The organism is Photorhabdus cinerea, from assembly GCF_011189575.1.
Classification (GTDB): Bacteria; Pseudomonadota; Gammaproteobacteria; order Enterobacterales; family Enterobacteriaceae; genus Photorhabdus; species Photorhabdus cinerea.
The window spans coordinates 1-115,343 of the sequence record NZ_PUJW01000006.1; the positions used below are offsets into that span (position 1 = coordinate 1).

Below are 115,343 nucleotides of genomic sequence, written 5' to 3' on the forward strand. Positions count from 1 at the left end.
TGTTGTTCACTCTTCAAGACTTGTCAGTATTTTTTTGTGATACCGTCTTGTGAGTGCCCACACAGATTGTCTGATTAATTGTTAAAGAGCAGGCTGCCATAAAATCGCATGTTCCCGGTCAGCCGGGCTGCGTATATTACACTGTTCGCCCGCAGAGTCAAACGCTTATTCACGTTGCTCTGCCTGACCCCACCAGCTTTTTTCTCAGCGGGGTGTCGGTCAGTGGAGGCGCATTATAGGGCGTTCTTCGGCGCTGGCAAGTGTTTATTTGAAAAAAACTTTCGTTCGTGTTTTTTTTCAACAAATATTGTATTTTTGAGAGTTTTTTATACAAAAACTGATGTTGTCGACACTAATTTTCTCAAATTTAAAAGTGGTTTCCGGGAATGGTCGTACCTATTAGCTATTTAAAACACAAAAAAAGCTTCCAAAAAAACCTTTCTTATTCTTTTAGTTTTAGCTGAAAAAATCGGACAACAGAGAATGATCTTATATAGTAATGTGTTAGATTAATATCTAATCAAATATTGGTTAGGTAAATAAACAGGATTATTTAATGGTAAAAACCGCTCGTAATATGGCGGGGCTACCCTGGATTGCCGCAATAGCTTTCTTTATGCAAGCTTTAGATGCAACAATTCTCAACACAGCATTGCCCGCTATTGCTGAAAGCCTCGAACACTCCCCCTTAGCGATGCAATCAGCTGTTGTCAGCTATACTCTGACGGTTGCCCTGCTAATTCCAGTCAGTGGCTGGTTAGCTGATCGTTTCGGTACCCGCCGGATTTTTATTCTTGCTGTATCCTTGTTTTCTTTTGGCTCTCTTGCCTGTGCTTTATCAGGCAATTTAGCTTTTCTGGTTGTTTCCCGGGTAATTCAAGGAATTGGTGGTGCAATGATGATGCCTGTTGCTCGTCTTGCTTTATTACGCGCATATCCACGTAGTGAACTTTTACCCGTTCTGAATTTTGTCACTATGCCGGGATTAGTAGGGCCCATTCTCGGTCCTATGCTTGGTGGATTATTAGTAACTTATGCTACCTGGCATTGGATATTTATTATCAATATTCCAATCGGTTTATTGGGGGTTATTTATGCTAAAAAACATATGCCTAATTTTACAATGCCAAAACGTTCATTCGACTTTTCCGGATTCATACTTTTCGGACTGAGTTTAATAATGGTTTCTGTCAGTTTGGATTTACTAGGAGAAAGTGCATTACCAAGTTATATACCACTCACAGTTATGCTTGTTGGTTTTATAATGTTATTTGGTTACTTGATGCATGCCCGAAAACACACCCAGCCACTAATCAGTCTGAACTTATTCCGCACTCGCACATTTTCTATTGGTATCATCGGTAATATCGTTACACGCTTGGGAACTGGATGTATTCCTTTTCTGATGCCTTTAATGTTACAAGTCGGATTTGGTTATCCAGCAGCCATTGCCGGGATGATAATGGCACCAACAGCTATCGGTTCCATTATTGCCAAGTCTTTTGTGACTAATGTACTGACTCGCTTTGGTTATCGAAAGACTCTGGTCAGTATAACAGTCATTATCGGCCTGATGATTTCTCAATTTTCACTGCAATCACCAGAAATGTCCGTTGTTCTTTTAGTTATTCCGCTATTTTTACTGGGTATGGCTGTGTCTATTCAGTTTACTTCTATGAATACCATCACTCTAGCTGATATAACTAATGATAATGCTAGCTCAGGAAATAGTTTATTGGCTGTAACTCAACAGTTATCTATTAGTTTCGGTGTTGCGGTAAGCGCAGCGATTCTCCGTTTCTATGATTCCATGCCTTATGGAACAACAGTTGATCACTTCCATAGTACTTTTATTGCTGTGGGAATAATGACTTTACTCTCTTCTTCCTCCTTCCTATTCCTACATAAGGAAGATGGAGATAATTTAATTGAGAAAAAGAGTATTTAAGAACGGAAAACTGAGTTACGCTCAATTAATGTTGGAGTTAATACTAACAATTTAGGATCACTTTCCGGATTACTCATCCGATAAAGCAAAGTATCAATAGCTAATTTCCCCAGTTCATCTTTCGGCTGATGAATGGTTGTCAAAGGTGGGATCATATAAGGGGCAAGATCGATATCATCATACCCAATGATGGAAATATCATTTGGCACAGAAAGCCCAGCTTGGTAAATAGCCTGATAAGCGCCAACAGCCATTGCATCATTACCGGCAAAAACAGCTTCTGGTGGTTCTGGATGCTGCAACAACTTCTGCATTGATTCAAAACCACCAGCAAACTCAAAATCACTGTAAATTTCATATCCGTCAGGAATAACAAAGCCAGCGTTTGCCATTGCCTTTCTATACCCTTCCAATCGATGGAGGGCTGGAGTTTTATCTTGTGGGCCTGCAATACAGGCTATTTTTTTAAAACCACAGCTAATAAGGTGATTAGTCGCAATTTCACCCCCCAACAAGGAGTTGTCCTGGATAATATCGCCAACAATATCAAATGGAGACCAGTCCATCATAACCATCGGTAAAGGAGGATAACGAAGCAAAACATCGCAGGAAGTGCATTGGTTTTCAGTACACATGATAAGCAATCCATCTACCCGTTTTTGCAACAGAGTTTCCATGCTGTGGTCCATCCGTTTGATATCACCTTCTGTATTACACAGAATAAGACTGTAACCACGTTCATAACAGCTTCGTTCCACCCCTCTTACAATTTCAGCATAAAAAGGGTTATTACTGGTTGTTACCAGCATACCAATGGTCTTGGTTTGCTTGATTTTGAGACTGCGGGCAAGCGCCGATGGCGCGTAATTCAGTTGAACAATAGCATCATTAACTTTCTTTTTTACACCATCACTGACATAACGGTTATTGTTAATAACATGAGACACAGTTGATGTAGAAACACCCGCAAAGCGAGCAACATCTTTAATTGTAGCCACTGTTAGTCCTGTTCAGTTAAAAAAGCATCAATTTCATTTCGCCATGGAATAGATGGTTGAGCTCCCTGACGGGTTACTGCTATTGCAGCAGCGCAATGGGCAAATCGTACAGCAGATAACATCTCTTTTCCTTCCAATAATGCCGTTACCAATGCACCATTAAAAGTATCTCCTGCCGCAATAGTATCTACAACTTTAACTTTAAGTCCCGGAACAAGTTTTCCATTCTGACCTTTCTCACTCAACCATGCTCCACGGCTACCCAATGTAATAATTACCGTTTCAATACCTTTACTATGTAATACTTGAGCCGCTTTTTCTGCATCAGAATTATCTTTTACTGTAATTCCGGTCAGATATTCAGCTTCAGTTTCATTCGGCGTAATAATATCCACCAAAGAGAGCAACTGATCAGATAACTTTTGTGCCGGTGCCGGATTTAGTATGACTTTCGTATTATTCTGTTTAGCTGTCTCTGCCGCAAGTTGTACCGTTTCCAATGGTGATTCAAGTTGTATTAATAATGCATCTGCCTCTTTGATAATATTTTGGTAACAATGAAAATATTCTGGTGTTAATGCAGCATTAGCCCCTGCATTGATGCCAATAACATTTTCACCTTGTTGATTTACAAGAATCAACGCTACACCTGTTGTTTCCCCTTCAATAGCTTCAATGCTGGAAATTTTTATATTATCCATTGCTAATTGTTGGCAAATACGGGAACCAATATCATCCTGACCTACACAAGCAATAAATGTAATGTCTGCGCCACTGCGACTTGCAGCTACTGCCTGGTTAGCACCTTTACCACCAAAAGCAATCTGATATTGTTTCCCGATCACCGTTTCACCCGGACGAGGGAATGATTCAAGGTTTAATATATGGTCAGCATTGATGCTGCCAACCACTGCAAGTTTTGCTGTACTCATTACACTTAATCCTTTTCCATCAAGCCACTACCATCAATAGCAATGGCACAGTCACATTGGCTTATTTTTTAATAACTAACTCCAACTCCACAGGAATGATGGCATCAACTTTTTCACCTTTCAGCACCTTATCTGCGGTCTGAATACCAATGATACCAATCTGATCAGGACGCTGAGCGATTGTTGCTCCTAGCTTTCCACCTTGAACAGCTTTGATACCATCTTCAGTACCATCAAAACCAACAACTAATACATCACTTTTCCCTGCCGTCTGCAAAGCACGCAGTGCACCCAACGCCATTTCATCATTTTGAGCAAACACAGCTTGCACATCCGGATGAGCTGTTAGTAAATTCTGCATAACGTTCAAGCCTTTTGTACGGTCAAAATCAGCAGTCTGACTAGTCAACACATTAAATTTATGCTCTTGTGCTACTTTATTAAATCCTTCACCACGTTCGCGGGCAGCAGATGTGCCAGTAATACCTTCCAACTGAATAATTTGTACTCCATTCCCTAATTTTTCAGCAATAAAATTGCCCGCTATTTTACCCCCCCGCCGGTTATCAGAAGCAATATGGCTAACAACGCTACCTTTATTCGCTATCCGATCGAGAGTAATTACCGGAATTTTCGCATTGTTAGCCATGATAATGGCATTACCTACAGCATCAGAGTCAGTTGGGTTAATCAACATCAATTTAGTGCCACGTACCGTTAGATCCTGAACATTGGCCAATTCTTTCGCAGGATTATCCTGAGAATCCAAGACAATCAAGTTATAACCCAACTTATTTGCTTCTTTTTGAGCACTGTCTTTCATGGTGACAAAGAATGGATTATTCAGTGTAGAAATGACCAACGCGATAGTGTCTTTTGCCAGGGCATTAGCACTCATAGTCGCACTTAGTGCAACAACAGATAAAATTGCTGCCAATTTCTTCATTTTCATTGTGTTATTTCCTGTAGGATGAGGTTATTTGCCATTTTTGTTATCAATCAGAACTGCCAACAATATTACAACTGCTTTAACGATCATCTGGTAGTTAGAAGAAATACCTAATAAGTTTAAGCCATTATTTAAAAAACCGAGGATCAGCGCACCAATTAGAGTACCAACAATTAACCCCTTACCACCTGCCAGACGGGTTCCTCCTAATACTACGGCAGCAATCGCATCTAGTTCATAACCATTCCCTGCCATTGGCTGAGCAGAAGAAAGACGAGCTACCTCAATAATACTTGCCAGTGCAGTCAGTAAGCCACATAAGGAATAAACGATAATCTTGATTTTATCGACGCTGATACCGGACAAACGAGTAGCTGATTCATTACCGCCTAAAGCATAAATATAACGGCCCAAACGGGTATGGTGTAGGATGTACCAAACAATAACAAAAACTATCAACATCAACCATACTGGAGTAGGAATACCCAATGGACGACCAATACCAAACCAGCTAAATAGATCTGCATTATCACTGAATCCTGTATTTATCGGGCTGCCATCAGTATAGACGCGAGTTATTCCACGAAGTAATAACATCATGACCAGAGTAGCAATAAAGGCTTGTACCTTACCTTTAGCAATAATTATTCCTGTACCAGCACCGATCGCAGCACCTAAAGCTAAAGCACCAACTATAGCCACTAATGCATTAACTTCCATTCCAACCAGTGAAGCTGCCACTGCTCCTGTCAACGCAAGCAATGAACCAACAGACAGATCAATACCAGATGTTAGAATAACTAGTGTCATCCCAACTGCCATAATGGCGTTAACTGATGTCTGTTGCAGAATGTTAAGCAAATTATTTAACGTGAAAAAATTCGGGCTAAGAGAGGAAACTATTGCTATCAGTATTAACAACGCAATCAGCGATTTTTGCTCCAGCAGCCATTCTCTAGTAAACCAACGTTTAGATATCGGTGATACATTAGAACTCATACCGAATTACTCCTGAATCACATCGTATTGTTTGCCAACAGCTGCCGCCATTAAAGCCTCTTGGGTTGCTTGTTCAGCAAGGAATTCTCCGCTAATATGACCTTCATACATGACCAAAATCCGGTCACTCATTCCTATCACTTCGGGCATTTCAGAAGAAACGAGTATGATGCTCAAACCTTCTTTTTTGAACTGATTAATTAGCTGATAAATTTCTTTTTTTGCACCGACATCTACACCTCGAGTAGGCTCATCCAGGATAAGAACTTTTGGTTTGGTCATTAATCCACGAGCAATTGCCACTTTTTGCTGATTACCCCCAGAAAGTAGGCTAATCGTTTGTTCCATTGAAGGCGTTTTAATATTAAACAACTTAATAAAAGCACTAACTGTCTGCCGCTCTTCTTTATGATTCAGGCCACCTGATTTGTTACTGAAATAACGTAAGGCAGTCAGAGACATATTCTCTTTAACTGACATTCCCAAAATTAAGCCATCACGCTTCCGATCTTCTGAAATATAAACAATCCCATAAGCTAACGCATCCTGAGGGTTACGAGTTATAACGGGATTCCCATCCAAAGTAATCTGCCCTTGCGTTTTTGGCAATGCACCATAAATAATTCTCATTAATTCCGAACGGCCTGCCCCCATCAATCCCGATATACCCAGAATTTCTCCGATATAAAGGGAAAAACTGACATTTCTCACACCAGGACCAGAAATTTTCTCAACTTCAAGCCGTTTCTTACCACGAGGTAAATTCAGGCGGGGATATTGATCTTCCAGTTTTCGACCAACCATCATCTCAATTAAGTCGTCTTCTTTTAATTCTTTTACCTGTTTTTCACTAATAAATTGTCCATCACGGAATACCGTAACATCATCACATATTTCAAAAATATCTTTCAGACGATGGGATATATAAACAATACCGCATCCTTGGAATTTCAGTTCACGTATCACTCTGAACAATGATTCGGTTTCTGTATCAGTCAGTGCATCTGTTGGCTCATCCATAATGATAACTTTGGATTCAAAACTCAGCACTTTGGCTATTTCAACCATTTGCTGCCCACCGATAGAAAGTTCAGCTACCCGCCGGTGACTGCTATAACTCAGATTCAACTTTCTCAAAAGGCGATCCGCTTCCTGATACATTTTCTTCCAGTCGATGGTACCGAATTTATTAACAAATTCGCGTCCCAAAAAAATATTTTCAGCAATAGTCAGTTGAGGAATAAGATTTAATTCTTGATGGATAATTCCGATACCCGCCTCCTGAGAGGATTTAGGGCTAGAAAAAGTCACTTCTTTGCCCAAATAATGAATCATGCCCGTATCTCTGGTATATATCCCAGTCAACACTTTCATCATCGTGGATTTACCTGCACCATTCTCTCCTACCAATGCCATAACTTTGCCCGGGTAAACACGTAACGCCGCGTCAGATAATGCTTTGACACCAGGAAAGGATTTACCAATTCCTTTTAGTTCTAATACAGGTTGCATAACCACCTCAGAAAGTTACACCAGCACAAAGGATGATATTGGCATAAGGAGAATTTTCTCCGGTACGAATCATCGCTCGGCTATGTTCCGTTTTCTCTTTTAATGTATTATGACTAATATATTCTATAGTGATTGAATTCCTTTGCTGTTTCTCAAGCTCTTTAATTTGATCCAATATTAATTGATGAATCAAAGGATTATGGCTAATGATCTCCTCTGCTAAAAATGCAGCTTCAACCTGCATTTCCTGAGTAACGACTTTGAGAACAGATATAAAACAGGGAATCCCCTGGGTTAGCGCCAAATCAATCCGCTGGGCTGAAGAAGGAATTGGTAATCCAGCATCACCAATTGTAATCTGGTCAGTATGCCCCAGCCTAGAAATTACGGCTGAAATTTCAGAATTAAGCAATACACCTTTTTTCATTTTTATTCCATTAGCGAAACGTTTCGCTAATTAAGCAATATAGAAAGTAACATTTAAAATGCAACATTATTGATACAAAAGTGTGATCGTTATCGAAACGTTTCGCTAATAAAAAAACAAAAAACAAACGTTAACTTATTGAATATTTGACGCTGAATCGATTTTTAAGTAAATATTATCTGTCATAGCTAATAATTTATTTAACCCAGTAGATAACATTGGTATGGATTATGCGAATAGCAGAAAAAATAGCTCGTTTAAGTAACTATCTGGAAAGTGGCCTGTATGAAAGACAACAGGCTATTCGTTTATGTTTGCTAGCCGCATTGTGTGGGGAAAGTGTTTTTCTACTTGGCCCTCCAGGAATCGCCAAAAGTCTGATAGCACGCCGATTGAAATTTGCGTTTCATGATGCCAGAGCATTTGAATATCTGATGACCCGTTTCTCTACTCCTGAAGAAATTTTCGGGCCTCTTTCTATTCAAGCGTTAAAAGAAGAAGGACGTTATCAACGCCTAACTGCCGGCTATTTACCTGAAACTGAAATTGTTTTTCTTGATGAAATATGGAAAGCTGGCCCAGCAATTCTTAATACCTTGCTGACGGCTATTAATGAAAGAAAATTCAGAAACGGGGATATCGAAGAAAAAATTCCAATGAGGTTACTAGTAACAGCCTCCAATGAATTACCTGAAGCAGATAGTAGCCTTGAAGCTCTTTATGACCGAATGCTAATCCGTATTTGGTTGGATAAAATTCAGGAAAAACAGAATTTCCGAGCATTACTCACTAACCACAAAAATGAAATTGATAACCCTGTCCCTGAAAACATTCAGATAACAAGTGAAGAATTTTATCAATGGCAAAATGAGATTAATAAAATAGCCCTGCCAGATAGTTGTTTTGATATTATCTACCAACTGCGTCAACAACTTGAGATGACAGAACACTCATCTTACGTTTCAGATCGACGCTGGAAAAAAGCAATTCATTTATTGCAAGCCAGTGCTTTCTTCAATGGCAGAAAAGAGATATCACAGCTCGATTTAATATTACTAAAAGATTGTTTATGGCATGATCTTAACTCTTTCAAACTGTTGCCTCAATATCTAAATACTCTAATAACCGAACAGGCATATCAGCAAAGAATGTCATCTCAGAAAATTGACTCGCTTTATCACCAATGGATTCAAGACCGTCAGGATAAAAATAATCAGCAGGCATTCCAGCTTGAAAAAGAAATCCGTTTGTTTGGACACAAAACACAATATTCGCTACCCGATCATATCAATGAGGAGAAGTTGACTTTATTCCTGCATACACCTCTTCATATCCATGACATTCAGGTCAATTTCATTGAAATAGAAAAAAAGACTCTGAATATCTGGATAAACAAAGGTGGAGAATTACCAGTTCGCCTGAACAGTATTGGTTTTCCACAAAACATAATAGCCGAAATTAATTCAGCGCGGCAGATAGAAGTTTTTGATATTAGCCGTTGTTCATCCACTTTATATTTACCAGATAGTCAACACCAACAAAATGAAAAAAACAGCGAGTGGCTGGAAAGATTGGAAAAAATTAATCAAGAAATTTACCATCAACGCCAATTATTTAACCAACATAAACCATGCCTGTTTATTGAAAGTCATTGGCTTAATGCGATAGAACAAAGCTTTATCCAACTGACAGATAAAATCAACCAACTGAAAATAAAAATGGACGGTTAATTAAATGATTAGTCTAACAACCCTTGATCTTTTATTGTCAGTAAACGAAGGGGAACTGATAGAGGAGATCATACTAACCCTCTTGGCTTCACCTCAGTTGGCTATCTTTTTTGAAAAATATCCTCGCTTGAAACGTGCACTGTTGAAAGACATTCCCGGCTGGAAACAAGATTTAAAACAAAGGATTAAAGAAGCATTAATTCCTGCAACTCTGGCAGAAGAATTTCAGTTATACCAACAATTACTGCCTGTCAGCACAAATAATTTTTACCTTAAACTTCCCGATATTCTCGAAACACTGAGCCGAATTGAATCACCTTTTTGTGCAGAAGCCCAGAAACTGGCAACTAATGCTATTGATCATTCAAATACACTGCAAACTTTGTTTATTCAACGATGGCGACTCAATTTAATACTGCAAACCACAAACTTCCACAAGGAATTATTGGAACAAGAAAAAGAGCAATTATTGGCGGAACTACAACAAAGGCTGACACTAAGTGGTAATCTCTACCCTATTTTCAGTGAAAATGACAGAGCAGCAGGACAGTTATGGGATATGAGTAAAAGTCAGATAAATCATTCCCGAAATGATACACAGTTATTGATTCATTATAGTGAGTTTCTTCGCCAACAACCTGAATTGGAAAAGCTGGCTCAATTACTTGGGCGCAGTCAATCTGCAAAATCAAAACTACAAGAAAACCATCTTCTCGAACCATTTACCACAATAGAACGAATACCGGATACCATTCCTGAACAGGTAAATGGTATAGGACAAAGTGATGATATTTTGCGTTTGTTACCGACAGAACTGGCAATATTGGGAATTGAAGAGCTGGAATATGAATTTTATCGCAGATTGATAGAAAAGCGTTTACTTACCTATCAATTACAAGGGGATAGTTGGAAACAAAAAACAACATTACGGTCAGTCACTCATTACAGCCAAGAAGAAAAACCGCGAGGACCCTTTATTGTCTGTGTAGATACTTCCGGCTCTATGGGAGGATTCAATGAAAAATGTGCCAAAGCCTTTTGTCTCGCATTGTTACGCATTGCACTGGCTGATGATCGCAACTGCCATATCATGTTATTTGCTACAGAAATTGTGCACTATGAACTATCTTCATCAGATGGTCTGGAACAAGCTATTCGTTTTCTCGGTCAAACTTTCAGAGGGGGTACAGATTTAGCTTTTTGCCTAACAAGCACAATAGAAAAAATGAAAGTGCAACATTGGAAAGATGCTGATGCTGTTGTTATTTCAGATTTCATTGCCCAACGTTTGCCGGACTCACTAATCCATCAGATAAAAAATCTGCAACAGCATCAGCAACACCGCTTCCATGCGGTCTCCATGTCCCAATATGGTAAGCCCGGTATTATACGGATATTCGATCATATCTGGCGCTTTGATACCGGACTCAAAAGCCGTTTACTACGAAAGTGGCGTCACTGAGCGAATCAGAGCATGTCTTCTACAGTTTCGCGTACTTCAGGCGACCATATGCTGCATTGAACTTGACCAATATGTTCCATTTGCAGCAGTAACATCACCAAACGGGATTGACCAATCCCGCCACCAATTGATTGTGGCATATCGCCTTTAAGTAACGCCTGGTGCCAATCATATTGCAAACGATCTTCATCACCAGTCAATGCCAATTGGCGTTCCAGTGTTTCTGCATCAACACGGATACCCATGGAAGAGATTTCAAAAGCATCCTCCAGAACGGGGTTCCAAACAATGATGTCACCGTTCAAACCAACAAAACCATCACTGTTTGGTGTTGTCCAATCATCGTAATCTGATGCACGAACATCATGAGATTGCCCATCAGATAATTTTGCACCGATACCAATAAGGAAAACAGCTCCCAACTCTTTAGCAATAGCGCGTTCGCGTCCTTTTGCATCCAGCTCCGGATAACGGCTCAGAAGCGCTTCACTGTGAACAAAGTGAATTTGATCCGGCAGGAACGGTGCCAGACCAAATTCTTTGCTGACAGCTTTTTCTGTTTCTTTTATCGCTTCGTAGATTTTACCTACTGTCTGTTTAAGATAAGCAAGTGAGCGTTGCCCATCTCCCATCACTTTTTCCCAATCCCATTGATCAACATAAACAGAGTGGATTGGTGTCAAGCGATCTTCATCCGGACGCAATGCTTTCATGTGAGTATAAAGCCCTTGCTCTGGCTGGAAATCAAAACGTCCCAATGTTTTACGTTTCCATTTAGCCAGTGAATGCACTACTTCGAAAGTTGAATCCGGTAAAGTCTTCACTTTTACCTGAACAGCTTTTTCATAGCCGGACAAGTTGTCCTGAACTCCATCCCCCAAACAGCTCAGCATTGGTCCTTGTACTTCAATCAAACCCAGTTTGCTTTCCAGCAGGCGGGAAAAGAAAGACTTCACGAAACTGATTTGTTGCTGCTTCTCAATAAATGACTTTTTCATAATATTATTCTCGAATTCTCTAAATGGCCCTGATGTCCTGTTAGAAACATTAAGCAATAGAATGGGGAATAAATTCAATATACTTTAATAAAAATAGTCTTTATTGTTTAAAAAATTCATTTTTAAGATGAAAAAAATGATGATTCAATAAAAAACGAGGTTAGAAATGGCAGAAATTTATCAGATCGATAATCTGGACCGTGACATACTTCACGCTTTAATGGACAACGCACGTACACCTTATGCCGAACTCGCAAAGAAATTTGCTGTCAGCCCAGGAACAATTCACGTTCGTGTAGAAAAAATGAAGCAGGCGGGGATCATCACCGGTACCAGAGTGGATATCAGCACTAAACAGCTTGGCTATGACGTCTGTTGCTTTATTGGCATTATTCTTAAAAGCGCTAAAGATTACCCATCAGCTCTAAAAAAGCTGGGCAATCTAGATGAAGTGGTTGAGGTTTATTACACAACAGGTCACTACAGTATTTTCATTAAAGTTATGTGCCGCTCAATTGAATCTCTTCAAGATGTACTTATCAACAAAATACAGACTATTGATGAAATCCAATCAACAGAAACCCTGATCTCCTTGCAAAACCCGATTATGCGGACAATCAAGCCATAATATAAAATTTGTTATAACCACATTATCCACAGGTAGATCCCAACAGATTCACAGCGTACAATAGCAATCCTTGAAATCTGTTGGGATCACTATGGCCACGATTACTTTAATCAGCGGCAGTACTATGGGTGGCGCTGAATACGTAGCTGAACATATGGCTGAAATTCTGGAAGATGCTGGCTTTTCCACTGAAATGCTGCATGGTCCTTCTTTAGATGAACTTCCCCAAGAAGGGATTTGGCTGGTAGTAGCATCCACGCATGGTGCCGGAGAATTACCAGAAAACATACAACCACTAGCAAAAGAAATTTCTGAACAAAAACCTGATCTCAGCAGAGTAACATTTGGAGCTATTGGTCTTGGTAGTTCCGAATACGATACTTTCTGTGGAGCAATAAGATCATTGGATCAACTATTGATGGAAAATGGTGCTAAACGTCTCGGTGATCGTCTAGAAATTGATATCCAACAACATGAGATCCCCGAAGATCCCGCAGAAGAATGGGTTAAAATTTGGGCAAACTCACTCAACATTGAGCAAAAAACAAGCGGTTGATTGTGGATAACTAATATAAAAAGCAGGGGTTAACCCGTAGTTATCCATAGTATAACTATCTGTCCACGATCGCTCTGTGAATAACTACCAATTTAGATCCCAGTTTATACCTGCTAGGATCACGGATCATTCACAGCAAATGATCCTTTACAGCGTTATGATCTTACTAAGGAAAAATAACTTATCCACAAAAGATCATGATCCTAATAAAAGATCTAATAAAGAGATCTTTAAATAAAAAGATCTTCTTTTAATTACCGGCGAGATCGCCTACTTGGTCTATCGCTTAAACTTGAGTAGAATTCTCTTCCCATAATGCACACTTAGCATTCTTACAACGAAAGGTTCATCACCATGTTTTATCCAGAGCAATTTGACGTCATCATTATCGGTGGTGGTCATGCCGGTACTGAAGCTGCTATGGCAGCCGCTCGTATGGGCCGTCAAACCTTATTACTGACTCACAATATTGATACTTTGGGCCAAATGTCATGTAACCCAGCCATCGGTGGGATTGGTAAAGGACATCTGGTTAAAGAAATTGATGCACTTGGTGGTCTAATGGCAAGGGCAACTGATCAAGCTGGTATTCAATTTAGAACCTTAAATGCCAGTAAAGGACCTGCTGTTCGTGCAACGCGTGCTCAAGCTGACAGGGTTCTCTACCGTCAAGCTGTACGAACAGCGTTAGAAAATCAACCTAACCTGATGATTTTCCAACAACCCGTAGAAGATCTAATTGTTGAAAACAGTGCTGTCACTGGTGCAATAACCCGTATGGGGCTTAAATTCAGAGCTAAAGCAATTGTTCTAACTGTAGGTACATTCCTAGACGGTAAGATCCATATCGGCCTAGAGAATTACAGTGGGGGAAGAGCAGGTGATCCTCCAGCAATTTCATTGTCACAACGTTTACGTGAGCTGCCTCTACGTGTAAATAGACTAAAAACAGGTACACCACCACGTATTGATGCCAGAACTATTGATTTTAGCCAATTAACTCAACAACTAGGTGATGATCCAACACCGGTATTCTCTTTCCTTGGAAATGTGGAGCAACATCCACAGCAGATGCCATGTTATATCACTCATACCAATGAAAGAACGCACGATGTGATCCGCAGCAATTTAGATCGCAGTCCTATGTATGCAGGGATCATTGAAGGGATCGGCCCGCGCTACTGTCCTTCGATCGAAGATAAAGTCATGCGCTTTGCGGATCGTAATGCTCATCAGATTTTCCTTGAACCAGAAGGATTAACCAGTAACGAAATTTATCCGAATGGCATTTCTACCAGTTTGCCATTTGATGTACAGATGCAAATTGTTCACTCCATGAAAGGACTGGAAAATGCTCGCATCATTCGACCTGGTTATGCAATAGAATACGATTTCTTCGACCCAAGAGATCTGAAACAAACACTGGAAAGTAAATTTATACACGGCTTATTTTTTGCTGGGCAAATTAATGGTACGACAGGTTATGAAGAAGCTGCTGCCCAAGGTCTTTTGGCTGGTCTTAATGCAGCTCGTTATGCTTCGGAAGAAGAGGGATGGTTCCCTCGCCGTGATCAAGCCTATATTGGCGTTCTAGTTGATGATTTGTGTACTTTAGGTACTAAAGAACCATACCGTATGTTCACTTCCCGAGCGGAGTATCGCTTGATGTTACGTGAAGATAATGCTGACCTTCGCTTAACAGAAAAAGGTCGCGAATTAGGATTAGTGGATGATTTACGTTGGGAACATTATTGCCGTAAGGTAGAAATGATTGAACAAGAGCGCCAGCGCCTGCGTAATATTTGGGTCCATCCTCATTCAAGTAACCTTGATGACATCAACAAGATACTAAAAATGCCATTATCGAAAGAAGCTAATGGTGAAGATTTACTGCGTCGTCCAGAAATGAATTACGAACTGTTGACCTCATTACCTCTGTTCTCACCAGGTATTAAAGAACTACAAGCAGCTGACCAGGTTGAAATTCAAGTCAAGTATGAAGGGTATATTGCCCGTCAACAGGAAGAAATTGAAAAACAATTACGTAATGAAAATACATCATTACCGATTGATCTCGATTATTGTCAGATTAGTGGTCTTTCCAATGAAGTTGTAGCTAAACTCAATAATCACAAACCAAGCTCAATTGGTCAGGCTTCACGTATTTCAGGAATAACACCTGCTGCAATTTCAATTTTGCTTGTATGGTTGAAAAAACAAGGGTTGCTGCGCCGCAGTGCCTGAGAGGATCTTTATTGTGCTTAACAAACTGGAATCGTTGCTGACTAAAGCAAGAATAAAACTTTCACAACAGCAGAAACAGCAGCTTATAGCCTATGTTGATATGCTCAATAAGTGGAATAAAACCTATAACCTCACGTCTGTTCGTGATCCTGAGCAAATGTTAGTGCGTCATATCATGGATAGCATTATTGTCAGTCCCTATCTGCAAGGTTATCGTTTTATCGATATAGGAACTGGTCCGGGGTTGCCGGGTATCCCGTTAGCTATTGTTCGTCCAGATTCTTATTTTACATTGCTAGATAGTTTAGGTAAAAGAGTCCGATTTTTGCGTCAAGTTCAGCATGAACTTGGTTTAGCAAATATCGAACCAGTGCAAAGTAGGGTTGAAACGTATCCTTCTGAGCCACCTTTTGATGGTGTTATAAGCCGAGCTTTTGCTTCACTACAAGATATGGTCTCTTGGTGCAATCATTTACCTAAGTCTGTTCATGGACGCTTCTATGCGCTTAAAGGTGTACTCCCTGAAGAGGAACTTACCATGTTACCTTCCGGAATTTCTGTTGATTCAGTTATTCAGTTAGATGTTCCTGAATTGGAAGGGCAACGGCATCTGGTTATACTTAAATCAAACTAATTTTGTCATTTGTCAATAAAGTCATAAATAATTAGTGATGTTGAGCACAATTGTGTTGTGTTCAACATCGTCAATTATGATTTGTCTCGTTTCAGCTTTAATTTACCGAGTTATCACATAAAAGTAACGTTATCTTGATATTAAGGTAGTTGAGCTTTTAAAAATCAGATAAAGCGTTTTTTCATCAGATTCACTTTTTTAAAACAGCTAAAAATTAACTTGGTAATTTAAGTCAATAATATAATAGCCTTATTTCCAATAATGTTATTTAAGTTTTTGATTTTATTGTTTATATATTTTATTTTTATTTATTTAAAATGTTAAAAATAATTAATAAATGAAAATTTTCTGTGATTTAACTCACATTTAAATTTTAAAGCATGAAATTATTAAAGACGAAGAATCAGTACAATAATTAGCTTGTAATCTGGTACCAAAGTAAAAATTTTAAATAATTGTTCACCTTTTCGCTACTTATGGATTGAATTCATTTTGGCTGCCCGTATAATTTGCACGTTTTTGTCACTTGACACTCTTAAGCAAAGGCAGTTTTATACAACATTCAGCAAAACCTGATATGCAAAACGTGCAGGGGAGAAAACAAAAGTCATGTCTGTATCCCTTTACAACGGTAAAATTGCACTGAAGTTGCTGTTTTTGCAGTTAATGACTTTTGTTATTCTCAGTGCGGCTTTTTGTACCAAAAGTATAGAGTGGGGCGCTTCTGCTTTTGCTGGTGGATTAGCATGTTGGTTACCGAATGCCATCTTTATGCTACTTGCCAGTTTTCAGAAAGCAAAAGAAGGAGACGTTTCTATACGTGTTGCATGGTTTTTCGCTATTGGCGAGGGGTTGAAAGTTATTATTACGATAGCAGTGCTGATTGTTGCTTTAGGAGTGTTTAAAGCGGCGTTTGTACCGCTAGGTTTGACTTATTTAGTGGTGCTGATTGTGCAGATTATCGCATCAGCTGTGATAAACGGTTAGGTTTTCAACAACAAAGGGTAAGAGGCATCATGTCTGCATCAGGAGAAGTTTCAACTGCAAGGGACTACATAGGCCACCACCTGAATAACCTTCAGTTGGACCTACGTACCTTTGAGTTGGTCGATCCCAACTCTGGTGGTTCTGCAACGTTCTGGACGTTGAACATTGACTCGCTTTTTTTCTCAGTCGTATTAGGGATTTTATTTCTGTATGTGTTCAGAAAGGTTGCGGTTAATGCCACCAGTGGCGTACCTGGCAAACTTCAGACTGCTATAGAATTAATCATGGGTTTTGTTGATAACAGCGTTCGTGATATGTATCACGGGAAGAGCAAAGTGATTGCCCCTCTGGCATTAACTGTGTTCGTCTGGGTGTTATTGATGAATATAATGGACCTACTGCCAATCGATTTTCTCCCTTATATCGGTGGATACTTCGGCTTACCTGCTCTGCGTGTTGTACCAACAGCAGACGTCAGTATTACCTTGTCGATGGCTCTCGGTGTCTTTGTTCTCATTCTCTACTACAGTATTAAGATGAAAGGGATTAGTGGTTTTACAAAGGAGCTGACTTTACAGCCTTTTAATCATCCGCTGTTTATTCCGATTAACTTAATTCTGGAAGGGGTTAGCCTGCTTTCAAAGCCAGTATCACTCGGTCTACGACTGTTTGGTAACATGTATGCGGGTGAATTGATCTTTATTCTTATAGCTGGTCTGTTACCGTGGTGGTCGCAGTGGATGCTTAGCCTGCCTTGGGCTATTTTCCACATACTGATTATTACGTTACAAGCCTTTATTTTCATGGTTCTGACGATTGTTTATCTGTCGATGGCATCTGAAGAACATTAATTTTTACCACAATAACTGTGTTTTAACTGAAACAAACTGGAGACTGTCATGGAAAACCTGAATATGGATCTGCTGTACATGGCTGCCGCTGTAATGATGGGCTTGGCGGCAATCGGTGCTGCGATCGGTATCGGCATCCTCGGAGGTAAATTTTTGGAAGGTGCTGCTCGTCAGCCGGATTTAATTCCTCTGTTGCGTACACAGTTCTTTATCGTTATGGGTCTGGTTGACGCTATTCCGATGATTGCTGTGGGCCTTGGCTTGTACGTAATGTTTGCTGTCGCGTAGTTTGCAGAAAAAATTCGAAACTACGTCAACTCGTTAATTTAAAAGAGGTATTGTGCTGTGAATCTTAATGCAACAATCCTCGGCCAGGCCATTGCGTTTGTCCTGTTTGTTATGTTCTGTATGAAGTTTGTATGGCCTCCAATCATGGCGGCCATTGAAAAGCGTCAAAAAGAAATTGCTGACGGCTTATCTTCTGCAGAACGTGCCAAAAAGGACCTAGACTTAGCGCAAGCCAATGCGACCGACCAAATGAAGAAAGCGAAAGCGGAAGCTCAGGTCATCATTGAACAGGCTAATAAACAAAAAGCCCAGATCCTTGATGATGCAAAAGCGGAAGCTGAGCAGGAACGTAACAGAATCGTAGCGCAAGCTCAGGCAGAAATTGATGCCGAACGTAAGCGTGCTCGGGAAGAGTTGCGTAAGCAGGTCGCTATGTTGGCTATCATAGGTGCCGAGAAAATCATCGAACGTTCCGTGGATGAAGCTGCTAACAGCGACATCGTTGATAAACTGGTCGCTGAACTGTAAGGAGGGAGGGGCATGTCTGAATTCGCTACTGTAGCTCGCCCCTACGCCAAAGCAGCTTTTGACTTTGCTGTGGAAAAACAATCGCTCGAACAATGGCAGAATATGCTGGTGTTCACAGCTGAGGTGACTCGTAATGAGCAAGTTGGTGAACTGCTTTCCGGTTCATTGGCATCGGAAACGTTAGCCAATACTTTCATCGCAATTTGCGGTGAACTGGTCGATGAACATGCTCAGAACTTTATTCGTATTATGGCAGAAAACGGTCGCTTATTAGCGTTACCGGAAGTTTTGCAGCAATTTATTCAATTGCGTGCGTCACTTGAATCAACAGTTGATGTTGAAGTAATTTCTGCTGCCGAACTGAGTGAGCAACAGCTGGCTAAAATTTCTGCAGCGATGGAGAAACGTCTGTCACGCAAAGTTAAGCTGAATTGCAAAATTGATAAGTCTGTTATTGCTGGTGTGGTAGTCCGCGCAGGTGATTTGGTGATTGATGGCAGTATTCGTGGCCGTTTAGATCGCTTAACAGACGTCTTGCAGTCTTAAGGGGACTGGAGCATATGCAACTGAATTCCACCGAAATCAGCGAACTGATCAAGCAGCGCATTGCTCAGTTCAATGTAGTGAGTGAAGCTCACAATGAAGGTACGATTGTATCCGTTAACGACGGTATCATTCGTATTCACGGTTTAGCCGAAGTTATGCAGGGTGAAATGATCGCACTGCCTAGCAATCGTTATGCAATCGCATTAAACCTGGAGCGCGACTCTGTGGGTGCGGTTGTGATGGGCCCGTATGCTGACTTAGCAGAAGGCATGAAGGTTAAATGTACTGGCCGTATTCTTGAAGTACCTGTTGGTCGTGGTTTGCTTGGTCGTGTAGTGAACACTCTGGGCGAACCAATTGATGGTAAAGGTCCTGTTGAGCATGATGGTTTCTCTGCTGTTGAAATGATTGCTCCAGGCGTTATCGATCGTCAATCCGTAGATCAGCCGGTACAGACAGGTTATAAATCTGTTGACGCCATGATCCCTATCGGTCGTGGTCAACGTGAACTGATTATCGGTGACCGTCAAACGGGTAAAACCGCACTGGCTATTGATGCAATCATTAACCAGCGTGATTCAGGCATTAAATGTGTTTATGTTGCAGTTGGTCAGAAAGCTTCTACTATTGCGAACGTTGTTCGTAAATTAGAAGAGCATGGTGCTCTTGCCAATACTATCGTAGTGGTTGCGACTGCTTCAGAATCTGCTGCATTGCAATATCTGGCACCATATTCTGGTTGTGCAATGGGCGAATATTTCCGCGATCGCGGTGAAGATGCGCTGATTGTTTATGATGATTTATCTAAGCAAGCTGTTGCTTATCGTCAAATTTCTCTGTTGCTCCGTCGTCCACCAGGACGTGAAGCATTCCCTGGTGATGTTTTCTATCTGCACTCCCGTTTGCTGGAACGTGCTGCGCGTGTTAACGCTGAATATGTAGAAAAATTCACTAATGGTGAAGTGAAAGGTAAAACAGGTTCTCTGACAGCTTTGCCTATCATTGAGACTCAGGCAGGGGACGTATCAGCATTCGTACCAACAAACGTTATTTCAATTACTGATGGTCAGATCTTCTTGGAATCCAGCTTGTTTAACGCGGGTATTCGTCCGGCAGTTAACCCAGGGATCTCCGTATCCCGTGTAGGTGGTGCAGCTCAGACTAAGATCGTGAAGAAATTGTCTGGTGGTATCCGTACTGCTTTGGCTCAGTACCGCGAACTGGCAGCGTTTTCTCAGTTTGCTTCTGACCTTGATGATGCAACCCGTAAACAGTTGGATCATGGTCAAAAAGTAACTGAGTTGCTGAAACAGAAACAGTATGCGCCAATGTCTGTTGCACAGCAGTCACTGTCTCTGTTTTCTGCGGAGCGTGGTTATCTGGAAGATATCGAAATTGCTAAAGTTATTGATTTCGAGTCTGCGCTGCTTGCGCATGCCAGCCGTGAACATGCTGATCTTCTGAAAGAGATTGACCAGTCTGGTGGTTACAATGATGAGATCGAAGCAAAGCTGAATGCTCTGCTTAACTCCTTCAAAGCAACTCAGTCCTGGTAACACTATTCGGCCCGGTTTAATTAAACATGGGCCGTCTGGTTAATGAGGAGAATCAGGAATGGCCGGCGCAAAAGAAATACGTACCAAGATCGCCAGCGTGCAAAACACGCAAAAAATCACTAAAGCGATGGAGATGGTTGCTGCGTCCAAAATGCGTAAAACGCAGGATCGCATGGCGGCCAGCCGTCCTTATGCAGAAACCATACGCAGCGTGATTGGTCACCTTGCGTTAGGTAATCTGGAATATAAACATCCATACCTTGAAGAACGTGAAACTAAACGTGTCGGGTATCTGGTTGTTTCTACCGATCGTGGCTTGTGCGGTGGTTTGAATACTAATTTGTTCAAAAAGCTACTGTTAGACATGAAAAGTTGGTCTGATAAAGGTGTCCAGTGTGATCTGGCGCTTATCGGCTCTAAGGCTGTTTCTTTCTTTGCATCTGTTGGGGGCAATATTGTTGCTCAGGTTACAGGCATGGGAGATAACCCTTCACTGTCCGAATTGATCGGGCCAGTTAATATCATGTTGCGGGCATATGATGAAGGACGTCTGGATAAATTGTATGTGGTGACAAACAAGTTCATCAATACAATGTCTCAGGAACCGACTATTACTCAGTTATTGCCTCTGCCTGCCGGAGATGATGAAACACTGAAGAAGAAATCCTGGGATTATTTATACGAACCTGATCCTAAGGCGTTGCTGGATATACTACTGCGTCGTTATGTAGAGTCGCAGGTTTATCAGGGCGTCGTTGAAAACCTGGCTAGTGAACAGGCCGCAAGAATGGTGGCGATGAAAGCCGCGACTGATAATGGTGGCAGCCTGATCAAAGAGCTGCAGTTGGTTTATAACAAAGCTCGTCAGGCCAGCATAACTCAGGAGTTGACCGAGATTGTCTCGGGTGCTTCCGCGGTTTAACAGCTAGGTTTACGAATTACGTAGAGGATTCAAGATGGCTACTGGAAAGATTATCCAGGTAATCGGCGCCGTGGTGGACGTCGAATTCCCTCAAGATGCTGTACCAAAAGTATACGATGCACTTGAGGTTCAAAACGGCGAAGCTAAGCTGGTGCTGGAAGTTCAGCAGCAGTTAGGCGGCGGCGTTGTTCGTTGTATTGCAATGGGTACTTCTGATGGCTTAAGCCGTGGTTTAAGTGTGACTGACTTAGGTCACCCAATCGAAGTTCCAGTTGGTAAAGCGACACTGGGTCGCATCATGAACGTATTGGGTGAACCAATCGACATGAAAGGCGATATTGGTGAAGAAGAGCGTTGGGCTATTCACCGCCCGGCTCCAAGCTACGAAGAGTTATCTAACTCTCAAGAGTTGCTGGAAACGGGTATCAAAGTAATGGACCTGATTTGTCCATTCGCCAAGGGTGGTAAAGTTGGTCTGTTTGGTGGTGCGGGTGTAGGTAAAACCGTAAACATGATGGAGCTTATCCGTAACATTGCGATTGAACACTCAGGTTACTCCGTATTTGCCGGTGTAGGTGAACGTACCCGTGAAGGTAACGACTTCTACCACGAAATGACAGATTCTAACGTACTGGATAAAGTATCCCTGGTATATGGTCAGATGAATGAGCCACCAGGAAACCGTCTGCGTGTTGCGTTGACTGGCCTAACAATGGCTGAGAAATTCCGTGATGAAGGCCGTGATGTTCTGTTATTCGTTGATAACATCTATCGTTATACCTTAGCAGGTACGGAAGTGTCTGCACTGCTGGGCCGTATGCCATCAGCGGTAGGTTATCAGCCAACGCTGGCGGAAGAAATGGGTGTTCTGCAAGAACGTATTACTTCCACCAAAACCGGTTCTATCACTTCCGTACAGGCTGTTTACGTACCTGCGGATGACTTGACTGACCCATCTCCAGCGACGACTTTCGCCCACTTGGACGCAACCGTAGTGCTGAGCCGTCAGATTGCTTCTCTGGGTATTTACCCGGCGGTTGATCCACTGGATTCTACTAGCCGTCAGCTTGATCCATTGGTTGTTGGTCAAGAGCACTATAACGTTGCTCGTGGTGTTCAGTCTATTCTGCAACGTTATCAGGAACTGAAAGATATTATCGCTATTCTGGGTATGGATGAACTGTCAGAAGACGATAAGTTGGTAGTTGCACGAGCTCGTAAGATCCAGCGTTTCCTGTCTCAGCCATTCTTCGTTGCAGAAGTCTTTACTGGTTCACCAGGTAAGTTCGTTTCCCTGAAAGATACTATCCGTGGTTTTAAAGGTATCTTAGAAGGTGACTATGACCACCTGCCAGAACAAGCGTTCTACATGGTAGGTACCATCGAAGAAGCTGTGGAAAAAGCGAAAAAACTTTAATACGGCTGACCGGAGGTTGACATGGCTGCAATGACTTACCATCTGAATGTTGTCAGTGCTGAGAGCCGGATGTTTGAAGGCTTGGTACAAAAAATTCAGGTGACAGGTAGTGAAGGTGAACTGGGTATTTACCCAGGACATGCGCCACTACTTACTGCCATAAAACCTGGCATGGTACGTATTGTTAAGCAGTTCGGTGAAGAAGAGGTGATTTACCTTTCTGGGGGTATCCTTGAGGTGCAACCGAGCGGCGTTATCGTACTAGCTGACACTGCGATCCGTGGTAAAGATTTGGATGAAGCTAAGGCGTTAGAATCTAAGCGTAAAGCTGAAGAACACATCCGCAATTCTCACGGTGATGTTGACTATGCTCAGGCATCAGCTGAATTGTCTAAAGCGATTGCAAAACTTCGTGTAATCGAGTTGACAAAAAAGGCAATGTAATACAGGCAGTTAAAGAAAAGAAGCCAGTTGGTGCGAGCTAACTGGCTTTTTTGTATTGCGAAATATGTAGTAATTTATCTCGCAAACAGGTTTACTTTTTTTATCTTAAATTGGAGTTATCAGGTTTCTTATGTCTAACAGTGCAAGAAGTGTTGTTATCCTTGCTGCGGGTAAAGGAACCCGCATGTATTCTGATCTCCCTAAAGTTCTACACTTGCTGGCAGGTAAGCCTATGGTTCAGCATGTGATTGATACTGCAATGGTATTGGGTGCTAAAAATGTTCATTTGGTTTATGGGTATGGTGGTGATCTGATGAAGCCGGCCCTTTCTGAACAAAAGTTGAATTGGGTATTACAAGAGGAACAGTTAGGGACAGGTCACGCAATGCTGCAGGTAGCGCCACATTTTACTGATGATGAAGATATTCTGATGCTGTATGGCGATGTACCTCTTATTGGTACAGATACCCTTGAGCGTCTGTTGGCTGCTAAACCTGAAGGTGGTATTGGTTTACTGACAGCAATTCTGGATAATCCAACGGGTTATGGCCGTATTATTCGTGAAAATGGGGATGTGACTGGAATCATTGAGCAAAAAGACGCAACTGAAGAGCAGCGCAAAATCAATGAAATTAACACAGGTATTTTGGTTGCTAATGGTGGCGATTTAAAACGTTGGTTATCCCAATTGGATAACAACAATGCTCAGGGTGAATATTACATTACTGATGTGATTGCTTTGGCCTATAAAGAAGGCAGAAAAATTGAAGCAGCGCATCCAAGACGTTTGAGTGAAATGGAAGGTGTGAATAACCGCCTACAGCTTTCCGCTCTTGAACGTATTTATCAATCTGAGCAGGCAGAAAAATTATTGTTGACCGGTGTTATGCTGCTAGACCCTACCCGTTTTGATTTACGTGGCACGTTGACTCATGGCCGTGATGTAGTTATTGATACTAATGTTATTATCGAAGGCAATGTAACTCTCGGAAATAACGTACAGATTGGCACAGGTTGTGTACTGAAGAACTGCATTATTGGTGATGATTCTATTCTTAGTCCATATACGGTCATTGAAGATTCTGAAATGGATGTTGGTTGTACTGTTGGACCTTTTGCCCGTTTGCGCCCTGGTTCTAAACTTGCCGAAAAAGCCCATGTAGGGAATTTCGTTGAAATGAAGAAATCTTATCTGGGTAAAAGTTCTAAGGCGGGACATCTGACTTATCTTGGCGATGCTGAGATTGGACGTAACGTGAATATTGGTGCAGGTACTATTACCTGTAACTACGATGGTGCTAATAAATTCAAAACCATCATTGGTGACGATGTTTTTGTTGGTTCTGATACTCAGCTTGTTGCTCCAGTGACAATTGCTAAAGGTGCTACAATTGGAGCAGGGACAACAGTGACAAAAAATGTTGCTGAAGATGAACTGGTAGTAAGCAGAACTAAGCAAACACATATTCAGGGTTGGAAACGCCCTGTTAAGAAAAAATAAAATAATAATCCCCACTCTACAGGCTCGGGGACCGGCAAAGCCGAAAAACAATCAGGCTCATGACATTATAAAGGGCTTTCATCAGCCCTATTTTTAGGAATAAAACTGATGTGTGGAATTGTTGGTGCAGTAGCACAACGAGATATTGCTGAAATCCTGATTGAAGGGCTTCGTCGTTTGGAATACCGTGGTTACGATTCCGCTGGGTTGGCGGTTGTTGATAACGAAAATAATATGCTTCGCCTGCGTGAAGTCGGTAAGGTGCAAATACTTGCTGATGAGGTTGACAAGCAGCCTGTCCTTGGTGGGACAGGTATTGCGCACACCCGTTGGGCTACACATGGTGAACCAAACGAGAAAAATGCTCACCCGCATATATCTGATTATATTGCTGTTGTTCACAACGGCATTATTGAGAATTACGAAGAATTGCGGGTTCAATTAATTGAGCGTGGTTATTCATTTGTATCGGATACTGACACAGAAGTTATTGCTCACCTTGTTCATTGGGAGCAAAAACAGAGTGGTACCTTGCTGGAGGCTGTCCAGCGTGTTATTCCCCAACTTCGTGGTGCTTATGGCGCAGTTATCATGGATAGTCGTGATCCCGGAGCAGTAATCGCTGCAAGATCGGGTAGTCCTTTGGTTATTGGTTTGGGTATGGGGGAAAACTTCCTTGCGTCTGATCAATTGGCGCTGTTGCCTGTTACTCGTCGTTTTATCTTCCTTGAAGAAGGCGATATTGCTGAAGTAACCCGTCGTACCGTGCGTATTTTTAATATTCACGGCGAGCCAATTGAACGGGAACAGATTGAATCTAACATTCAGTATGATGCTGGTGACAAAGGTATTTATCGTCACTATATGCAAAAAGAGATCTATGAACAGCCAATGGCAATCAAAAGTACTTTGGAAAAGCGCTTAGATCATGGACAAGTAGATCTGTCTGAACTTGGCCCTAATGCAGCTGGATTATTATCCAAAGTAGAACATATTCAGATTGTTGCCTGTGGTACATCCTATAACGCAGGTATGGTTTCCCGTTATTGGTTTGAAGCATTGGCGGGTATTCCTTGTGATGTAGAAATTGCCTCTGAATTTCGTTACCGCAAATCGGCACGTCGTCCGGGAAGCTTATTAATTACATTGTCTCAATCAGGTGAAACCGCAGATACATTGGCAGCTTTGCGTTTATCTAAAGAACTTGGATATCTCACATCGTTGACAGTCTGTAACGTAGCGGGTTCTTCTTTAGTACGTGAATCTGATTTTGCTCTCATGACTAAGGCTGGTGCTGAAATTGGTGTTGCTTCAACGAAAGCTTTCACAACCCAACTGACTGTATTGCTGATGCTGGTGGCTTATCTTGGACGTTTAAACGGTGTTGATGCAGAGCAGGAGCAAGAAATTGTTCATGCATTACATGCACTGCCGAGCCGCATTGAAAGCATGTTGTCGAAGGATAAAATTATCGAGGCGCTGGCGGAAGATTTTTCTGATAAACACCACGCTTTGTTCCTTGGCCGTGGTGATCAGTATCCGATAGCGGTTGAAGGGGCACTGAAATTAAAAGAAATTTCTTACATTCATGCTGAGGCTTATGCAGCAGGTGAATTGAAACATGGTCCATTGGCACTGATTGATGCAGACATGCCTGTTATCATTGTGGCTCCAAACAATGAACTGCTGGAAAAATTGAAATCCAATATTGAAGAAGTACGTGCCCGTGGTGGATTGCTATATGTATTTGCTGATCAAGATGCTGGTTTTACAGACAGCGAAGGAATGAAGATCATCCCATTACCGCATGTTGAAGAACTAATTGCTCCAATATTTTATACCGTGCCGTTGCAATTGCTCTCTTATCATGTTGCGCTGATTAAAGGAACTGATGTTGATCAGCCTCGTAATTTGGCTAAATCAGTGACTGTAGAATAATCGTTTTATAATAAGAAGTTGAAATAAGCCTCTGTACATTGAAAATACAGAGGTTTTTTTTGGTCTGAGAAAATTTTTCATTATTTTCTTGCTGATCAAAATGAATCACGTTATTGTTATGTTATAACATTTCAATTGCGACGGAAAATATGAAACCAAATATTCACCCAAACTACCGGGTAGTCGTATTTCACGATACCAGTGTTAATGCCTATTTTACGATTGGCTCTACGATTTGCACAGAACGGACAATTACCTTAAATGGAGAAGAGTATCCATATGTCACTATTGATGTGTCATCGGAATCACATTCTTTCTATATAGGTAAACAGAAAACCTTATCTCAGGAAGGCAGTACGGCGCGATTCCAGAAAAAATTTGGGCGTTTTATTGGCAGTAAATAAATTGAGGGATCGTAGAAATGCAGGTGTTAAGTTCACTTAAAACGGCGAAAACCCGTCACCCAGATTGCAAAATCGTACGCCGTCGGGGCAGGTTGTATGTTATTTGTAAATTCAATCCACGTTTTAAGGCAGTTCAAGGGAAGAAAAAGAAACGCTGATACTAATAGTAAAACTCGCAGCTTATAACTGCGGGTTTTCTGCCCTTTTCGGGTTGTATGTCTAACCATTTGGAAAATAGTTGGCATGAGATTTATTTGGGAAGAGAATTACATGACTTAGGTAGATAAGCTGTATTTTTTGTAAAGTAAAACTTCATGAGATATTGATTGCACGGTACAAAATTAAACGTTTAGTTGGCTGCTATTGTTACAGATTTTTCCTACAAAAATAGATTGTAATTTATACATATCAACTTATTTCGCTGTAAATCACTGTTTTGGTCATTTGTTGATACCCGGATATAGCCAATCTTTCCCATGTTTAATCCTGTTGAGTACCAATAGGAGACTACCCTTTCAGAAATTTCACAGAATAATGAGTTTTGAAAAATCTGGTTTGATAGAAACGGTGAGTTTGGCTCAGGGAGCAGTACCGAACAGTCGAAAAGTGAATGGCAAAGTTCTGACTGAGGATATCAGTATTACGTCTCAGGATATTTTTCATGGGCAGGCGGTTTATTTGGGTGATAAGGCAAATTTGGATAACTACAAAATACCAGGGATTTATTACCAAGATTACAATATTTATGCCCAAAATGGTGCTAACTACCCTGAATCGCTTGCTGGTTCACTTGTCGTTTTACAGGCTGCTGGGATCATTCAGCGTTATTTTGTTTATAACAGCAGCCGGATATATACACGCAGCCAATATCACAATTTACCATGGACACCTTGGGCCCAAGAATATAACACGCTCAATAAACCCACTGCGTCGGATATTCTGAGTGAATCACGCTATACCACCACGATTGATCTTACTGGCCTAAGTACTGACCGCTACTATCCAGTTTGGTGGGGCTTCCCACCTAATGTCGGAGCGAATTCTTGGTTAACGCTTCATAGGCCCTATCCATATGATGCAGAAAAAAAACCATTCGGTGAGGGTGTGACACATGTTGCTGGTCTGCTTGTACAAATAGAAGGAGGAGATGTAGCGTGGGGAGGGGATGCCCGTTATATTAATATTAAACGCATAAATCAAACCTATCGTAAGACAGTAAAAGCGATCCGTCACGCTATGATAAGTATCGCCAGACCTGTTGACGGTAAGTATCCCCTTTATGATGATGTGAAATCCGGTGATATTGTAGATTGTTACGTTTATAGTGGTTGTTATTTACGTGGTGGTTTAACCTATTTTACGACCAGTAATTTTAAGTCAATCTATTATTCACGTGAAGAAGGAGAGGTTGAAATATATCAGTGGTCAAGTGCAGACCTTAATAGAGAAATGAAGTGGATGGTGAAATCATTAGCTATCAATGATCCATTATTAGGTGAAGAATATACTGATAATACAATACGTTATTCTCTGGATTATGACACACGTTATCAAAAGAAACCATAATGAGGATATATGATAATATTAAATAAACTAATAGACAAAAATGGCTATGAATATGTTAATGTGCCAGCTGAACCCCATCAATTAATCTCAATGGGGTTCAATGCTCAAGAGGCTCAAGCATTATATCAGCAGGCCATTATCAAACAGAAAAATAAAGATGATCATCGCCAACGATATTATTTACTGGAACAAGCGGCTATTAAAATGGCACCATTGCAAGATGCTATTGATTTAGGTATTGCTACTGATAACGAAATAACAAATTTGATGGGATGGAAAAAATATCGTGTCGCGTTAAATAGAATGGATACCTCGGCACAAAATATTAAATGGCCAGAGTTGCCAGAATAAGATGAATCATTTTTCTGGTAATGGTAATAAATTATTATTTTAATTAAAATTCAATATTTATATGATTTTTAATTTATTTCTACTCTATACTTTAAGTAGTACCACTGATTGTAAAATCATCAGATCTTCTTGCAGAGAAATACTGGCTTGTAGTTTTCTTGTTATTGTCAGTGATTTTTATGGACTACCAGAAAACATTGAATGTTACTGATTGAATTACAAGAACAAGCAATGAAGTATCAATACATAAGGTTATGAAATTAATTGCTAGTTTTTCTTTTCAAGAATTAAACGCGTTCTCTGAAAAAGCTGTTAATGAGTTTTATATAGAAAATGGTTTCAGAAACGATAAATAATTACAATTTAGTAAATTTACGGCCTGAAAAACAGGCCGTTCTTATTTTATTCTGGTTTTTCAGGCCAGCTAATATCTGGCGCTGATGAAATGTCAACCCGGCTGAGTAATACTAAATACTTTTTCCAATCTATCAACAATAGCTTTTCTTTTTCTGAAGCTAGCTCAGTATCTACGCCATGTTGTAGCAATGTAACTGTTTCATTCGCTTGTCGTAATAGTGCTACCTGCTGCTTTTCTGCCTGTTTAATCTGGCTATCCTTTATAATATATTTGTCAGTTACCCACTGTTTACCATCCCATTTATCAAAATCAGTGACAGGTTGTTTGAATGTCAGAGATTCTGGTAGTTCACCTAACGAAGTAATTTCATATTGTTCTAGGGTTTGCGTGTTATAAACTATTTTTCCTCGGTGATCAGGTACTATTTGCCAACAACTTTTATCTTCACTGCGGCAAATAGCCATATCATCAGAATCTGGAAGTTCTGGTGCATCTGGATAGGAATTGGCAGGAAGTCCCACTCCTTCCATTAGATATTCTGGTCTAGCGCCAATAAATTCTCTGGAATAAGGCTCTGCATGGTAGATTATCAACCAACCAGCCTTGGTTGCTAATCCGTTATTTCCCAATATTGTGGTTTCTGGTTCTAGGGAATATTTTTGTTTCTGTGTTTTCATTACGCTGCTCTCACTATGTAGTTAAATGCGATATTACGGGGACGTACTCTAAATGTAGATAATGAAACTACACCAGTAGGATTTAATGGGGTCGAAAAATATTGGCCGCTCCCAAATTCTGCTTCCTCAAAATCACTAGCCATAATTTCTGATGGATAATTACTTGAAAAACGATTAATAGGAGGAGATACTAATAATCCCATATTTTCAGATTCAGCATGAGTGTAAAGATTAGGTAACTTTGTTGAATTCTGATGAGATAATATTTCCCTCCCAGAATCAATACTTCTCCCATTATCCCAACCTCGAATAAATTCACCACGTAAATCAGGGAGTGTACCAGAGGGATATGCTTCCCCTAATTTAGGGTATATAGATTTGTCAAACTGCTGACCACTACAAATAAGATAACCTGCTGGTGCAGTTGACTTAGACCACGGTAGCGGAATACCAACAAGAATATCATCCTCTGTTAATATTTTACGTTTCCCCCTGAAGTTACCACTCTCATCGAAAGCGTAAGTAGAAATGCTGAATGCTTCTGAATAACCCCCATACCCGAAAGAAAGCCCGCGAGCGTGCTGAGAGCTATCAACGCCAGGATGAGCTATATGAATTGCTAATGCCCCCAGATTATCAATTCCATTAGGTCTCAAAAATCCCGAACGGCCCAAATGACGTGAATTAGGATCATCATAATAGTTTGCAGTTTTAGCTAATATATAACCTGATGTTTTTGTATCCGTATTCAATTGAATAAATCGACTGTCAGACTCTGATTTAGAATAATGCTCATTAGCTATTGCAACATAGCCGTTCTTTCGAGGGAGTTGAACAACATTTATATTTGAGGAGTCAGACTCACGATATCCTATTGCACAAAAAGAATCTGCTTCATGAGAAGTGGTTTCTATGAAGACATATCGACCATCGCTCTTTGTTAGTGACAAACTGGAATAATTTCCACCTGTTTTAATATTGTGATTGCCTGATATGAGTGATTCAGTTGAGTCTTTAGGAAGAGCATTTTTCGCCAAATTCACCGTTTCTATCAAACCAAGGTTTTTCACAACGTCCTAATCCGTGATAATTTCTACAATAATAGTCTCCTATTGGTATTAAACAGGATTAAACATGGCAAAGATTGGCTATATCCGGGTATCAACAAATGACCAAAACAGTGATTTACAGCGAAACGCTCTGATGAGTATAAATTGTGAACGTATTTTTGAGGATAAAATCAGTGGAAAAACAGCCAATAGACCAGGTTTAAAACGAGCTTTAAAGCAACTTAAAAAAGGGGATACTTTAGTTGTTTGGAAACTGGATCGACTAGGACGTAGCGTAAAAAACATGGTTACTTTAATTTCTGATTTAAGTGAACGAGGCGTTCATTTTCAAAGCCTGACTGACAGTATTGATACCAGTACCTCTATGGGACGATTTTTCTTTCATGTTATGAGTGCACTGGCTGAAATGGAACGAGAATTGATAGTTGAAAGAACAAATGCAGGATTGATAGCAGCTCGTGCTCAGGGAAGAATAGGTGGCAGACCTGTATCATTCTCATTTGCTGAACAGCAACAAGCCGCAAGATTGCTGGCTAAAGGCCACTCGCGGAAACAATTATCATTGATTTACAACACATCGTTATCCACGATATATAAATATTTTCCGGTAAATAAAACGGATTATCGATCAACTTAATATTTTAGATTCAGCTAATTAAACGTTTACTTAGACAACAGATTACCATCAAGCATGGATTTACACATCTGAAAAAATTAATTTATCGACAATGAAAAAACTATCAGTACCTGGAAATCATCAGGTAAACTCGACCAATGAAGTTAATTTCATCAATTGCACAATCAAAGATCACATCACTATCACATACCCTGATTTTACCGACCGGGATTTTTGTGATCTTTTTAATACTATGCATTCCTTCAATATCAATTAACCATAAACCATCCTGAACATCAGGTTCTTTTGTATCCAACAAATACCAAGTGTTATTGTTATCTACAATGAGAGGTTTTCTTATTTCTCTGGCAATAAGTTGAGTATCTAAAGTCACAGGGTTGTCAGCGTTCAACTTTCCACCAACTAATTTAACCCGCTGTATTGTCGGAGTGATAATGTTTTCTAAAGACTCCTTTTTCTTTTCTCCATCAGGGAACATTTCTCCTTGCCCAGTGCTTAGCCATAACAATGAAGCATTGGTTTCAAGGTTGCATTGAATAACCCAATCTGCTGGAAAGCTATCTCTTAAGTACCGGTTTGCCATTGTGCTTTTAGACACACCTAGATGGTCGCTTAGTGCTTGACGTGATTTAAACCCATATGCACTAACAAGGCGTTCGATAGCTTGTTTTCCTCCACTATCTGCACCCATTTTTATCTCAGTTACATTTTTTTTCATTTAAAGTACAGTTTAGTGAGTTTTTCTTCTCCACAACGCTCTCTAATTAAAGAGCTATAGTGATTCCAAATAAATTTACTAGATCCAACGAATGATATTGCATCATGGGCATCTAAATTTCAATCTATATACTTTGTGAAACTATACAATCTAAATAAATAGCAAAAATCTTCTAAGCAATAAAATAAGAAAAAATTATTAATTACAACGGATTGTGATAGGAAAGAAACCTTTTTAATCATTAATTATTTCAATAAAAACAATAATTAATATATTAACACTATCAAATATAGTTCTTAAAAAAGATAAAAAATCCCTTTAATTTTTTCTAATCAACGTGTACTGTCCTTATATACAGTTATGTTATGCGGGGGTAAGTTTGTCAGTGGACTTTCTTATGGAATCAGTAATAGCGCAACGTATTAATTTTATTGCCAGAATGGCAATAAGCTGTGAATGTAATCATATTGAAGATAAAGAGCTAGCTTTGACTTGGATTGCAGAATTATCGACGCCACTTACGAAACAACTTATTAATTGTCACGAAACACGTGAAGAATAAATGCGACAAATAAACAGTACGCATGTGGAATTTTTGTATGATAAATAATCTAGAGTTTCTAAGTTGGTTATGATTGTATTGAAAAATTAGCCACTGAAAAGTGGCTTCTTGCTTTTCATTTGTACTATGGCTCTAACAATGTTGTTTCATTGTTTTCCCTCTTTTATTGGCATACCATGGTACTCTAATTTAACAATATTTCTTGTAATAGAGAGTACCTAATGAAAATAATTGCACAGCAAAATGATACTGTTGATGCCTTGTGCTGGCGCCACTATGGCCGAACTCAGGGTATGACGGAACTTGTTTTGGAAGCTAATCCAGGATTGGTTGAATTGATATTTAAAAAATTTCCGGAATTGTCCGAATCTGAATATAGCGTAATCCTGCCACATGGCACTGAAGTTGAAATGCCTGAAATTATGCCAACTGCAACAAAACCTATTCTGCAACTCTGGGATTAAAGGTAATGAATGGACGTGAATACAACCATGCCATTTATGGTGGTGTTAGTTTGATTGTTTTTTCAAAGGATTATCACTCTATTTTTACCAGCGTTGCCAAGAGTATGGCTTAATCTACTGGCCTTTTAAGAGCAAATAAAACCTATCCGCATTTTGCAGGATATTCTGGAAAAAAATTGTAACTGTATTGTTTTCAACATTCGAGCAAGAATTATCTGTAATCAACTTACTTTTAGTATCTTATATCCAGCATACGATTAGACAATACAACATTGAAATTCCTTAGATTACTGCGTTAAGCGTTGATAAAAAAACCACCTACAGATTATTAAAAAGCCTTTCCCTTTAAGGAAAAGGCTTTTTAATTCATATTGTTATAGTTTTCACCTTCCAAGAAATTTGTCTGACCTTTCCTACAATTCGCCTTTAATGTCTACCGCTACCTTTAATGTCATTCTTCCAAACATAAACCCATAACTACCTACATGGCATTTTTCCGAATATGGATACACAACTAACAGAACTTCTACGCTTATTACGTAACCTGATCAGAACTGGTGTTGTTACCGAGGTAGATACTCAGCGAGGAATGTGTCGAATTGCGACAGGTAATCTCGAAACTGACTGGAGACCTTGGTTGACAATGCGAGCGGGTAATTCCCGTACTTGGTGGGCTCCCAGCCGTGGTGAGCAAGTTTTGCTATTATCTGTTGGCGGTGAATTGACCACATCCTTTGTATTACCGGCTGTTTATTCTGATCAATTTCCAGAGCCATCGACTCTCCCTACAGAAGCTGACCATATTGATTTTCCAGATGGTGGATTACCAGCCGTTTATTCTGATCAGTCTCTGGCATTACCGGTTCGTTCCGAACAAGCTGTTCATATTGTATTCCCTGATGGAGCAGTAATGGAGTATGAGCCCAAATTCGGTGCTTTAACGGTAAAAGGTATTAAGACTGCCAGTGTGAAAGCTGCAAATTCCATAACACTTGAGGCAACGAATATAACACTAAAGGCATACAACAAAATTGGATTGGAGTCGTACAACGAAATTGGGATAAATGGATACAACAAAGTTGGATTGGGATCGTACAACAAAATTGGATTGGATTCAAAAAACGAGATTGGACTAGAAGCACTTAATAAAATTGGATTGGACTCAAAAAACGAGATTGGACTAAAAGCAGGAAAAGAAATGGGTCTGAAAGCGTCAAAAATTAAATTGGAAGGTGATGTTGAAAATACAGGCGGAAAACTCAGTTCTAACGGCGTAACCCTACATTCGCACCAGCACACCGGCGTCATGGCAGGCGGTGCGACAACAGGAGGTCCAGTATAATGATGTACCTTGGAATGAATCGACAAACCGGTCGTAGCCTGACGGATCTGGATCATGTACGCCAGTCTGTCAGCGACATCTTACTAACCCCTGTTGGTAGTCGTTTGGAACGGCGCACTTATGGCTCTCTGCTACCTGAATTAATTGACTGGCCACAGAACGCGGCTCTACGCCTGCAAGTCATGGCTGCCAGTTATACAGCTATTAGCCGCTGGGAACCACGAATTAATCTGACAGCTATCACCATAAATACCCAACAAGACGGCAAAATGACAGTAGATATATCTGGTCATTATCAGCTGTCCCCTGGGGTGTTTTCTCTATCCATCCCTGTGAGGTAAAACAATGCCGACTATTGACCTGGTAGACCTAAGCCAACTGCCACCACCTGATGTAGTAGAGCCACTGGATTATGAAAGACTATTAGCTGAGCGTAAAGCCAAATTAATATCTCTTTACCCTGAAGAACAACGGGATGCTATTACTCGAACACTAGAGCTGGAATCCGAACCTCTGGTTAAGTTACTTGAAGAAAATGCTTACCGAGAATTGATATTGCGTCAGCGGGTAAATGAAGCGGCTCGTGCAGTGATGCTGGCCTATGCAACCAATGGCGATTTAGACCAATTAGGAGCGAATTATAACGTTACTCGGGCAGTTATGGAGCCTGATAGTACCTTCCGTAACCGTATCCAGAGAGCCTTCGAAGGGCTAAGTGTTGCAGGGCCGATAGGTGCATATGAATATCATGCCCTTAAAGTTAATGAAGGTATTAGTGTTAATAAAGGTGATGGAAAAGGTAAAGGTGAATATCAAACTGTTGCGGATGTTTCTGTCATCAGTCCATCACCGGCCAATGTGACCGTCACTATTTTGTCACAGAAATGGATATGGGAAAAAGATAAGGACGATAAGGAAGATGAAACACATAACGGTATACCTTCACAAGATTTACTGGATCGAGTGGTTATAGCACTCAATGACGAAGATGTCAGACCGGTTGCTGATCGGGTAAAAGTGCAACCAGCCCAAATAATGGAATATCAGATTGATGCTGTGCTCTATCTTGAGCCAACACCTGAGTCTGAGCCTATTCGTAAATTGGCTGAAAAAAATATGGGGAAGTATGTAGAAGATCAACATAAGTTGGGAAAGGATATCCGGTTATCCGCCATCTATGCCGCGCTGCATGTAACTGGGGTAAAACAGGTAGAATTGAGAGTTCCGACGAACGATATAATACTGTGTAAAGATCAAGCTCCTTATTGCACCAGTGCAAAATTAGAACTGCGTAAAACCCAAACTTCTGATTGCTCCAGGCCAAATCCAGATCCAATAGTGGGAGGTTATGATGAATGACCGCCTGTTGCCAACAGGTTCTACCGTTTTGGAGTTGGCTGCTGCTAAGGCATGTTCGCAACTGCAAAACATAGAAGTACGACGACTTCGCAAACTCTGGAATCCTGACACTTGCCCTCCAGAGTTTTTACCTTATCTCGCATGGGCGTGGTCGGTTGATCGCTGGGATGAAAACTGGTCGGTGAGTACTAAGCGGGACGTGATAAAAAACTCGATGTTTCTGCATAAACATAAGGGAACTATTGGTGCCGTCCGTCGCGTGGTAGAACCGTTAGGCTATCTCATTCAAATAAAGGAATGGTGGGAGAACAACGAAACACCAGGCACATTCCGATTGGCGATAGGGGTACAGGAAAACGGCATCACCGAAGAAACTTTTTTAGAGTTGGAACGGCTAATTTCTGATGCCAAGCCTGTTAGTCGTCATCTGATAGGTTTGTCAATCAATCTGGATGTTAAGGGCGAATTTTATTGCGCTGCGACGAGTTATACTGGAGATGACCTCACTGTTTACCAATATCTCCCTGACGTCATCACAACTAGCGACAATGCTCTTTTAGGGGCTGCAATTCATTTGATCGATACAGATACATTGAGGGTTTCACCATGAAATACTTTGCAATTTTAACCAAACTGGGAGCGGCGAAGCTGGCAAATGCTGCTGCTTTGGGAACAAAAGTCGATATTACTCACATGGCTGTTGGTGATGGTGGCGGTAAATTACCTGATCCTGATGTTAATCAGACACAGCTAGTTAATGAAAAGCGTCGGGCCGCAATTAATACATTGAGTGTTGACCCAGTAAACACTAACCAAATTATTGCCGAACAGATTATCCCTGAAGGTGAGGGTGGTTGGTGGATGCGTGAAATTGGTCTGTTTGACAGTGAAGGTAACTTGATTGCGGTGGCAAACTGCCCGGAAACCTATAAACCACAATTACAGGAAGGTTCGGGTAGAACACAAACTGTCAGAATGATCTTAATTATCAGCAATACTGATTCAGTAACACTGAAAATTGATCCCTCTATAGTTCTGGCAACTCGTGAATATGTAGATAGTTCTATTCTGAAACATGAAAAAAGCCGCAATCACCCAGATGCTACGTTGACAGAGAAAGGTTTTACAAAACTCAATAGTGCAACTAACAGTAATGATGAAACCACAGCGGCAACACCCAAAGCAGTAAAAGCAGCTTATGATAATGCTAATAGTAAATTGGCAAAAAACCAAAACGGAGCGGATATCCCAGACAAAAATGCTTTTGTGAAAAACCTTGGTTTATTGGAAAAGCTAATTCCGGTCGGTGTACCACTTGCCTGGCCGACTGAAACACCGCCAGAAGGATGGGTTCCGTGTAATGGGGCGGCCTTTGATAAGTCGAAATTTCCAGAGTTAGCCAAGGCTTATCCTAGTGGTAATTTGCCCGATTTACGGGGTGAATTTATCCGTGGCTGGGATGCTGGGCGTGGCGTCGATCCATCTCGTCCATTATTAGTATGGCAGGAAGGCTCTTATTTGCTACAGGAAATTGCTGGTCAGCCTGCTGATAATGTTATTAATTTCTCGATCAATGAGCGCACAAAGTTGCAGTGGGATTCTCCTCAGCCACAACCTAACGGTATTTCATTAAGAGCTAGAGCTGTAGGTGCAACATCGACTTTTACTACCAGTGCAAATTACATCGGAGTATCAAGGCCGCGCAACGTAGCATTTAATTATATTGTGAGGGCCGCATAATGAGTACATCTGTACTCGAAGAGATCCCGGTGGGAATACCTCTTCCTTGGCCGACTAACATACCACCAAATGGGTGGGTAAAATGTAATGGAGCAATCTTTGATAAATCTTTATACCCACAATTAGCAGAAGTTTATCCTAGTGGTAGATTGCCCGATTTACGGGGTGAATTTATCCGTGGCTGGGATGATGGGCGTGGGGTGGATGTTGGCCGATATCTACTTTCCAATCAATTAGCAGATATTGCTCCACATAATCACAGGCTTAGCCGAATGTGGTCCAACTCAAATGCTGGAGCTGATGGTTTGGGTACACCGAGCTATATTCTCAATAGTGTCACCAAAGATGCTAACTACGGATTTGATGGCCGTGGATTGGGTATCGCTACCGGAATTGGAAATGGTGGCTTCGGTTATATGGACGATGCGATTCTTGCTTCAACAGGAACAGAAACACGTCCGCGAAACGTAGCATTTAATTACATTGTGAGGATTGCCTGATGAATAAGGCTGTACTGGATAAAAATAATATTGCCATCAGTACCGGAAGTATCGTTGTGTTTAATTACGATGCGATTACGCTGGAATATCTAAACAGTACTGATGAACATCTTTCCGTTGGTATTGGTCTTCCTGCCAATTCCTGCACAGACGCACCACCTGATATCCAAGAGGGCTATGTCGCCTGCCGTTCATCTGATTTAACCGGTTGGCAAATTGTGCCAGATTATCGAGGAGAAATGGCTTATAACACACAAACTGGGGAACCACAGGAAATCATTAAACCCGGTGAATTACCTGAAGCACTGACGTTCAAACAACCTGCCTCCGATTTTGATAAATGGGATGGTGAAAAATGGGTAATGGATATTGAAGCTCAAAAAAACAGTCAGATTGAACAAGCAGAACTACAACGAGTCACTCTTCGCCAACACGCTAATGAAGCTATGACTTTATTACAATATTCTGTTGAGACTGAGATGGCTTCAGACGCAGAGAAAGCATTATTGCTTGCCTGGAAAAAGTATGTGGTATTACTGAGTCGGGTTGATACTTCAATAGCTCCAAATATTAATTGGCCACAAGTACCAGAATGATAAAATTGTCAAGACCGGGTACTCTCTTGCTCTCCGGTCTTTTCTCAATTGTAAAAATAGCTGATTAGTTGAGGTAAAGAATAAGGCCGTAGGGCCTTCATGAACTTCTATACCATCCCATCAACTTAATATATGAGTTAGTAATTGGAATCACTGCGTTGGCACCAGTAACTTCTGTATTACCTGAAATTGTATGGTTATGTGGTCCTATTGATACCGTATGGGTATGGGCGCCATCAATGCTAGTGTTAAATTTGTAATTGTCAGAATCTGTCTTCGCTGACCCAATATTGTTTCTAGAATCGTCATAATAGCCATAACGCCCACCAGAAGTTTCACCCCACCCGCTATCATGTTTGTGCTCTCCGGTGGTATTGGTGGTTCGAGTACCATAATCAAATATGTCTGTCATTCCTGAAAATATATGATTATGTGCTGGCATTTGCGCCACTGTCAGAGTTATCAAATCGTTACCACCTATTGACAAAATATCAGAGCCATTAGCGCTAGCCAATCGAACTGTTTTATTTTCATCAATATATTTCCATGTAGTACCTGGAAACAGTACATTTGGGTTTTTATTTTGAGCAAACCAAACCACAATTCCTACAGGATATAGTGTGTTAATAATGTCTTCCATCAAACCAAGATTTTTCAAAACTCATTATTCTGTGAAATTTCTGAAAGGGTAGTCTCCTATTGGTACTCAACAGGGTTACATATGGGAAAGATTGGCTATATCCGGGTATCAATAAATGACCAAAACAGTGATTTACAGCGAAATAAGTTGATATGTATAAATTACAATCTATTTTTGTAGGAAAAATCTGTGAAAAAACAATCAATAAATAGGACTAAAAATTTCCAACAGCAAGAAATATGCATTGATTTATAGAGGCTTCATTTCCTGCTATTTATAAAGTGCTTACATTTAAATTGTTAGAAAAAATAATAACTTAACCAACCTAATTTGTATCATCTGCCACACATTTCTAATCGAATGATTTAATAACTTGGATACTTCAACATAGCGGGACACCTTAATAGGAGAACCGCTAATATGGCACAAGATTATCATCATGGCGTCCGTGTGCAGGAAATTAACGAAGGTACACGCACCATCACCACAATTAGCACCGCTATTGTTGGTATGGTCTGTACTGGTCCTAAAGCAGACGCAGAAGCTTTTCCATTAAATACCCCGGTTTTGATTACTGATGTTTCTATGGCAATTGGCAAAGCGGGTGACGCCGGTACATTGCCTCAGGCACTTAAAGCTATCGCAGACCAGGCTAAACCCGTTACTGTTGTTGTCCGTGTAGAACAAGGTGAAACGGAAGGTGATACCACCACTAACATCATTGGTACTACGACTAGTGAAGGTAAGAAAACTGGCATGCAGGCATTGTTGGCAGCACAAGGCCAATTAGGTGTGAAGCCACGTATTCTGGGGGTTCCTGGGCTGGATACAAAAGCTGTTGCTGTTGAACTAGCGAGTATTGCACAAAAACTAAGAGCAATGGCTTATATCAGTGCTTATGGTTGTAAGAATAAAGAAGAAGTTGCCGAATATCGTAAAAACTTCGGTCAGCGAGAAGTGATGCTGATTTGGCCTGATTTCTTGAGTTGGGACACTGTTTCCAAAAAAGAAGCTACCGCCTATGCTACTGCCCGTGCACTGGGCTTGCGGGCAAAAATTGATGAAGAAACAGGTTGGCATAAAACGCTGTCGAACATCGGTGTCAATGGTGTGACTGGTATTTCAGCAGACGTATTCTGGGATCTGCAAGATCCAGCAACTGATGCTGGTTATCTAAACGAAAAAGGTATCACGACACTTATCCGCAAGAACGGTTTCCGTTTTTGGGGTTCCCGTACCTGTGCTGATGACCCATTGTTCCAGTTCGAAAGTTATACCCGCACTGCTCAGGTGCTGGCTGATACCATGGCGGAAGCACATATGTGGGCAATCGATAAGCCACTGACTGCTTCACTGGTACGAGACATTATTGAAGGTGTTAACGCCAAGTTCCGTGAATTGAGGTCTGGGGGATACATCATTGATGGTAAATGCTGGTACGACGAAAATGCCAATGATAAAGACACTCTGAAAGCGGGTAAATTGACCCTCGATTACGACTACACACCTGTACCACCACTGGAAAACATGATGTTACGCCAGCGTATTACAGATCGTTACCTGATGGATTTCGCGAAAAGCATAAACGGCTAAGGGGACACAGATGGCATTACCTCGCAAACTTAAATACCTGAACTTATTTAATGACGGCAATAGTTATCAGGGAATAGTGGAAGAACTTATTCTGCCTAAGCTGAGTCGTAAACTAGAAACCTATCGTGGCGGTGGTATGAACGGTAGCGCGACTGTGGACTTGGGACTGGATGAAGGTGCATTGGATGTTGAATTTACTCTGGGAGGTATGGAAGCTCAGCATTATCGGCAGTGGGGGATAACTAAAGCTGACGGCGTAATGTTACGTTTTGCGGGTTCCTACCAGCGCGATGATACCAATGATGTGATTGCTGTTGAAATCGTGATGCGTGGCCGCTTCCATGAGTTTGACCATGGCACTTATAAGCAAGGGGATAACACTCAGACCAAAATCAGCGCTAAAAACACCTATTTTAAACTGACATGGGATGGTGAAGTTCTGATCGAAGTGGATACCGTTAACATGGTTGAAATTGTTAATGGTGAAGATCGTCTGGCAGATCATCGCCGCGCTATGGGTCTTTAATCTAATCGGATAAACAAGGTTGAACCATGACAGAAACACTCATTACTCAAAACGACGAGCAGCGTACAATCGTATTAGAAGAACCACTTGCACGTGGTAATAGCAACATCACTGAAGTGGTGGTGCGCAAACCTAACAGTGGAGCGCTGCGTGGTGCTCGGCTACAGGCTTTGCTGGAGATGGATGTGGACTCAATGATGTTAGTTTTGCCACGTGTTACCACTCCGGCTCTCACTAAAAGCGACCTGTTGGCAATGACACCGGGCGATCTGATTAATCTCAGTGTTGAGGTGGTCAATTTTTTGTTACCGAAGTCGGCGAAGTCCGGTTTCCAGACCGACTAACCGTAGATGACTTGGTGGCAGATATTGCCACCGTTTTCCACTGGTCTCCGGCAGTGACAAGTGAAATGTCATTGACGGAATTACTGGACTGGCGACATCGGGCCATCTTACGAAGTGGTGCAGAAAATGAGTAATACACAGTCACAGCTTAAATTGGTAATACAGTCCGTTAATAAGCTGACCAGCGTCTTGAAATCCACACAGCAAAATAATAAAAGGTTGGCGGATTCCATCCGGCAAAACCGTGGTGAACTCAAGCAGTTAAATCAGACTTGTAAAGCGGTTAAACCTTATTCTGCTCCTGAATATGCGCAGGAGGCTGCGCATGACAGTAGTAAAAAGGAAGAGAGTCGCGATGGAAGTCGCTATAGCAAAATTAAAGATCTTCGTGATCGTATTAGCCAGCATGGTGCTAATGCAAAATCGGCAGGTGTTAAGATACTGACAACCAGCAAAAACTTTTTAATGCCGGGTTACGATCTTAATGCTCAAATGGCCAAAATTCGGGTACAAACTAATATTGAAAAAAATTCTCCTGAATATGCCATGTTGCTCAATCAAAGTCGTGAGATGAGCAAAAGTACCGGAATTGATGCCAGCAAAATTGCGCAAGGGCAGAGTCTTTATGCCTCTGCCGGTTATTCCCCTGCTCAGATAAAAAATATGATGCCCGGTACGGTATCAATGTCACAGGCTAGTGGTGCAGATTTCGCCGCTACCATTGATATTGGCACTAATGTGCTGGAAGGGTTCAAATTACAATCCGAAGAGATGAGCCGTGTGAGTGATGTTTTAACGGCAACGTTTACTGGTTCAAAAACGACGTTGGCGGCATTGGGTGACACCATGAAATTTGTTGCGCCGACCGCTTCTTCTTTGGGGATTGATATTGAAACGGTTGCTGCTGCTACCAGAAAGCTGAGTGATGCCAATATCAAAGGAAGTGAAGCCGGAGAGATTCTGAGCAGCGTGTTGGGACGGTTGGCTGAACCGCCTAAAGCCGCTGCCGCTGCATTGGCGCAACTAAGTATCAAGACCCGTGATGCTAAAGGTAATTTACGGCAATTACCTGACATCCTCGCTGAATTGGATGATAAAACACGGTCAATGAGCAGAGAACAACGTATTGGTTATTTCACCGCAATTGGTGGTGAAAATGCCGCTCCTGCTTTGAATGTGTTGGTGGATCAAGCTGGGCAAGGGGGATTACAGGCATTTATCACTAAATTAAAGAGTGTCCAGGGCGAATCCCAAAAAGTTGCATCTATAATGACGAGCAGCCTCACTGGTGATATCCAAAAACTTAATGCTGCCTGGAGTGATCTGGGTGTTCAGATGTTTTCCAGCGCAGAAGGTCCTTTAAGGGGAGTCACTCAGCAAGTGACAAATGTGGTCAATAAAGTCGGTGAGTGGATGGAGGCTAATCCACGCTTGGCTGCAACACTTGCGACTATCACGATGGTCGTTGGAGGGATGTTAACTGTTTTTGGTGCATTAGCGCAGGCGATCGCTTCAATATTACTTCCATTAGCTGTAGCGAAATATAGTCTTACCCTCTTTGGCAGTATTGGTGTGAGAGCTTTTGGGTTAGTTGGAAATGCTCTGAAAATATTGGGAAGTACTATGATGATCGTTGGTCGTTTGATGATGGCTAACCCAATCCTCGCTATTGTTGGTTTGATTTCTATGGCTGCTGTTTATATTTGGCAAAATTGGGAAACATTGGGGCCGAAATTTTCTCAGCTTTGGGAAAATATTAAAATCAGCTTGAGTGAGAAATGGGAATCAATTAAACAGAGTGCCTTACAAATTTGGGAGAATATTAAAACTAATATAAGTGATGCTTGGGAGTTAATTAAACAGAATACATTGGATATCTGGGAGAATATTAAAATATCGATCTCGGATAAATGGAATGAAATTATTGCTGATGTAATGAACCTACCCAGTAAATTTAAAGAGGTTGGTACAGCGATAATTAACAGTTTGTTGGAGGGGATTAATGAAAAATGGGAGGCATTGAAAAAGAAACTGACCTCATTGTCTGAGTATATCCCTGATTGGATGCGGCCAGGGGAAGATATTTCAAAAGGTGCCGGTAATAACATGACTTCTAATGTCAGCTCGGTTCTGCCTAAACACGACAAAGGTGGAATTATTCCAGCTGGCGGATTTGGTATTGTTGGTGAATATGGACCGGAGATTGTAACAGGCCCTGTTAATGTTATTAGTCGACGTCAGACTGCTAAACTTGCAGCCGCAGCTGCGTTTTCTTTAAGTGTGATGGCGCCTTCTGCGGCAGCCAGAACAGCACCGTTGCATATTCAGAGTTTACCTGTTCAGGCGTATCCACAGATTCAGGAAAAAACAGAGAAGCACCAGATACAGTACCTTAGTGAATCCCCGGTCTATCATATAAATATCTATGGCGCTCCAGAGCAGTCTGCGCAGGATATCGCTGCAATGGTCAGGCGCGAACTGGATGATCGGGACCGTAAGCAGCAAGCTCGTTTACGCAGTTCGTTCTCTGATAGAGGAGAATTCTAATTATGATGGCAGCACTGGGTTTATTTGTTTTTATGTTGAAAACCACGCCATACCAGAGCCTGCAATATCAGCAGTCATGGAGACATGCTTTTAATAGCCGTATTGGGCTTCGGCCCGCCGGGCAATTTCTGGGGCCGGATAATGACACAATGATACTTTCAGGCTCGTTATATCCAGAAATTACCGGTGGTCGTTTATCATTGGTGGCTCTACAGGTTATGGCTGATAGCGGCAAAGCCTGGTCCTTTATAGATGGTAGTGGTACGGTTTATGGCATGTTTGTCATTGAGAGTATCGATCAGACAAAAACGGAACTTATGTCGAATGGCGCTGCTCGCAAAATTGATTTTACTTTGAAGTTGCGGCGAGTTGATAGTTCCTTGGGTGAAATGTTCGGTGATCTTCAGAATCAGTTCTCTATGCTTACAGAAAATTTGGTGGGTAGAGTCAAAGAAAGAGGTATTGGATGATGTCTGAATTTGACAGGGTTCCTGAAAAAGGCAGTGCACCGGGATTTCTTCTAGAAATTGATAATAAAGATATCAGCGGGCGCATTCAATCGCGCCTGATATCACTGACGATGACGGATAATCGCGGTTTTGAGGCCGATCAGCTTGATGTTGAACTGGATGATGCCGATGGAAGCTTGATGTTACCTTCTCGAGGTAATGTGATTTCATTGGCATTAGGGTGGCGTGATCAGCCACTTATAGATAAAGGGCGTTTTACCGTGGATGAAATTGAGCACAGTGGAACACCGGATAAATTAACTATCCGTGCCCGTAGTGCTGATTTTCGTGAATCTCTCAATATGAGACGTGAAGTATCTTATCATGAGAAAACGATAGGTGAGATTGTCCATACTATTGCCGCCAGAAATAACCTTACCGCCGATTTGCATAAGGATATAGAGAAGGTATTTATTAATCATATCGATCAGACAAATGAGTCTGATGGTAGCTTTCTTACCCGGTTGGCAAATCAGGAAGGGGCAATTGCCTCAGTAAAAAATGGCAAATTGATATTTATTCGGCGAGGACAGAACAAAACAGCCAGCGGTCAAGTTATCCCTGCATTAGTGATCACTCGTCGGTTAGGGGACAGCCATAATTTTACTCTGTCTGATCGTGAGGCTTATACCGGCGTGGTGGCAAATTGGTTAGATACCCGTAAACCGGAGAAAAAACACATTTTGGCAGTTAAGCGAGGTACTGGTAGCTCAAAATCATATCTGATTGGTAGTAAGGATAATGTACTGGAGCTTTCCCGTGTTTATGCTGATGAAGCCAGCGCTAAGCGTGCTGCCAAAGCTATTTGGGAAAAAATACAACGTGGTATGGCGACATTTTCAATTCAACTGGCTCAAGGGCGTGCAGATCTTTACCCCGAAGTACCGATAAAAGTCATTGGTTTTAAACCTGAAATAGATGAAACGGAATGGACGTTAACAAAAGTTACTCACACGATGAATGGATCTAGCGGTGGTTTTACAACTGCGCTGACTCTGGAATTAAAAATTGATGTTCTCGACATGAAATAATTGTTCTTTAAATAAGATCATATTGCTATATTGTTCTTGGAATGAGATTTCATGTTTTAGTTAAGGGTAATAAATATGATCAAGTGTCCTCTTTGTGGTGAAGCTGCTCATGCACGCAGCAGCTTTGAGCATTCCAGTCAGACAAAAGAACGTTACAACCAGTGTCAAAATATCAATTGTGGTGCAACCTTCGTCAGCCATGAAACATTTGTTCGCTTTATTTCCAAGCCGGGTGAAGTGATCAGTGTGAAACCGCATCCAAAAGAAAAGCCTAAAACTCAGTTGAATTTGGCTTGAAGAGTCACAAACTAGCTGTGTTAGCTGTAAATGTTTGCCACCGATAGGTGGCTTTTTGTTGCGTTTTCGATTTGCTATATCTTGCTGCTAGTGACGTTGCTAAATATCCTATAAATAATTAATAAATTCACTTGCGTCTCCGGTCATATTTTGTCAGCTTTAATGTAATCAGAATATCTAATTGACACTCACCAAAGCAGGATAATAATGATGAAGAATGTGGGTTTTATCGGCTGGCGCGGTATGGTCGGCTCAGTATTAATGCAACGTATGATTGAAGAGCAGGATTTTGATATTATTCGTCCAGTATTCTTCACAACGTCACAACACGGACAGTCGGCTCCTGATTTTACTGGTCAACAAGGTACATTACATAATGCTTTCGATATCGAAGCTCTTGGTGCTTTGGATATTATTATTAGTTGTCAGGGTGGAGATTATACTAATGAGATTTATCCAAAGTTAAGAGCAACAGGTTGGCAGGGATATTGGATTGATGCAGCTTCAGCGCTGCGTATGAATGATGATTCTATCATTATTCTTGATCCGGTTAACCATGCTCATATTCAGGAAGGTCTTAATAAAGGTATAAAAACTTTTGTTGGTGGTAATTGTACCGTTAGCCTAATGTTGATGTCTTTGGGCGGTTTGTTTGCTAATGATTTGATTGAATGGGCTTCTGTTGCGACTTATCAGGCAGCTTCTGGTGCTGGAGCTCGTCATATGCGTGAACTTCTGGTTCAGATGGGATCTTTGCATGCTCAAGTAACAAAAGAACTACAAGATCCGGCATCTGCTATCCTGGATATTGAAAGAAAAGTGACAGATTTCACTCGCAGAGGTTCTTTACCAACAGACCAATTTGGTGTACCACTGGCAGGTAGTTTGATCCCATGGATTGATAAACAGCTTGATAACGGTCAGAGCCGTGAAGAGTGGAAAGGGCAGGCAGAAACCAACAAGATCCTCAATACCGGTAATAATCTTATTACCGTTGATGGTTTGTGTGTCCGTATTGGTGCTTTGCGTTGTCACAGCCAGGCATTTACTTTGAAATTGAAAAAAGATATTTCGATTCCTGACATTGAGCAATTACTGGCTGCGCATAATGACTGGGTAAGAGTGATCCCAAATGATCGTGAGCTGAGTATGAGGGAATTGACCCCGGCAGCGGTAACAGGCACATTGAATACTCCTGTAGGGCGTTTACGCAAGCTGAATATGGGCCCGGAATATTTATCTGCTTTTACAGTAGGTGACCAATTGTTGTGGGGAGCAGCAGAGCCTCTGCGTCGTATGCTACGTATCTTAGCTTAATCGTTTTAATCTATTTATTTATGTAAAAATCCACTCGTTATTCGGGTGGATTTCTCTATATAGCATTTAATGGTTCTGTTAATTGTTTCTTTATTGGTTTATTTTTGTTATATTCCATAAATTATATTTATGATTTATATCTGCCTAGTAAATCATTTTTATGAAGATGACGGGAATGGAACAAGATAAATTACTGAGTTTAAAAGTAAGAGAATTAAGAGAGTTGGCAAGAACGTTATCTTTTCGCTATATCAGTCATAGTAAAATCAAAATAGATTTTAATTCAGATGTAAATCTTTTTATAGAGGATATATTGGGACGGGTTCGTGTTCATTGTTTATCTTCAAGTGGTGCAATTGAATTAATCCAATTTGAAATAGATCACCTGAAAGAGCAAGCTTTCTATTTAACAGCGAATAGAGTAAAGCAATATGCAATAATTGAAAGGGAAAAAGAAAAATCAAGTTTTTTTACTCTTATGTTAAAGCAAATTGGATTTGTTGCTGGTGGTACTCAACTTCTTACTGGGTATACAGTTTGTAAAGCTTCCTTGGGGTTAGCATGTGCTTCATTCGGTGCTCCAGTAATGTCTCATGGATACAATAATATTGTTGAAAATGGATATTATTTACTGTACAGAGAAAATATTAATGGTGGTGTTAGAGAAGGATATAGGTATATTGCTAACAAAATTGGCTTAAGTGACAAAGATGCGGATATTGCTTATGCAACTGTTGATTTAGCTCTTTCAGGATATGGCGTTTTTAGAAAAGTCTTGAAGCCAAGGGAAAAATCCTGGAGTTTATTTAGAAATATCAATAATGATTTTACCAGAGGGTGGAAAGAAATGGATATAATTAGCTTATCAACAGAAGTTGCTGCTGATTCTTATACTGCTTGGGGTATTTATAAAATACAAGAGGAAAAAGAATAATGGATTTTACTGATATTATTATTTCAATTAAATCATCATGGCTAGATATATTATATTATATTATTATGTTTTATCTATTCTTATATTATTTGTTTTATTTATTATGAAAAGAATTGTAAAAGAAAGTAGTAATAATGTTTTTATTGTTTTTGGTGTTATTTTTGTTCTTATATTATCTAGCATTCAGTTAATTTTAACAGGATATGAATACGATATACCGTATTTTATTAACTTTAAAAGTGAAAGTATAAAATTTGGTGGTGTTATATTTTCAATATTATATATTTTTTTGATGCCAAGGAAATACTATAAATAACTTTTGTTTTATAAATAGATATTTTAGCCTATATGTAAAGAAAAGTATTTTTCAACATTAAGTATAGAAATGGCAGTTGATGGTGTTACTCTTTGGAGTATTTATAAGATAACAGAAGAAGAGAAATAATATGAGTAAAGAATTAATTATATCTACCCAATCATCTGATCTGGATTTTTTATTATATTTTTTATTTATGATGATTTCTTCTGTTTTTTTATTATTTTTTAAAAAATACACAGAAAGTAAAAAAAGTATTTTTATATTTATAGTTAATCTTTTGTTTTCTTTCTGCACAGATCAATTAATTATATCTAAATTCGGTTATTCCTTGATTCCACCATTTAGGTTTTTAAATTTAAATGATGAGGTAATAAGAATAGGTGCGGTTATATTTTCAATTTTAATCATGATAATGTTTCCAAGGAAGTTTAAATATTCACACTGACCTCTAATGGTAATAATTATGAATTATATCGATGTTACAATTTCCATTCAATCTACTTGGCAGGATATTTTTCTGTACTATCTTTTATCATTAGCGCTTTTGTTTTTTCTTTTTTTCATGAAAATTACCATAGAGAAAAGAAGAAGTTATATTCTCTATGTTCTTGGTTTTTTTATTATAATAATGTTGGGTTCAATTCAATTGTTTATTGTTAAATATGGTGGTTATCATGAGATTATATCAATGTTTATTAATTTAAATAGTGAGGTAATTAGAGTGGGTAGTGTGATTTTTTCTATTTTATATGCCTGCATGTTACCAAGAAAATATTGAAATTAGTTTTAGATTAGATGGTTGTGAAATGAATTTGTTAATGGATAGGATAAGCTTATAATAACTATCTAATTACTGAAAAAATCATAATATGCTTGTTGAGTATTTGTTGATTAAGATAGGAAAAAATATGGATTATATCGATGTTATAATTTCTACCAAGCCCACTTGGTGGGATATTTCTCTTTATTACATTATGTCTTTAGTTGTTTTTATCTCATTTTATTTTATAAAAAAGATTGTGGATAAAAAACGTAATTATATTTTGTCTGTTTTTGTTTCTATTTTAATAATTATATTTGGTTATATACAGCTATTTGTTTAAACTAATATCTGATCAAAGTGGTTTGCTTGATATTTATTACCAATAGAATCAACAGAAGAACATCCAGCTGATATTAACCCTTGTTTTTTTCCCTTTACCGTCATGTAAATCATGTCAGCTATATTATATCCTTAGATTATATTTAAGTGATGTTTTACAGAAACATTAGATAAATTACACTTTATTGGCTATAAATAACAGATAAAAAAGCGCTCATAGAGAATAAATATGAGCGCTTTGGAGATTGCCAAGAATAGCAATTAGATATCAATATTGGCCGCTTTCAGGGCATTCTCTTCAATAAATGCACGGCGAGGTTCAACAGCATCACCCATCAGGGTTGTAAACAGTTGATCAGTGGCAATAGCATCTTTTACTGTCACACGCATCATGCGGCGGGTTTCGGGGTTCATGGTTGTTTCCCATAACTGCTCAGGGTTCATTTCTCCCAGACCTTTGTAACGCTGTATGGACAGGCCACGACGTGATTCTTTGGTTAGCCAGTTCAGAGCCTGCTCAAAATCAGAGACAGGTTGGCGGCGTTCACCCCGCTCAATATAAGCGTTTTCTTCGATCAAATTGCTGAGTTTATCACCTAATTGAGTGATACGATGGTACTCACCACCATGGATAAAGTCGAAATCCAGTGGGTAATCAGTATCGACACCATGTGTACGAACACGCAGAACGGGTTCAAACATTTGGCGTTCACGATTTTCATGGAGTTGATAGCTGTAGCTGCTGCCGTTTTGTTCCCGGTCATTCAGGCGAGCTACCAGCGTTTCAATCCACTCTTGAACTTTTGTTTCATCAGCTAGTGCTTCTTCAGTCAGCCTTGGGTGATAAATTAGGTTGTTCAGTAAACTTGCTGGATATAGACGTTCCATACGTTTAATGATTTTCTTGACACCATTAAACTCTGTCACCAGTTTTTCCAACGGTTCCCCTTTCAGGGCTGGTGTGTGATCGCTGGTGTAAAGTGATGCGCCATCTAAGGCAATAGACAATTGGTACTCGTCCATGGCTTCATCATCTTTAATATACTGTTCCTGTTTGCCTTTTTTCACTTTATACAGAGGTGGCTGAGCTATAAACACGTGACCACGTTCAATGATTTCTGGCATTTGACGATAGAAAAAAGTTAACAATAGAGTACGGATATGAGAACCATCAACGTCCGCATCTGTCATGATAATGATACTGTGATAACGCAGCTTATCCGGGTTGTATTCGTCACGGCCAATACCACAACCCAATGCAGTGATCAGTGTTGCGACTTCCTGAGAAGAGAGCATTTTATCGAAACGCGCTTTTTCAACGTTTAGGATTTTACCTTTCAATGGCAAGATTGCCTGATTTTTGCGGTTACGGCCCTGTTTTGCAGAACCGCCCGCCGAGTCCCCTTCCACTAAGTAGAGTTCGGACAATGCCGGGTCACGTTCCTGACAATCAGCTAGTTTGCCTGGTAAGCCAGCCAGATCAAGAGCCCCTTTGCGGCGTGTCATTTCGCGTGCTTTACGGGCTGCTTCACGGGCACGAGCAGCATCAATAATTTTACTGACGACTGTTTTGGCGTCATTTGGGTTTTCCAGCAGATATTCCACCAGCTTCTCATTCATCAGTGTTTCAACTGCGGTTTTCACTTCGGAAGAGACTAGTTTATCTTTAGTCTGAGAAGAGAATTTTGGATCAGGTACTTTAACGGAAATGACGGCGACTAAACCTTCACGGGCATCATCACCAGTAGCGCTGACTTTGGATTTCTTGTTGTACCCCTCTTTATCCATGTAGCTATTAAGGGTACGAGTCATCGCGGTACGGAAACCCACTAAGTGAGTACCGCCGTCACGTTGCGGGATGTTGTTGGTAAAGCAGTAAATATTTTCCTGGAAACCATCGTTCCATTGCAATGCGGCTTCAACACCGATGCCATCTTTTTCTGTAGAGAAATAGAAAACATTGGGATGGATTGGTGTTTTGTTTTTATTTAAGAATTCGACAAACGCCTTAATACCACCTTCATAATGGAAATGGTCTTCAATATTGGTGCGTTTATCAAGCAGGCGGATAGATACACCTGAGTTCAGAAAGGACAATTCACGCAGACGTTTAGCCAGAATGTCGTGCTGGAATTCAGTGTTGTTACGGAAAGTATCCATGCTTGGCCAGAAGCGGACACGGGTACCTGTCTGTTCGGTTTCACCAACAACTTTTAGTGGGCTTTGCGGCACACCAAGGTGATAAGTCTGTTCATGAACTTTGCCGTCACGGCGGATAATCAGTTCCAGCTTTTCAGACAAGGCGTTAACAACAGAAACCCCTACACCGTGCAGACCGCCGGAGACTTTATAAGAGTTATCATCGAATTTACCCCCCGCATGCAGCACAGTCATAATAACTTCGGCTGCTGAAACACCTTCTTCTTCGTGTATGCCGGTAGGAATACCGCGGCCATCATCCTGTACCGAGACTGAGTTATCGGCATGGATCGTGACGATAACTTCACTACAGTGGCCTGCGAGGGCTTCGTCGATAGCGTTGTCGACAACCTCGAAGACCATGTGGTGTAAGCCGGTACCATCGTCTGTATCGCCGATATACATGCCCGGACGTTTACGAACCGCATCCAGCCCTTTTAATACCTTGATACTTGAGGAGTCATATGTATTCGACATCAACGTTTCTCGCTCATTTTTAATCCTGTGGTTGAATCTCTATTTTGCCATTTTCCACGCGAAACATCCTGCTATTTCCATCAAGCATGTCTGTTACCTGGCCGGGATTTATCGCACTGACAAATACCTGAGCTTGCGTGGATTTTAGACGTTCGGCCAGCAATTGACGGCGGCCGGCATCCAGTTCAGAGGCAAAATCATCAAGCAGATACAGACATTGTTGTCCGCTCTGTCGGGTGAAATATTCACCCTGTGCTAACCGCAGTGCGCACATCAATAATTTTAATTGACCGCGGGATAGCATATCTTCTACTGGCGTTCCTTCCGCACGGATGCGCAAATCAGCCTTATGCGGGCCGGAAGCCGTGTAGGTTAATGTTCTGTCACGCTCAAATTGGCGCTCCAGTAATTCAGCATAATCACTCTCTTTGTCCCACCCTTGTTGGAAAGAGAAGCGTAATATAAATTCAGGTAAAAACTGTTTACAGGTATCAGCAATACCTTGAGTGATGTGTGTCACATATTCAGTACGCCACTGGTTTATCTGGTTTGCCAGTGGCGCCAATTCCTGATCCCAGGGCCGTATCTGGCTGTAATGGGTGACTTGTCGTAGAGCTGCATTGCGTTGTTTAAGTAATCGTTTCAGGTTTACCCATGCGGAAAAAAAGCGTGGTTCATTGTGAAAACAACCCCAGTCAATAAAAGCTCTACGGTACTTTGGTCCGCCATTTAACAGGGTAAATCCTTCCGGGGTAATAAGCTGCATAGGTAGCATTTTGGCTAGTTCTGCAATTTTACCGCCATCGCTGCCGTCAATTCTGACTTTACTATCGCCATTACGGTTTTTACTCAGACCGATAGACAATTCTCGTTCATTCTCTCGTTGTCCCAGTCGTCCATGTAGAACAAATTCATCACAGTCATGGCGGATTGCTCTCCCTGCCTGAATGCTACGAAAAGAACGTCCATGACCCAGCGTATAAATCGCTTCCAGTACACTGGTTTTGCCGCTGCCATTAGGCCCAACCAGAAAATTAAATCCGGGAGCTAGAGGCAAATCTGCATCAGCGATATTACGAAAATCGCGGATAAGTAAACGCGTAAGAGTCATATACCTGAAATGTAGATCCTGTTACAGGCGCATTGGCATCACGACATAAGCCGCATTGTGACTGGCACAGTCTTCTATCTGAACACTGGAAATAGCATCGGTCAGCAGTAAACGAACCTCTTCACATCTTAATGTGTTGAGTACATCCAGGACATAACTGACGTTAAAACCTATTTCCATTTCAGTACCCTGATAACTAACATCTACAATCTCTTCAGCTTCTTCTTGTTCAGGGTTATTTGCTGTGATTTTCAGCTGGTTTTTACTGAAATAGAGGCGAACTCCACGGAATTTCTCATTAGAAAGAATGGCAGCGCGTGAAAAAGCCTGTTTCAACATATCACAACTGGCTTCCAGGGTTTTATCTGGGTTTTTCGGTAATACGCGGCGATAATCAGGGAAACGCCCATCCACCAGTTTAGAGGTGAAAATAAAATCGCCGACATGGGCACGAATATTGTTACTACCGATTTGTAACTGTAGCGGAGTATCGCCGCCGTCCAGCAGTCTCATCAGCTCAATAACGCCTTTACGTGGCACGATTACCGAATGGGAAGGCAGGTTTTGACCGATTCCCATAGAACAGACTGCCAGACGGTGACCATCCGTTGCCACTGTACGCAATTCTTCGCCTTCGGTTTCAAACAACATACCGTTGAGGTAATAGCGGACATCCTGATGAGCCATAGAGAACTGAGTCGATTCAATGAGACGTTTCAGTGTGGCTTGTGGCAGTGAAAATTCAACTTCACTTTGCCAGTCATCAAGATTTGGAAAATCAGCAGCAGGCAATGTGGAAAGCGAGAAGCGGCTGCGACCAGAGCGCACTAACAGGCGGTCACCATCCAGTTCCACACTGATTTCGGCACCATCCGGCAAACCGCGCCAGATATCAAAGAACTTACGGGCCGGTACAGTGGTTGCACCTTCTTCGTGTGGTAATGAAAGCGTGACACGTGCCATCATTTCCATTTCTAAATCTGTACCGGTCAACAACAGAGAACTTTCTGTTACCTGTAGTAATAAATTACCAAGAATGGGCAGAGTAGGACGCCCACTCAGAGGGCTACTGACCTGTTGCAGTGGTTTTAGTAATTGCTCACGTTCAATGATAAATTTCATAGCGCTAGGAAGACAATGTTCTGATTAAGTTAGAAAAATCCTCTTTGATGTCGTGACTTTCTTCGCGCAGTTGTTCTATTTTACGACAAGCATGCAGCACAGTTGTATGGTCACGTCCACCAAAGGCATCCCCGATTTCAGGCAAGCTGTGATTGGTTAACTCTTTTGCCAGCGCCATTGCCATTTGCCTTGGACGGGCAACGGAGCGAGAACGCCGTTTAGAAAGTAAATCGGCCACCTTGATCTTATAATACTCAGCAACCGTTTTCTGAATATTATCAATAGTCACCAGTTTTTCCTGTAGGGCTAACAAGTCACGTAATGCTTCACGTACAAAATCAATGGTAATCGCTCGACCGGTAAAATTGGCATTGGCTATTACCCGGTTCAATGCACCTTCGAGTTCACGAACATTAGAACGCAGGCGTTTAGCGATAAAGAAAGCGACTTCTCCTGGCAACTGAATTTCGTTCTCGTCGGCTTTTTTCATCAAAATAGCGACACGAGTTTCCAGTTCAGGTGGTTCAATAGCGACAGTTAAACCCCAGCCAAAACGGGATTTTAACCGATCTTCTACTCCATTTATCTCTTTTGGATAGCGATCTGATGTCAGAATAATCTGTTGATTACCTTCTAGTAATGCATTAAATGTATGAAAGAACTCTTCCTGAGAACGTTCTTTATTGGCAAAAAACTGAATATCATCGATCAGCAATGCATCGACAGAGCGGTAATAGCGTTTGAAGTCTTCTATTGCATTGTTTTGTAATGCTTTGACCATATCTTGGACAAAACGTTCAGAATGCATATAAACCACTTTGGCATTTGCCTTACGTGCCATAATACTGTTACCTACAGCATGTAACAGGTGAGTTTTACCCAAGCCAGTACCACCATAAAGAAACAGTGGGTTATAAGCACCACCGGGGTTATCTGCTACCTGTCTTGCGGCAGCTCGGGCAAGCTGGTTGGATTTACCTTCAACAAAGTTGTCAAAAGTATGTTTTGGATTAACGTTAGAGCGATAGGATAGCTCTGGTTGTACCGCAGTATTATCCCAACTGGGACGTACTGATGTGTTCTGTGGTGCAAGTGTAACCGGTGCATGAGCAACAACCCTTTGCGGCGGGCTGTTGCTTTGTGAAACAGGTTTATTGCCAACTTCGAAACGTAATAACGGTACTTCTGCTCCACAGAAGTCATTCAACAATCCATTGATATTGTTGATATACTTTTCTCTGACCCAGTCCAAAACAAACCGGTTAGGAGCATAAAGTGCCAGAGTGTTACCGCTTAGCTCTGCCTGAAGGGGGCGTATCCACATACTGAATTCTGTGGCAGGTAATTCATCCTGCAATCGGGCAAGACATTGCTGCCAAAGCGAAAGTGACACGGCGGACTCCCCTAAAACAAGGCCAATTGACAATTAAAAAAATCGGAGTGGTTAGCTCATTTATTGTATTGGGTTCAAAACAACGATTCCTTCAGGGCAAAGGAAGGATCAATTGTCATGCTTGTGGCGATTTTTAATGTTATCGCTCCCCAATGATCCTTAGATAAGATCTGGATCATGACGCGGGATCATAGCGCAAAAGGCGATACAGATCTCCATTCTTTTACACAGTTTAAGCGCTTTTTATCCACAGGGGAAAATTACCTGTGAAATAAAGGGTTGTGAAGGCGCTTAAATATGGTCATTGCATATCTCAAATAAGGATCGATGATAAATCAATATTTAAGACAAATATTGAACTGAGGATCATAACAGAGAATGAAGATCAGGTGGTGATCATTGCGCTTTACTGAGCAGTCCGTATAATACTGGACCCTGCGTGCATTGCCAGAGTTTTTTGCCGGTAGTGGCTGGTGAGAGGTTCCTGTGTAAGCATTGGCAGGTTGTCGGTAAACATTCAACTCAGTAGAAAAGCCGGTCGGCCTGTGTCATGTTTAATTGACTCAGAGCTGTACATTTTATTACAATCCCGCTTCTTTTATATTGATGTTGCGATTGAGGCGTCAGTGTCTACTTCTCACTGGCTGCTAACGCGTTTACTGAATCAGTAATAATTTTATTAGGTAGAAATCGCTATGAAACGCACTTTCCAACCGTCCGTATTGAAGCGTAACCGTTCTCACGGCTTCCGCTCTCGTATGGCCACTAAAAATGGTCGTCAGGTTCTGGCTCGCCGTCGTGCAAAAGGCCGTGCTCGTCTGACCGTTTCTAAGTAATAAAGCTAACCATCTAGTGGTTACGCTCGCTTTTCCGAGGGAGTTACGCTTGTTAACTCCCAAGCATTTCACTTATGTTTTCCAGCAACCCCAACGGGCAAGTTCACCAGAGATTACTATCCTTGGTCGCCTTAATGAGCTGGGGCATCCCCGCATCGGTCTTACCATAGCCAAGAAAAATGTTAAACGTGCTCATGAGCGTAACCGAATTAAACGGTTGGCCCGTGAAAGTTTCCGTTTGAACCAACATAGTCTGCCTCCTATGGATTTTGTGGTATTGGTTAGGAAAGGGGTTTCTGAACTTGATAACCGTGAATTAACGGAAGCTTTGGGTAAATTATGGCGTCGTCACTGTCGCTTGGTTCGCGCCTCCTGATCGGATTAATCCGTGGATATCAGTTGGTGATAAGCCCGCTGCTGGGACCCCGTTGTCGTTTTAATCCTACATGTTCTCAGTATGGCATTGAGGCATTGAGCAGGTTTGGAATGATAAAAGGCGGTTGGTTAACAGTGAAACGCATATTAAAATGCCACCCTTTACACGAAGGTGGTGATGATCCCGTCCCACCTAGAAAAAACAACGATAATAGAGAACACTAACGATGGATTCGCAACGCAATCTCCTTCTCATCGCTTTGCTGTTCGTTTCTTTCTTGGTCTGGCAAGCATGGGAAGCAGATAAAAATCCGCAACCAACTACAGTACAGGCCACGCAACAAACGGATATGCCGAGTGGTGAGAATCAGGCAGTGCCAGGCAGCGGGAAAGGTAAACTGATCACGGTTAAAACTGATGTGCTCTCTTTGACCATCAATACTCGTGGCGGTGATATTGAAGAGGCTGATTTATTAGCCTACCCTGATACTTTGGGTTCAGACCAGCCATTTAAATTGCTGGAGACAACACCTGCTTTCACTTATCAGGCGCAAAGTGGGTTGACCGGTAAAGATGGCCCGGATAACCCGACGAATAGTGAGCGTCCGCTGTATACCACAGCACAGGATAGCTATGTCTTGGCTAATGGACAGGGTGAATTACGTATCCCGATGAATTTCGTCTCTAAAGATGGCGTTGTTTATGTTAAAACATTTGTCCTGAAACGTGGTGAATATGCGATTAATGTGGATTATCGTATTCACAACACGACAGAAAAACCGTTACAGATGACCTTCTTTGGTCAATTGAAACAGAATGTTGAACTGCCAAAACATCGTGATACGGGTAGCAGTAACTTTGCACTGCATACTTATCGTGGTGCGGCTTATTCTTCAGGCGATAACAAATATAAAAAACACAGTTTCAGCGATATTGAAAGTGAACCTTTATCTGTCACCACCAAAGGCGGTTGGGTTGCAATGTTGCAGCAATATTTTGCTACGGCATGGGTTCCAGCAGCTAATGAAACCAGCACCTTCTATACTACTTCATTAGGTAAAGAGATGGCTGCGATTGGTTATAAGAGTGCGCCAATTTCTGTTGCAGCTAATAGTGAAAAAACGGTTTCTTCTACGCTGTGGATTGGTCCAGAAATTCAGGATGAAATGGCGGCAGTGGCGCCTCATCTGGATCTATCTGTGGATTATGGCTGGTTATGGTTTATCTCTCAGCCATTATTTAAGCTGCTGAAATTCCTGCATGGTTTTATTGGTAACTGGGGCTTCTCCATTATCGTTATTACCTTTATCGTGCGTGGTATCATGTATCCGCTGACCAAAGCGCAATACACCTCAATGGCGAAAATGCGTCTGTTGCAGCCTAAATTAGCGGCTATGCGTGAACGTATTGGTGATGATAAACAGCGCATGAGCCAGGAAATGATGGCGCTGTATAAAGCAGAGAAAGTGAACCCACTAGGAGGTTGTTTGCCTCTGTTGATCCAGATGCCAATCTTCCTTGCTCTGTATTACATGTTGATGGGTTCTGTTGAATTGCGTCATGCGCCATTCGCTGGTTGGATCAATGACTTGTCTGCACAAGATCCTTATTACATCCTGCCATTGTTGATGGGTGTGACGATGTTTGTCATCCAGAAAATGTCTCCGACGACCATCACTGATCCGATGCAGCAGAAGATTATGACCTACATGCCTGTCATGTTCACCATCTTCTTCTTGTGGTTCCCATCAGGTCTGGTTCTGTATTATATCGTCAGTAACCTGGTGACAATTATTCAGCAGCAGCTGATTTATCGCGGGTTGGAAAAACGTGGTCTACATAGCCGCGAGAAGAAGCCAGCGAAATAAAAATAGCTTCAACCAGTAATTCATTCTGGTAGTTGTAACATAAAAGGCGGTCATTGGCCGCCTTAACTATTTGAGTTAAAAGTAAAAGGGAGATAACCATGAATACCACCGATACGATAGTCGCTCAGGCTACCCCACCAGGACGGGGTGGTGTTGGCATCTTACGTGTTTCTGGCCCGAAAGCAGCACAAGTGGCTGAGGTGGTATTAGGTAAGTTACCCAAGCCCCGTTATGCAGATTATCTGCCATTTCGTGATGTAGATAATCGGGTACTCGATCAGGGAATTGCGATTTACTTTCCGGGACCTAATTCCTTTACTGGAGAAGATGTACTGGAGCTTCAGGGGCACGGTGGACCGGTTATTCTTGATTTACTGTTGAAACGCATTCTAACTCTGCCTGGTGTACGCATCGCTAATCCTGGTGAGTTTTCTGAACGTGCTTTTCTTAATGACAAACTGGATTTGGCTCAGGCGGAAGCCATTGCTGACTTGATTGATGCAAGTTCTGAGCAGGCTGCCCGTTCAGCGATGAATTCCTTACAGGGCGCTTTTTCTACCCAAGTTCATCAGATGGTGGAAGCACTTACTCACTTGAGAATCTATGTAGAAGCTGCGATTGATTTTCCTGATGAAGAGATCGACTTCCTTTCTGATGGGAAAATTGAAGCTAGTCTGGATAACGTCATTGCTGAACTTGATCGTGTACGTTCTCAGGCTCGCCAAGGCAGCCTTTTACGTGAAGGGATGAAAGTTGTTATTGCTGGCCGGCCTAATGCTGGGAAATCGAGCTTGCTTAATGCATTGGCAGGTCGTGAAGCTGCGATCGTTACCGATATTGCGGGTACAACCCGTGATGTGTTGCGTGAACATATCCATATTGATGGTATGCCATTGCATATCATTGATACTGCGGGTTTGCGTGAAGCCAGTGATGAAGTGGAACGTATTGGTATTGAACGAGCATGGCAGGAAATTGAACAGGCTGATCGCGTACTGTTCATGGTAGACAGTACGACAACCGATGCGATTGAGCCAGCAGAAATCTGGCCTGAATTTATGGCTCGTTTGCCAGAATCACTTCCTATCACTGTTGTCCGTAATAAAACGGATATGACCAATGAAAAAACGGCTATTACTCAAGTAAGTGGTTACTCACTAATCCGTCTTTCTGCTCGTAGCGGTGAAGGAATAGATTTACTGCGTGATCACCTAAAAGAAACTATGGGTTTCAACAGCAATACGGAAGGTGGTTTCCTGGCACGTCGTCGTCATTTACAGGCATTAAATACCGCAGCAGAGCATTTACAACAAGGCCATGAACAACTGGTGGTTGCCCGCTCTGGTGAATTGTTGGCAGAGGAGCTGCGTTTGGCACAACAAGCACTGAGTGAGATCACGGGTGAATTCACTTCCGATGATTTGCTCGGAAGGATTTTTTCGAGTTTTTGTATTGGGAAATGAAGCATCGTAAGAATAAAGTCATTGATTGATTTTAATCGTATATATTCTTTCTGTTTGTCGATGGTTTTCTGTTTTCTCAGATACTTATCTCCTCCCAAGAATGTATTATTCTGGGGGATAAATAAACATTAATGCCCCAGTGCTTTATTGATTAATTCAGCAGCAATATTGCAGCCATTGGATTTTGATATTTCAGAATGGGCACAATCTACCAGTTCTATAGTTATCTTGTCGGAAGGCTCTAATTTGTCGATAAAGTATTTTTCATCATTGGAGAAAAACAACGACGCAGGTTTTACCGGCTTCACATCCAAGTAATCGCGGATACGTGAGCCAAAGATGCAAATTGTATTCTGAACTGGCAAATGTCTATCTTCTGAAAGTCGCCATGCCACTGTAGCGCCGATACTGAATCCAACCAGTATCACAGGAGAATTGATATATGTAAGAGTGCTCCTCACTTTACATGTGTATTTCTCTATTGAGGACACGTTATGAAAATATTTGTATACTTCGTTTTTATCATTTGGAGTTTCATTCTCTTTTTCGTAGGGAGAAATGAATGACACATCATGACCTAAATGTTGTGCGATTATTTTTACGTGTTCTGAAATTCCGTGAATATCCGTTAAAAATATAAATTTCATATAATTATCATTGGCTTAGTGTAAAGTGAGAATAAAGGATATGATCGGTTATCTAGCTAAGAAAATCAATTAAATTGTGTTTAGAGAAGTTCGCGTTGGTTCTTTTAGTAAAATGGAATGATTTATGTATTATAAAATTGAGTGCTAAGTCATTTGGTTAAATAATTTGTATAAGCAACCAGAGAGGAATAAAACAATATAAACAACTTATTGTGAAAATAAAATTTCTTTATATAATTCAGCTATTAGCCATTGTTGTTTCAATAACAGATTATTTATTTTTTATTCTACTAATGAAATTATTGCTGCTTAGTGTCACTATTAATGATTGAATTTCTTGATATTGCATATTTACTCTTTGCACAACTAACGCCTTAGTCTCTCAGGATGAGTATAAACAGTTGCCCGACCGGGTTTGCAGAAACCAACTAATGTCAGATTGCATTGATCAGCGACTTCTATAGCTAACGAAGTCGCTGCTGAAACAGCAAACAGAATCTCAATACTACAGACGGCAGATTTTTGTACCATTTCATAGCTGGCGCGGCTGGATACTAAAATGGCGCCTTGCTGCCAGCCTGTTTTGGCTTTCATTCCCAGCATCTTGTCCAACGCGACGTGACGGCCTACATCCTCACAGCCACCTAATAACTCACCTTCTGGGTTGATCCAGCTTGCTACATGAGTACATCCGGTCAGTACACCAATATCCTGAATATTGGTTAATTGGGAAAGAGCATAGTCAAGATGGCTTAATGAAAAGGTTTGAGTGAAAGGCAGTGGAGTAATTGGGCGGAAAATATCAGAAAGTTGTTCTGTACCGCAGATCCCGCAGCCCGTCCGTCCTGCCATATTGCGTCTGCGCTCTTTCAAACCAGCAAAACGACGGTTGGAAAGCTCTATTTGCAACTCAATTCCACCATGACAATTGACAATAGTGTCAATACCACGAATTTCTTGTTGAGATTCAATAATGCCTTCAGAAAGTGAAAACCCAATAGCGAAATATTCAAGATCTTTGGGACTAGCCATCATCACGACATGAGAAATGCCGTTGTAGACTAAAGCAACAGGAACTTCTTCTGCTACCCAATCTGCTTTTGATGTATTGAGATGATGTTTTTGTTGCACATTCGTTTGTTTTACGCCCTTAATCACATCAAATTGTAACAATTTCCCTGATCTTGTGTTATGCATTAGACGAATGACCTAATAGTATTACTACATAATAATTATGTGGAAAAAAGAGTCTATACTATTTATCAGGCAATGAATCTGATCCCGCTATGGAAAGTGGTTAATAAAAGAAAACACATTCAGGATTTTTCCCGTGAGGGAATGGGCGTATGTTTAAAACAATGTGAGTGAGGAGATCCCCATGCAAGTCAGCAGAAGACAGTTCTTTAAGATCTGCGCTGGCGGTATGGCGGGTACGACGGTGGCGGCGTTGGGCTTTGCTCCAACCGTAGCTCTTGCACAAACACGTAACTATAAACTATTGCGTGCGCGTGAAACCCGGAATACCTGTACGTACTGTTCTGTCGGTTGTGGGTTGTTGATGTACAGCCTTGGTGATGGCGCAAAAAATGCGAAAGAGAGTATTTTCCATATTGAAGGCGATCCTGATCATCCGGTAAATCGAGGCGCACTTTGCCCGAAAGGGGCTGGTCTGGTTGATTTTATCCACAGCGAAAGTCGCCTGAAATATCCGGAATATCGTGCTGCGGGTTCTGATAAATGGCAACGTATCACTTGGGATGAGGCATTTGATCGCATTGCTAAGTTAATGAAAGCAGACCGTGACGCTAATTTCATTAAAACCAATCAAGATGGTGTTACGGTCAATCGCTGGCTGACGACGGGTATGTTGTGCGCATCTGCTTCCAGTAATGAAACCGGCTATTTAACCCAAAAATTTAGTCGCGCTCTCGGCATGCTTGCCGTAGACAACCAAGCGCGTGTCTGACACGGGCCAACGGTAGCAAGTCTTGCTCCAACATTTGGTCGCGGTGCGATGACCAACCACTGGGTTGATATTAAGAACGCGAATCTGATCGTCGTTATGGGGGGAAATGCCGCTGAAGCGCATCCTGTGGGGTTCCGCTGGGCAATGGAAGCGAAAATTCATAATAACGCTAAGTTAATCGTGATCGATCCACGCTTTACCCGTACGGCATCTGTGGCAGATTTCTATACCCCGATCCGTTCCGGTACTGATATTGCTTTTCTGTCAGGTGTGATTTTATACCTACTAACCAATGAAAAGATTAATCGCGAATATGTTGAAGCATATACCAACGCTAGTCTTATCGTGCGTGAAGATTACTCGTTCGATGATGGTTTATTCAGCGGTTATGATGCAGAAAAACGTCAATACGACAAAACCAGTTGGAATTACGCACTGGATGAAAACGGCTTTGCTCAACGTGATATCACACTGAGCCATCCACGTTGTGTATGGAGTCTGTTGAAAGAGCACGTTAGCCGTTATACGCCCGATGTCGTCAGTAATATTTGTGGCACGCCAAAAGATGATTTCCTGAAAGTCTGTGAATATATTGCCGAGACTTGCGTTAAGGACAAGACCGCTTCTTTCTTATACGCACTGGGTTGGACTCAGCACTCGGTTGGTGCACAGAACATCCGTACTATGGCCATGATCCAGCTTCTGCTGGGTAACATGGGTATGGCTGGTGGCGGTGTTAATGCATTGCGTGGTCACTCGAATATTCAGGGGTTGACTGATTTGGGGCTGTTATCACAGAGCTTGCCGGGATACTTGACATTGCCGTCAGAAAAACAAGCCGATTTGCAAACTTATCTACAGGCAAATACGCCAAAGCCCATGTTGCCGGGTCAGGTTAACTACTGGGGTAACTATCCGAAATTCTTTGTCAGTCTGATGAAGAGTTTTTACGGCGACAATGCCCGTAAAGATAACGACTGGGGTTTTGACTGGTTACCGAAATGGGACAAAAGTTATGATGTCCTGCAATTTTTCGAAATGATGTCGAATGGTGAAGTGAATGGCTATATCTGTCAGGGCTTTAACCCGGTTGCATCATTCCCGAATAAAAACAAAGTGGTTGATGCACTGTCGAAGCTGAAATTCTTGATCACTATTGATCCACTTAATACTGAAACGTCAACTTTCTGGCAGAACCACGGTGAATTTAATGAAGTTGATTCAGCTAAAATTCAAACAGAAGTTTTCCGTCTACCGTGTTGCTGTTTTGCAGAGGAAAACGGTTCGATTGTTAATTCTGGTCGCTGGTTGCAATGGCACTGGAAAGGTGCTGATGCTCCGGGAGAAGCTATCGGTGATGCGGAAATTCTTTCTGGTATCTTCAAACGTATGCGCGATATGTACCTTACAGAAGGAGGCGCATTACCTGAGCAGGTACTGAATATGACCTGGGATTACTTCAACCCGGATAGTCCCACATCGGAAGAGGTGGCTCAGGAGAGCAATGGCCGGGCATTGGTTGATCTAATTGATGCTGATGGCAATGTCATTGTGAAGCAAGGCCAGCAGTTGACTTCTTTTGCGCAGTTACGTGATGACGGCACGACGGCTAGTGGTTGTTGGATCTTTACCGGGAGCTGGACGCCAGAAGGTAATCAGATGGCTCGTCGTGATAATTCTGACCCATCAGGCTTGGGTAATACGCTGGGTTGGGCGTGGGCTTGGCCGTTAAATCGTCGTATTTTGTATAACCGCGCATCGGCTAATCCGCAGGGTAAACCGTGGGACCCGAAACGCCAGTTACTGGCGTGGAATGGTGCTAAGTGGGGAGGTGTTGATATTCCTGATTACAGCATGGCTGCACCGGAAACAGAGGTTGGTCCGTTTATCATGCAACCGGAAGGTATGGGGCGTTTGTTTGCTATTGATAAAATGGCAGAAGGCCCATTCCCTGAACACTACGAACCCTTTGAAACGCCGTTAGGCACTAATCCGTTGCATCCGAATGTGGTTTCTAATCCGGCTGCCCGGGTGTTCAAAAGCGATTTTGAGGCTATGGGTAAACCAGATAAATTCCCTTACGTGGGGACCACTTATCGCCTGACAGAACATTTTCACTATTGGACGAAACATGCATTGTTGAACTCGATTATCCAGCCTGAGCAGTTTGTGGAAATTGGTGAAAAACTGGCGGAGAAAAAGGGCATCAAACACGGTGATACCGTCAAAGTGAGCTCTAATCGTGGCTACATCAAAGCGAAAGCGGTTGTAACCAAACGTATTCGAACCCTGAATGTACAGGGCCGCGAAGTGGATACTATTGGTATTCCAATTCATTGGGGATTTGAAGGGGCAGCGAAAAAAGGCTTTATTGCCAATACGTTGACACCATTTGTTGGTGATGCAAACACACAAACGCCTGAATTCAAAGCGTTCCTGGTTAATGTGGAAAAGGTGTAAAGGGGAAAAATTATGTCACTGCAAACTCAAGGCATCATTCGTCACTCTGCCACCCACTCCTTCACTCCTGCGCCACGGGTGCGGATGACCAACAAGAAGTTGCGAAGCTGATTGATGTAACAACGTGTATCGGTTGTAAAGCCTGTCAGGTGGCTTGTTTGGAACGATATCCGTGATGAAATTGGTTATAACGTTGGTGTAATAGTGGTAAAGAAAACATTCTTATAATTATTATCAGCAAAATATGCTCCAGCAATAGGTGTCAATACAATAGCAGCATTCTGTGAGAATGAATAATTGTAGAATGCTTTCTTTAATTTTCTTTTAGGTATTATTTCAGACAAGATATCACGAGTAAATGGTTTTGCAATTGCTTTTGATATTGCTAATGTTGAAAAAAATAATAGCCAAGAATAGAATCCAGAGAATAGGATTAGAAATGAGAAGGAAATAGCTCTTAATAGGCAGGGTATTAAAAATATCCATCCTTTACTGAGTTTGTTTAGTTTATTTTTAATTGTCTTGGTCGTATACGCCATCAGGATATTGAAGAATCTCATGGTTTAACGCTTTATTTTTTAATATGTTTCTGTTTAAAGCGATAAGTATAAATATAGCATCGGACTACTGTTCTAATAGGACTTATTCGAGAGGGTTAATTCACATGTATGATTATTCAACACATAATATTTGGAGAGAGTGATTTATATGTTCTTCCCTTTATCTGATTATGAATTTTCTGGCCTGCTCTACGGTATTGTGCTTTGTCTTATGGGATTGGATATATATTGCATATCTTTGGATTTTCAATAAAAACTTTGATCATTCAACTTATTATTATTTTTAACTAAAATTAAAATTGGCATCAAGTTCTGATGCCAATTTTATATCTGTTACGTATATTTCTCCGAGATATAATATGTATATCGTTATCTTTGGTAGATATCTATGATTACCTATAATTTATTTTATGCCTAGTTCTATAATTGAAGACACTTCATTTATATCTTTAGTGTCTTTAATGACAAGCCCGGCCTGATTAGCCAAATATTCGATCTCTTCCAGGTAACGTTCTTTTCCTAAGAATAATGTATCCATTAATATGTCTAAAGAGATGACCATTTTAGATTGTGGTTTTTTCATGAAGCTTATCAATAAAACAGTGGCACCAGTATTCATCGCTTTTCGGCAGTTTTCTAAAATTAATATCGAATCATTATCGGACCAATCATGGATAATATTCTTTAAAATATATAAATCATAACCTGATGGAATTGATTTTAGAAAATCTCCATTTATAAAATCTATATTTTCTGAAACAGGAATTTCATTATATCTGTCTAATACAGCGTAATGTTTTCCTTTTACTTTTTTACTCATTTTTACCAGAAGATTTCCTTCTCCACCTCCAACATCTAATATTCTGTTGTGTTTACTAAAATCATAAATATCAAGTAATTTTTCAACTATTTTGTCTGAGGTTTTTGACATGGAAGAGTCAAAATTTGATTTGAGCAATTTGTTACTATTTAAATGTTCGAAGAATGGTTTCCCATGTGTTATTTCAAATGCTGATTTACCTTTGTTCTCAAGTAAGGATTTTGGGTACATTGACCAAGCGTTCCAGCAATCTGAGCTAAGTTCCCACTTTAGTATTAATGATTCCATGCTTTCAGGATCTGCAAGTGCACTGCATTCATCAGAAAGAGCGACTTCACGGTTGTTACTGACTAATACCCCTATTTCAATTAAGAAATCACATAATCGGCTAAGACGAGAATTATCAATATTACATTTTCGGGAAAGTTCGTCTATATCTACATAGGCTCCATTTTTAAAGTGAACAGATAAACCTGTGTCAACGAAAGCATAGATTGCGGCTGATTTTCTATATGATGTAATAAGTTCGTCTAACATTGAATTATCCTTTATGATTATAAAGAAATGAGGAATTTTCTCTAAATTACAGATAATACTCTTGGATATCGTGACAACATGTTTTTACCAAAATGTAATTATTAAATTTGATATCTTTTGCTAATTATATAATAAAGATTAAATTCTCCTTTGGTAATTGTTTGGTCCATCTTAATGATGGATTTATAGAAGTAAACGATTAACTGTCAGACTATATTAAGTTTGATAGAAATAAATGAGTAAGATCACAGTTAACTCTTTTCAGGATTTTTGAAAGTTAAATAAGATAAAATAACTTGGTGTATTTTATCTGCTTGAAATTGTCAGCGTGCTTTTTTCTCCGATATGAAATAAAACATGGCATCAGATATCTTGATGCCATGTTTTAAATATATGTTTCTCTACGTTGGAATATCCATATGGTTATCTGGGTGAATAATATTTAATTTCTATAATTTATTTTACCCCTAGTTTAATAAATGAAAATGATTCATCTATATCTTCAGTTTCTTGAATGATGAGTCCTGCTTGGTCAGCCAAATACTCGAACTCAGTCAAATAACGTTCTTTCCCTAAAAGTATCACATCCATGAATATATCCATAGACTTAGCTATATTCGCTATAGGGGACTGTGGTTTTTTCATTATGGTGATCAATAAGAGAGTGGCGTTATCATCCATCGCTTTCCGGCAATTCTTCAAAATTAATATTGAGTCATCATCAGACCAATTATGGATGACATTCTTTAAAATATATAGGTCATAACCTGATGGAACTGATTTCAGGAAATCTCCATTTATAAAATCCATATCTTCTGAAACAGGCATTTCATTATATCTGTCTAATACGGTGTAATGTTTTCCTTTTACCTTTTCATTGATTTTTACCAGAAGATTTCCTTCTCCTCCGCCAAGATCTAATATTTTGTTATGTTTGCTGAAATCATAAATTTCAAGTAACTTTTTAGCTAATTTGTCCGAGTTTCTTGACATTAAAGAATCAAAATTTGATTTTATTAATTTATTATTGTCCAAATACTCGAAGAATGGCTTACCATTCGCTATTTCTAATGCTGACTTGTTATCATTTTTCAGTAAGGATTCTGGATACGCTAACCAAGAATTCCAGTTATATGAGCTAACTTCATATTTTACTAATAATGACTCTAGACTGTTAGGATCTGCAAGTGCACTGCATTCATCAGAAAGGGCAACTCCATGGTTGTTGCTAACCAATACCCCGATTTCAATTAAAAAATCACATAATCGGCTGAGGCGAGAGTTATCAATACCGCATTTATGGGAAAGTTCACCTATATCTACATAGATCCCATCTTTAAGATGAACAGATAATCCTGTATTAACAAGAGTATAGATTACTGCTGATTTTCTATATGATCTAATAAGTTCGGTTAGCATTGAGTTATCCTTTATGATTATAAAGAAATGAGTGTTTTATTTAGATTACAGAATGTTATTAATATCTTGGAATAATATTTCGACCAAAATATTATTATTAATTTTAATATATTTTCCTAATCAGATAATGAAGGTTGAATTCTCCTTTGATAATTGTTTCGTTAACCTTTATGACGCATTAAACTATCAACAGTTAGACTATATTAAATCTAATAAAAAGAAATGACGAAGATCACAATTAACTCTTTTAAATATATTTTTAAATTAAATGAAATAATATTCTGTAGTAAAATGTTTTTTTAAAAATTATTTATGTAAAAAAGGATAATTATAAAGTCTGGGGAGTTACAGGTGCTTTTTGAATATGCTGGCTACCATTCAGCACATAATTTCCAGTATTTTCACCATAATTTCTATATTCTCTCTGTGGCTCAGAGTCCGCTTTTGATCTATGCTGAATGCTAAAAATAGGCTTAGGATTATTATTAACCGGAAAGCCGTATAACAGATAACAGGAAGATAGAGCTTAATGAGTATTCGCATCGTTCCTAAAGAGCAATTGAGTAAAGAGCGTGTCAATGAAAAAGCAGCAGATTATATCCCGCCACTGCTTTTTGTTAATCTGAAAAACCTCTATCAACGTCGTGCTGAGCGTCTTAAACAACTGGCTGTAGATAATCCATTTGCGGACTATCTTAGCTTTGTAGCAGACGTTGTTCAGGCCCAGCAAAAAGCGTTACATGACAATCCCCTGAAAATAGAGATGACAGATATTTTGGAAAAATCTGCTGCTGAGGGTAAACCTCCTCTGGATTGTAAAATATTCCCACGTACTGAGCACTGGCAAAAATTGCTTTACTCTTTGATAGCAGAATTACTGCCTGATGCTCCGGAACATATCAGCATCGCTTTGGATAATCTGGAAAAAGCGTCGGAGCAGGAACTGGAACAGATGGCTGATGCTTTGCTGAAAAATGAATTTAGTAAAGTCAGCCCTGAAAAAGCACTATTTATCTGGGCTGCACTTTCCTTGTATTGGACACAAATGGCAAATCAAATCCCAGGAAAGGCGCGGGCAGAATATGGTGAACATCGTCAGTTCTGTCCTGTTTGTGGCAGTATGCCAGTTGCCAGTGTTGTGCAGATTGGAACCATTAATGGGCTGCGTTACCTGCATTGTAGTCTGTGTGAAAGTGAATGGCATGTGGTACGGGTGAAGTGCAGTAACTGTGAACAGACTTATGATCTCAATTATTGGTCGCTGAATAGTGAACAAACAGCAGTGAAAGCGGAAAGTTGTGGTGATTGTGGCAGTTATCTAAAAATCCTCTATCAGGAAAAAGATCCAAAAGTTGAGGCTATTGCTGATGATCTGGCTTCACTGATCCTTGATGCCAAAATGGAAGAGGAAGGTTTTGCCCGCAGTAGTATCAACCCATTTCTGTTCCCAAATGAGTAACGGCTAACTGACGGAATTGCTATGACACAAAACCAAAGTCCATTGTACAGCCAGCTTCCTGCTATTGATCGTTTGTTGCATGAGCCACAGATAGCGCTATTCGTGGAACAACATGGACAGACGTTGGTAACGGCAACATTAAGAAAAATGCAGCAACAGGCCAGAACAAATATCAGGCAGCATCAGGAACTGCCTGATTGGTGTGATAACTGGGCGGTGGCACTTGGTCAGCAATTGGAACAAAAACAAGCTTTGTCCTTAAAGCCGCTGTTTAATCTCAGTGGTACAGTACTTCATACCAACTTTGGCCGGGCATTAATGGCAGAGTCGGTTATTGAGGCGGTGACACAGGTGATGCGTTCACCGGTAACGCTGGAATATTCCCTCAATGGCGCTGGGCGTGGACACCGTGATCGTGCTTTGGCGAATTTATTGTGTGAATTAACCGGGGCGGAAGATGCCTGTATCGTTAATAATAATGCAGCGGCTGTGTTGTTATTGTTGGCAACTGTGGCATCCGGTAAGCAGGTTGTGGTTTCTCGTGGTGAGTTGGTGGAAATTGGTGGGGCATTCCGTATTCCTGATGTGATGGCTCAGGCAGGATGCCGATTGGTTGAAGTCGGTACCACTAATCGTACTTACCTGAAAGATTATCAACAGGCTATCAATGAAGAAACCGCTCTTCTGATGAAAGTTCATACGAGTAATTACAGCATTGAAGGTTTTACTGCCGAAGTTTCCGGCCATGAACTGGCGAAATTGGGGGTTAAATCTCGAATTCCTACCGCTATTGATTTAGGTAGTGGTTCCATGATCAATATGGCTCAATATGGATTGCCTGCCGAACCTTTGCCCCAGGACTATCTGAATCAGGGCATCGATCTGGTCACTTTTTCTGGGGATAAATTACTGGGGGGACCGCAGGCTGGAATTATCCTCGGTAAGCAACAATGGATAGACGCCATCCAGCGTCATCCACTGAAACGCGCTTTGCGGGCAGACAAAATGACTTTGGCTGCTTTGGAGGCCACATTGCGATTGTATCAACGCCCTGAACAACTTTGCTATCAATTGCCAACGCTACGTTTGCTAACCCGTTCACAGCAAGAAATATATGATTTGGCACAACAGCTATTACCTCAGATTCAGGCATATTATAGTGGCCAGTTTATTGTTTGTGATGAGCCATGCTACTCACAGATTGGCAGTGGTTCACTGCCGGTCGATCTTCTGCCTAGCTGGGCTTTGACTTTCACTGCCATTGATGGTCAGGGCAGGGCCTTGGAACAGTTGGCCCAGCACTGGCGTGGATTAGCGAAACCTATTATTGGCCGTATCTCTGAAGGGCGTTTATGGTTGGATTTACGTTGCCTTGAAGATGGAAGAGCGTTGTTGCAGGCACTATTACTTTAATTTTCTAGAACTGCCATAATTTTCTGGAACTACCATAATTTTCTGAAAATATATATGATTTTTGCCACCGCAGGTCATGTTGACCATGGTAAAACTACGTTGATTCAAGCTATTACCGGTGTTAATACGGCACATTTGCCGGAAGAGAAAAAACGAGGTATGACCATTGATCTGGGTTATGCCTATTGGCCGCAACCAGATGGGTCTTCGGTTGGTTTTGTTGATGTGCCCGGACATGAGAAATTTCTCGCTAATATGTTGGCAGGGATAGGGGGTATCGATCATGTTTTGCTGGTAGTTGCCTGTGACGATGGGGTAATGGCTCAAACCAAAGAGCATTTGGCTATTTTGCGTTTGATTGGTTGCTCTGTAATTACAGTTGCGCTCACTAAGGCAGATCGGGTGGAATGGCAGCGGGTAGTTGAAGTCCGCCAACAGATTGAACATGAGCTGACAATTCAGGGTTGGATTGATCCTCCTTTGTTTGTTACCGCAGTCACCGATGAAGAGAGTATTGCCCCTTTGCGGCGGCATCTGTTGCAGCTACACCAGCAAAACAGACAACATGAAAAGTTAAATCAGCGTTTTCGTTTGGTGATAGATCGCGCTTTCAGTGTAAAAGGCGCGGGCTTGGTGGTGACGGGAACGGCATTGGCTGGCCGCGTCAGTGTGGGGGATATCCTCTGGTTGACGGGCAGTGATAAGCCAGTCAGGGTGCGTGGCTTGCATGCTCAGAATCAACAGACAGATACGGCTCAGGCCGGGCTGCGTATTGCACTGAATATCACCGGTGATATTAGTAAAGAGCAGGTTTCCCGTGGTGATTGGCTACTTTCCCAACAGCCCTTTGAGAATGTGGAGAAGGTGCTGGTAGAACTAGAAACTGATGAGCCTTTGCGAAATTGGCAATCTCTTCATATTCATCATGCTGCCAGCCATATCACTGGCCGGGTTTCATTACTAAATCAGCTTTCTGATCAGCCTCTGTTGGCTGAACTGGTACTTGATCGCCCATTATGGCTGGTTGAGAACGACCGATTGATATTGCGCGATATCAGTGCCAGAAGAACACTTGCCGGAGCAAGAGTGATAAACCTAAATTCTCCTCGCCGTGGTAAGCGTCAGCCAGAGTTTTTGTATTGGCTCACCCTGCTTGCCAGAACATCGGATCATGCTGCTAATTTAGTACTCCATTTATCACGGGGGGCACTTTCTGTTAACCATTTTTCTTGGGCGCGTCAGTTAACGGACGAGACTCTCCATCAGTTAGTTGCTGATATGGATGTGATTATTGCTGGTGGTATGGTGTTATCACAGAGTCATGCAGAGTTGGCAGAACAGAAACTATTACAGGTTTTAGCTGAATATCATCAGCAACATGCTGATCAACTGGGTTTGGGAAGAGCACGCTTAAAGCGGATGGCTTTGCCAACGTTGAATGAAGCGCTAGTTTATACTCTGATCGATGTATTGCTCGATAATGGGCAATTAGAACAAGCTCGTGGTTGGTTATATCTTCCTGAACATGGTTTGGCTTTCAGTGACGAACAGGAAAAACTGTGGCAGCGAATAGCTCCCTATTTTTCAGATGATCCCTGGTGGGTACGTGACTTGGCTGCTGATTTAAAGGAAGAAGAGGTGACAATTCGCAGTTTATTGAAAAAAGCAGCGCAATTGGGACATATTACGGCCATTGTTCCTGATCGCTATTATTGTAGCCAACGAATGCAGCAATTCGCGGAACTTATCCGAAAGTTTAATCAAAATCATGGTGCGATCACTGCCGCCGATTTTCGTGATGAACTGGGTATTGGCCGTAAACTGGCTATTCAGATACTGGAATTCTTTGATCGCAGCGGTTTTACTCGTCGTCAGGCTGAATTACATATTCTCAGGGATCATGGATTGTTTTGATGATTTTTTGTGTTTAAAAAGTGGACAGGATCAGCAAAATTACAGTTTTGGTTCGATTGATTTAACTTGCCTGTGTTATTTTTGCCGACTGTTACTAACATGAGCTTTCTATTGACTGGATTTAGTACGATATGAAAAAGAAGATAATATCGAGTGTTTATCTGGGATTATTGTTTATTGCAACTTTAATACTGGTTTTTGAAAAAAGTGATAGTGATGATATTTACCCAGCATTGGTAGCTCTCGGTGTGTTTGGCGTAATATTTGGTATGGTGTTTTTTGTTTCGGCCCGGTTACTATTTTCTGCCGCCTTTACCGGAACACTATTTATTATCTTTAAATTTCTCAATCAGATAAAAGTTCATTATTACAAAGAACAGCTCATGTTCTCTGACCTAAACCTGATGTTTGATCCTGCCAATCAGGAAACATTGCGGCACTATTGGCTAGCTGGTTTGGCTGTTGTTGCTATGTTTATCTGGTTGATTTTTAATATGATACTCAGTTGGAAAAAATCATCACCTTTCCGTGGTTTCAAATGGCGAATTGCCAGCCTGGTGCTGGTTGTAATCTGTGTATGGGAAGTGAATGTTACCGCTAATGCGTTTAGAGAGCAGTGGGAATCTTCACTACCAAAAGGGCGTGGTACCGTCACCAATATGGTAATGTCAGCTAAAGATGCCAAATATCATACTCCTCAGTTTGGCCAATCATCTGATTATTTCCTGCAACTGGCTAAGCGTGTCACGCTGCCTGTGCCGCAGTCGGAAATCAAACCAGATGTGGTGATGTTATTACAGGAATCAACGGTTACCCCACATATCTATCAGTTACCGGATGATTCACGGCTACCTAATCTTTATATGTTCCAGCGGAATGCCGGGGTTAGTGCACAGAGCGCAATGAGGGTACAAACTTTTGGCGGTGGTACTTGGTTATCCGAATTCTCTGCTCTGACAGGTTTGAATACGGATGATTTTGGTTCACGTAAAAATGCTGTTTTTTATTTTATCGTCGATCACCTGAAATACAGTTTATTCCGTGAGATGAAACAAAATGGCTATTACACCGTTGTTTTGACACCATTTAATAAATCCTCTTATCACTCTGGTCATGCTTACCAGACTCTGGGGGTTGATCGTATTATTCAACCGCAGGAATTAGGCTATCCCGCCAGTCTTGATGAAAATCTGTGGACTATCCCTACACAGAGCATGTTGGATTACGTGAAAAAAATCCTGGCGCAGGAAACTGATAAGCCGCTGTTTATTTTCTCACTGACTATGTATGAACACGGCCCATATGATGAAGATCATTCTGATGATTACGGACTTTCCGGGCATGTGAGAGATTCACAGGCAGCTGGTAAGTTCAGCCACTATATGGAGAAAATCAAAGCCTCTGATCCGGCAATCAAAGATTTCAGCGAGTTTGTTGCTAAACGGGAAAAACCGACCATTTTCCTTTATTTCGGTGATCATCAGCCTAATATCAACTTAAATCAATACAATAGTGTATTTTCAAATCCGGGTTATATCACTCAGTTCACCATGCGGGATAATTTGAAACAGGGAGAACCGGTTCAGGCTGATGAGTTGACTGATATTTCATACCTTGGTGGAATGATTATGGAGAGAGCTAAACTGAATGTTTCACCTTTTTATCGGGCGAATATGACGATGCGCCATCTCTGTCGAGGAGCGCTGGATGATTGTCAGGATAAAGAGCTGGTAGATAGTTACAAATACTATATTTATCAGCAACTGAAAGTTGCTGATAAAAACTAAATCACAAAGTACTAAGCGAGTGGGTGCCATATAAATATGGCACTTGCTGTATTTTAAATGTCGGTAAACTTTTTCTAACCTTTTTTAATTATTTTTCAGTTACGCTTTCACCATTTGTTGTAACAGAATAATAGAGATGATTATCCCCTCTATTATTAAATTGTTCGCATATTCGGTCAATAAAATCATTCAATATCATTGATAATATTGAGAATTCAATATATTCAGTGCACATAAATATGTAAATGAAATGTCAGTCTGACCAATGGATTTAGACTGGTATCACATAATTATACAGGCCGATTCTTATTTGGTCCCTGCCAATGTTAAAGTGTAAATATTTCTTATGCATTTTGTTCGGGAATTAAAGATGACTAAACCTGCATCAGATGTCGTTCCTGGTTATTTCTTTGGCTATGGTCAAGTATTCGGTGTGTCTTCTGAACTATGGATTTTGCAATAAGTGGCAGCATTTTGGCTGGATAAACTGAAAGAACTTTATGACTTTATTGGTGCCGGAATGGACATCATGGAGTCTGTTTCTTGTGCTCTGGCCATGGTGGATTTAGTTGATGGTTATCCGGTTCGGTGTGCGATTTTTTGCGCCAACCTCGGGGGAGATGCGGACGCCATCGGTACCATGGCTGGAGCCATTTCTGGCTGTGCGGTAAGCGATCTTTATCCACCGTAAACATGGGTTACCAAAAAGGGTTTATTGATGGCCTGTAGGTGAGGATTACAGCCTTGGGCTATTTGTCTCTTTCTTCATTGCAGGGCTATGGCTTATGTTTAGCCAGAAAAAGGAGAGTCTGATGGACGGGTTACTGCCGATTACTGTTATCGGTGCGGCTGCGGGAGATATTGTTCTCAGTTTACCAAAGCTTCCTCGTAGTGGTGAAGACCGGGAAGCGAGAGAAGTCGAGCAGCAGATCGGCGGCTCAGGTTTTAACGTTGCTCGGGCTTTGGTCCGTCTGCAAGTCCCTGTGATTAATGGTATTCCTGTCGGTAATGGATATTGGGGTGAGCGGGTAACTAAAGAGATGCAAGCTCTTGGGCTTAAGGTTACGTTAATCAACTCATGTCTTGATAATGGCTGGTGCCTGGCAATGGTCGAGCCGGATGGTGAGAGAAGCTTTGTTTCCGTTAGTGGTTGTGAAGTTGACTGGAGTGCGGCAATGCTCTCTTCTATTACTCTTCCGGAAAAGGGGTATCTCTATTCCAGTGGTTATGTTATGGCAAGTAAAACTACGGCGATTTTGTGTGACTGGTTGCTGACTTTACCTCTTGGGCAGACATTACTGCTGGATTTTGGTCCGCGTTTACCAGAGATAGATCCTGCCTTCATTAATGCATTACCTGCTGACCGAACCATTTTGACTCTGAACCGTGATGAGGTTGCTATGTTGTGTGGAGCAGGCGATTCTGTCACTCAGGCTAGCTGTTACTCCAGTAAAAGAAAAATCATTATTATCTGTCGGTTAGGTTCACAAGGTGCATGGATATGCTTGCCTGATCGCACTCCTGAACATGTTCCTGCCTATAAGGTGAAAGTGGTAGATACCATCGGAGCTGGTGATGCTCATAGTAGTGGCATACTGGCTGGTTTATCACAAGGAATGTCTCTGAGAGATGCTGTTAAGCTTGGCAATCGTGTTGCTGCCATTGTTGTCAACCGTTCTGGTGCTGCTGGTGCACCAACTATAAAAGAGCTAGAGGAGTTTGTGTTTGAATAATCATCTTCAGACACTACATCTCTTAAATATTAAGGGGCGTCGCTAAAATGAGTGCAATACTGCCAGATTGGAAACGAAAAACAGCTTTATTTTTATCGGCTCAAACAATTTCTCTGCTGGGTTCTTCCATTGTCCAGTTCTCGATCGTCTGGTATATCACCTTAAGTACTTCATCGGGAGAAATGCTGGCTATTTCGGTACTCTGTGCATTTCTTCCACAGGTATTAATCTCTTTATTTGCGGGTGTTTGGGCTGATACTTACAACCGTAAGTTGCTCAGTATTGCCTCTGATGCGTTAATTGCATTAGTGACTCTTGGCTTGGCGATCTCTTTTATGCTCGGATTCAAGAGCATTGAATTGCTATTTGTGGCTCTGCTTCTCCGTTCATTTTGTACGGGAATTCAGACTCCGGCAGTGAGTGCCATCATTCCACAACTGGTCCCGAAAGAAAAACTATTGCGGGTCAATGGTATTAATACTTCTCTGACTTCACTAATGATGTTGGCATCTCCTGCCATCAGTGGTTTTTTGTATTCTCAAACTTCGCTTGAAAATATTTTTTTAGTGGATGTGGTAACTGCCATTATTGGCATTAGTATTGTTGCATTTATTCCTATTCCCACAGTAGCTTCTGATTCTATGCCGGATAATAAATTTCAGGCGATTTTAGCTGGTTTTCGCTATCTGCGAGAGAATAAGATAATTAGAAATCTTTTGCTTTTCCTGATTTGTGACTGCTTCCTGGTTAGCCCTGCTGCGTTTTTGACGCCACTATTGGTTAACCGAACATTTGGTGAAGAATCATGGCGCTTAGCTATGAATGAAGTGACATTTAGTGCGGGAGCAGTTTTAGGCGGATTGCTGATTTCTTTCTTGAGTGAATATAAAAATAAACTGCGTATAACGGCAGTAGCTTGCGCATTTTCTGGTATATTTACGATTGCTCTTGGCTATGCGTATTGGTTCCCGCTTTATCTGGCATTAAACGTCTTTTTGGGCATGATAATGCCTTGTTTTAACGCACCGATAGTAGCAACTTTTCAGGAAGAGGTTAAACCTGAGATGATGGGAAGGGTATTTAGTTTAGTCCAAATATCTATGTCCTGTTCTTTGCCATTAGGTATGGTGTTGTTTGGTCCAGTTGCTGATTATATTAGTGTTCAATCTCTTTTAATAATATGTGGTGGGTTGATATTATTGACTGGCGCCCTGTTTTTTATGTTTAACGGAGAAGGCAATAGAGAAAGTAGCAGAGTCGTTTAGTCAGGCTAGTATTGCCAAGGATATCGCATTATTCCGGTTGAATATGGTCAGTTATGTGATAAGCACAGCGTCGTGAACCGGTGAGAATGTACTCTACTCGTTTGACTTGAGCTTGAAGTATATCCTGAAAAACGTTCAACTCAGCGCGACAAAAACCCTGGCAGGTAGTAGCGGCAGCGCAAATGGGGCAATGGTTTTCTACCAGTAAAATGGCGCCGTCTTCGGTATGCGACCACTGAGCCATGTAACCTTCACGGCACCTTATGGCAACCAGACGCTCGACTCGTTCTTGTAGGTTAGCCGCCCCATTCATTGCCTGCTGGTAATTAATACGGGTTTCCTGCTCGCGGGTATCAATTAACAAATCTATTGCCTTTTCACCCAACTGCTTACGGATGGTGTTTAATAGTTGTACTGTTAGTTCAGCATGTGCATCTGGGAAATGCGCATGACCCGCGGCTGTTAAATGCCAAAGCTGGATTGGACGACCAACCCCTCGTGCTTCTGCGATAGCTTCTACGAGTCCTTCTTTAGCTAACTTCACAAATTGTTGCCGGGCGGCCTCTCCCGTTGTTCCCAGTATTTTTCCGGCATCGGAAGCCTGTTGAGGACCACGGGTTTTCAATAACATCAGTAATCTTTCACCAACGGACTGTGTAACTATCGTGCTATTTTCAAAGCTTTTGCTTGACATATTGCTTCGGCTCGTCTTAATTTATTCCAAGAAAATTCTTGTTTAATTTAACGCAAGACCCATATTAACTCAATACTAATGCAGGATAATGACTGTGATAATAACCAATGAAAGCCATTGGAGAGATTTGTTCTCCGGTAAAAATGCGGCCAGTGCTTTGGCGTTATCGTTGGGAGTTGCGTTACACGCGATTAATATTTTAATTGCAACAACTATCTTACCTTCCGTTGTACAGGATATTGGTGGCCTGAACCTTTATGCTTGGAATACGACTCTGTTCGTCGTCGCTTCTATTATTGGTTCTGTCTTATCTGCACGTTTGCTTAATTCACAGGGTTCGCGTAATGCTTATCTGGTTGCGGCGCTGTTATTCTTTTTTGGCAGTTTATTATGTGCGCTTGCGCCAACGATGGAAGTGATGCTGATTGGGCGAACTGTCCAGGGCTTTGGTGGAGGACTGTTGTTTGCACTCTCCTATGCGTTGATCAATCTGGTATTTGAACAGGCGCTTTGGCCTCGAGCAATGGCGTTGATATCTGGAATGTGGGGTGTTGCGACGTTGGTTGGTCCCGCCGTGGGTGGGATCTTTGCTGAGATGCATGCCTGGCGTTATGCCTTTGGCATCATGTTGCCAATAATGTTGTTGTATGCGGTTTTCACTTACTTAATTTTGCCCAAAGGTAAACCAAAGGGTCAGAATAAAGCAGCATTGCCACTGGTGCAGTTAGTTTTATTAGCGGGGGCGGTATTGATAGTTTCTGCTGGCAGCGTATCTGAAAGTGTGAAGCTGAATTTTGCGGGAATTATGCTGGCATTAGTTCTGATAATATTACTAATTTGCTATGAACGTCGTTCAGTAATACGTTTGTTACCTCATGGTGCATTACATTTGGGTTCACCTCATGCGGTGCTATTTGCCACTATTTCATTGTTGGTGGTTGGCATGACCAGTGAAGTATTTATCCCATATTTCTTGCAAATATTGCATGGTCAATCACCGTTGGTTTCCGGTTATATGGCCGCGGCAATGGCAGCAGGTTGGACTGTTGCAGAGATAATTAGTGCAGGCTGGCGTGGAGCGGGTATTCGCCGGGCAATTATCAGTGGGCCGATATTCGTACTGATAGGTATGTTAATTCTGTCTTTGATGTTATCACATCCCTCAGTTGGACATTGGCAAGTGATGATACCTATTGTGATTGCACTGACTTTAGTGGGATTTGGTATCGGTTTTGGTTGGCCGCATTTGTTAACTCGCATCTTACAGATATCGTCAGATGCCGATAAAGATATCGCTGGCGCTTCAATTACAACGGTGCAGTTATTTGCTACAGCTTTTGGATCAGCATTGGCGGGTATGGTAGTGAACCTTTCAGGGCTTAACGAACCCGGTGGTGTAGCAGGTGCCGCTTCTGCTGCACACTGGTTGTTCCTGATATTTGCTATCGCACCATTATTAGCGTTGTTTACTGCGTGGAGATCGGCGAAGATTGGGCCGGTAGTTGGATAATCTTGTTAAAGTGATGGAGTCCATTGCAGTATTAAAAGCTTGTATACCCGCCAGAGCTGCGCTGGCTGAGCTTAAGCAAGCTGGTGAATTGTTGCCTAATCAGGGGTTACTTATTAACTTGGCGGCCACTATGCATGAATACAGCTATTGAAGTTTGTAGCCGACTAAAGCTACTGATATGAATATTCGCAAAGTTCCCGGTACAACGCTTAGTAATCAGGCAACTGGTGAAATTATTTATGGTAACGAAGAGCGCTGTCCGCTTATTACCATCATTAAAAGTATGCCCGCGAGCGATTGCCTCTACCATCTGAGCGCTCAGCAAACCATTTATCCATGTTCGGATCTGTATGTCTGTAGTTTTCCTATATATCCACTTGCTCCGAGATGTACTTAAAACCTAGTAAGTACAGTTTAAGTACAACACAAAAGTGCGCTGTATAAGACTTTAGGGCATTTAAGAGCCCGTATTTACATGGGCTTGTAATTAGTCATAAGACATTTGAGTCTGTATGGAAACTTACTCAGTATCCTGAATATGCTCATTGTATTTTTTATTTGACTGATATTAAATGGTTTTTTTATCTTTATTTGGTACGTCAACTTGGTACATGAAACCAATACTATTAGTTGATCATAAAAAGCGATTAGGTTATAAGTTAAGATATTCTTATGAGAATCTTCTTGGTGAGGTTATATATGTCTATTGATGTCGCGTTCTCTATTGAAATCGAAGACTTTCTTGATGCTGACAGAGCTTATGAGTTTTTTTGGGCAGGTAAAATTACAGATAAAAAAGCATTTTTATGCCCTGGTGAAAACTGCATGGCACAAGTGACATGCGCAAATTTAGATGAAGAATCACAAAACATGAAAGTGGTGCCTCATTTCAGAGTTTATGGTAAGCACGATGAACAATGTGAAATATTTAGGAAGGTACCACTTAAGATTACAGAGTTGATTGTATCCGCTCAAGCCGCTGAAAAAAAATCTGTTGATCTATCTGTAGTGGATACTTTTTCTCTCAAAAGACCGGATTCATATTATGAATCGAAAAATTCCAATCGGGATAATATTGAAAAAAGCGTCTTGGAAAGGAAAAGGTATATAACAAAAAACACATCATATAATTTAAAACAAATCGGCACTATAGGTAAATTATATTCAGTAAGGACAATCGTCGGTAGGTATCTTCGGTATATTTCCGATGATTCATTAAAAAATAGAAGAATAAACGTGAAAGGTCAAGATATTCCCTACTCATCATTTTTAAAGAGCGTTTGGGAGCAAAGTCTCAAGAGCTTACCAGAGTATGACATAGTTTATTATGGATGGGCTTATGTAGATAGATATGAGAAAGGATATAAGATAAAATTTAAGAAAGGTTTCAAAGACAATGAAGGAAAAATATTGCAAGCATCGTTTTTTGTTAGTGATAAAATTATTGATAAATACCCTATAAAGAATCTAATGATAAGACGCTTAGCAAAAATATCTTCAATGGCTAAGCCCACTGGGTTTGTGTTTATATATGGTAAACCAAAGTATTTTAAATCACCTAAAACAGGTAAAGAATATATAAACTTTGATATGTTTAATCTTGACTTTATTGATATAAATAAAGAAAGCCCGCTACCAACAAGAAGATAACAGAATAAAAACTTATTTGTTATTATATTTTTGGGTTGCTTATTAAGCAATTATTGTTTTTCTGATTTTTACTTCATATAAACTAGATTTTAATATTGCGTCTGATCAAGATTAAATAATTTAACAGGAAAAGTATAGTTAGGAATGATAGGAAAATGATTACACTTATTCCACTTTGTATGAAGCCTAATGAAAACTGCAATACTGCTGTTAATATGGAAAGCCAGATAGAGAGATTGTCGAAAAATAAAAGTGTATTTAATGAAGCATAATCTGTACTGGTTTTGATTAGTACACTTCAACTCTGGCCGAGAGAGTTTTTTTACTCTTTCACGAGTTTTAGCAGGGATAGATCGCCATATGAACCGATCCATATGACGCTATAACTGTAACGGAAACGCCAAACAGGGTGTTTATAATTTTCTCGTATAGAATATAAACCGTTTCCATCCGATTTTCTTTCGAATCATTAACTGGATTTTATTCCCGCTCTTATTTGTTTATCTGTGAACTTTGGCATTGTGCAATTTCCAATAATTTAAGGCGGGTACACCTAAGCGAGTTTTAGGTATTTAAGGTATACCCCTTAATCATGTGCTATTGCGAGACTCTATGCAATCTTCTGAAATAAGAAAAGCCAGCAATATCTGTGCGTTACTGGCTTTTGGGAATGTGATGAGAGGTTATGAAACGCTATTCGATGTTTTGAATCTGCTCTCTCATCTGCTCAATCAGCACCTTCAATTCAATTGCGGAATTAGTGATATCGGCATTGATGGATTTGGATGCGAGTGTGTTAGATTCGCGGTTGAATTCCTGCATCATAAAATCCAGACGGCGGCCAACGGCCTCTTTTTTCTTCAGGATATTGCGGGTTTCTTTGACGTGAGCGTCCAGGCGATCCAATTCTTCTGCTACATCAAGGCGTTGAGCTAGCAGAACTAACTCCTGTTCAAGACGATTATTTTCAAGCTGTACCTGAGCTTCTTCCAGCTTGGTTTGCAGGCGTTCCCGTTGCCATTGCATAATTTCAGGCATCTGCTGGCGAACTTTGCTGACTTCTTCGGTGACAGCATCCAGACGTTGTTCAATCATCGTCTTGAGTGCGGTACCTTCGGTTTCGCGGCTTTGAATAAAGGCATCCAGTGTTGTATCCAATTCTTTCAACAGTTGGGTACTGATAGCATCCAGATCTTGCTCTTCCGCAGCCATAACGCCTGGCCAGCGCAGAATATCAACAGGGTTGATTTCACCTTCATGACTCTGTTGTTTGACCCAATTTGCCGCATGCACCAATTGTTTTGCCAAGGTTTCATTTAAGATGAGTTCTCCCTGAGTGCGTGAGTCCAGTTCAAAACGTAGGTTGCACTCAACTTTTCCGCGAGTCAGACGGGAACGAATACGCTCACGGATCACCGGTTCTAAACTTCTGAATTGTTCTGGCAGGCGGATATAAGTCTCTAAATAACGCTGATTAACGGAACGTAGTTCCCAAGCGGCATTTCCCCATTCACTTTTGATATCTCGCCGTGCGAAAGCAGTCATACTACGAATCATGATTCGTTCCCATTTAAACAAAAGATTAAGGGATTATAACGCTCGTCGTAGATGTAGGATAGGCATTAGACCCATTAGGCCGTATAATGCGCCCCCAATAATGATTTAACAACGGAGATAACACTATGCGCCCAGCAGGAAGAGCGGCAGAGCAAGTGCGTCCTATCACTATAACTCGTCATTACACTAAACACGCGGAAGGCTCGGTTCTGGTGGAGTTTGGAGATACCAAGGTGTTATGTAATGCATCCGTTGAAGAAGGTGTTCCCCGTTTCTTGAAAGGTCAAGGACAGGGTTGGGTTACGGCTGAGTATGGCATGTTACCGCGCTCTACCCACAGCCGAAATGCTCGTGAAGCAGCGAGAGGCAAACAGGGAGGACGTACAATGGAAATCCAGCGTCTGATTGCCCGTTCACTGCGTGCCGCTGTTGATCTGAAAAAATTGGGTGAATATACCATTACTCTGGATTGTGATGTCATTCAGGCTGATGGGGGTACCCGTACTGCTTCTATTACTGGTGCTTGTGTAGCGCTGGTTGATGCGCTGAATAAAATGGTTGAAGCAGGCAAATTGAAAGAGAATCCGCTGAAATCAATGGTTGCTGCGGTTTCTGTTGGTATCGTGGAGAGCGAAGGTCGTTGCGATTTGGAATATGTGGAAGATTCAGCGGCTGAAACTGATATGAACGTTGTGATGATGGAAGATGGTCGGATGATTGAAGTGCAAGGTACTGCGGAAGGCGAGCCATTCAGTCATGATGAGTTGTTGTCCTTATTGTCCCTTGCTAAAGGGGGACTAGAGACCATTTTTGCAGCGCAGAGAACTGCTTTAAAATAATTCAGTTGATCAAGGTGACGTAAAAGTCGCCTTTTTTGTGCCTGTTGTATGCTGTTGTATGGCGGATAATTAGAGCTAAGTAGAGAGGAGAGACACCAATGAAAGCCTATCAGCGCGAATTTATCGAGCTTGCGTTAAAAAAACAGGTATTAAAGTTTGGGGAATTTACCCTGAAATCAGGACGAAAAAGCCCGTATTTCTTTAATGCCGGGCTGTTTAATACCGGGCGTGATTTGGCGTTAATCGGGCGTTTTTATGCGGCAGCATTGTTGGATAGTGGTATTCAATGTGATTTGTTGTTCGGACCTGCTTACAAAGGTATCCCAATCGCAACAACAACGGCGGTTGCACTGGCAGAGCGCCATGATATTGATATGCCATATTGTTTTAACCGCAAGGAAGCTAAAGATCATGGTGAAGGTGGGACTTTAGTCGGTAGTCCACTTAAAGGCAATGTCGTATTGGTTGATGATGTTATTACTGCGGGCACGGCTATCCGTGAATCTATGGAAATTATTAAGCAGCATAGTGCGACTCTTGCCGGTGTGATGATTTGTCTTGATCGTCAGGAACGTGGGAATGGTGAAATTTCGGCAATTCAGGAAGTTGAAAGAGATTACAGCTGCAAAGTGTCTTCCATTATTACCTTGAATGATTTGATTAATTATTTAGGTGGTCAGCCAGAAATGAAAGAGCATTTGGATGCAGTGGAAGCGTATCGTGAGCAGTATGGTATTTGATAGTCAGTTTTAAAAAAAGCCCTCGCCCAATAACGGGCGGGGTGAGTAGTAGAATAAATCATTGTAACTGAGCCCGTAATAATGGCCAGCGCGCTTCAAATTCCTGTGTTGGACGATAGTGGAATTCTGAGCGGACAAAGCGTGATAGCATCCCTTCACAAAATGCTAGTAATTGGGCGGCTAACAGCGACTCATCATAACTGAAACCTTGCCCATCACGTAATTTTTTCTCTTTCAAAACTTGACGGAGCTGTACTTCAATTCGTTCAAACAACTGATTTATACGCTCTTGTAGCCGGTTTTGTTCAAACATTAGAGCATGGCCTGTCATGATACGAGTCAGCCCCGGGTTTTTTTCTGAGAAACCTAGAATCAGGGCTAATATCAGGCGAATACGGGCAATGGTATCTTTCTCGTCTTTCAGAATCAGGTTAATCCGTGAAATTAATGAGTCTTCAATAAACTCAATCAGACTGTCAAACATCCGGGTTTTACTGGGAAAATGCCGGTAGAGTGCGGCTTCGGAAACACCCACATTGGCGGCCAGTTTAGCGGTGGTTATCCGGTGGCTACCATCACTGGACTGTAACATATGCGCTAAAGCCTGCAAGATTTCCTCGCGCCTGTTTCTTTTTTTCATATTTTCGTTTTCTGCCATATCGGATAAGACCCCTGCTAAGAACAGCAAAACAAACCAATGATCCTTTGCTCAAAGATACTTTGAGCAAAGGATATGATAATGGGTGAACGGTATTAGGTTTTACAGAGAGTTATTGGCGACCGGAATGACCAAAACCACCGCTGCCTCTTTCGCTGGTTTCAAAATCTTCTACCAGATTAAATTCAGCTTGAATGACAGGTACAAAAACCATTTGAGCGATGCGTTCGCCTGGTTCGATAGTGAAAACTTTATCACCACGGTTCCAGACAGAAACCATCAGTTGGCCTTGATAATCGGAGTCAATCAAGCCAACCAGATTACCCAAAACGACGCCATGTTTATGTCCAAGGCCAGAACGAGGCAGAATAACGGCTGCCAGTTGTTCATCGCCAATATGAATGGCAAGCCCGGTCGGAAGAAGTTCAGTTTGTCCAGGAGGCAATTCTACCGCCTTATCAAGGCAAGCCCGCAAATCTAAACCGGCAGAACCAGGAGTGGCATAAGTTGGCAGGGGAAATTCCTTCCCGATACGTGGGTCAAGGATTTTAACGTCGATTTTTTTCATCATAGCGTCTGACTATCTCGTCTAATAAATGGTGGCTGAGTAATAATTTATTACTATGAGGTAAGCGGATTTCTCCCTCATGCCAGAACAAATGTAATGCATTAGTATCGCTGTTAAAGCCGTGGCCAGTAAGGGATACATCATTCGCACAAATTAGATCCAAATGTTTTTGGTTCAGTTTTTTGCGTGCGTATTCTTCCACATTCTGGGTTTCTGCTGCAAATCCTACTACAAAAGGGCGGTTTTCTTGCATTGTCGCCACATTAGCAACAATATCCGGGTTTTTAATCAAGGTGAAAGTGACCTCATCACCCTGTTTTTTAATTTTTTCTGTAGCAATTTGTTTAGCGCGGTAATCTGCAACGGCAGCACAACCAATAAAAATGTGCTGTGAACCGGCTACTATCTGTGCTTGTTCATTCATTTCTAAGGCACTGGTTACGTCGATTCGCTTGACACCCGGTGGTGTTGGTAAATGAACAGGGCCTGTGATAAGCGTGACTTCCGCACCGCGTGTCGCGGCAGCTTGGGCGATAGCAAATCCCATTTTGCCGGAGCTGTGATTGCTGATAAAACGGACTGGGTCCAGCGCTTCACGAGTTGGCCCAGCGGTAATAGCAAGTTTTAGGTGAGCTAAATCCTGGCTTGCTTGAAAATGTTGTTCGGCCAGTTCGACAATTGCCATTGGGGACAGCATTCTACCAGGGCCAACGTCACCACAAGCTTGGTTGCCACTGTCTGGGCCCCACAGGAGAACTCCCCGTTCTTCAAGAATCTTGAGATTATGTTGTGTTGCTTGAGCACGAAACATTTGCTGATTCATCGCAGGAACCGCAGCAATGGGGGCTGAGGAAGCCAGACAGACAGTTGTTAACAGATCGTTAGCCATACCTGCCACCAAGCGAGCGAGTAAATCCGCAGTAGCAGGGGCAAGGATAATGAGTTCAGCCCATTTGCCAAGTTCAATGTGCCCCATAGCGGCTTCTGCTGCTGGGTCTAATAGGTCGTCAGAAATGGGGTAACCGGAAACTGCTTGCAATGTCAGTGGGGTAACAAATGCTTCTGCTGCTGGTGTCATCACTACACGTACCTGCGCACCGCGATCACGCAAACGGCGTATTAACTCGGGAGTTTTGTAAGCGGCTATCCCTCCGCTGATACCGAGCACAATCTGCTTGCCGGAAAGTCCTGCCATCATGATTGTCCGAATATAAGTTGCAAGGGCTCTGGATTTTATCACAAGAGATTACAGAGTTGAGGATAGTCTGAGTTTTGATAGTAAAAAAAGGTAAGTTTGCGAGCGGCTACGCAGCTCTTGATTATGACATTCGCGCTTATTTTTACGGCATGGAATACTGCTTGTATCAGATGAAACAGAGCCGAGAGATGAATATATGGAAGTTAATGTTGCTGAAAATACAGAAGAAATATATTCGAATTTAGCTCCTAGAGAAAAATTGCTGGCGTATGGCTCGGTTTCTCTGACAGATGCTGAGTTACTGGCTATTTTTCTGCGTACCGGAACTAGAGGTCTTCCTGTTTTACGGATGGCTGAATTTCTGCTGAAAGAGTTTGGGTCTCTATACCATGTACTCTCTGCTGATTATGACACTTTCTGTTCTCATAAAGGAATGGGATTAGCTAAATACGCGCAACTGCAAGCCATTGCAGAACTGGCAAAGCGTTTTTTCTCCAGCCAGTTCATACATGAAGATATTATGAGTAGCCCAAGTGTAACCAGAGAATATTTGCAAAACTTATTATCAGGGCGTGACAGGGAAATATTTGTTGTGTTGTTTCTCAATAATCAAAATAAAGTTATCTGCCATGAGGAGATGTTTAAAGGCACAATCAATAAAGTTGAAGTTCATCCTCGTGAAATTGTCAGATCGGCGATCAAGGTGAATGCTTCATCCATTATCTTGGCACATAATCATCCATCAGGTCATGCAGAACCCAGCTTAGCGGATAAGATTGTCACTGATAAAATCATTGATGCCTGTAATCTGGTTGGCATACAGGTACTGGATCATCTTGTTATTGGCCGACAATGTTGTGTCTCATTTGCTGAACGGGGATGGATTTAGTCTAACTTTTTCAAGATCCTTGGGGATCTTTAGTTGTGCGGGACTTGAGCGTCAGCGATTGAGGGCGTATACTACGCCACCTTTGAGGATCTTTGGTTTGGCGAGAAGAGCCTATCTCAGCACATTTTCTGAGTAAATGTGAGTCTTTTCAGTAGAATTTGCTGAGATGGGCTCCTAAGCCTGACGAGGCGGCCATACCCAATACAAAGCTCGAGCTGATTTGATTTTTGGAGAATAGACATGTCCCGAGTCTGCCAAGTTACTGGCAAACGCCCAATGAGTGGTAACAACCGCTCTCACGCATTAAATGCGACTAAGCGTCGTTTTCTGCCTAACCTGCATTCCCACCGTTTCTGGGTTGAGTCCGAGAAGCGCTTTGTAACTCTGCGTGTATCTGCTAAAGGTATGCGTGTGATTGATAAGAAGGGTATTGATGCAGTTCTGGCTGAACTTCGTACCCGCGGTGAGAAGTACTAAGGAGCTGAAAAATGGCTAAAGGTATTCGCGATAAAATCAAGCTGGTTTCTTCAGCTGGTACTGGTCACTTCTATACCACTACGAAGAACAAGCGTACTATGCCTGAAAAGCTGGAAATGAAAAAATTCGATCCAGTTGTTCGTCAGCATGTAATGTACAAAGAAGCTAAGATTAAGTAATTCTGGCTGATTTGATAAAAACCCGGCTTAGGTCGGGTTTTTTGTTGTCTGAAGAATTTTAAAACAGATATTCACTCTTTCTTCTCAGCATTTCATATATATCCTGTTATTCGTAGACGTAAAATGCTGTTTCGCTATACTAACGCCTTCCGGTAGGCTGGATATAGAACTGAAATGGCTAAAGAAAAACTAAATATTTTACATACAGAATCTTCTTGTGGTTGGGGAGGCCAGGAGATACGTATTCTGACGGAATCCCAAGGGATGATAAAACGTGGGCATAAGGTGGTTATCATTTGCTGTCCTGATTCTAATATCTACCGCGAAGCAAAATCTTATGGTGTTCCGGTTGTCGCCTTGCCTATTGAGAAAAAACGTTTGTCTTGCTTTCTTGCTATGCGTAATTGGTTGAAAAAAGAAGGCCGTCAGTTTGATGTTATTAATACGCATAGCTCTACAGATTCATGGTTGGTTGCTGTGGTTTGTGCAACATTAAGGCATATGCCACCAATGGTCAGAACCAGGCATGTTTCTACCAATGTATCCACTTCAATAACAACCCGTTGGTTGTATCTGAAAGCGTGCCAGCATATTGCGACTACAGGTGAAAAACTACGTCAGCATCTGCATGTAAATAATCGTTATCCATTACGGCATATGACATCAGTACCGACCGGCATTGATTTAGGTCGTTTTCGACCAGAAGATAAGAAGGTTTGTCGTCAGAGGATTGGGATTCAGGATAAACCGACATTAGGTGTCGTTGCGACCATGAGAACCTGGAAAGGGCATCGCTATTTGTTGGAAAGTTGGCAATTTCTTCACCAGAAATACCCTGACTGGCAGCTTTTATTTGTTGGTGATGGTCCACAACGTAAATCACTAGAACCTTTAGTGAAGCAGGAAGGTTTGTCGGACAGTGTCATTTTCTTGGGTAACCGGCAAGATGTTCCTGATTGTTTGAATGCGATGGATCTATTTGCATTACCTTCTTTTGGTAATGAAGGTGTGCCACAGGGGATTATGCAGGCAATGGCTTGTGGGATACCTGTCGTATCAACTTCAGTGGGGGCAATTACCGAAGCGGTAATTGATGGTGAAACCGGTTATATCGTGGAACCCAGAAATGCAGCGCTATTGACAGGAAGTTTAGATTTGTTGATGCATAATAATGAACTGCGTTTACAATTCAGTTATTCTTCATTAGAGCGTGCAAAGGCTTTATTCGGAATGGATAATATGTTGGATAAAATGGAAAAGATTTTTGCTTGTAGCATTAAAGATAAAAAACATTAACATTTTTTGCAATTTATTCTAAGCTCTATTCTTTGGTCTATGGTTTTGGGTGATATTTAACTCATTGATGTGAAGTTACTTTTAATTGATTATTAATTAAATTACCCTGTTTCGATCAATCGTACATAAAATAGTTTTATTGTATCTTTTGTTGAATTTTATAACAGATTAATCAGATAATTATCTCATGCAAATCAAAAATATTCTGGTCATTATTATAGCACGTTTCGGTGACACTTTATTGGTAACGCCAGTTATTCGTGCTTTAAAGCAGAAGTGGCCTGATGCGAATATTGATGTTATGGCGCATAAAAGAACTAAACAGATCCTTGAAAATATAAGTGATATCAATCAACTGACTGCTTTTTCAAAAGGCAAGGCAAAATGGTGTGGCTGGTTTACCCGTAGACATTATGATATAGCTTTAGTATATAACGACGATAAGCCTTTATTGCAATATGCGAAACGTAGATCACGCTTAACAGTTTCATTTTCAGATAAGTCTTCGTTGCAACCTGATTGGTTGACGGTAAAAAAGCCAGAGCAGTTGATGCCAGCTCAGCAGGAACGAGCCATGCTTGCTAGTGCGATAGGGGTTGAAGTAAGTGACTGGCAGTTGAATTACTGTGTTAGTGAAGAGGAATTGCATTTTGCCAACAGTTTTATGCGGCAGCATCATTTGGATAATAGACCTCTGATTGGTTTTCAGTTACAAAGTTTCCCAGCAAAAGCCTACCGTGACTGGCCAGTTGAACATTTTTATAAATTAGCTCAATACATTTATAGCCATTATCCACATTCGCATATTATGTTATTAGGCAGTACTGACGGTGAAATTGCTGCACAATCACTGGCAGAAAGACTAGGTGTTGAGAAATGTACTTCACTGGCTGGTAAACTGACAATGCGACAGAATGCGGCAATGATGAGTAAGCTTGATTTGTACGTTGGGGTTGATACAGGGCCGACACACTTAGCTGGTGCGTTAGGTATCCCGATGGTTGCTATGTATCACAGTTTTCACCCAGGCCGTTTTTTAGCGCCTCAACAGCATCCACATTTGGTGGTTATTGAACATCCGATTCATTATATGCAAGCCACACGCGAAGACCCGATGTCGGTTATATCTGTTGAACAAGTCTGGCAGGCAACTCAAAAGTTACTAGAAACTCAGTCATCAGGGATAACAACAAGATGAAAATAGGTTTAGTTGATGTCACTGTAACTATGTCTTACGGTGGTATTCAGACAGCAGTTTGGGAGCTTGCGAAAGCACTGACTGATGCAGGCCATGAAATTCATATTTTTGGTGGAACTGGTAATGTTCAACCAGATCTCAGTGGCAGATCCATACAGATCCATACTTTTCCGTTCATCCCCAGAGAGAAAGTGATTAATCTTGGTCGCCGTTTTCAGCGTATTGTTGAACGTTACTCATTTGCCCGCCATGCTCGCCATGTTGTTATTGCCGAAGATTTTGATTGGATTATTCTAACTAAGCCGTTTGATTTTTTTTGGCCACGAATGATGCCAAAAGAGAGCCGAACTAAGTTTTGCTATATGAGCGGTGGTACCAGCTTCTTCAAGGGGGACAGGAAGCTGAGTAAGAGAATTTCAGCTTGGGTGGCATGTAGTCATTTTAATGCCTGGCAGATTCAGCACCATTTTAAACAATTTCCGCAGGTTATTTACAACGGTGTTGACATTAATAAATTCAGGCCAGCAGATTCTTCTGTCAGAACTCGTCTTGGGATCAGTGATAAAACGTTTTTGTTGACTTTTGCTGGGCGTCTGGTTGGCTGGAAAGGTATGCATGTAGCCATTGATGCAATGGCTCAGCTACGGGATAAAGATGTTAAGTTGTTGATTATCGGCGCAGGTGAAGATCTGCAACGTTTGGAGAAACGGGTTGCAGCACTGCGATTGGAAGAAAAGGTAGCTTTCCATCCACCGGTAGGACATGATCAATTGCCTGAATATTATGCTGCTGGTGATGTGGGGATTTTCCCAAGTATTGGTGATGAAGCGTTTGGGATCACTATTGCTGAAGCTATGGCGTGTGGCAGACCTGTGATTGCCAGTTATATCGGAGGCATACCTGAAGTTGTCGGTAATGAAAATAATTCGGGTATTTTGGTTACGCCAGGGGATGCTTCAGCTATTGTCGATGCGGTTAATGTTTTATTGTCCCAGACAGACAGAGGGCAAAATATGGGAAGGAAAGCTCGTCAGCGGATTGAAACAATGTATACCTGGGAGCATTCAGCAAATCGTTTACTGAAAGCAATAGATAAATAATGAAGATTGCCTATATCGACCCCTATCCGGTTCCAGATTATCGGGTGGCATCATTACAAATCCTACAGAATGTTGACGCATTTGCCCGTCAGGGGGCTGATGTGTACTTGGTTACGCCAGAGGGTACAATTACTGCTGAGGAGATACTTGGGCGTACATTACCATCATCAGCTAAACTGGTTCCTTTACGCAATATCCGGCGTAAATGGTACTTTCCGCTCAATACTCAAAAGATGTTTTATTTCCAGGTTTCCTGTTGGTTGAAAAAGAACAAGATAGATGCTGTTTTTACCCGTAATTTGAAAATGGCAAAATATCTATTATGTGAACATCCAGAAATTCCTCTGTTTTTTGAAAGTCATGAAATTTTTGCTCAGTCATTTAAAGAATCACATGATTTGAGTAAAAATAAAAATCAGTATAAATATCAGAAACTGAAAGAAGCCGAGCACTTTGTTTATAATCAGTCTAGGGTTATTTTTGTTCTGACGTCGTTACTGAGTGATGACATTATCAGTGGATATAGTGTCAGCACACCAATTGTTGTGGCACCAGATGGTGTGGATATGTTGGCCGTGGAATCGATATTATCAGATAAACTTGTATCAAATGACCGTGAATTACCAACCCAGATTCTTTATCTGGGAAGTTTGCATCGTTGGAAAGGTATTCCAACGGCGATTGAAGCGATGATGTATCTTGAAAATGCAGTACTGAATATTGCTGGTGGCGAGCCAGAACAAATTAAACAATTACAACAGATTGCTCAGCAGATTGGTGTTTTTGACAAAGTTAATTTTCTGGGTTTTATTCAACCTAAATTACGTTTTCAGATGATTGCAGATAATGATATTTGTCTGTTGCCATTAACTAAGACCAGCATTGGTAGCCGTTATACCTCACCATTGAAATTATTCGAATATATGGCGATGGGTAAACCTGTGGTTATCTCTGATTTTGCTTCTATTCGTGATGTAGTTGATGAAAATGCGGTTAGTTTTGCCGACAGTGAGAATGCGGAAAGTTTTGCTGAGCAAATTCGGTTATTGAGAGTCAATCCGGAAAAAGTTAAAGCACAAATCAGTTATGCAAAAATGTTGGTGACAGAACGCTTTAATTGGGATCAGCGAGCCAGACTTATTATGCAGACTATATCAAAGGATATTTCTGCATAATAATCGGTGTGACGGTGGTCATATACAGTCATTTGATGATATGACCGGGATATCTGATTACTCGCTTTTCTTTTTATACAGTGCAATCATCAAACCGAGTAAAATGCCTATCTCATTAATGTAGGTATTTTCAAAAGCTCCACGGACAATAAATAGTCCAATAAATCCAGCTAATAGAATAATGCCAGCCTGCTTTATTATACCACTGTTACGGGCAGTAATATGGCTACCAGTATACAGCGCGGAGACGGTCATCAGTAAGGTTGTGATTAGACCGATTATTCCACCTGCAAACCAAAATGCCAGAAAGATATTGTGGGGGCCGATGGAGGTACGAAATATCCAATCTGGATAATCAGCAACTCGTTCATTGTAAACCTTATGGTAGACTTTATTGCCATAACCATAGCCTTTAATTGGGTTCTCTATAATCAAATCAAGAGCAGCCCCTTGTGTGCCATTTTTATAACGATGGCTGCTATCAGTTTGAGTAAGCTTCCAAAATAGTAATTTAGTATTTTCATTAGCTATTATCGTAGTGTGAGAAAGGACAACTGAAAAGCTAAGGATTAAACTCGCCATTATGGTCAGCTTCCATTCCCGATTAATAATGATAATAAAGACAGTGATAACAGCAACAGCTACCCAAGCACCACGGGCCAGAGTACCTAATAGCAAAAACAAGCTTATCGCGGAAGCAACGGCCAATATCAACCAACTCGTTAAGGTATGTTTTTTCCACAACGCCCAGGTGCAGAGTAAGATAGGGAAATAGAAAATAAAACCATAAGAAAATTCCCGGTGGTCGAAGTTGGTAAAAGGCATTTCACCCTTACTATAGTTAATAAGATATTTACCAATATCAGTCAGGCATATTGCCAACATCCCAATAGTAAATGAATATAAAATCATTTTGGCAATACTTTCTTTATTCTCTTTGTACAATACAATAGGAAAAGTAAAACTGAACAGTAACAGCCCATTTAGGATGGGCTTATTCATCTCTTGAAAGCTCAATGCGGGATCGACTGAAATCGCCACTGAATAGAACATTGCTAAGGTGAATAACAGAATAGACAGGAACAATGAATTGCGCATGGAACGCATCACTTGACGAAAATCCGTGGCCAGATAGGTCAGTGCTGTAATGCCAATCAAGATTATAACCAAATTTTTATATCTTGTTATATCAGGCAGATAAACAAGGGCTATATAAATCCCAATGATGGATAAGTTCCATAATGATTTTTTGTTGCGATTTTTAATGTCAAATATATTCATCAATCTGTTTTCATTCCTGTTGAGTTTGGTTGGAAATGATACACGAAAATATTATCTTAATCTGCTGAGATGTAATAGAGTTGAAACAATATACATAATACAGGAGTTATCATCATGCCAGAACTACCAGAGGTAGAAACCAGCCGGAGAGGAATAGAACCACATCTGGTAGGAAACGTAATTCAGTATGCGGTGGTCAGAAATGGGCGGTTGCGCTGGCCAGTTGCGGAAGAAATTATGAAACTGAGTGACCGGCTTGTACTCAGTGTTCAACGACGGGCTAAATATTTACTGATTGAGTTGGCAGAGGGTTGGATTATTATCCATTTAGGTATGTCGGGTAGTTTGCGGATCTTGTTGGAGGAACGCCCTGCGGAGAAACATGATCATGTGGATTTAGTTATGGCTGATGGCAAGGTTTTGCGTTATACCGACCCCAGACGATTTGGTGCGTGGCTATGGAGTAATGATCTTAATCAGTGCTCAGTATTGACGCATTTGGGGCCTGAGCCACTTACTGATGGCTTTAATGGCGCTTATCTTTACGCTCAATCAAGAAATAAAAAAACGTTGATTAAGCCTTGGCTAATGGATAACAAGCTAGTTGTAGGGGTTGGGAATATCTATGCAAATGAAGCGTTGTTTACTGCCCGTATTCAGCCTGAGCGCCCGGCACATACGTTAACTGAGTGTGAGGTGTATTTACTGGTAGAAACGATTAAAAAGGTTCTGCAACGATCTATTGAGCAGGGGGGAACGACACTTAGGGATTTCCTGCAATCTGACGGTAAACCGGGCTATTTTGCTCAGGAACTGTTTGTTTATGGCAGGACAGGAGAGTCGTGTCGGATTTGTGGTGGAAAGATAGAAAGTATTAAGCTTGGGCAGCGTAGCACTTTCTTTTGCCGTCATTGCCAGCATTAATTTATGCTGGATATCGGGGTGAAGCGTAGAGATAGGGAATCTCCTTGCTAACCCCGATAATTTCAGAAAATTATTTACCTAATTTTTTTAGCATTGCCTGTGCAACAGGTTCTGGTAAGAATGATGAAATATCGCCATCGTGACGGGCGACATCTTTAATCAAGGATGAAGATACAAATGAGAGATTTTGCGATGGTAGCAAAAAGACACTCTCCAATTCAGGCATAAAGTGGTGGTTCATATTGGCGAGCTGCCATTCATACTCAAAATCAGACACTGAGCGAAGACCTCGGATAAGAATATTGGCTTGCTGCTTCTTTGCGAAATTAGCCATCAATTCACAAAAACCCACCACTTCCACATTATCTAGGTGTGAGGTCACTTCTTTCGCCATAGCAACGCGTTCATCCAGAGTAAACACAGGATTCTTTCTGGCACTATTGGCAATAGCAAACAGAATGTGGTCGAACATACCCGCAGCACGGGTAACGATATCGATGTGCCCGTAGGTAACAGGATCGAATGTTCCGGGATAAATGGCTTTGGTTTTCATCAATTTTACCCTTGTTGCTGTCTCTTTTCCCACAACGCGACATACTTATTAAACGTATATTGAGCGTTAACGATAGCCAGTATTAATCCCTGTTTACCATCAAGAAAGCCAGCCCGCAACAGCCAGGTTTTAAAGAAAGCGCCGAAAGTATGGCTGAAAATAGAAAAATAACTGCACAGCTTACCTTGTTCATGACGTTGTTTTGCCCATGCTTTAGCGTAATTCAGCTGTTTTCCCTGAAATTCCATCAGATCACGGCAAGTAAGATGAAGTAAATCTCCTTTCAAAATAACAACTGGGGCTCTATGGGTTTCAAGCGATTCATGAACCTGATTATCATTGTATTGATAACGATCACGGGCATAGAGACGAAGGACTCTATCGGGATACCAGCCACTGTGTTTCATAAAGCGGCCAAGAAATAAATTCCGGCGGGCGCAACTGTAGACTTTGTTATTATCAGCATGGGTCAGAACTTGTTCTATAGATGCTCTCAGTTCTGGTGTTACACGCTCGTCTGTATCGATCATAAAAATATAATCACCAGAAGCATATTGCTGGGCTAGCTGGCGCTGGCGACCAAATCCCGGCCATTCTGTATTAGAAAATATTTTTGCGCCCATTGTCTGTGCTATCTGGCAGGTGTCGTCTGAACTGCCAGAATCAAGCACGATGATTTCATCAGCCCAACTGACTGAGGCCAGACAATCTGTGATCAGATCCGCTGAATTCTTGGTAATCATCACAACGGAAAGACGTTTTCTCTTACTCATTCAGTGGCTCCGTGGGGGGAGATAGGGTTCCAGCAATTTAAGCAGACGTTGAAGAGTACCCTGATTCTCATGCAATACTTCTGCTGCGTGGCGTCCATAGTACAAGCGATAATCTTCATCAGTCAGCAAGCTATTGATTTCGGTGAACAGAGATTGGCTGTTAGTCACGGTAATCAGGCCATTAGCTTGATCTAATTTGGCGCAGATAGCTTTAAAGTTAAAGGTATGGGGACCCATTAACACTGGAATGGCATGGGCTGCGGCTTCTAGCGGGTTATGTCCGCCACGTTCAACCAAGCTGCCACCAACAAAAGCCAGATCAGCAATACCATAGAGCAGCATCAGTTCACCCATAGAATCGCCGATAACAACCTGGATATTGGCTTCGGGAATTTTTCCTGAACTGCGAAGAATATAACTTAATCCGGCTTTCTTTGTTAACTCTTCAGCTTTAGTAAAACGCTCCGGATGGCGTGGTACGAGGATCAGCAGCAGATTTGGGTATTGTTTTAATAACTTGCAATGAGCATCCAGAATAATGCTTTCTTCTCCATCGTGGGTACTGGTAGCTATCCAGACAGGACGGCGGGCAGCCCATTGGCGTCGTAATGTCACTGCTTTAGCCGCCAGTTCCGGCGTTACTGAAATATCGAATTTCAAGCTGCCGGTGATAGCCAACTGAGAGCGTTTCAAACCTAATTCAGTAAAACGGTCGCCATCTTCCTGATTTTGAGCCGCAATTAAGGTAATTTTGTGCAAAATTGTTTTTACGAAATGGCCTATTTTTTGGTATCCCATTGCAGAACGTGCAGATAAACGGGCATTGGCAATCACTAGAGGAATGTTACGTCGATGAAGCTGGAAGATCAGATTAGGCCAAAGCTCTGTTTCCATAATGATAACTAACTTCGGGTTAACTTGGTTGAGAAAGCGCTCCATGGAACCGGGAAGATCGTACGGCAAATAGACGTGATTAACATCATTTCCCAAAGCAGACAGTACTCTCTCTGAACCCGTGGGCGTCATCGTAGTCACGGTAATTGGTAAGAAGGGGTAGTGATGACGCAAAGCTCTGACCAAAGGGATTGCAGCCAACGTCTCACCAACGGAAACTGAATGAAGCAGGATGCCCCCAGCGGCAACTTTACCTGCACAGAAACCGTAACGTTCACCCCAGCGCTTGCGGTAAGCAGGGGCCTTGCGGCTGCGAAGTAATAAACGCAACCAAATCAGAGGTTGGATGAGGTAGAGAAGTACCTGATATAAACGCAATAACATTCTATCAAATTCATTTATATAAATTAGCGCCAATAGTATCACACTGCTTCAAGGAAAGTGTGAAAATGCATATCTGTATGAGATAGATACGGTTGAGGTCTTAAAAGCTGCGTTTATCTATCAGTGACATATATTGTTGTAGTATATGGTCACTATCAAACTTTTTATACATATCTTCAGTAATTACAGGGGGATGATTATAGATCAATTGCATTTTTTCAGCTAACGAGTCAGGCGTGAGCTGAGATAAATATTGTGTTAATTCACCCGTCATAATCTCACTGACACCACCGGGGCATATAGTGCTGACAATTGGTGTGTGACAGATTAATGCTTCAATCAGAACCGTTGGCAAGCCTTCACTATCTGAACTGATAACGACGGCTTTTGCTTCACGAATAATAGGTAGAGGATTAGCGTGAAAGCCAGCTAAGATAACTTTATTGGTAAGATTAAGCTCACTGATTTTCTGTTTAATCTCTGATTCAGCTTGTTCTTCCCCTTGACCAACGATCAGTAACTTACAGGGAAGTTCAGCTTTAGCAAAAGCTTCCAGAAGACGGTCATGGCGTTTAACTACATGAAAACGACCAACATGTAGCAAATATTCTATTCCATGGTAAGGATTGTCTTGATTTGCTTTTTCTTTGATTTCTTTAAAATCAAATGGATTGTAAATAGTTAGTATTTCTGCTGGTTGCAGAGAAATATTTGTTTTTAAATCATCACCTACTGCATCAGAGACACAAACAAGCTGCCTATTTTTATAGGTTTTTTTAATTTTTTCTTTTTTTATCCAGTAAGCAAGCCCGCGCTTATTACCAAGGTAAGATTGAGAAAAGATACCGTGAATGCAATGCCAGATATTACAATCAGCCAGGACTTTTGATTTAACAACAATTCTGTCAGTTTTGTGCAGATTAGAGATTACAAGAGCTGGTTTACTTTTTTCTTGGAAAAGTTTCTGTAAAACTTTGTCCATAGATTTAGCTCTGCGATTAAGCTCATTGAGTCTTCTTAAGGGGCCTTGGTAATGATCAGTATCGACAAGGTAATTAATCCCGTCAGGGATGGTATAAGCCAGTCTGGTGTCGAGTGAAAGGATGGAGATTTGATAACCAGATTGATGTAATCCATTGGCGAGCCTGAGTGTGACGTTTTCTGCGCCCCCACCAGGTAATCCATCGATAATAAAAAGGATATGTTCTTTCACTGTGCCAATACTCGTTGATAAAGATGAATAAGTTGCTGTGATAAATTTTCGGGTGTTGAATTCAGAATTCGGTTTCTTGCTTCGGATGACATTTTGCTACCCAAAATGTCATCCGGTATACATTGAATCGCTTCTGTGAGTTTACTAATGTCAAGAGCGTCACAAATAAAACCATTTTTTTCTTGAATGACAAATTCGGAACCGCCACAAGTCGTACTGGTGATAACCGGTAAACCGCAGGCCATCGCTTCAAGAATGACATTTGGAAATGGATCGTACAATGTTGGCAGTAATAAAGCGTCTGCCATCTGGTAAAAAGGAAGAGTTTGTTTTTGTAATCCCATAAAACGGATTCGTTCGTTGCACCCTAAGGAATTTGCCAGTGCTAAATATTTTTTTTGCTCTTTATCTTTGCCGATAACTAACAAATAATTACCCGTTCTTGCAATAGCTTTAATTGCGGCGGCTAATCCTTTCCGTTCAAACCCAGAACCAACGTAAATTAAGCATTTGGTATTGAGTGGAATGTGATTTTTTTTCCGCAGTTGTAACCGAGTTTGCTCGTTTGCAGGGTAAAATTTTTTGTGATCGATGGCGTTATAGATGACAGAAATCTTATCTTCGGTAAGGTTAAAATCTTCTATCAATTCTTTTTTGATCATTTCAGCATTACAAATGACTTTTTTGAGTTCAGGTGCTGAATACATCTCTTTTTCTGCATTCATAACATAACGATGATAGCGATCGTTCAACAACCACTTCGCTCGCCATTTGGGTAAAATTTTTGCCCGTTGCAACAACCAGCGGCGATGAACCCCATCACCTGCCCGGTAAATATCACAGCCAGCAATCCTTTCATGGCTTTGGACTAAATCAAATTTTTCTTGTTGCCAGAGAGAACGAGCGGCTTTGGCGAAGCCTCTTTCTCGGCTAATTCGGCCTAATTTAATCGGATTGCATAAGTGGAGATGCCAGTTTGGGTTAGTTTCTCCTTGCCAGGATCGAGTTATAACATTCAGCTCTAATTGCTGATTACTCAAAGCCTCCAGTGCCCTTGAAACGAAGCGTTCGGCTCCTCCATCGGGGCGATATTTCTGACGAATGATAGCCAGACGCAGATGTTTCATAAGAGGAGCCTCCTTGCTGAAGAAATAACAGCTTCTGTTGGGATCAAGTTCAGGTACCGTTTCTGGGTATTGGTATCAATATCATCAGGGTCGGGCAGTCTACCATAATTTCCAGCCCAAATAACCTCACCAATCGCTTGCCATGGTCGCCAAAATGTTAGTTTGGATGGACCAAAGAGTGCAATACAAGGAGTGCTTAAAGCGGCTGCCATATGTATAGGAACAGAATCAACGCCGATCAGTAGCTGGGCATGGTCAATGAGTGCAGCTAATTGGGGTAAAGTTAATTGTCCGGCTAGAGATATTATGTTTTTATCGAAACAATACGATAATATATTATTTATCATTGCTATCTCTTGTTCATCTGGGCCTGATGTTAAGATAACTTGCCTGCCGTCATTTTTTAATGATGTTATTATTTCTGCCATTTTCTTTTCGTCCCAGCATTTAAAAAACCATCGGGACGTCGGCTGAATAACAATATATTTTTGCCCAATAGAGTGTTGAGCCAAAGTTTCTTTTACCCAGATTAAGTCTTTTTCACTGTAATTCATCTTCACATTAATCATAAATGAGGATAAATTCAGAGGATTCAGAATGGAAAGATTTTGCTCTACAGTATGCATTGAATGGTGTTGCTCTGTATTAATGACTTTAGTATAGCAGAGATACCATTTCCAGTTCTGCCGTTTGGGATAATCGAAACCTAAACGAATTGGTGCGCCGGTGAATAAAGTGATAAATGCACTTCGCCATTGGTCTGCCAGATTCAAAACTAAATCATAATGACGTTTTCGTAATTTTTTAAGTAACTGCCATTCATAACTGAGATGTGATTTCGCTCCCAATTTTTTCCATTTTCGGTCAATGGCAAAAATATGGGAGATATCGGGAGAATTTTCTAACATTGGCTGAGTTTCTTGATAAAGCAAAATATCGATTTCGGCTTCTGGATAATGATTTTTTAATGTGCTAATTACTGGAGTGATTAATAGCATATCTCCATGATGTTGGAGTTTTATCACTAGAATTCGTTGAAAATTGCCAGTTTTATTTGCCATTATATTTATTCTACAAATTATCAATATAATAATCTTAATAGAGGGGCATGGGGGGCGCTACTCTCTATTCCTGTTTAAGTAAATAATGCGATCCAGTTCCAGAATTAAATGAAGCATACATAAAATTACCACTTAATGATAAGTTAATTGCGCTATGGTACTGACCTGCGTACTATAAAGCCACAAATTTGGTTATGTTTTAGGCATGATTCTGATGATTTTACCAGCATTTATTATCACTATTGATACTGAAGGTGATGACTTGTGGCGAAACCACAGTCAGATTTCGACAGAGAATACGCATTATTTGCCAAGATTTCAGGATCTATGCGAACGTTTTGGTTTTAAACCTGTTTGGCTAACGAACTATGAGATGGCAATGGATGACTTATACATCGACTTTGCTAAAGATGTGATTGTCAGAGGTCAGGGTGAAATTGGCATGCATTTACATGCCTGGAATAGTCCACCGCTGGTTCCTCTTACCGACGATGATATGCGCTATAAGCCTTATTTGATTGAGTTTCCGAAAGAGCAAATCAGAGCGAAGGTTCATCTGATGACTAACCTATTAGAAGATAAATTACAAACTAAAATGTTAAGTCATCGGGCAGGACGCTGGGCATTTAATGAATATTATGCGGAGTTGTTAGTGGAATATGGTTATCAAGTCGACTGTTCTGTAACGCCAAAAGTTAATTGGAGCTTCACAAAAGGCGATCCTAATGGCAATGGTGGAACTGATTATGGTCACTTTCCATCTTATGCCTATTTTATGGATTTACAGGATATTTCTAAGCGAGGAGAATCTTCTTTGCTAGAGGTACCAATGAGTATTCAATATAAGCATCCACCGTTGATGAATTTCCTTAAGCAGAAATATGATAGCTTACGTGGCAAACAGCGTTCTCCATCTGTTAACTGGTTGCGGCCAAAAGGGGGTAATCTGGAACAAATGAAAAAAGTTGTTCAGCAAACATTGGCAGAAGGTAGTGATTATATTGAGTTTATGCTGCATTCCTCTGAATTTATGCCAGGTGGTAGCCCGATATTTAAAGATGAGGAACAAATTGAGCGTCTTTATCAGGATTTAGAGGGATTATTTAACTATCTAAAACCACAGGTTCAAGGAATGACATTGGCTGAGTATTACCAATTAAAGAAGCCATCATGGTTAAGAGGATAAAATTAACATGATTAAAGATGCTAAGGTTTGATGCAGATAACACGGACTTAAATCAGAGTTTATTTCATTAAGAAATGAAGTTCTTATGCAATATAACTTATTTACTATACCCAATAGATTTCAAATTGCAGCGCGGTGGCAAGTGAACGCATCCCCGGGAGCATAGATAACGATGTGACTGGGGTAAGTGAAAGCAGCAACTTGAAAGATGAAGGATATATAACTGTATTAATAGAGGAATATGGTTTAAAAATGATTCAAGTCTTTAATTGGGAACAGATTTTCTTAACATTTGAATATGAGAATAGATAGATAGTATGAGAATAGATAGTATGAGAGAGCATTTGCTGCAAATTACTTACTTTCAGTTAATTATTAAAAATCAGGCGCCTACCAGAAACGCCTTAGACTCGCGGTAATCAGCCAATACTTTTCTGAAGATGAGCTAACACCTTCGATGGAGTAATACTTTTGATATCTCCATCTTCTGCTTTCAAAGACATCTGTTCCTTGCCATAGCCCCCAATCAGGCCCGGATCTGTCGGGCCAAACAACGTAATATTAGGGCGATCCAGTGCTGCAGTGAGGTGACTCAGACCGGTATCAACAGAAACAACAGCTTTTGCACCAGCCAGTTCCTGTGCTATTTGCGCTAAAGTCAGTTTTGGCAGTACCTCCACGTGGGGGAAACATTCTGCCAGTCTCAGTGCACGTTGATACTCATGTTCTGCTCCCCAGGGGAGTTTAATTCGCATACCTGTTGGCTGAATTTCAGTAATAAGTTGGCGCCAGTGACTTTCTGGCCAGTGTTTTTCGTCGCGGGTAGTAGCATGGAGAAAAACCAGATAATCGTTTGGGTTTTCCGGTTGCTGCTTTAAAAAATGGCGAGCAATGCCATAATCACCTTGTTTTGTCGGTTTGCTATAACCAAGGCTGACTGCAAATAATTCCCGGATACGCTCTACGGCGTGTTGTTGCTTGCCGACTGAATGACGGAAATCATAAAAGAAGCTTGCCAACGGTTCTCGGATACTTTTACGGTCGTAACCATGTCTGGGGCCATGAGCTAATCGAGTGACTAGAAATGCGCTTTTCAATAACCCTTGAGCATCAATAACGGCATCATAGTGATTTAATTTTAGTGTTTCTTTAAATAAACGGCGTTCTGTACAGGTTTCTTTACTAAACCAGCTTTTACGCCAGCGGCGAATAGCAACAGGAATAATTTGATCAACTGCACTGTGCCAACCCGGGATTTGTGCAAAGCCTTCTTCCACCACCCAATCAAAACGAACATCAGGCAGGTTTTTTTCTGCATCGGTAAGTGCAGGGAGAGAGTGGAGTACGTCTCCCATGGAAGAAGTTTTAACCAGTAAAACCCGCATTAATCCTGATTCTCCGTTTTTAATAATTTTTCCAGAGAAGCCATCACCTGCTCTGGCTGGATATCGATAAGACTTTGATGATAGCCATGTGCACTGTCACCTTTTCTGATCTTGTGATAACCAGTAATCAGACGGATAACTTCTGCTTTATCAGATAATGGTGGGGTAAAATCTGGACTGCTTGGGCCATAAAGTGCAACGAGAGGGCGATTAAGTGCTGCGGCAACATGCATCAAACCGGAATCGTTAGTCACAACAGCATCACAAGCAGCGATAATATTGACTGCTTGTTCAAGAGATGTTTGTCCGGCAAGATTGATACAGTATTCACGGGCTTCTTCCGTCAGTGACTTGCGGATATCTTCTCCACCTTCGTGATCCTTAGTAGAGCCAAACAGCAGAATTTGATATCCCTTTTGCGTAATAAGCTGTTGAGCTAATGCAGCGTAATGATAGTGTGGCCAACGTTTCGCCGGACCAAACTCTGCACCGGGGCAGAAACCGATAATCGGTCGGTGATCAGAAATGTTGAATGCTGCGGTAGATTCTGCGATATCTTCATCAGTGACATCCAGCTGAGGCCACAGTAAGGGGTGAGGGAGATCCGTTGCACTGCTTATCTGCTTTGCATCATAGGCTAATGCGACATAGCGATGGACCATTAACGGAAAAGCTTCTTTATTCAGTATACGAATATCATTGAGCAATCCATATCTCATTTCACCACGCCAGCCGGTACGCAGAGGAATATTGGCGAAGAAAGGAACTAACGCAGATTTAAAAGAGTTTGGTAGCACATAAGCGCGATCATATTTATGTTCACGTAGTACAACACCAAGCCGACGACGTTCACCTAATGCCAGTGCACCATGGCCTAATGGCATTGCTAATGCCTGATTGATCTCCGGCATTTTTGCCAGCAGTGGGCGGCACCAGGCTGGAGCCATAACATCAATTTCTGCATTAGGGTACAAAGCCTTTAATGTTCGGTAAAGGCTTTGTGACATCATCATGTCACCCACCCACGAAGGGCCGATCACCAATATTTTCATAGCGAATAGATTACTTATCCTGATTGAGCCAATGCATATATTCCGTCACTCCTTCGGCAACTGTCTTGAATGGCTTGTCATAACCAGCTGCACGGAGTTTAGTTAGATCTGCTTGAGTGAAGCTTTGATAACGGCCTTTCAAATGCTCAGGAAAATCAATATGTTCAACGGTCGGCGATTTATCTTTATGAAATTCAACAACTGCATCTGCAACCGCTTGGAAAGATTCAGCGCGACCAGTCCCACAGTTATAGATACCAGAAACACCGTTTTTCCAGAACCACAGGTTAACGGCAGCGGCATCACCAACATAAATAAAGTCACGTTGAAAGTTTTCACTGCCGACGAATAATTTCGGGTTTTGTCCCTGATTGATTTGATTGTTCAGATGGAATGCAACACTGGCCATACTGCCTTTGTGACCTTCGCGTGGTCCATACACATTGAAATAACGGAAACCACAAATCTGTGAATCAGTATGAGGCAAAAGCTCCCGGACATACTGGTCGAACAGAAATTTAGAGTAACCATAAACATTAAGTGGTTTCTCATATTGACGCTCTTCAATAAAGTTATCACTACGGCCACCATAGGTTGCTGCTGAAGAGGCGTACAAGAAAGGAATTTTACGATCGAGACAATAATGCAATAACTCCTTTGAATATTGATAGTTATTATCCATCATATATTTGCCATCCCACTCGGTTGTGGATGAACAAGCGCCTTCATGGAAAATAGCGTCAATATCACCTAAATCATCATCGGCTAGGATACTAACAATAAACTCTTCCTTATCCATGTAATCAGCAATATCCCGGTCAGCCAGATTAGCGAACTTAGTACCATCTTTTAAATTATCTACGACCAGAATATCTTTATATCCTTCGTCATTCAGTGCCTTGACAATATTGCTGCCAATAAATCCAGCACCGCCAGTAACAACGATCATCGGACTCACCTCTATCAATAGGGTTAAATGAAGCAAACGGCTCCTATAATAACATCTAACACTTTTGAGGACAGTAGCTTAAGCAGGGGGATATACTGAAATAATATGGTAATTCAGTTTGCATGACGTGACGTGTACAGCAAAGTTAATATTATCTGCCTGGTAGTGTCGTCAGTAGCCTGATCAATCAGTAAAATACGTCATTACTTTTTATTTAATCAGGAGAGAATCAATGTCAGCATCATTTTACCAGCAAATTAATGAACAATTAGAACAAGCTCACTCTGAAGGGCTATTCAAAAATGAACGTATCATCACTTCTGCACAGAGTGCTGACATTGCTGTTGCTGATGGTAGCCACGTTATTAACTTCTGTGCAAATAACTACTTAGGTTTGGCTAATCATCTTGATCTGATTGCTGCGGCTAAAGCGGGAATGGATAGCCATGGTTTTGGCATGGCATCTGTTCGCTTTATTTGCGGGACTCAGGATACCCATAAAGAGCTGGAACAGAAACTGGCAGAATTCTTGGGCATGGAAGATGCTATTCTTTATTCTTCTTGTTTTGATGCTAACGGTGGTTTATTTGAAACCCTATTTGGGCCGGAAGATGCCATTATCTCTGATGCTCTAAACCATGCTTCTATTATTGATGGTGTCCGTTTATGCAAAGCGAAGCGTTATCGCTATGCTAATAATGATATGCAGGAACTGAGAGCACAACTGGAGAAAGCAAAAGCAGATAATGCCCGCCATATTGTGATTGCAACAGATGGTGTGTTTTCGATGGACGGCGTAATTGCTGACTTGAAATCTATCTGTGATCTGGCTGATGAATTTGGTGCTATGGTCATGGTGGATGATTCCCATGCTGTTGGTTTTGTTGGTGCTCATGGTCGCGGCACGCACGAATATTGTGACGTAATGGATCGTATTGACATCATTACCGGTACATTAGGTAAAGCGTTGGGAGGTGCTTCTGGTGGCTATACTGCGGCACGTAAAGAAGTTGTTGAATGGTTGCGTCAGCGTTCACGCCCATATTTGTTCTCTAATTCACTGGCACCGGCAATTGTCGCGGCATCTATTAAAGTGCTGGATATGCTAAAAGAGGGTGATGCGTTACGTGATCGTCTGTGGAAGAACGCAAATCTGTTCCGTGAAAAAATGACCGCGGCAGGTTTCACTTTGGCCGGTGCTGACCACGCGATTATCCCTGTCATGTTAGGTGATGCAAAATTGGCACAGGAATTTGCCGCAGAATTACTGGAAGAAGGCATTTATGTTACAGGTTTCTTCTATCCGGTAGTCCCTAAAAATCAGGCCCGTATCCGCACTCAAATGTCAGCGGCACATACGGAAGAACAAATTGAACGTGCAGTTGTAGCGTTCACGCGAATTGGTAAGCAATTAAAAGTAATTGCATAAGGTATCTCTATGAAAGCATTGTCAAAGTTAAAGGCAGAAGAAGGTATCTGGATGACAGATGTGCCCGAGCCAGAGCTGGGGCACAATGATGTGATGATAAAAATCCGTAAAACTGCGATTTGTGGCACGGATGTACACATCTATAACTGGGATGACTGGTCGCAAAAAACAATTCCTGTACCGATGGTTGTCGGTCATGAATATGTTGGTGAAGTTGTTGCAATTGGTCAGGAAGTGAAAGGTTTTAAAATTGGTGATCGTGTATCTGGTGAAGGGCACATCACTTGTGGTCATTGCCGTAACTGTCGTGGTGGCCGTACTCACTTATGCCGTAATACGGTTGGTGTAGGGGTAAACCGCCCAGGCTCTTTTGCTCAATATCTGGTTATTCCTGCATTTAATGCATTCAAAATCCCGGATAACATCTCTGATGAACTGGCTTCTATCTTTGACCCATTTGGCAATGCTGTTCATACCGCGCTTTCGTTTGATCTCGTTGGCGAAGATGTGTTGGTTTCCGGTGCAGGGCCAATTGGTATTATGGCTGCGGCAGTGTGTAAGCATGTTGGTGCACGTCATGTTGTTATTACAGACGTTAACGAATATCGCCTTGAGTTGGCACGTAAAATGGGTGTTACTCGTGCGGTGAATGTCAGTAAAGAAAATCTGACCGATGTCATGGCAGAGTTGGGCATGACCGAAGGTTTTGATGTTGGTTTGGAAATGTCTGGTGCGCCCGCAGCATTTCGTACCTTATTGAATACCATGAATCACGGTGGTCGAGTCGCACTGTTGGGTATTCCACCATCAGATATGGCAATTGACTGGAATCAGGTGATTTTCAAGGGCTTGTTTATTAAAGGCATTTATGGCCGTGAAATGTTTGAGACTTGGTACAAAATGGCGGCATTGATTCAATCTGGCTTGGATCTGACACCCATTATCACTCACCGATTCTCTATTGATGACTTCCAAAAAGGCTTTGATGTCATGTGTTCAGGACAGTCTGGTAAAGTTATTCTGAACTGGGATTAATCAATAAGTTATCACTAAGATTAACAGGCGCTTTCAGTTCTTGAGCGTCTGTTCCTTTATGAGTCAATTCGACATTGTATGCGGGCAGAACTGATCGTGAGATGTGATCAGGTTGTAGTTGAGAGGCATTGGCGATATTGCAATACTGCCATTGGATGAATTATCTCATTCTGCCTTGTAGGATAATTTTTTATTCTTCTTACTGAGATTTATCTTTAGCCAATTTTTGGATATGTTGGTTCACCGTATTCACAATAAGGTTATCAACCAGAGTATCGCCAATGATTGCCAGATAGTCTTTGCTGGTAACGGGATCTGATGCCTCTTTTATTTCACACTGCTTGCCCCATTTATGCTGATTACCACCAGCAGGTGTACCACTTAACAGCATGCTTGGGCTGACTAATTCAATATCAGCGGGAAGTGTTGGCAGCATCTTTTGTAATGCACGAATGGTTGTTGGGTGAGGATGGCCGATAGCAATAGCGGAGCCATTCTTACGGGCAATAGAAATTGCTCGGTTTAACTGGTAGCGGGTTTCCGCCTCTGATTGTACATCGTCTAGAAAAACATTACGGCGGATAACACGGACAGGTGTACCTTTTGCTGCCTTTGTTGCTTGTGTGTTCCCAATCGTCACACTATCGAGAAAATAGAGATGATAGCGGGACAGTGAGTGCATAACTTTCTGCATTCCCGGCAAGCTTGAAGTCATGGCGCTGCCCATATGGTTATTCATTCCTACAGCATAAGGGACCTTTTGTATTGCGTGCTGGATGATACGGTCAATTTCTTCACTGCTCATTGTTGGCTGGAGTGTATCTGGTTCTAACAATTGTTTACTGAGCGGTGCCATTGGCAGATGAATTAAGATTTCTCGTCTTTGCTTATGTGCTTTTTCTGCCATTTCCCTGCCATGTGGGGAATCTGGCAGAATGGCGATAGAAATCGCAACAGGCATCTGCAATATTTTGCTTTCATTATGAGGACGGTAGCCAAAGTCATCAATAACAATGGCCAGACGAGAGGCATTGACTTGCAGACTCAAAAATAACAGAGCGATAGCAATGAATTTTGTGAACCAAAGTTGTCTCATCTGATTATCTCCCAAGCCATGGTTGTGGGTTTACTGCTCTTCCCTGACGGCGGATTTCGAAATAAAGTGCGGGTTGATTTTGGCCACCACTGTTACCGACCAGAGCGATGGGTTGCCCGGCACGAACTTGTTGACCAACACTGACTAAGGCACTCTGATTATAGCCATAGAGACTCATATCGCCTTTACCATGCTCTATAACAACGACTAGACCATAGCCTTGCAACCAGTCAGCCAATAGTACCCGGCCATCGGATATCGCTTTGACTTCAGTACCTTCCGTGGCAGAAATCACCATACCTTTCCAGCGTAACTCACCTTGCAGAGCTTCACCAAACCCATGTATCACTCGGCCGTGGACAGGCCAGATTGCCTGACCAGCCGGACGTCCAAGGCCACCGGTACGCGCCATTAATGCACGTTCATCTTCAGTGGGTTTATAGCTAGAACCTTTCTGCTGTGCTTGTTTCTGTTTCGCTGCAACTTGCGCACGGACACGAGCTGCTTCTCTGGCTTCCCGTTCAGCACGTGCTTTCGCTTCTCGCTCTGCTTTGGCAATTTTATCTCTCAGACGGGTTTCATTTTGTTTTAACTCAGCAAGGTATTGCTGGTCTTTCTTCAGGGAAGACTCCAGCTCCGTCAGAGTTTTCTGCCGGGCGTTGCGGGCAACTTCCATCTGCTGTTTTTGTTGCTGTTGTTCGGCCAGAATTTGTTTCTGCTCTTCTTGTTTTTGCTGTTCAAGTTTTTTCTGTTCAGTCAAATCAACGGTGATTTGCTCAAGCTTAACAATAGTGTCCTGGCGAGCTTGATTAAGATAACTATAGTAAGCGAGGATGCGCTCACCACGTTTGCCTTCCTCACCTTTGAACATAAGTTCAAGCCCTTGATGTTGCCCCTGACGAAATGCAGCATCTAACTGGAGTGCCAGCATATCTTGTTGCACTTTTTGCTGTTTTCTCAGTTTCTTGATATTGGCATTGAGAGCAGTAATTTCTTTATTCAGCTTACTGAGTTGAGTTTGGGTACTGTATAGAGAGCGGCCAACTTTAGAAATTGTATTTTCTTGATCTTTCAGTTGACTTAACAACGTGTTGTGTTGCTGTTGCTGTTGCTGCACGCTCTTCTCTTTTTCTGCAATGTTTTGCTGAAGATCTTTAAGTCGGTTTTTATTGTCGGTAATCTGGTTGGCAAAGGTATTAAAACTGAAAACAGCAGACAGGAAAGCACAGAACAATAAGACATGGATTTTGTTCCGCCATAGGTTCTGATTGAGCCGATAATTACGGCTATATATTTCTTTGTTGTCAGCCATTTCTATAGACATACCTTGCTACGATATACGCCATATTATTCCATGATGAACAATTACTTACCAGATGCTGTGTTGATTTTTTACACTTTCAGATAATGCTGTCTTAACATTGAAATTGGATAATAATAAACATATTAGCTACTTTAGCCTATTTATTGCCGAAATTCCTGTATGTATTTAGTGTGGCAGAGAATAATCTGGATATGTACTTAAAACCCGCCATCTTCAGGGTATTTTTATTTTTCTCGAAACTCTCCGCAAAATTTTATTGAGCTTGCGCTATTTGGCTGTAATTGACGCAACACAAAGGTATACTCTGGAACCTTAGATATTTGTTATTAACCAACGGGAGTTTTTGCCCCCATGCTGCAAGAAATCATGCAATTCATTAACCAGAATATGATCCTTAGCCTCGCTTGGATTGCGTTGCTGGTTGCCGTTATTGTGACTACGGCGAAAGGCTTCTTCTCTAAAGCCAAAGAGATAACCCGTGCACAAGCTATTAATTTGATCAATAAAGAAGAAGCTATCGTTGTGGATTTGCGTTCTCGAGAAGATTTCCGCAAAGGGCATATCATTGGTTCAATAAATCTGACGCCATCTGAAATTAAAGACAACAATCTGGCAGAGTTGGAAAAACATAAAGGACAGCCTGTGATTGTTGTTTCAGCTAATGGTACTGAATCCCGTACTCCGGCTGAAAATCTTATCCGTGCTGGCTTTGAACACGTATGTTCTCTGAAAGAAGGGCTGGCTGGTTGGACAGGTGAAAATTTGCCATTGGCGCGTGGTAGAAAGTAATCATTTTGGGTGTGAGTGGTGACGCTCACATAAGAACTTTAATAAGGACATCTAAAAAAGGTAACAATTATTATGTCAGAACAAAACAACACAGAAATGACTTTCCAGATCCAACGTATCTATACCAAAGATATCTCTTTTGAAGCACCAAACGCGCCACAGGTGTTTCAGCAGGAATGGCAGCCGGAAGTAAAACTGGACTTGGATACGGCTTCCAGTGAGTTGGCTCAGGGGGTTTATGAAGTTGTTCTGCGTGTCACTGTGACGGCAGCTCTGGGTGAAGAGACTGCATTCTTATGTGAAATACAGCAAGGCGGTATTTTCTCTATCGAAGGTATCGAAGGAACCCAGCTGGCTCATTGTCTGGGTGCATATTGTCCAAATATCCTGTTCCCATATGCCCGTGAATGCATCACCAGCCTGGTGAGTCGTGGTACTTTCCCACAACTGAATCTGGCTCCGGTAAACTTTGATGCTTTGTTCATGAATTACCTGCAACAGCAGGCAGAACAGTCTCAGGATGGTGAGCAGGCTCAACAGGAAGCCTAATGAATAACACTGCTTCTATGACAGTTATCGGTGCCGGTTCATACGGCACCGCATTAGCTATTACGCTAGCACGTAATGGTCATGATGTTGTGCTCTGGGGCCATAATCCAGCGCATATTCAGGCTTTGCAGCAGGCACGTTGCAATCAGGGATTTCTGCCGGATGTGACTTTTCCTGATAGTTTATTGCTTGAAGCAAACCTGACAAAAGCACTGGCGGCAAGCCGCAACATTCTTGTTGTGGTTCCTAGCCATGTGTTTGGTGAGGTGTTAAAGCAGGTAGAACCGCATCTGCGACCGGACTCTCGTATTGTCTGGGCAAGTAAAGGCTTAGAAGCTGATACTGGTCGATTATTGCAGGATGTGGCCTGTGAGATACTCGGTAATAAAATACCGTTGGCGGTGCTTTCGGGGCCAACATTTGCCAAAGAACTTGCGGCGGGTTTACCTACTGCGATTGCTATCTCTGCGACTGAATCTGCTTTTGGTGATGAACTTCAGCAATTATTCCATTGTGGCAAAAGTTTCCGTGTTTATAAAAACCCCGATTTCATTGGCGTCCAACTCGGTGGTGCCGTAAAAAACGTCATTGCTATTGGCGCCGGAATATCTGACGGTATGGGATTTGGTGCTAATGCCCGCACGGCATTGATTACCCGTGGATTAACAGAAATGAGTCGCCTTGGTACAGCGCTTGGTGCTGATCCTTCCACCTTTATGGGAATGGCGGGATTGGGTGATTTGGTTTTAACTTGCACTGATAACCAATCACGCAACCGTCGCTTTGGCATGATGTTGGGGCAAGGAATTAGTGTCGAAGAAGCCCAGTGCCAGATTGGGCAAGTTGTTGAAGGTTACCGTAATACTAAAGAAGTGCGTGCATTAGCTAATCGCGCGGGTGTAGAAATGCCGATTGCAGAGCAAATCTACCAGATACTGTATTGCAATAAAAATGTGGTAGAAGCTGCTCAAGCATTGTTAGGAAGAGCCAGAAAGGATGAGAGCGATGATGTACGCTCTTAAATCAGAATAAAAATTTAAAGTAAGATAGGTTCTAATTGTGAGAGTAAATGTTATGTCACTAGAAGAATTGGACGAAGTTTGGAAGAACATAAAAACAGAAGCGAGAGCACTGGCTGAATGTGAACCGATGTTGGCCAGTTTTTTTCATGCGACGTTACTCAAGCATGAAAATCTTGGTAGTGCCTTAAGTTATATGCTAGCTAATAAACTCGCCACACCGATTATGCCGGCTATTGCTGTCAGAGAAATTGTAGAAGAAGCCTATGG

113 protein-coding genes and 3 pseudogenes (1 of these 116 running past the window's edge) are annotated in these 115,343 nt (G+C 41.4%); 78 read left to right on the top strand and 38 right to left on the bottom strand.

Annotation, left to right across the window (positions count from 1 at the left end; genetic code table 11):
* Nucleotides 1-556: 556 nt before the first annotated feature.
* Nucleotides 557-1,948 carry a multidrug transporter subunit MdtD gene (mdtD, locus tag C5469_RS06960; protein ID WP_166304231.1) on the top strand — a complete coding sequence of 464 codons (1,392 nt, stop codon included), beginning with the start codon at nucleotides 557-559 and terminating at the stop codon, nucleotides 1,946-1,948.
* Here the strand turns inward: mdtD and rbsR are convergent.
* The 6 genes from rbsR to rbsD all read right to left on the bottom strand — a co-directional run bounded on the left by rbsR (nucleotide 1,945) and on the right by rbsD (nucleotide 7,765).
* The gene (gene rbsR / locus C5469_RS06965; RefSeq protein WP_166304234.1) at nucleotides 1,945-2,946 is read right to left on the bottom strand and encodes a ribose operon transcriptional repressor RbsR; all 1,002 of its coding nucleotides are present in this window, start codon (nucleotides 2,944-2,946) and stop codon (nucleotides 1,945-1,947) included. The genes mdtD and rbsR overlap by 4 nt on opposite strands.
* A 2-nt stretch (nucleotides 2,947-2,948) precedes the next feature.
* The gene (rbsK, locus tag C5469_RS06970) at nucleotides 2,949-3,878 is read right to left on the bottom strand and encodes a ribokinase (protein WP_166304236.1); all 930 of its coding nucleotides are present in this window, start codon (nucleotides 3,876-3,878) and stop codon (nucleotides 2,949-2,951) included.
* Nucleotides 3,879-3,939: 61 nt separating this feature from the next.
* Nucleotides 3,940-4,830, bottom strand: coding sequence for a ribose ABC transporter substrate-binding protein RbsB (gene rbsB, locus C5469_RS06975; RefSeq protein ID WP_166304238.1), 891 nt, complete (start codon nucleotides 4,828-4,830; stop codon nucleotides 3,940-3,942).
* Nucleotides 4,831-4,854: 24 nt separating this feature from the next.
* Nucleotides 4,855-5,826: a ribose ABC transporter permease gene (rbsC, locus tag C5469_RS06980; protein WP_166304241.1), complete on the bottom strand. Its 972-nt coding sequence runs from the start codon at nucleotides 5,824-5,826 to the stop codon at nucleotides 4,855-4,857.
* A gap of 6 nt (nucleotides 5,827-5,832) precedes the next feature.
* Entirely contained in the window at nucleotides 5,833-7,338 is a 1,506-nt protein-coding gene (gene rbsA / locus C5469_RS06985; RefSeq protein WP_166304243.1) for a ribose ABC transporter ATP-binding protein RbsA, read from the bottom strand.
* A gap of 7 nt (nucleotides 7,339-7,345) precedes the next feature.
* Entirely contained in the window at nucleotides 7,346-7,765 is a 420-nt protein-coding gene (gene rbsD / locus C5469_RS06990; RefSeq protein ID WP_166304245.1) for a D-ribose pyranase, read from the bottom strand.
* Nucleotides 7,766-7,995: 230 nt separating this feature from the next.
* Here rbsD and ravA point away from each other — a divergent pair, with 230 nt between their 5' ends.
* Both ravA and viaA read left to right on the top strand, forming a co-directional pair.
* The gene (ravA, locus tag C5469_RS06995) at nucleotides 7,996-9,495 is read left to right on the top strand and encodes an ATPase RavA (RefSeq protein WP_166304248.1); all 1,500 of its coding nucleotides are present in this window, start codon (nucleotides 7,996-7,998) and stop codon (nucleotides 9,493-9,495) included.
* 4 nt (nucleotides 9,496-9,499) lie between these two features.
* The gene (gene viaA / locus C5469_RS07000; RefSeq protein WP_166304250.1) at nucleotides 9,500-10,957 is read left to right on the top strand and encodes an ATPase RavA stimulator ViaA; all 1,458 of its coding nucleotides are present in this window, start codon (nucleotides 9,500-9,502) and stop codon (nucleotides 10,955-10,957) included.
* Nucleotides 10,958-10,962: 5 nt separating this feature from the next.
* Here viaA and asnA read toward each other — a convergent pair whose 3' ends face one another.
* Nucleotides 10,963-11,955: an aspartate--ammonia ligase gene (gene asnA / locus C5469_RS07005; protein ID WP_166304253.1), complete on the bottom strand. Its 993-nt coding sequence runs from the start codon at nucleotides 11,953-11,955 to the stop codon at nucleotides 10,963-10,965.
* 166 nt (nucleotides 11,956-12,121) lie between these two features.
* Here asnA and asnC point away from each other — a divergent pair, with 166 nt between their 5' ends.
* The 19 genes from asnC to C5469_RS23520 all read left to right on the top strand — a co-directional run bounded on the left by asnC (nucleotide 12,122) and on the right by C5469_RS23520 (nucleotide 29,316).
* A complete protein-coding gene (asnC, locus tag C5469_RS07010; RefSeq protein WP_166304256.1) occupies nucleotides 12,122-12,583 on the top strand; it encodes a transcriptional regulator AsnC in 462 nt (153 codons plus the stop codon).
* A 91-nt stretch (nucleotides 12,584-12,674) separates the two neighbouring features.
* Complete coding sequence (gene mioC / locus C5469_RS07015; protein WP_166304259.1) at nucleotides 12,675-13,139, top strand: FMN-binding protein MioC; 465 nt, start codon at nucleotides 12,675-12,677, stop codon at nucleotides 13,137-13,139.
* A gap of 354 nt (nucleotides 13,140-13,493) precedes the next feature.
* Nucleotides 13,494-15,383 (top strand): tRNA uridine-5-carboxymethylaminomethyl(34) synthesis enzyme MnmG, encoded by a 1,890-nt coding sequence (gene mnmG / locus C5469_RS07020; protein WP_166304262.1) that lies wholly within the window; start codon nucleotides 13,494-13,496, stop codon nucleotides 15,381-15,383.
* Between the two features lie 13 nt (nucleotides 15,384-15,396).
* Nucleotides 15,397-16,017 carry a 16S rRNA (guanine(527)-N(7))-methyltransferase RsmG gene (rsmG, locus tag C5469_RS07025; RefSeq protein ID WP_166304265.1) on the top strand — a complete coding sequence of 207 codons (621 nt, stop codon included), beginning with the start codon at nucleotides 15,397-15,399 and terminating at the stop codon, nucleotides 16,015-16,017.
* Between the two features lie 609 nt (nucleotides 16,018-16,626).
* Entirely contained in the window at nucleotides 16,627-17,004 is a 378-nt protein-coding gene (atpI, locus tag C5469_RS07030) for a F0F1 ATP synthase subunit I (RefSeq protein WP_166304268.1), read from the top strand.
* A 29-nt stretch (nucleotides 17,005-17,033) separates the two neighbouring features.
* Nucleotides 17,034-17,855: a F0F1 ATP synthase subunit A gene (gene atpB, locus C5469_RS07035; protein WP_166304271.1), complete on the top strand. Its 822-nt coding sequence runs from the start codon at nucleotides 17,034-17,036 to the stop codon at nucleotides 17,853-17,855.
* Between the two features lie 48 nt (nucleotides 17,856-17,903).
* Nucleotides 17,904-18,143, top strand: coding sequence for a F0F1 ATP synthase subunit C (atpE, locus tag C5469_RS07040; protein ID WP_000429386.1), 240 nt, complete (start codon nucleotides 17,904-17,906; stop codon nucleotides 18,141-18,143).
* Between the two features lie 57 nt (nucleotides 18,144-18,200).
* Nucleotides 18,201-18,671, top strand: coding sequence for a F0F1 ATP synthase subunit B (atpF, locus tag C5469_RS07045; RefSeq protein WP_021325028.1), 471 nt, complete (start codon nucleotides 18,201-18,203; stop codon nucleotides 18,669-18,671).
* Between the two features lie 12 nt (nucleotides 18,672-18,683).
* Nucleotides 18,684-19,217, top strand: coding sequence for a F0F1 ATP synthase subunit delta (gene atpH, locus C5469_RS07050; protein WP_166304274.1), 534 nt, complete (start codon nucleotides 18,684-18,686; stop codon nucleotides 19,215-19,217).
* Nucleotides 19,218-19,231: 14 nt separating this feature from the next.
* A complete protein-coding gene (gene atpA / locus C5469_RS07055; protein ID WP_166304276.1) occupies nucleotides 19,232-20,773 on the top strand; it encodes a F0F1 ATP synthase subunit alpha in 1,542 nt (513 codons plus the stop codon).
* Nucleotides 20,774-20,831: 58 nt separating this feature from the next.
* Nucleotides 20,832-21,695: a F0F1 ATP synthase subunit gamma gene (atpG, locus tag C5469_RS07060; protein WP_166304279.1), complete on the top strand. Its 864-nt coding sequence runs from the start codon at nucleotides 20,832-20,834 to the stop codon at nucleotides 21,693-21,695.
* Nucleotides 21,696-21,729: 34 nt separating this feature from the next.
* Nucleotides 21,730-23,112, top strand: coding sequence for a F0F1 ATP synthase subunit beta (gene atpD / locus C5469_RS07065; protein ID WP_054480377.1), 1,383 nt, complete (start codon nucleotides 21,730-21,732; stop codon nucleotides 23,110-23,112).
* Nucleotides 23,113-23,133: 21 nt separating this feature from the next.
* Nucleotides 23,134-23,556, top strand: a complete 423-nt coding sequence (locus C5469_RS07070) for a F0F1 ATP synthase subunit epsilon (RefSeq protein ID WP_011144452.1) — start codon at nucleotides 23,134-23,136, stop codon at nucleotides 23,554-23,556.
* A 130-nt stretch (nucleotides 23,557-23,686) separates the two neighbouring features.
* Nucleotides 23,687-25,057, top strand: coding sequence for a bifunctional UDP-N-acetylglucosamine diphosphorylase/glucosamine-1-phosphate N-acetyltransferase GlmU (glmU, locus tag C5469_RS07075; RefSeq protein ID WP_166304283.1), 1,371 nt, complete (start codon nucleotides 23,687-23,689; stop codon nucleotides 25,055-25,057).
* 108 nt (nucleotides 25,058-25,165) lie between these two features.
* Nucleotides 25,166-26,995: a glutamine--fructose-6-phosphate transaminase (isomerizing) gene (glmS, locus tag C5469_RS07080; protein WP_166304286.1), complete on the top strand. Its 1,830-nt coding sequence runs from the start codon at nucleotides 25,166-25,168 to the stop codon at nucleotides 26,993-26,995.
* Between the two features lie 149 nt (nucleotides 26,996-27,144).
* Complete coding sequence (locus C5469_RS07085) at nucleotides 27,145-27,399, top strand: type B 50S ribosomal protein L31 (protein ID WP_166304289.1); 255 nt, start codon at nucleotides 27,145-27,147, stop codon at nucleotides 27,397-27,399.
* 17 nt (nucleotides 27,400-27,416) lie between these two features.
* On the top strand, nucleotides 27,417-27,557 hold the full coding sequence (gene ykgO / locus C5469_RS07090) for a type B 50S ribosomal protein L36 (RefSeq protein WP_166304292.1): 141 nt from the start codon (nucleotides 27,417-27,419) through the stop codon (nucleotides 27,555-27,557).
* A gap of 376 nt (nucleotides 27,558-27,933) precedes the next feature.
* Nucleotides 27,934-28,965, top strand: a complete 1,032-nt coding sequence (locus C5469_RS23515; protein ID WP_242689410.1) for a pyocin knob domain-containing protein — start codon at nucleotides 27,934-27,936, stop codon at nucleotides 28,963-28,965.
* A gap of 90 nt (nucleotides 28,966-29,055) precedes the next feature.
* Nucleotides 29,056-29,316 (top strand): tail fiber assembly protein, encoded by a 261-nt coding sequence (locus tag C5469_RS23520; RefSeq protein WP_422615852.1) that lies wholly within the window; start codon nucleotides 29,056-29,058, stop codon nucleotides 29,314-29,316.
* A gap of 402 nt (nucleotides 29,317-29,718) precedes the next feature.
* On the opposite strand, the gene C5469_RS07105 is transcribed toward C5469_RS23520, so the two are convergent.
* Nucleotides 29,719-30,351 (bottom strand): tail fiber assembly protein, encoded by a 633-nt coding sequence (locus C5469_RS07105; protein ID WP_166304298.1) that lies wholly within the window; start codon nucleotides 30,349-30,351, stop codon nucleotides 29,719-29,721.
* Nucleotides 30,351-31,421 (bottom strand): tail fiber protein, encoded by a 1,071-nt coding sequence (locus tag C5469_RS07110; protein WP_166304301.1) that lies wholly within the window; start codon nucleotides 31,419-31,421, stop codon nucleotides 30,351-30,353. Before C5469_RS07110 ends, C5469_RS07105 begins: the two co-directional genes overlap by 1 nt.
* A 64-nt stretch (nucleotides 31,422-31,485) precedes the next feature.
* Here C5469_RS07110 and C5469_RS07115 point away from each other — a divergent pair, with 64 nt between their 5' ends.
* Complete coding sequence (locus C5469_RS07115) at nucleotides 31,486-32,058, top strand: recombinase family protein (RefSeq protein WP_166304304.1); 573 nt, start codon at nucleotides 31,486-31,488, stop codon at nucleotides 32,056-32,058.
* Between the two features lie 103 nt (nucleotides 32,059-32,161).
* Here C5469_RS07115 and C5469_RS07120 read toward each other — a convergent pair whose 3' ends face one another.
* Nucleotides 32,162-32,776 (bottom strand): phage repressor protein CI, encoded by a 615-nt coding sequence (locus C5469_RS07120; RefSeq protein WP_166304307.1) that lies wholly within the window; start codon nucleotides 32,774-32,776, stop codon nucleotides 32,162-32,164.
* Between the two features lie 397 nt (nucleotides 32,777-33,173).
* On the opposite strand from C5469_RS07120, the gene C5469_RS07125 reads away from it, so the two are divergent.
* The 9 genes from C5469_RS07125 (at nucleotide 33,174) to C5469_RS07165 (ending at nucleotide 39,339) form a co-directional block, all read left to right on the top strand.
* Nucleotides 33,174-33,338, top strand: coding sequence for a hypothetical protein (locus C5469_RS07125; RefSeq protein ID WP_166304310.1), 165 nt, complete (start codon nucleotides 33,174-33,176; stop codon nucleotides 33,336-33,338).
* Between the two features lie 221 nt (nucleotides 33,339-33,559).
* A complete protein-coding gene (locus C5469_RS07130) occupies nucleotides 33,560-33,802 on the top strand; it encodes a tail protein X (protein WP_166304313.1) in 243 nt (80 codons plus the stop codon).
* Between the two features lie 502 nt (nucleotides 33,803-34,304).
* The gene (locus C5469_RS07135) at nucleotides 34,305-35,144 is read left to right on the top strand and encodes a phage baseplate assembly protein V (RefSeq protein WP_166304316.1); all 840 of its coding nucleotides are present in this window, start codon (nucleotides 34,305-34,307) and stop codon (nucleotides 35,142-35,144) included.
* Nucleotides 35,144-35,485 (top strand): GPW/gp25 family protein, encoded by a 342-nt coding sequence (locus C5469_RS07140; protein ID WP_166304319.1) that lies wholly within the window; start codon nucleotides 35,144-35,146, stop codon nucleotides 35,483-35,485. Before C5469_RS07135 ends, C5469_RS07140 begins: the two co-directional genes overlap by 1 nt.
* Before the next feature lie 13 nt (nucleotides 35,486-35,498).
* Entirely contained in the window at nucleotides 35,499-36,503 is a 1,005-nt protein-coding gene (locus tag C5469_RS07145) for a baseplate J/gp47 family protein (RefSeq protein ID WP_339413955.1), read from the top strand.
* Nucleotides 36,496-37,113 (top strand): phage tail protein I, encoded by a 618-nt coding sequence (locus C5469_RS07150; protein ID WP_166304325.1) that lies wholly within the window; start codon nucleotides 36,496-36,498, stop codon nucleotides 37,111-37,113. Before C5469_RS07145 ends, C5469_RS07150 begins: the two co-directional genes overlap by 8 nt.
* Entirely contained in the window at nucleotides 37,110-38,243 is a 1,134-nt protein-coding gene (locus tag C5469_RS07155) for a phage tail protein (protein ID WP_166304328.1), read from the top strand. Before C5469_RS07150 ends, C5469_RS07155 begins: the two co-directional genes overlap by 4 nt.
* Nucleotides 38,243-38,743 carry a phage tail protein gene (locus tag C5469_RS07160; protein ID WP_166304331.1) on the top strand — a complete coding sequence of 167 codons (501 nt, stop codon included), beginning with the start codon at nucleotides 38,243-38,245 and terminating at the stop codon, nucleotides 38,741-38,743. The genes C5469_RS07155 and C5469_RS07160 overlap by 1 nt, the downstream gene beginning before the upstream one ends.
* Complete coding sequence (locus C5469_RS07165) at nucleotides 38,743-39,339, top strand: tail fiber assembly protein (protein WP_166304333.1); 597 nt, start codon at nucleotides 38,743-38,745, stop codon at nucleotides 39,337-39,339. Before C5469_RS07160 ends, C5469_RS07165 begins: the two co-directional genes overlap by 1 nt.
* Nucleotides 39,340-39,436: 97 nt before the next feature.
* Here the strand turns inward: C5469_RS07165 and C5469_RS07170 are convergent, their stop codons facing one another.
* Nucleotides 39,437-39,997 (bottom strand): phage tail protein, encoded by a 561-nt coding sequence (locus tag C5469_RS07170; RefSeq protein WP_166304336.1) that lies wholly within the window; start codon nucleotides 39,995-39,997, stop codon nucleotides 39,437-39,439.
* Nucleotides 39,998-40,399: 402 nt separating this feature from the next.
* Between C5469_RS07170 and C5469_RS07175 the strand changes: the two genes are divergently transcribed.
* From C5469_RS07175 to C5469_RS07225, 11 genes are all read left to right on the top strand, one after another.
* Complete coding sequence (locus C5469_RS07175) at nucleotides 40,400-41,572, top strand: phage tail sheath protein (protein WP_065821882.1); 1,173 nt, start codon at nucleotides 40,400-40,402, stop codon at nucleotides 41,570-41,572.
* 10 nt (nucleotides 41,573-41,582) lie between these two features.
* Nucleotides 41,583-42,098 carry a phage major tail tube protein gene (locus C5469_RS07180; RefSeq protein ID WP_133814103.1) on the top strand — a complete coding sequence of 172 codons (516 nt, stop codon included), beginning with the start codon at nucleotides 41,583-41,585 and terminating at the stop codon, nucleotides 42,096-42,098.
* Between the two features lie 26 nt (nucleotides 42,099-42,124).
* Entirely contained in the window at nucleotides 42,125-42,442 is a 318-nt protein-coding gene (locus C5469_RS07185; protein ID WP_166304338.1) for a phage tail assembly protein, read from the top strand.
* A gap of 14 nt (nucleotides 42,443-42,456) precedes the next feature.
* On the top strand, nucleotides 42,457-42,576 hold the full coding sequence (locus C5469_RS07190) for a GpE family phage tail protein (RefSeq protein ID WP_200905763.1): 120 nt from the start codon (nucleotides 42,457-42,459) through the stop codon (nucleotides 42,574-42,576).
* The gene (locus C5469_RS07195; RefSeq protein WP_207628819.1) at nucleotides 42,569-44,989 is read left to right on the top strand and encodes a phage tail tape measure protein; all 2,421 of its coding nucleotides are present in this window, start codon (nucleotides 42,569-42,571) and stop codon (nucleotides 44,987-44,989) included. Before C5469_RS07190 ends, C5469_RS07195 begins: the two co-directional genes overlap by 8 nt.
* 2 nt (nucleotides 44,990-44,991) lie before the next feature.
* On the top strand, nucleotides 44,992-45,459 hold the full coding sequence (locus C5469_RS07200) for a phage tail protein (protein WP_166304344.1): 468 nt from the start codon (nucleotides 44,992-44,994) through the stop codon (nucleotides 45,457-45,459).
* On the top strand, nucleotides 45,459-46,529 hold the full coding sequence (locus C5469_RS07205) for a phage late control D family protein (RefSeq protein WP_422615853.1): 1,071 nt from the start codon (nucleotides 45,459-45,461) through the stop codon (nucleotides 46,527-46,529). The genes C5469_RS07200 and C5469_RS07205 overlap by 1 nt, the downstream gene beginning before the upstream one ends.
* A gap of 75 nt (nucleotides 46,530-46,604) precedes the next feature.
* Entirely contained in the window at nucleotides 46,605-46,826 is a 222-nt protein-coding gene (locus C5469_RS07210; protein ID WP_166304350.1) for an ogr/Delta-like zinc finger family protein, read from the top strand.
* Between the two features lie 210 nt (nucleotides 46,827-47,036).
* Nucleotides 47,037-48,143: an aspartate-semialdehyde dehydrogenase gene (gene asd, locus C5469_RS07215; protein ID WP_166304724.1), complete on the top strand. Its 1,107-nt coding sequence runs from the start codon at nucleotides 47,037-47,039 to the stop codon at nucleotides 48,141-48,143.
* Between the two features lie 175 nt (nucleotides 48,144-48,318).
* Nucleotides 48,319-49,077: a DUF4225 domain-containing protein gene (locus tag C5469_RS07220; RefSeq protein WP_166304353.1), complete on the top strand. Its 759-nt coding sequence runs from the start codon at nucleotides 48,319-48,321 to the stop codon at nucleotides 49,075-49,077.
* Nucleotides 49,078-49,523: 446 nt separating this feature from the next.
* Nucleotides 49,524-49,841, top strand: coding sequence for a hypothetical protein (locus C5469_RS07225; protein WP_166304356.1), 318 nt, complete (start codon nucleotides 49,524-49,526; stop codon nucleotides 49,839-49,841).
* A 657-nt stretch (nucleotides 49,842-50,498) separates the two neighbouring features.
* Here C5469_RS07225 and tssD read toward each other — a convergent pair.
* The 5 genes and pseudogenes from tssD to dnaA form a co-directional block, all read right to left on the bottom strand.
* Nucleotides 50,499-50,621, bottom strand: a pseudogene (tssD, locus tag C5469_RS23525) (type VI secretion system tube protein TssD); the annotation flags it as partial.
* A 138-nt stretch (nucleotides 50,622-50,759) separates the two neighbouring features.
* Entirely contained in the window at nucleotides 50,760-53,174 is a 2,415-nt protein-coding gene (gyrB, locus tag C5469_RS07235) for a DNA topoisomerase (ATP-hydrolyzing) subunit B (protein WP_166304359.1), read from the bottom strand.
* A gap of 19 nt (nucleotides 53,175-53,193) precedes the next feature.
* On the bottom strand, nucleotides 53,194-54,285 hold the full coding sequence (gene recF / locus C5469_RS07240; RefSeq protein ID WP_166304362.1) for a DNA replication/repair protein RecF: 1,092 nt from the start codon (nucleotides 54,283-54,285) through the stop codon (nucleotides 53,194-53,196).
* Nucleotides 54,286-54,306: 21 nt separating this feature from the next.
* On the bottom strand, nucleotides 54,307-55,407 hold the full coding sequence (gene dnaN / locus C5469_RS07245) for a DNA polymerase III subunit beta (RefSeq protein WP_166304365.1): 1,101 nt from the start codon (nucleotides 55,405-55,407) through the stop codon (nucleotides 54,307-54,309).
* Nucleotides 55,408-55,411: 4 nt separating this feature from the next.
* Nucleotides 55,412-56,800 carry a chromosomal replication initiator protein DnaA gene (gene dnaA / locus C5469_RS07250; protein WP_166304368.1) on the bottom strand — a complete coding sequence of 463 codons (1,389 nt, stop codon included), beginning with the start codon at nucleotides 56,798-56,800 and terminating at the stop codon, nucleotides 55,412-55,414.
* A 695-nt stretch (nucleotides 56,801-57,495) separates the two neighbouring features.
* On the opposite strand from dnaA, the gene rpmH reads away from it, so the two are divergent.
* The 5 genes from rpmH (at nucleotide 57,496) to mnmE (ending at nucleotide 61,342) form a co-directional block, all read left to right on the top strand.
* The gene (gene rpmH / locus C5469_RS07255) at nucleotides 57,496-57,636 is read left to right on the top strand and encodes a 50S ribosomal protein L34 (RefSeq protein ID WP_054478628.1); all 141 of its coding nucleotides are present in this window, start codon (nucleotides 57,496-57,498) and stop codon (nucleotides 57,634-57,636) included.
* Between the two features lie 16 nt (nucleotides 57,637-57,652).
* Nucleotides 57,653-58,012: a ribonuclease P protein component gene (rnpA, locus tag C5469_RS07260; RefSeq protein WP_072161867.1), complete on the top strand. Its 360-nt coding sequence runs from the start codon at nucleotides 57,653-57,655 to the stop codon at nucleotides 58,010-58,012.
* Complete coding sequence (gene yidD, locus C5469_RS07265) at nucleotides 57,976-58,236, top strand: membrane protein insertion efficiency factor YidD (RefSeq protein WP_166304370.1); 261 nt, start codon at nucleotides 57,976-57,978, stop codon at nucleotides 58,234-58,236. Before rnpA ends, yidD begins: the two co-directional genes overlap by 37 nt.
* A 2-nt stretch (nucleotides 58,237-58,238) precedes the next feature.
* Complete coding sequence (yidC, locus tag C5469_RS07270; protein ID WP_166304373.1) at nucleotides 58,239-59,879, top strand: membrane protein insertase YidC; 1,641 nt, start codon at nucleotides 58,239-58,241, stop codon at nucleotides 59,877-59,879.
* Nucleotides 59,880-59,977: 98 nt separating this feature from the next.
* Nucleotides 59,978-61,342: a tRNA uridine-5-carboxymethylaminomethyl(34) synthesis GTPase MnmE gene (gene mnmE, locus C5469_RS07275; protein ID WP_166304376.1), complete on the top strand. Its 1,365-nt coding sequence runs from the start codon at nucleotides 59,978-59,980 to the stop codon at nucleotides 61,340-61,342.
* Nucleotides 61,343-61,470: 128 nt separating this feature from the next.
* Here mnmE and C5469_RS07280 read toward each other — a convergent pair whose 3' ends face one another.
* Together C5469_RS07280 and fdhD are read right to left on the bottom strand one after the other, a co-directional pair.
* On the bottom strand, nucleotides 61,471-61,989 hold the full coding sequence (locus tag C5469_RS07280; protein ID WP_166304378.1) for a hypothetical protein: 519 nt from the start codon (nucleotides 61,987-61,989) through the stop codon (nucleotides 61,471-61,473).
* 366 nt (nucleotides 61,990-62,355) lie between these two features.
* A complete protein-coding gene (gene fdhD, locus C5469_RS07285) occupies nucleotides 62,356-63,186 on the bottom strand; it encodes a formate dehydrogenase accessory sulfurtransferase FdhD (RefSeq protein ID WP_166304381.1) in 831 nt (276 codons plus the stop codon).
* A 181-nt stretch (nucleotides 63,187-63,367) separates the two neighbouring features.
* Between fdhD and fdnG the strand changes: the two genes are divergently transcribed.
* Together fdnG and C5469_RS07295 are read left to right on the top strand one after the other, a co-directional pair.
* Complete coding sequence (gene fdnG / locus C5469_RS07290) at nucleotides 63,368-66,415, top strand: formate dehydrogenase-N subunit alpha (RefSeq protein WP_166304384.1); 3,048 nt, start codon at nucleotides 63,368-63,370, stop codon at nucleotides 66,413-66,415.
* A 12-nt stretch (nucleotides 66,416-66,427) separates the two neighbouring features.
* Nucleotides 66,428-66,616 (top strand): annotated as a pseudogene (locus tag C5469_RS07295) (formate dehydrogenase subunit beta); the annotation flags it as partial.
* Here C5469_RS07295 and C5469_RS07300 read toward each other — a convergent pair.
* From C5469_RS07300 to C5469_RS07310, 3 genes are all read right to left on the bottom strand, one after another.
* Nucleotides 66,601-66,954: an MFS transporter gene (locus C5469_RS07300; protein WP_166304229.1), complete on the bottom strand. Its 354-nt coding sequence runs from the start codon at nucleotides 66,952-66,954 to the stop codon at nucleotides 66,601-66,603. The pseudogene C5469_RS07295 and the gene C5469_RS07300 sit on opposite strands and share 16 nt — an antisense overlap.
* A 424-nt stretch (nucleotides 66,955-67,378) precedes the next feature.
* Nucleotides 67,379-68,332, bottom strand: a complete 954-nt coding sequence (locus C5469_RS07305; RefSeq protein ID WP_166304387.1) for a methyltransferase — start codon at nucleotides 68,330-68,332, stop codon at nucleotides 67,379-67,381.
* A gap of 456 nt (nucleotides 68,333-68,788) precedes the next feature.
* Complete coding sequence (locus C5469_RS07310) at nucleotides 68,789-69,751, bottom strand: methyltransferase (protein WP_166304390.1); 963 nt, start codon at nucleotides 69,749-69,751, stop codon at nucleotides 68,789-68,791.
* Nucleotides 69,752-70,280: 529 nt separating this feature from the next.
* Between C5469_RS07310 and fdhE the strand changes: the two genes are divergently transcribed.
* From fdhE to C5469_RS07345, 7 genes are all read left to right on the top strand, one after another.
* Nucleotides 70,281-71,210: a formate dehydrogenase accessory protein FdhE gene (gene fdhE / locus C5469_RS07315; protein ID WP_166304393.1), complete on the top strand. Its 930-nt coding sequence runs from the start codon at nucleotides 70,281-70,283 to the stop codon at nucleotides 71,208-71,210.
* Between the two features lie 21 nt (nucleotides 71,211-71,231).
* On the top strand, nucleotides 71,232-72,623 hold the full coding sequence (selA, locus tag C5469_RS07320; protein ID WP_166304395.1) for an L-seryl-tRNA(Sec) selenium transferase: 1,392 nt from the start codon (nucleotides 71,232-71,234) through the stop codon (nucleotides 72,621-72,623).
* A gap of 54 nt (nucleotides 72,624-72,677) precedes the next feature.
* Nucleotides 72,678-74,537, top strand: coding sequence for a selenocysteine-specific translation elongation factor (selB, locus tag C5469_RS07325; protein WP_166304398.1), 1,860 nt, complete (start codon nucleotides 72,678-72,680; stop codon nucleotides 74,535-74,537).
* Between the two features lie 131 nt (nucleotides 74,538-74,668).
* Nucleotides 74,669-76,324 (top strand): LTA synthase family protein, encoded by a 1,656-nt coding sequence (locus C5469_RS07330; RefSeq protein WP_166304401.1) that lies wholly within the window; start codon nucleotides 74,669-74,671, stop codon nucleotides 76,322-76,324.
* A 463-nt stretch (nucleotides 76,325-76,787) separates the two neighbouring features.
* Nucleotides 76,788-77,015, top strand: a complete 228-nt coding sequence (locus C5469_RS07335) for an ADP-ribosylglycohydrolase family protein (protein WP_422615851.1) — start codon at nucleotides 76,788-76,790, stop codon at nucleotides 77,013-77,015.
* A 121-nt stretch (nucleotides 77,016-77,136) separates the two neighbouring features.
* Nucleotides 77,137-78,057, top strand: coding sequence for a PfkB family carbohydrate kinase (locus C5469_RS07340; RefSeq protein ID WP_166304404.1), 921 nt, complete (start codon nucleotides 77,137-77,139; stop codon nucleotides 78,055-78,057).
* 47 nt (nucleotides 78,058-78,104) lie between these two features.
* On the top strand, nucleotides 78,105-79,322 hold the full coding sequence (locus C5469_RS07345) for an MFS transporter (RefSeq protein ID WP_166304407.1): 1,218 nt from the start codon (nucleotides 78,105-78,107) through the stop codon (nucleotides 79,320-79,322).
* 28 nt (nucleotides 79,323-79,350) lie between these two features.
* Here C5469_RS07345 and C5469_RS07350 read toward each other — a convergent pair whose 3' ends face one another.
* Nucleotides 79,351-80,016, bottom strand: a complete 666-nt coding sequence (locus tag C5469_RS07350; RefSeq protein WP_166304410.1) for a helix-turn-helix transcriptional regulator — start codon at nucleotides 80,014-80,016, stop codon at nucleotides 79,351-79,353.
* 88 nt (nucleotides 80,017-80,104) lie between these two features.
* Between C5469_RS07350 and C5469_RS07355 the strand changes: the two genes are divergently transcribed.
* The 4 genes and pseudogenes from C5469_RS07355 to C5469_RS07365 all read left to right on the top strand — a co-directional run bounded on the left by C5469_RS07355 (nucleotide 80,105) and on the right by C5469_RS07365 (nucleotide 83,176).
* Entirely contained in the window at nucleotides 80,105-81,526 is a 1,422-nt protein-coding gene (locus C5469_RS07355; RefSeq protein WP_207628822.1) for an MFS transporter, read from the top strand.
* Nucleotides 81,519-81,647, top strand: a pseudogene (locus C5469_RS24415) (Fic family protein); the annotation flags it as partial. The gene C5469_RS07355 and the pseudogene C5469_RS24415, both read left to right, overlap by 8 nt.
* Nucleotides 81,648-81,704: 57 nt before the next feature.
* A complete protein-coding gene (locus C5469_RS24420) occupies nucleotides 81,705-81,923 on the top strand; it encodes a hypothetical protein (protein WP_207628824.1) in 219 nt (72 codons plus the stop codon).
* 302 nt (nucleotides 81,924-82,225) lie between these two features.
* Nucleotides 82,226-83,176, top strand: a complete 951-nt coding sequence (locus C5469_RS07365) for a hypothetical protein (protein ID WP_166304416.1) — start codon at nucleotides 82,226-82,228, stop codon at nucleotides 83,174-83,176.
* A 693-nt stretch (nucleotides 83,177-83,869) separates the two neighbouring features.
* Here C5469_RS07365 and C5469_RS07370 read toward each other — a convergent pair.
* Nucleotides 83,870-84,733, bottom strand: coding sequence for a YicC/YloC family endoribonuclease (locus C5469_RS07370; RefSeq protein WP_166304419.1), 864 nt, complete (start codon nucleotides 84,731-84,733; stop codon nucleotides 83,870-83,872).
* Nucleotides 84,734-84,858: 125 nt separating this feature from the next.
* Between C5469_RS07370 and rph the strand changes: the two genes are divergently transcribed.
* Both rph and pyrE read left to right on the top strand, forming a co-directional pair.
* On the top strand, nucleotides 84,859-85,572 hold the full coding sequence (gene rph / locus C5469_RS07375; protein WP_166304422.1) for a ribonuclease PH: 714 nt from the start codon (nucleotides 84,859-84,861) through the stop codon (nucleotides 85,570-85,572).
* A 98-nt stretch (nucleotides 85,573-85,670) separates the two neighbouring features.
* The gene (pyrE, locus tag C5469_RS07380; RefSeq protein WP_166304424.1) at nucleotides 85,671-86,312 is read left to right on the top strand and encodes an orotate phosphoribosyltransferase; all 642 of its coding nucleotides are present in this window, start codon (nucleotides 85,671-85,673) and stop codon (nucleotides 86,310-86,312) included.
* A gap of 58 nt (nucleotides 86,313-86,370) precedes the next feature.
* Here the strand turns inward: pyrE and slmA are convergent, their stop codons facing one another.
* The 3 genes from slmA to coaBC all read right to left on the bottom strand — a co-directional run bounded on the left by slmA (nucleotide 86,371) and on the right by coaBC (nucleotide 88,736).
* Nucleotides 86,371-86,970, bottom strand: coding sequence for a nucleoid occlusion factor SlmA (slmA, locus tag C5469_RS07385; protein WP_166304427.1), 600 nt, complete (start codon nucleotides 86,968-86,970; stop codon nucleotides 86,371-86,373).
* Nucleotides 86,971-87,082: 112 nt separating this feature from the next.
* A complete protein-coding gene (dut, locus tag C5469_RS07390) occupies nucleotides 87,083-87,541 on the bottom strand; it encodes a dUTP diphosphatase (RefSeq protein WP_166304430.1) in 459 nt (152 codons plus the stop codon).
* Nucleotides 87,519-88,736, bottom strand: coding sequence for a bifunctional phosphopantothenoylcysteine decarboxylase/phosphopantothenate--cysteine ligase CoaBC (gene coaBC, locus C5469_RS07395; protein ID WP_166304432.1), 1,218 nt, complete (start codon nucleotides 88,734-88,736; stop codon nucleotides 87,519-87,521). Before coaBC ends, dut begins: the two co-directional genes overlap by 23 nt.
* Nucleotides 88,737-88,932: 196 nt before the next feature.
* On the opposite strand from coaBC, the gene radC reads away from it, so the two are divergent.
* From radC to C5469_RS07435, 7 genes are all read left to right on the top strand, one after another.
* Nucleotides 88,933-89,625: a RadC family protein gene (radC, locus tag C5469_RS07400; RefSeq protein ID WP_166304435.1), complete on the top strand. Its 693-nt coding sequence runs from the start codon at nucleotides 88,933-88,935 to the stop codon at nucleotides 89,623-89,625.
* 240 nt (nucleotides 89,626-89,865) lie between these two features.
* On the top strand, nucleotides 89,866-90,102 hold the full coding sequence (gene rpmB / locus C5469_RS07410) for a 50S ribosomal protein L28 (RefSeq protein ID WP_004265123.1): 237 nt from the start codon (nucleotides 89,866-89,868) through the stop codon (nucleotides 90,100-90,102).
* Between the two features lie 11 nt (nucleotides 90,103-90,113).
* Nucleotides 90,114-90,281, top strand: coding sequence for a 50S ribosomal protein L33 (rpmG, locus tag C5469_RS07415; RefSeq protein WP_010847629.1), 168 nt, complete (start codon nucleotides 90,114-90,116; stop codon nucleotides 90,279-90,281).
* 174 nt (nucleotides 90,282-90,455) lie between these two features.
* Complete coding sequence (locus C5469_RS07420; protein ID WP_166304437.1) at nucleotides 90,456-91,577, top strand: glycosyltransferase family 4 protein; 1,122 nt, start codon at nucleotides 90,456-90,458, stop codon at nucleotides 91,575-91,577.
* A gap of 187 nt (nucleotides 91,578-91,764) precedes the next feature.
* Nucleotides 91,765-92,775 (top strand): glycosyltransferase family 9 protein, encoded by a 1,011-nt coding sequence (locus tag C5469_RS07425; RefSeq protein WP_166304440.1) that lies wholly within the window; start codon nucleotides 91,765-91,767, stop codon nucleotides 92,773-92,775.
* Complete coding sequence (locus C5469_RS07430; RefSeq protein ID WP_166304443.1) at nucleotides 92,772-93,875, top strand: glycosyltransferase family 4 protein; 1,104 nt, start codon at nucleotides 92,772-92,774, stop codon at nucleotides 93,873-93,875. Before C5469_RS07425 ends, C5469_RS07430 begins: the two co-directional genes overlap by 4 nt.
* A complete protein-coding gene (locus C5469_RS07435) occupies nucleotides 93,875-95,050 on the top strand; it encodes a glycosyltransferase family 4 protein (protein ID WP_166304446.1) in 1,176 nt (391 codons plus the stop codon). The genes C5469_RS07430 and C5469_RS07435 overlap by 1 nt, the downstream gene beginning before the upstream one ends.
* A gap of 57 nt (nucleotides 95,051-95,107) precedes the next feature.
* Here the strand turns inward: C5469_RS07435 and rfaL are convergent, their stop codons facing one another.
* The gene (gene rfaL / locus C5469_RS07440; RefSeq protein WP_242689411.1) at nucleotides 95,108-96,331 is read right to left on the bottom strand and encodes an O-antigen ligase RfaL; all 1,224 of its coding nucleotides are present in this window, start codon (nucleotides 96,329-96,331) and stop codon (nucleotides 95,108-95,110) included.
* Nucleotides 96,332-96,445: 114 nt separating this feature from the next.
* Here rfaL and mutM point away from each other — a divergent pair, with 114 nt between their 5' ends.
* On the top strand, nucleotides 96,446-97,255 hold the full coding sequence (gene mutM / locus C5469_RS07445) for a bifunctional DNA-formamidopyrimidine glycosylase/DNA-(apurinic or apyrimidinic site) lyase (protein ID WP_166304452.1): 810 nt from the start codon (nucleotides 96,446-96,448) through the stop codon (nucleotides 97,253-97,255).
* A 70-nt stretch (nucleotides 97,256-97,325) separates the two neighbouring features.
* On the opposite strand, the gene coaD is transcribed toward mutM, so the two are convergent.
* From coaD to rfaQ, 6 genes are all read right to left on the bottom strand, one after another.
* Nucleotides 97,326-97,808, bottom strand: coding sequence for a pantetheine-phosphate adenylyltransferase (gene coaD, locus C5469_RS07450; RefSeq protein WP_166304455.1), 483 nt, complete (start codon nucleotides 97,806-97,808; stop codon nucleotides 97,326-97,328).
* Nucleotides 97,809-97,813: 5 nt separating this feature from the next.
* On the bottom strand, nucleotides 97,814-98,581 hold the full coding sequence (locus tag C5469_RS07455; RefSeq protein WP_166304458.1) for a glycosyltransferase family 2 protein: 768 nt from the start codon (nucleotides 98,579-98,581) through the stop codon (nucleotides 97,814-97,816).
* A complete protein-coding gene (waaA, locus tag C5469_RS07460; RefSeq protein ID WP_166304461.1) occupies nucleotides 98,582-99,859 on the bottom strand; it encodes a lipid IV(A) 3-deoxy-D-manno-octulosonic acid transferase in 1,278 nt (425 codons plus the stop codon).
* A gap of 100 nt (nucleotides 99,860-99,959) precedes the next feature.
* A complete protein-coding gene (locus C5469_RS07465; protein ID WP_166304464.1) occupies nucleotides 99,960-101,072 on the bottom strand; it encodes a glycosyltransferase in 1,113 nt (370 codons plus the stop codon).
* On the bottom strand, nucleotides 101,069-102,199 hold the full coding sequence (locus C5469_RS07470) for a glycosyltransferase family 4 protein (protein ID WP_166304467.1): 1,131 nt from the start codon (nucleotides 102,197-102,199) through the stop codon (nucleotides 101,069-101,071). Before C5469_RS07470 ends, C5469_RS07465 begins: the two co-directional genes overlap by 4 nt.
* Complete coding sequence (rfaQ, locus tag C5469_RS07475) at nucleotides 102,196-103,260, bottom strand: putative lipopolysaccharide heptosyltransferase III (RefSeq protein WP_166304470.1); 1,065 nt, start codon at nucleotides 103,258-103,260, stop codon at nucleotides 102,196-102,198. Before rfaQ ends, C5469_RS07470 begins: the two co-directional genes overlap by 4 nt.
* Nucleotides 103,261-103,474: 214 nt before the next feature.
* Between rfaQ and C5469_RS07480 the strand changes: the two genes are divergently transcribed.
* Nucleotides 103,475-104,446, top strand: coding sequence for a polysaccharide deacetylase family protein (locus C5469_RS07480; protein ID WP_166304472.1), 972 nt, complete (start codon nucleotides 103,475-103,477; stop codon nucleotides 104,444-104,446).
* Between the two features lie 419 nt (nucleotides 104,447-104,865).
* Here the strand turns inward: C5469_RS07480 and rfaC are convergent, their stop codons facing one another.
* From rfaC to rfaD, 3 genes are read right to left on the bottom strand one after another with little or no spacing between them, the layout of a single operon-like run.
* Complete coding sequence (rfaC, locus tag C5469_RS07485) at nucleotides 104,866-105,831, bottom strand: lipopolysaccharide heptosyltransferase RfaC (RefSeq protein WP_166304475.1); 966 nt, start codon at nucleotides 105,829-105,831, stop codon at nucleotides 104,866-104,868.
* Nucleotides 105,831-106,883 carry an ADP-heptose--LPS heptosyltransferase RfaF gene (gene rfaF / locus C5469_RS07490; RefSeq protein WP_166304478.1) on the bottom strand — a complete coding sequence of 351 codons (1,053 nt, stop codon included), beginning with the start codon at nucleotides 106,881-106,883 and terminating at the stop codon, nucleotides 105,831-105,833. The genes rfaC and rfaF overlap by 1 nt, the downstream gene beginning before the upstream one ends.
* A gap of 10 nt (nucleotides 106,884-106,893) precedes the next feature.
* The gene (gene rfaD / locus C5469_RS07495) at nucleotides 106,894-107,832 is read right to left on the bottom strand and encodes an ADP-glyceromanno-heptose 6-epimerase (protein WP_166304481.1); all 939 of its coding nucleotides are present in this window, start codon (nucleotides 107,830-107,832) and stop codon (nucleotides 106,894-106,896) included.
* 232 nt (nucleotides 107,833-108,064) lie between these two features.
* Here rfaD and kbl point away from each other — a divergent pair, with 232 nt between their 5' ends.
* The gene (gene kbl, locus C5469_RS07500; protein WP_166304484.1) at nucleotides 108,065-109,261 is read left to right on the top strand and encodes a glycine C-acetyltransferase; all 1,197 of its coding nucleotides are present in this window, start codon (nucleotides 108,065-108,067) and stop codon (nucleotides 109,259-109,261) included.
* A 9-nt stretch (nucleotides 109,262-109,270) separates the two neighbouring features.
* Entirely contained in the window at nucleotides 109,271-110,296 is a 1,026-nt protein-coding gene (tdh, locus tag C5469_RS07505; RefSeq protein WP_166304486.1) for an L-threonine 3-dehydrogenase, read from the top strand.
* 199 nt (nucleotides 110,297-110,495) lie between these two features.
* Here tdh and C5469_RS07510 read toward each other — a convergent pair whose 3' ends face one another.
* Both C5469_RS07510 and envC read right to left on the bottom strand, forming a co-directional pair.
* Nucleotides 110,496-111,392, bottom strand: a complete 897-nt coding sequence (locus C5469_RS07510) for a divergent polysaccharide deacetylase family protein (RefSeq protein ID WP_166304489.1) — start codon at nucleotides 111,390-111,392, stop codon at nucleotides 110,496-110,498.
* A gap of 4 nt (nucleotides 111,393-111,396) precedes the next feature.
* Complete coding sequence (gene envC, locus C5469_RS07515) at nucleotides 111,397-112,704, bottom strand: murein hydrolase activator EnvC (RefSeq protein ID WP_166304492.1); 1,308 nt, start codon at nucleotides 112,702-112,704, stop codon at nucleotides 111,397-111,399.
* Nucleotides 112,705-113,067: 363 nt separating this feature from the next.
* Here envC and C5469_RS07520 point away from each other — a divergent pair, with 363 nt between their 5' ends.
* From C5469_RS07520 to cysE, 4 genes are all read left to right on the top strand, one after another.
* Nucleotides 113,068-113,505, top strand: coding sequence for a rhodanese-like domain-containing protein (locus C5469_RS07520; RefSeq protein WP_166304495.1), 438 nt, complete (start codon nucleotides 113,068-113,070; stop codon nucleotides 113,503-113,505).
* 72 nt (nucleotides 113,506-113,577) lie between these two features.
* The gene (gene secB, locus C5469_RS07525; protein WP_166304498.1) at nucleotides 113,578-114,054 is read left to right on the top strand and encodes a protein-export chaperone SecB; all 477 of its coding nucleotides are present in this window, start codon (nucleotides 113,578-113,580) and stop codon (nucleotides 114,052-114,054) included.
* Nucleotides 114,054-115,076 carry an NAD(P)H-dependent glycerol-3-phosphate dehydrogenase gene (gpsA, locus tag C5469_RS07530; RefSeq protein WP_166304501.1) on the top strand — a complete coding sequence of 341 codons (1,023 nt, stop codon included), beginning with the start codon at nucleotides 114,054-114,056 and terminating at the stop codon, nucleotides 115,074-115,076. The genes secB and gpsA overlap by 1 nt, the downstream gene beginning before the upstream one ends.
* A 52-nt stretch (nucleotides 115,077-115,128) precedes the next feature.
* Nucleotides 115,129-115,343 carry the beginning of a serine O-acetyltransferase gene (cysE, locus tag C5469_RS07535; protein ID WP_166304504.1) on the top strand. The gene runs 607 nt beyond the window's last position, so only the first 215 of its 822 coding nucleotides appear in the window; the start codon lies at nucleotides 115,129-115,131; its stop codon lies off the right edge, out of view.

What these genes read in the sequence shown, in the direction of transcription:
- mdtD (WP_166304231.1), top strand. Translation starts at nt 557, where the DNA reads ATGGTAAAAACCGCTCGTAATATGGCGGGGCTACCCTGGATTGCCGCA.
- rbsK (WP_166304236.1), bottom strand. Translation starts at nt 3,878, where the DNA reads ATGAGTACAGCAAAACTTGCAGTGGTTGGCAGCATCAATGCTGACCAT.
- rbsB (WP_166304238.1), bottom strand. Translation starts at nt 4,830, where the DNA reads ATGAAAATGAAGAAATTGGCAGCAATTTTATCTGTTGTTGCACTAAGT.
- rbsC (WP_166304241.1), bottom strand. Translation starts at nt 5,826, where the DNA reads ATGAGTTCTAATGTATCACCGATATCTAAACGTTGGTTTACTAGAGAA.
- rbsA (WP_166304243.1), bottom strand. Translation starts at nt 7,338, where the DNA reads ATGCAACCTGTATTAGAACTAAAAGGAATTGGTAAATCCTTTCCTGGT.
- rbsD (WP_166304245.1), bottom strand. Translation starts at nt 7,765, where the DNA reads ATGAAAAAAGGTGTATTGCTTAATTCTGAAATTTCAGCCGTAATTTCT.
- ravA (WP_166304248.1), top strand. Translation starts at nt 7,996, where the DNA reads ATGCGAATAGCAGAAAAAATAGCTCGTTTAAGTAACTATCTGGAAAGT.
- viaA (WP_166304250.1), top strand. Translation starts at nt 9,500, where the DNA reads ATGATTAGTCTAACAACCCTTGATCTTTTATTGTCAGTAAACGAAGGG.
- asnA (WP_166304253.1), bottom strand. Translation starts at nt 11,955, where the DNA reads ATGAAAAAGTCATTTATTGAGAAGCAGCAACAAATCAGTTTCGTGAAG.
- asnC (WP_166304256.1), top strand. Translation starts at nt 12,122, where the DNA reads ATGGCAGAAATTTATCAGATCGATAATCTGGACCGTGACATACTTCAC.
- mioC (WP_166304259.1), top strand. Translation starts at nt 12,675, where the DNA reads ATGGCCACGATTACTTTAATCAGCGGCAGTACTATGGGTGGCGCTGAA.
- mnmG (WP_166304262.1), top strand. Translation starts at nt 13,494, where the DNA reads ATGTTTTATCCAGAGCAATTTGACGTCATCATTATCGGTGGTGGTCAT.
- atpI (WP_166304268.1), top strand. Translation starts at nt 16,627, where the DNA reads ATGTCTGTATCCCTTTACAACGGTAAAATTGCACTGAAGTTGCTGTTT.
- atpB (WP_166304271.1), top strand. Translation starts at nt 17,034, where the DNA reads ATGTCTGCATCAGGAGAAGTTTCAACTGCAAGGGACTACATAGGCCAC.
- atpE (WP_000429386.1), top strand. Translation starts at nt 17,904, where the DNA reads ATGGAAAACCTGAATATGGATCTGCTGTACATGGCTGCCGCTGTAATG.
- atpH (WP_166304274.1), top strand. Translation starts at nt 18,684, where the DNA reads ATGTCTGAATTCGCTACTGTAGCTCGCCCCTACGCCAAAGCAGCTTTT.
- atpA (WP_166304276.1), top strand. Translation starts at nt 19,232, where the DNA reads ATGCAACTGAATTCCACCGAAATCAGCGAACTGATCAAGCAGCGCATT.
- atpG (WP_166304279.1), top strand. Translation starts at nt 20,832, where the DNA reads ATGGCCGGCGCAAAAGAAATACGTACCAAGATCGCCAGCGTGCAAAAC.
- atpD (WP_054480377.1), top strand. Translation starts at nt 21,730, where the DNA reads ATGGCTACTGGAAAGATTATCCAGGTAATCGGCGCCGTGGTGGACGTC.
- C5469_RS07070 (WP_011144452.1), top strand. Translation starts at nt 23,134, where the DNA reads ATGGCTGCAATGACTTACCATCTGAATGTTGTCAGTGCTGAGAGCCGG.
- glmU (WP_166304283.1), top strand. Translation starts at nt 23,687, where the DNA reads ATGTCTAACAGTGCAAGAAGTGTTGTTATCCTTGCTGCGGGTAAAGGA.
- glmS (WP_166304286.1), top strand. Translation starts at nt 25,166, where the DNA reads ATGTGTGGAATTGTTGGTGCAGTAGCACAACGAGATATTGCTGAAATC.
- C5469_RS07085 (WP_166304289.1), top strand. Translation starts at nt 27,145, where the DNA reads ATGAAACCAAATATTCACCCAAACTACCGGGTAGTCGTATTTCACGAT.
- ykgO (WP_166304292.1), top strand. Translation starts at nt 27,417, where the DNA reads ATGCAGGTGTTAAGTTCACTTAAAACGGCGAAAACCCGTCACCCAGAT.
- C5469_RS23515 (WP_242689410.1), top strand. Translation starts at nt 27,934, where the DNA reads ATGAGTTTTGAAAAATCTGGTTTGATAGAAACGGTGAGTTTGGCTCAG.
- C5469_RS23520 (WP_422615852.1), top strand. Translation starts at nt 29,056, where the DNA reads ATGGGGTTCAATGCTCAAGAGGCTCAAGCATTATATCAGCAGGCCATT.
- C5469_RS07105 (WP_166304298.1), bottom strand. Translation starts at nt 30,351, where the DNA reads ATGAAAACACAGAAACAAAAATATTCCCTAGAACCAGAAACCACAATA.
- C5469_RS07115 (WP_166304304.1), top strand. Translation starts at nt 31,486, where the DNA reads ATGGCAAAGATTGGCTATATCCGGGTATCAACAAATGACCAAAACAGT.
- C5469_RS07120 (WP_166304307.1), bottom strand. Translation starts at nt 32,776, where the DNA reads ATGAAAAAAAATGTAACTGAGATAAAAATGGGTGCAGATAGTGGAGGA.
- C5469_RS07125 (WP_166304310.1), top strand. Translation starts at nt 33,174, where the DNA reads ATGGAATCAGTAATAGCGCAACGTATTAATTTTATTGCCAGAATGGCA.
- C5469_RS07130 (WP_166304313.1), top strand. Translation starts at nt 33,560, where the DNA reads ATGAAAATAATTGCACAGCAAAATGATACTGTTGATGCCTTGTGCTGG.
- C5469_RS07135 (WP_166304316.1), top strand. Translation starts at nt 34,305, where the DNA reads ATGGATACACAACTAACAGAACTTCTACGCTTATTACGTAACCTGATC.
- C5469_RS07140 (WP_166304319.1), top strand. Translation starts at nt 35,144, where the DNA reads ATGATGTACCTTGGAATGAATCGACAAACCGGTCGTAGCCTGACGGAT.
- C5469_RS07150 (WP_166304325.1), top strand. Translation starts at nt 36,496, where the DNA reads ATGAATGACCGCCTGTTGCCAACAGGTTCTACCGTTTTGGAGTTGGCT.
- C5469_RS07155 (WP_166304328.1), top strand. Translation starts at nt 37,110, where the DNA reads ATGAAATACTTTGCAATTTTAACCAAACTGGGAGCGGCGAAGCTGGCA.
- C5469_RS07160 (WP_166304331.1), top strand. Translation starts at nt 38,243, where the DNA reads ATGAGTACATCTGTACTCGAAGAGATCCCGGTGGGAATACCTCTTCCT.
- C5469_RS07165 (WP_166304333.1), top strand. Translation starts at nt 38,743, where the DNA reads ATGAATAAGGCTGTACTGGATAAAAATAATATTGCCATCAGTACCGGA.
- C5469_RS07175 (WP_065821882.1), top strand. Translation starts at nt 40,400, where the DNA reads ATGGCACAAGATTATCATCATGGCGTCCGTGTGCAGGAAATTAACGAA.
- C5469_RS07180 (WP_133814103.1), top strand. Translation starts at nt 41,583, where the DNA reads ATGGCATTACCTCGCAAACTTAAATACCTGAACTTATTTAATGACGGC.
- C5469_RS07185 (WP_166304338.1), top strand. Translation starts at nt 42,125, where the DNA reads ATGACAGAAACACTCATTACTCAAAACGACGAGCAGCGTACAATCGTA.
- C5469_RS07195 (WP_207628819.1), top strand. Translation starts at nt 42,569, where the DNA reads ATGAGTAATACACAGTCACAGCTTAAATTGGTAATACAGTCCGTTAAT.
- C5469_RS07200 (WP_166304344.1), top strand. Translation starts at nt 44,992, where the DNA reads ATGATGGCAGCACTGGGTTTATTTGTTTTTATGTTGAAAACCACGCCA.
- C5469_RS07205 (WP_422615853.1), top strand. Translation starts at nt 45,459, where the DNA reads ATGTCTGAATTTGACAGGGTTCCTGAAAAAGGCAGTGCACCGGGATTT.
- C5469_RS07210 (WP_166304350.1), top strand. Translation starts at nt 46,605, where the DNA reads ATGATCAAGTGTCCTCTTTGTGGTGAAGCTGCTCATGCACGCAGCAGC.
- asd (WP_166304724.1), top strand. Translation starts at nt 47,037, where the DNA reads ATGAAGAATGTGGGTTTTATCGGCTGGCGCGGTATGGTCGGCTCAGTA.
- C5469_RS07220 (WP_166304353.1), top strand. Translation starts at nt 48,319, where the DNA reads ATGGAACAAGATAAATTACTGAGTTTAAAAGTAAGAGAATTAAGAGAG.
- C5469_RS07225 (WP_166304356.1), top strand. Translation starts at nt 49,524, where the DNA reads ATGAGTAAAGAATTAATTATATCTACCCAATCATCTGATCTGGATTTT.
- gyrB (WP_166304359.1), bottom strand. Translation starts at nt 53,174, where the DNA reads ATGTCGAATACATATGACTCCTCAAGTATCAAGGTATTAAAAGGGCTG.
- recF (WP_166304362.1), bottom strand. Translation starts at nt 54,285, where the DNA reads ATGACTCTTACGCGTTTACTTATCCGCGATTTTCGTAATATCGCTGAT.
- dnaN (WP_166304365.1), bottom strand. Translation starts at nt 55,407, where the DNA reads ATGAAATTTATCATTGAACGTGAGCAATTACTAAAACCACTGCAACAG.
- rpmH (WP_054478628.1), top strand. Translation starts at nt 57,496, where the DNA reads ATGAAACGCACTTTCCAACCGTCCGTATTGAAGCGTAACCGTTCTCAC.
- yidD (WP_166304370.1), top strand. Translation starts at nt 57,976, where the DNA reads ATGGCGTCGTCACTGTCGCTTGGTTCGCGCCTCCTGATCGGATTAATC.
- yidC (WP_166304373.1), top strand. Translation starts at nt 58,239, where the DNA reads ATGGATTCGCAACGCAATCTCCTTCTCATCGCTTTGCTGTTCGTTTCT.
- mnmE (WP_166304376.1), top strand. Translation starts at nt 59,978, where the DNA reads ATGAATACCACCGATACGATAGTCGCTCAGGCTACCCCACCAGGACGG.
- C5469_RS07280 (WP_166304378.1), bottom strand. Translation starts at nt 61,989, where the DNA reads ATGAAATTTATATTTTTAACGGATATTCACGGAATTTCAGAACACGTA.
- fdhD (WP_166304381.1), bottom strand. Translation starts at nt 63,186, where the DNA reads ATGCATAACACAAGATCAGGGAAATTGTTACAATTTGATGTGATTAAG.
- C5469_RS07300 (WP_166304229.1), bottom strand. Translation starts at nt 66,954, where the DNA reads ATGGCGTATACGACCAAGACAATTAAAAATAAACTAAACAAACTCAGT.
- C5469_RS07305 (WP_166304387.1), bottom strand. Translation starts at nt 68,332, where the DNA reads ATGTTAGACGAACTTATTACATCATATAGAAAATCAGCCGCAATCTAT.
- C5469_RS07310 (WP_166304390.1), bottom strand. Translation starts at nt 69,751, where the DNA reads ATGCTAACCGAACTTATTAGATCATATAGAAAATCAGCAGTAATCTAT.
- fdhE (WP_166304393.1), top strand. Translation starts at nt 70,281, where the DNA reads ATGAGTATTCGCATCGTTCCTAAAGAGCAATTGAGTAAAGAGCGTGTC.
- selA (WP_166304395.1), top strand. Translation starts at nt 71,232, where the DNA reads ATGACACAAAACCAAAGTCCATTGTACAGCCAGCTTCCTGCTATTGAT.
- selB (WP_166304398.1), top strand. Translation starts at nt 72,678, where the DNA reads ATGATTTTTGCCACCGCAGGTCATGTTGACCATGGTAAAACTACGTTG.
- C5469_RS07330 (WP_166304401.1), top strand. Translation starts at nt 74,669, where the DNA reads ATGAAAAAGAAGATAATATCGAGTGTTTATCTGGGATTATTGTTTATT.
- C5469_RS07340 (WP_166304404.1), top strand. Translation starts at nt 77,137, where the DNA reads ATGGACGGGTTACTGCCGATTACTGTTATCGGTGCGGCTGCGGGAGAT.
- C5469_RS07345 (WP_166304407.1), top strand. Translation starts at nt 78,105, where the DNA reads ATGAGTGCAATACTGCCAGATTGGAAACGAAAAACAGCTTTATTTTTA.
- C5469_RS07350 (WP_166304410.1), bottom strand. Translation starts at nt 80,016, where the DNA reads ATGTCAAGCAAAAGCTTTGAAAATAGCACGATAGTTACACAGTCCGTT.
- C5469_RS07355 (WP_207628822.1), top strand. Translation starts at nt 80,105, where the DNA reads ATGACTGTGATAATAACCAATGAAAGCCATTGGAGAGATTTGTTCTCC.
- C5469_RS24420 (WP_207628824.1), top strand. Translation starts at nt 81,705, where the DNA reads ATGAATATTCGCAAAGTTCCCGGTACAACGCTTAGTAATCAGGCAACT.
- C5469_RS07365 (WP_166304416.1), top strand. Translation starts at nt 82,226, where the DNA reads ATGTCTATTGATGTCGCGTTCTCTATTGAAATCGAAGACTTTCTTGAT.
- C5469_RS07370 (WP_166304419.1), bottom strand. Translation starts at nt 84,733, where the DNA reads ATGATTCGTAGTATGACTGCTTTCGCACGGCGAGATATCAAAAGTGAA.
- rph (WP_166304422.1), top strand. Translation starts at nt 84,859, where the DNA reads ATGCGCCCAGCAGGAAGAGCGGCAGAGCAAGTGCGTCCTATCACTATA.
- pyrE (WP_166304424.1), top strand. Translation starts at nt 85,671, where the DNA reads ATGAAAGCCTATCAGCGCGAATTTATCGAGCTTGCGTTAAAAAAACAG.
- slmA (WP_166304427.1), bottom strand. Translation starts at nt 86,970, where the DNA reads ATGGCAGAAAACGAAAATATGAAAAAAAGAAACAGGCGCGAGGAAATC.
- dut (WP_166304430.1), bottom strand. Translation starts at nt 87,541, where the DNA reads ATGATGAAAAAAATCGACGTTAAAATCCTTGACCCACGTATCGGGAAG.
- coaBC (WP_166304432.1), bottom strand. Translation starts at nt 88,736, where the DNA reads ATGATGGCAGGACTTTCCGGCAAGCAGATTGTGCTCGGTATCAGCGGA.
- radC (WP_166304435.1), top strand. Translation starts at nt 88,933, where the DNA reads ATGGAAGTTAATGTTGCTGAAAATACAGAAGAAATATATTCGAATTTA.
- rpmB (WP_004265123.1), top strand. Translation starts at nt 89,866, where the DNA reads ATGTCCCGAGTCTGCCAAGTTACTGGCAAACGCCCAATGAGTGGTAAC.
- rpmG (WP_010847629.1), top strand. Translation starts at nt 90,114, where the DNA reads ATGGCTAAAGGTATTCGCGATAAAATCAAGCTGGTTTCTTCAGCTGGT.
- C5469_RS07420 (WP_166304437.1), top strand. Translation starts at nt 90,456, where the DNA reads ATGGCTAAAGAAAAACTAAATATTTTACATACAGAATCTTCTTGTGGT.
- C5469_RS07425 (WP_166304440.1), top strand. Translation starts at nt 91,765, where the DNA reads ATGCAAATCAAAAATATTCTGGTCATTATTATAGCACGTTTCGGTGAC.
- C5469_RS07430 (WP_166304443.1), top strand. Translation starts at nt 92,772, where the DNA reads ATGAAAATAGGTTTAGTTGATGTCACTGTAACTATGTCTTACGGTGGT.
- C5469_RS07435 (WP_166304446.1), top strand. Translation starts at nt 93,875, where the DNA reads ATGAAGATTGCCTATATCGACCCCTATCCGGTTCCAGATTATCGGGTG.
- rfaL (WP_242689411.1), bottom strand. Translation starts at nt 96,331, where the DNA reads ATGAATATATTTGACATTAAAAATCGCAACAAAAAATCATTATGGAAC.
- mutM (WP_166304452.1), top strand. Translation starts at nt 96,446, where the DNA reads ATGCCAGAACTACCAGAGGTAGAAACCAGCCGGAGAGGAATAGAACCA.
- coaD (WP_166304455.1), bottom strand. Translation starts at nt 97,808, where the DNA reads ATGAAAACCAAAGCCATTTATCCCGGAACATTCGATCCTGTTACCTAC.
- C5469_RS07455 (WP_166304458.1), bottom strand. Translation starts at nt 98,581, where the DNA reads ATGAGTAAGAGAAAACGTCTTTCCGTTGTGATGATTACCAAGAATTCA.
- waaA (WP_166304461.1), bottom strand. Translation starts at nt 99,859, where the DNA reads ATGTTATTGCGTTTATATCAGGTACTTCTCTACCTCATCCAACCTCTG.
- C5469_RS07470 (WP_166304467.1), bottom strand. Translation starts at nt 102,199, where the DNA reads ATGAAACATCTGCGTCTGGCTATCATTCGTCAGAAATATCGCCCCGAT.
- rfaQ (WP_166304470.1), bottom strand. Translation starts at nt 103,260, where the DNA reads ATGGCAAATAAAACTGGCAATTTTCAACGAATTCTAGTGATAAAACTC.
- C5469_RS07480 (WP_166304472.1), top strand. Translation starts at nt 103,475, where the DNA reads ATGATTTTACCAGCATTTATTATCACTATTGATACTGAAGGTGATGAC.
- rfaC (WP_166304475.1), bottom strand. Translation starts at nt 105,831, where the DNA reads ATGCGGGTTTTACTGGTTAAAACTTCTTCCATGGGAGACGTACTCCAC.
- rfaF (WP_166304478.1), bottom strand. Translation starts at nt 106,883, where the DNA reads ATGAAAATATTGGTGATCGGCCCTTCGTGGGTGGGTGACATGATGATG.
- rfaD (WP_166304481.1), bottom strand. Translation starts at nt 107,832, where the DNA reads ATGATCGTTGTTACTGGCGGTGCTGGATTTATTGGCAGCAATATTGTC.
- kbl (WP_166304484.1), top strand. Translation starts at nt 108,065, where the DNA reads ATGTCAGCATCATTTTACCAGCAAATTAATGAACAATTAGAACAAGCT.
- tdh (WP_166304486.1), top strand. Translation starts at nt 109,271, where the DNA reads ATGAAAGCATTGTCAAAGTTAAAGGCAGAAGAAGGTATCTGGATGACA.
- C5469_RS07510 (WP_166304489.1), bottom strand. Translation starts at nt 111,392, where the DNA reads ATGAGACAACTTTGGTTCACAAAATTCATTGCTATCGCTCTGTTATTT.
- envC (WP_166304492.1), bottom strand. Translation starts at nt 112,704, where the DNA reads ATGGCTGACAACAAAGAAATATATAGCCGTAATTATCGGCTCAATCAG.
- C5469_RS07520 (WP_166304495.1), top strand. Translation starts at nt 113,068, where the DNA reads ATGCTGCAAGAAATCATGCAATTCATTAACCAGAATATGATCCTTAGC.
- secB (WP_166304498.1), top strand. Translation starts at nt 113,578, where the DNA reads ATGTCAGAACAAAACAACACAGAAATGACTTTCCAGATCCAACGTATC.
- gpsA (WP_166304501.1), top strand. Translation starts at nt 114,054, where the DNA reads ATGAATAACACTGCTTCTATGACAGTTATCGGTGCCGGTTCATACGGC.